The organism is Streptomyces boetiae, from assembly GCF_031845405.1.
Lineage (GTDB): Bacteria > Actinomycetota > Actinomycetes > Streptomycetales > Streptomycetaceae > Streptomyces > Streptomyces boetiae.
In genome coordinates, this window is the sequence record NZ_JAVREN010000008.1 from 54172 (window position 1) to 168260 (window position 114089).

General features: G+C 74.0%; 110 protein-coding genes, 3 pseudogenes and 1 riboswitch (2 of these 114 only partly in view). Of the genes and pseudogenes, 69 read left to right on the plus strand and 44 right to left on the minus strand.

All coding sequences use genetic code 11. From position 1 onward, the window contains the following. From RM780_RS07785 to RM780_RS07880, 20 genes and pseudogenes are all read left to right on the plus strand, one after another. A protein-coding gene (locus RM780_RS07785; RefSeq protein ID WP_311629802.1) for a phage portal protein crosses the window boundary here: on the plus strand, positions 1–789 show its 3' portion. The gene continues 417 nt to the left of window position 1, outside the view; the window shows 789 of its 1206 coding nt (coding positions 418–1206); its start codon lies off the left edge, out of view; the stop codon is at positions 787–789. Beyond that, on the plus strand, positions 786–1613 hold the full coding sequence (locus tag RM780_RS07790) for an HK97 family phage prohead protease (protein ID WP_311629803.1): 828 nt from the start codon (positions 786–788) through the stop codon (positions 1611–1613). The genes RM780_RS07785 and RM780_RS07790 overlap by 4 nt, the downstream gene beginning before the upstream one ends. Positions 1614–1752: 139 nt before the next feature. Continuing rightward, positions 1753–3171, plus strand: a complete 1419-nt coding sequence (locus RM780_RS07795) for a phage major capsid protein (RefSeq protein ID WP_311629804.1) — start codon at positions 1753–1755, stop codon at positions 3169–3171. A 66-nt stretch (positions 3172–3237) separates the two neighbouring features. Continuing rightward, positions 3238–3591: a hypothetical protein gene (locus RM780_RS07800; RefSeq protein WP_311629805.1), complete on the plus strand. Its 354-nt coding sequence runs from the start codon at positions 3238–3240 to the stop codon at positions 3589–3591. Positions 3592–3601: 10 nt separating this feature from the next. Further along, positions 3602–3931, plus strand: a complete 330-nt coding sequence (locus RM780_RS07805; RefSeq protein WP_311629806.1) for a hypothetical protein — start codon at positions 3602–3604, stop codon at positions 3929–3931. 3 nt (positions 3932–3934) lie between these two features. Next, positions 3935–4537 (plus strand): phage gp6-like head-tail connector protein, encoded by a 603-nt coding sequence (locus RM780_RS07810; protein ID WP_311629807.1) that lies wholly within the window; start codon positions 3935–3937, stop codon positions 4535–4537. 11 nt (positions 4538–4548) lie between these two features. After that, positions 4549–4992 (plus strand): hypothetical protein, encoded by a 444-nt coding sequence (locus RM780_RS07815; protein WP_311629808.1) that lies wholly within the window; start codon positions 4549–4551, stop codon positions 4990–4992. 1 nt (position 4993) lies between these two features. Beyond that, positions 4994–5731 carry a hypothetical protein gene (locus tag RM780_RS07820; protein WP_311629809.1) on the plus strand — a complete coding sequence of 246 codons (738 nt, stop codon included), beginning with the start codon at positions 4994–4996 and terminating at the stop codon, positions 5729–5731. A 68-nt stretch (positions 5732–5799) separates the two neighbouring features. Beyond that, complete coding sequence (locus tag RM780_RS07825) at positions 5800–6210, plus strand: hypothetical protein (RefSeq protein ID WP_311629810.1); 411 nt, start codon at positions 5800–5802, stop codon at positions 6208–6210. Next, positions 6207–6401 (plus strand): hypothetical protein, encoded by a 195-nt coding sequence (locus RM780_RS07830; RefSeq protein WP_311629811.1) that lies wholly within the window; start codon positions 6207–6209, stop codon positions 6399–6401. The genes RM780_RS07825 and RM780_RS07830 overlap by 4 nt, the downstream gene beginning before the upstream one ends. Continuing rightward, entirely contained in the window at positions 6401–6904 is a 504-nt protein-coding gene (locus RM780_RS07835; protein WP_311629812.1) for a hypothetical protein, read from the plus strand. Before RM780_RS07830 ends, RM780_RS07835 begins: the two co-directional genes overlap by 1 nt. An 8-nt stretch (positions 6905–6912) precedes the next feature. After that, entirely contained in the window at positions 6913–7323 is a 411-nt protein-coding gene (locus RM780_RS07840) for a hypothetical protein (protein ID WP_311629814.1), read from the plus strand. Between the two features lie 152 nt (positions 7324–7475). Next, entirely contained in the window at positions 7476–9392 is a 1917-nt protein-coding gene (locus tag RM780_RS07845) for a phage tail tape measure protein (RefSeq protein WP_311629815.1), read from the plus strand. Continuing rightward, positions 9389–12868: a hypothetical protein gene (locus RM780_RS07850; RefSeq protein ID WP_311629816.1), complete on the plus strand. Its 3480-nt coding sequence runs from the start codon at positions 9389–9391 to the stop codon at positions 12866–12868. Before RM780_RS07845 ends, RM780_RS07850 begins: the two co-directional genes overlap by 4 nt. 15 nt (positions 12869–12883) lie before the next feature. After that, positions 12884–13390 carry a hypothetical protein gene (locus RM780_RS07855; RefSeq protein ID WP_311629817.1) on the plus strand — a complete coding sequence of 169 codons (507 nt, stop codon included), beginning with the start codon at positions 12884–12886 and terminating at the stop codon, positions 13388–13390. Between the two features lie 68 nt (positions 13391–13458). Further along, positions 13459–13740, plus strand: coding sequence for a hypothetical protein (locus tag RM780_RS07860; RefSeq protein ID WP_311629818.1), 282 nt, complete (start codon positions 13459–13461; stop codon positions 13738–13740). Then, positions 13740–14378: pseudogene (locus tag RM780_RS07865) on the plus strand (peptidoglycan recognition protein family protein); the annotation flags it as partial. The gene RM780_RS07860 and the pseudogene RM780_RS07865, both read left to right, overlap by 1 nt. 461 nt (positions 14379–14839) lie before the next feature. Then, entirely contained in the window at positions 14840–15208 is a 369-nt protein-coding gene (locus tag RM780_RS07870) for a hypothetical protein (RefSeq protein WP_311629819.1), read from the plus strand. Continuing rightward, positions 15205–15522: a hypothetical protein gene (locus tag RM780_RS07875; RefSeq protein ID WP_311629820.1), complete on the plus strand. Its 318-nt coding sequence runs from the start codon at positions 15205–15207 to the stop codon at positions 15520–15522. Before RM780_RS07870 ends, RM780_RS07875 begins: the two co-directional genes overlap by 4 nt. 204 nt (positions 15523–15726) lie before the next feature. Further along, a complete protein-coding gene (locus tag RM780_RS07880) occupies positions 15727–15906 on the plus strand; it encodes a hypothetical protein (RefSeq protein ID WP_311629822.1) in 180 nt (59 codons plus the stop codon). Between the two features lie 77 nt (positions 15907–15983). Here RM780_RS07880 and RM780_RS07885 read toward each other — a convergent pair whose 3' ends face one another. Then, a complete protein-coding gene (locus RM780_RS07885; protein WP_311629823.1) occupies positions 15984–16472 on the minus strand; it encodes a hypothetical protein in 489 nt (162 codons plus the stop codon). Between the two features lie 28 nt (positions 16473–16500). After that, positions 16501–17934 carry a helix-turn-helix domain-containing protein gene (locus RM780_RS07890; protein ID WP_311629824.1) on the minus strand — a complete coding sequence of 478 codons (1434 nt, stop codon included), beginning with the start codon at positions 17932–17934 and terminating at the stop codon, positions 16501–16503. A 149-nt stretch (positions 17935–18083) separates the two neighbouring features. Between RM780_RS07890 and RM780_RS07895 the strand changes: the two genes are divergently transcribed. The 3 genes from RM780_RS07895 to RM780_RS07905 all read left to right on the plus strand — a co-directional run bounded on the left by RM780_RS07895 (position 18084) and on the right by RM780_RS07905 (position 19287). Beyond that, positions 18084–18491 (plus strand): hypothetical protein, encoded by a 408-nt coding sequence (locus tag RM780_RS07895; protein WP_311629825.1) that lies wholly within the window; start codon positions 18084–18086, stop codon positions 18489–18491. Next, positions 18484–18840, plus strand: coding sequence for a hypothetical protein (locus RM780_RS07900; RefSeq protein ID WP_311629826.1), 357 nt, complete (start codon positions 18484–18486; stop codon positions 18838–18840). Before RM780_RS07895 ends, RM780_RS07900 begins: the two co-directional genes overlap by 8 nt. Before the next feature lie 201 nt (positions 18841–19041). Further along, the gene (locus tag RM780_RS07905; RefSeq protein ID WP_311629827.1) at positions 19042–19287 is read left to right on the plus strand and encodes a hypothetical protein; all 246 of its coding nucleotides are present in this window, start codon (positions 19042–19044) and stop codon (positions 19285–19287) included. A 4-nt stretch (positions 19288–19291) separates the two neighbouring features. Here RM780_RS07905 and RM780_RS07910 read toward each other — a convergent pair whose 3' ends face one another. Both RM780_RS07910 and RM780_RS07915 read right to left on the minus strand, forming a co-directional pair. After that, on the minus strand, positions 19292–19549 hold the full coding sequence (locus RM780_RS07910; RefSeq protein WP_311629828.1) for a helix-turn-helix domain-containing protein: 258 nt from the start codon (positions 19547–19549) through the stop codon (positions 19292–19294). A gap of 366 nt (positions 19550–19915) precedes the next feature. Next, the gene (locus tag RM780_RS07915; RefSeq protein ID WP_311629829.1) at positions 19916–20389 is read right to left on the minus strand and encodes a Dps family protein; all 474 of its coding nucleotides are present in this window, start codon (positions 20387–20389) and stop codon (positions 19916–19918) included. Positions 20390–20496: 107 nt separating this feature from the next. Here RM780_RS07915 and RM780_RS07920 point away from each other — a divergent pair, with 107 nt between their 5' ends. Then, positions 20497–21063, plus strand: coding sequence for a GNAT family N-acetyltransferase (locus RM780_RS07920; RefSeq protein WP_311629830.1), 567 nt, complete (start codon positions 20497–20499; stop codon positions 21061–21063). Here the strand turns inward: RM780_RS07920 and RM780_RS07925 are convergent. Both RM780_RS07925 and RM780_RS07930 read right to left on the minus strand, forming a co-directional pair. Further along, complete coding sequence (locus RM780_RS07925) at positions 21045–21860, minus strand: enhanced serine sensitivity protein SseB C-terminal domain-containing protein (RefSeq protein WP_311629832.1); 816 nt, start codon at positions 21858–21860, stop codon at positions 21045–21047. The genes RM780_RS07920 and RM780_RS07925 overlap by 19 nt on opposite strands. 950 nt (positions 21861–22810) lie before the next feature. Beyond that, complete coding sequence (locus tag RM780_RS07930; protein WP_311629833.1) at positions 22811–23584, minus strand: enhanced serine sensitivity protein SseB; 774 nt, start codon at positions 23582–23584, stop codon at positions 22811–22813. 215 nt (positions 23585–23799) lie between these two features. Then, positions 23800–23892, plus strand: a riboswitch (glycine riboswitch). A 147-nt stretch (positions 23893–24039) separates the two neighbouring features. On the opposite strand from RM780_RS07930, the gene gcvT reads away from it, so the two are divergent. The 5 genes from gcvT to RM780_RS07955 all read left to right on the plus strand — a co-directional run bounded on the left by gcvT (position 24040) and on the right by RM780_RS07955 (position 29563). Next, a complete protein-coding gene (gene gcvT, locus RM780_RS07935; protein WP_311629834.1) occupies positions 24040–25182 on the plus strand; it encodes a glycine cleavage system aminomethyltransferase GcvT in 1143 nt (380 codons plus the stop codon). A gap of 95 nt (positions 25183–25277) precedes the next feature. Further along, on the plus strand, positions 25278–25679 hold the full coding sequence (gene gcvH / locus RM780_RS07940; protein WP_311629835.1) for a glycine cleavage system protein GcvH: 402 nt from the start codon (positions 25278–25280) through the stop codon (positions 25677–25679). Between the two features lie 7 nt (positions 25680–25686). After that, positions 25687–27057, plus strand: coding sequence for an L-serine ammonia-lyase (locus RM780_RS07945; RefSeq protein ID WP_311629836.1), 1371 nt, complete (start codon positions 25687–25689; stop codon positions 27055–27057). Positions 27058–27191: 134 nt separating this feature from the next. Then, entirely contained in the window at positions 27192–28412 is a 1221-nt protein-coding gene (locus RM780_RS07950; RefSeq protein WP_311629837.1) for a PucR family transcriptional regulator, read from the plus strand. 221 nt (positions 28413–28633) lie between these two features. Further along, entirely contained in the window at positions 28634–29563 is a 930-nt protein-coding gene (locus RM780_RS07955; protein WP_311629838.1) for an alpha/beta hydrolase family protein, read from the plus strand. A gap of 60 nt (positions 29564–29623) precedes the next feature. On the opposite strand, the gene RM780_RS07960 is transcribed toward RM780_RS07955, so the two are convergent. The 5 genes from RM780_RS07960 to RM780_RS07980 form a co-directional block, all read right to left on the minus strand. Further along, positions 29624–30526 carry an SDR family oxidoreductase gene (locus RM780_RS07960; RefSeq protein WP_311629839.1) on the minus strand — a complete coding sequence of 301 codons (903 nt, stop codon included), beginning with the start codon at positions 30524–30526 and terminating at the stop codon, positions 29624–29626. A 457-nt stretch (positions 30527–30983) separates the two neighbouring features. Further along, positions 30984–31997 carry a methylmalonyl Co-A mutase-associated GTPase MeaB gene (gene meaB, locus RM780_RS07965; RefSeq protein WP_311629840.1) on the minus strand — a complete coding sequence of 338 codons (1014 nt, stop codon included), beginning with the start codon at positions 31995–31997 and terminating at the stop codon, positions 30984–30986. Between the two features lie 4 nt (positions 31998–32001). Continuing rightward, positions 32002–34275 (minus strand): methylmalonyl-CoA mutase, encoded by a 2274-nt coding sequence (gene scpA / locus RM780_RS07970; protein ID WP_311629841.1) that lies wholly within the window; start codon positions 34273–34275, stop codon positions 32002–32004. Continuing rightward, the gene (gene mutA / locus RM780_RS07975) at positions 34275–36149 is read right to left on the minus strand and encodes a methylmalonyl-CoA mutase small subunit (RefSeq protein ID WP_311629842.1); all 1875 of its coding nucleotides are present in this window, start codon (positions 36147–36149) and stop codon (positions 34275–34277) included. Before mutA ends, scpA begins: the two co-directional genes overlap by 1 nt. Before the next feature lie 646 nt (positions 36150–36795). Then, positions 36796–38043 carry a PP2C family protein-serine/threonine phosphatase gene (locus RM780_RS07980; RefSeq protein ID WP_311629843.1) on the minus strand — a complete coding sequence of 416 codons (1248 nt, stop codon included), beginning with the start codon at positions 38041–38043 and terminating at the stop codon, positions 36796–36798. Between the two features lie 183 nt (positions 38044–38226). Here RM780_RS07980 and RM780_RS07985 point away from each other — a divergent pair, with 183 nt between their 5' ends. Next, positions 38227–39465, plus strand: a complete 1239-nt coding sequence (locus RM780_RS07985; RefSeq protein ID WP_311629844.1) for a helix-turn-helix domain-containing protein — start codon at positions 38227–38229, stop codon at positions 39463–39465. A gap of 85 nt (positions 39466–39550) precedes the next feature. Continuing rightward, positions 39551–40969 carry an aldehyde dehydrogenase family protein gene (locus RM780_RS07990; protein WP_311629845.1) on the plus strand — a complete coding sequence of 473 codons (1419 nt, stop codon included), beginning with the start codon at positions 39551–39553 and terminating at the stop codon, positions 40967–40969. A 79-nt stretch (positions 40970–41048) separates the two neighbouring features. On the opposite strand, the gene RM780_RS07995 is transcribed toward RM780_RS07990, so the two are convergent. From RM780_RS07995 to RM780_RS08020, 6 genes are all read right to left on the minus strand, one after another. Continuing rightward, positions 41049–41546 carry a transmembrane transport protein gene (locus RM780_RS07995; RefSeq protein WP_311629846.1) on the minus strand — a complete coding sequence of 166 codons (498 nt, stop codon included), beginning with the start codon at positions 41544–41546 and terminating at the stop codon, positions 41049–41051. Next, on the minus strand, positions 41543–42121 hold the full coding sequence (locus RM780_RS08000; protein ID WP_311629847.1) for an RNA polymerase sigma factor: 579 nt from the start codon (positions 42119–42121) through the stop codon (positions 41543–41545). Before RM780_RS08000 ends, RM780_RS07995 begins: the two co-directional genes overlap by 4 nt. A gap of 69 nt (positions 42122–42190) precedes the next feature. Continuing rightward, positions 42191–42550, minus strand: coding sequence for a DUF6204 family protein (locus RM780_RS08005; RefSeq protein WP_311629848.1), 360 nt, complete (start codon positions 42548–42550; stop codon positions 42191–42193). Positions 42551–42665: 115 nt separating this feature from the next. After that, positions 42666–42878 (minus strand): DUF397 domain-containing protein, encoded by a 213-nt coding sequence (locus tag RM780_RS08010; RefSeq protein WP_311629849.1) that lies wholly within the window; start codon positions 42876–42878, stop codon positions 42666–42668. Continuing rightward, complete coding sequence (locus RM780_RS08015) at positions 42875–43114, minus strand: DUF397 domain-containing protein (protein ID WP_311629850.1); 240 nt, start codon at positions 43112–43114, stop codon at positions 42875–42877. Before RM780_RS08015 ends, RM780_RS08010 begins: the two co-directional genes overlap by 4 nt. Positions 43115–43116: 2 nt before the next feature. Then, on the minus strand, positions 43117–43977 hold the full coding sequence (locus tag RM780_RS08020) for a helix-turn-helix domain-containing protein (protein WP_311629851.1): 861 nt from the start codon (positions 43975–43977) through the stop codon (positions 43117–43119). Between the two features lie 226 nt (positions 43978–44203). Between RM780_RS08020 and RM780_RS08025 the strand changes: the two genes are divergently transcribed. Together RM780_RS08025 and RM780_RS08030 are read left to right on the plus strand one after the other, a co-directional pair. Then, entirely contained in the window at positions 44204–44605 is a 402-nt protein-coding gene (locus tag RM780_RS08025) for an ATP-binding protein (RefSeq protein ID WP_311629852.1), read from the plus strand. A gap of 55 nt (positions 44606–44660) precedes the next feature. Beyond that, positions 44661–44948, plus strand: coding sequence for a hypothetical protein (locus tag RM780_RS08030; protein ID WP_311629853.1), 288 nt, complete (start codon positions 44661–44663; stop codon positions 44946–44948). A gap of 21 nt (positions 44949–44969) precedes the next feature. Here the strand turns inward: RM780_RS08030 and RM780_RS08035 are convergent, their stop codons facing one another. Together RM780_RS08035 and RM780_RS08040 are read right to left on the minus strand one after the other, a co-directional pair. Beyond that, a complete protein-coding gene (locus RM780_RS08035; protein ID WP_311629854.1) occupies positions 44970–45950 on the minus strand; it encodes a hypothetical protein in 981 nt (326 codons plus the stop codon). Next, positions 45950–46141, minus strand: a complete 192-nt coding sequence (locus RM780_RS08040; RefSeq protein ID WP_311629855.1) for a hypothetical protein — start codon at positions 46139–46141, stop codon at positions 45950–45952. Before RM780_RS08040 ends, RM780_RS08035 begins: the two co-directional genes overlap by 1 nt. A gap of 169 nt (positions 46142–46310) precedes the next feature. On the opposite strand from RM780_RS08040, the gene RM780_RS08045 reads away from it, so the two are divergent. Next, complete coding sequence (locus tag RM780_RS08045) at positions 46311–47393, plus strand: Zn-dependent alcohol dehydrogenase (RefSeq protein ID WP_311629856.1); 1083 nt, start codon at positions 46311–46313, stop codon at positions 47391–47393. 44 nt (positions 47394–47437) lie between these two features. Here the strand turns inward: RM780_RS08045 and glgX are convergent, their stop codons facing one another. Beyond that, a complete protein-coding gene (gene glgX / locus RM780_RS08050) occupies positions 47438–49777 on the minus strand; it encodes a glycogen debranching protein GlgX (protein WP_394812915.1) in 2340 nt (779 codons plus the stop codon). Between the two features lie 323 nt (positions 49778–50100). On the opposite strand from glgX, the gene RM780_RS08055 reads away from it, so the two are divergent. The 4 genes from RM780_RS08055 to RM780_RS08070 all read left to right on the plus strand — a co-directional run bounded on the left by RM780_RS08055 (position 50101) and on the right by RM780_RS08070 (position 53751). Beyond that, positions 50101–51252 carry a L,D-transpeptidase gene (locus RM780_RS08055; protein ID WP_311629930.1) on the plus strand — a complete coding sequence of 384 codons (1152 nt, stop codon included), beginning with the start codon at positions 50101–50103 and terminating at the stop codon, positions 51250–51252. Positions 51253–51339: 87 nt separating this feature from the next. Next, the gene (locus RM780_RS08060; protein ID WP_311629858.1) at positions 51340–52119 is read left to right on the plus strand and encodes an enoyl-CoA hydratase/isomerase family protein; all 780 of its coding nucleotides are present in this window, start codon (positions 51340–51342) and stop codon (positions 52117–52119) included. Positions 52120–52218: 99 nt separating this feature from the next. Continuing rightward, positions 52219–52725: an ATP-binding protein gene (locus RM780_RS08065; RefSeq protein WP_311629859.1), complete on the plus strand. Its 507-nt coding sequence runs from the start codon at positions 52219–52221 to the stop codon at positions 52723–52725. Between the two features lie 111 nt (positions 52726–52836). Next, positions 52837–53751 (plus strand): FG-GAP and VCBS repeat-containing protein, encoded by a 915-nt coding sequence (locus RM780_RS08070; protein WP_311629860.1) that lies wholly within the window; start codon positions 52837–52839, stop codon positions 53749–53751. On the opposite strand, the gene RM780_RS08075 is transcribed toward RM780_RS08070, so the two are convergent. Continuing rightward, positions 53714–54061 (minus strand): hypothetical protein, encoded by a 348-nt coding sequence (locus tag RM780_RS08075; protein WP_311629861.1) that lies wholly within the window; start codon positions 54059–54061, stop codon positions 53714–53716. The genes RM780_RS08070 and RM780_RS08075 overlap by 38 nt on opposite strands. Before the next feature lie 297 nt (positions 54062–54358). On the opposite strand from RM780_RS08075, the gene RM780_RS08080 reads away from it, so the two are divergent. From RM780_RS08080 to RM780_RS08090, 3 genes are all read left to right on the plus strand, one after another. After that, positions 54359–54859 (plus strand): hypothetical protein, encoded by a 501-nt coding sequence (locus RM780_RS08080; protein ID WP_311629862.1) that lies wholly within the window; start codon positions 54359–54361, stop codon positions 54857–54859. Between the two features lie 216 nt (positions 54860–55075). Beyond that, complete coding sequence (locus tag RM780_RS08085) at positions 55076–56836, plus strand: ABC transporter ATP-binding protein (RefSeq protein WP_311629931.1); 1761 nt, start codon at positions 55076–55078, stop codon at positions 56834–56836. After that, a complete protein-coding gene (locus RM780_RS08090; protein WP_311629863.1) occupies positions 56833–58659 on the plus strand; it encodes an ABC transporter ATP-binding protein in 1827 nt (608 codons plus the stop codon). The genes RM780_RS08085 and RM780_RS08090 overlap by 4 nt, the downstream gene beginning before the upstream one ends. A 126-nt stretch (positions 58660–58785) precedes the next feature. Here the strand turns inward: RM780_RS08090 and glgP are convergent, their stop codons facing one another. The 6 genes and pseudogenes from glgP to RM780_RS08120 all read right to left on the minus strand — a co-directional run bounded on the left by glgP (position 58786) and on the right by RM780_RS08120 (position 67751). Next, positions 58786–61359 (minus strand): alpha-glucan family phosphorylase, encoded by a 2574-nt coding sequence (glgP, locus tag RM780_RS08095; RefSeq protein WP_311629864.1) that lies wholly within the window; start codon positions 61357–61359, stop codon positions 58786–58788. A gap of 122 nt (positions 61360–61481) precedes the next feature. Then, entirely contained in the window at positions 61482–62558 is a 1077-nt protein-coding gene (locus tag RM780_RS08100; protein WP_311629865.1) for an ABC transporter ATP-binding protein, read from the minus strand. Between the two features lie 272 nt (positions 62559–62830). Beyond that, a pseudogene (locus RM780_RS08105) lies at positions 62831–63835 on the minus strand (ABC transporter ATP-binding protein); the annotation flags it as partial. A 172-nt stretch (positions 63836–64007) separates the two neighbouring features. Beyond that, positions 64008–64979, minus strand: coding sequence for an ABC transporter permease (locus tag RM780_RS08110; RefSeq protein ID WP_394812917.1), 972 nt, complete (start codon positions 64977–64979; stop codon positions 64008–64010). Further along, on the minus strand, positions 64979–65983 hold the full coding sequence (locus RM780_RS08115; protein WP_311629866.1) for an ABC transporter permease: 1005 nt from the start codon (positions 65981–65983) through the stop codon (positions 64979–64981). Before RM780_RS08115 ends, RM780_RS08110 begins: the two co-directional genes overlap by 1 nt. Positions 65984–66089: 106 nt before the next feature. After that, positions 66090–67751, minus strand: a complete 1662-nt coding sequence (locus RM780_RS08120; protein WP_311629867.1) for an ABC transporter substrate-binding protein — start codon at positions 67749–67751, stop codon at positions 66090–66092. Between the two features lie 407 nt (positions 67752–68158). Between RM780_RS08120 and RM780_RS08125 the strand changes: the two are divergent. The 6 genes and pseudogenes from RM780_RS08125 (at position 68159) to RM780_RS08150 (ending at position 81460) form a co-directional block, all read left to right on the plus strand. After that, a pseudogene (locus RM780_RS08125) lies at positions 68159–70203 on the plus strand (alpha-1,4-glucan--maltose-1-phosphate maltosyltransferase). Beyond that, complete coding sequence (treS, locus tag RM780_RS08130) at positions 70190–71896, plus strand: maltose alpha-D-glucosyltransferase (protein ID WP_311629869.1); 1707 nt, start codon at positions 70190–70192, stop codon at positions 71894–71896. Before RM780_RS08125 ends, treS begins: the two are co-directional and overlap by 14 nt. A gap of 313 nt (positions 71897–72209) precedes the next feature. Continuing rightward, positions 72210–73712: a maltokinase N-terminal cap-like domain-containing protein gene (locus RM780_RS08135; RefSeq protein WP_311629870.1), complete on the plus strand. Its 1503-nt coding sequence runs from the start codon at positions 72210–72212 to the stop codon at positions 73710–73712. Further along, positions 73709–75994 carry a 1,4-alpha-glucan branching enzyme gene (gene glgB, locus RM780_RS08140; RefSeq protein ID WP_311629871.1) on the plus strand — a complete coding sequence of 762 codons (2286 nt, stop codon included), beginning with the start codon at positions 73709–73711 and terminating at the stop codon, positions 75992–75994. The genes RM780_RS08135 and glgB overlap by 4 nt, the downstream gene beginning before the upstream one ends. A gap of 31 nt (positions 75995–76025) precedes the next feature. Then, on the plus strand, positions 76026–78050 hold the full coding sequence (locus tag RM780_RS08145; protein ID WP_311629872.1) for a sialidase family protein: 2025 nt from the start codon (positions 76026–76028) through the stop codon (positions 78048–78050). Between the two features lie 41 nt (positions 78051–78091). After that, the gene (locus RM780_RS08150; protein WP_311629873.1) at positions 78092–81460 is read left to right on the plus strand and encodes a BTAD domain-containing putative transcriptional regulator; all 3369 of its coding nucleotides are present in this window, start codon (positions 78092–78094) and stop codon (positions 81458–81460) included. On the opposite strand, the gene RM780_RS08155 is transcribed toward RM780_RS08150, so the two are convergent. Together RM780_RS08155 and RM780_RS08160 are read right to left on the minus strand one after the other, a co-directional pair. After that, positions 81442–82281 (minus strand): ABC transporter permease, encoded by an 840-nt coding sequence (locus tag RM780_RS08155; RefSeq protein WP_311629874.1) that lies wholly within the window; start codon positions 82279–82281, stop codon positions 81442–81444. The genes RM780_RS08150 and RM780_RS08155 overlap by 19 nt on opposite strands. Next, positions 82278–83333 carry an ATP-binding cassette domain-containing protein gene (locus RM780_RS08160; protein WP_311629875.1) on the minus strand — a complete coding sequence of 352 codons (1056 nt, stop codon included), beginning with the start codon at positions 83331–83333 and terminating at the stop codon, positions 82278–82280. The genes RM780_RS08155 and RM780_RS08160 overlap by 4 nt, the downstream gene beginning before the upstream one ends. A 229-nt stretch (positions 83334–83562) precedes the next feature. Here RM780_RS08160 and RM780_RS08165 point away from each other — a divergent pair, with 229 nt between their 5' ends. Next, complete coding sequence (locus RM780_RS08165) at positions 83563–83952, plus strand: DoxX family protein (RefSeq protein ID WP_311629876.1); 390 nt, start codon at positions 83563–83565, stop codon at positions 83950–83952. 30 nt (positions 83953–83982) lie between these two features. Here the strand turns inward: RM780_RS08165 and RM780_RS08170 are convergent, their stop codons facing one another. Genes RM780_RS08170 through RM780_RS08180 form a run of 3 tightly spaced genes read right to left on the minus strand, consistent with a single transcriptional unit; the run spans position 83983 to position 85641 of the window. Next, positions 83983–84396 carry a VOC family protein gene (locus RM780_RS08170; RefSeq protein WP_311629877.1) on the minus strand — a complete coding sequence of 138 codons (414 nt, stop codon included), beginning with the start codon at positions 84394–84396 and terminating at the stop codon, positions 83983–83985. Between the two features lie 10 nt (positions 84397–84406). After that, the gene (locus tag RM780_RS08175) at positions 84407–84868 is read right to left on the minus strand and encodes a helix-turn-helix transcriptional regulator (RefSeq protein ID WP_311629878.1); all 462 of its coding nucleotides are present in this window, start codon (positions 84866–84868) and stop codon (positions 84407–84409) included. A 32-nt stretch (positions 84869–84900) separates the two neighbouring features. Then, positions 84901–85641: a Clp protease N-terminal domain-containing protein gene (locus tag RM780_RS08180; RefSeq protein WP_311629879.1), complete on the minus strand. Its 741-nt coding sequence runs from the start codon at positions 85639–85641 to the stop codon at positions 84901–84903. A gap of 185 nt (positions 85642–85826) precedes the next feature. On the opposite strand from RM780_RS08180, the gene RM780_RS08185 reads away from it, so the two are divergent. The 7 genes from RM780_RS08185 (at position 85827) to RM780_RS27815 (ending at position 89109) form a co-directional block, all read left to right on the plus strand. Then, complete coding sequence (locus tag RM780_RS08185) at positions 85827–86036, plus strand: hypothetical protein (RefSeq protein ID WP_311629880.1); 210 nt, start codon at positions 85827–85829, stop codon at positions 86034–86036. Further along, entirely contained in the window at positions 86023–86529 is a 507-nt protein-coding gene (locus RM780_RS08190) for a DUF6879 family protein (RefSeq protein WP_311629881.1), read from the plus strand. Before RM780_RS08185 ends, RM780_RS08190 begins: the two co-directional genes overlap by 14 nt. Beyond that, on the plus strand, positions 86526–87368 hold the full coding sequence (locus tag RM780_RS08195) for a helix-turn-helix domain-containing protein (RefSeq protein WP_311629882.1): 843 nt from the start codon (positions 86526–86528) through the stop codon (positions 87366–87368). Before RM780_RS08190 ends, RM780_RS08195 begins: the two co-directional genes overlap by 4 nt. A gap of 87 nt (positions 87369–87455) precedes the next feature. Then, a complete protein-coding gene (locus RM780_RS08200; RefSeq protein ID WP_311629883.1) occupies positions 87456–87890 on the plus strand; it encodes a glycine-rich domain-containing protein in 435 nt (144 codons plus the stop codon). 82 nt (positions 87891–87972) lie between these two features. Continuing rightward, entirely contained in the window at positions 87973–88533 is a 561-nt protein-coding gene (locus RM780_RS08205) for a class I SAM-dependent methyltransferase (protein ID WP_311629884.1), read from the plus strand. Positions 88534–88561: 28 nt separating this feature from the next. Further along, a complete protein-coding gene (locus tag RM780_RS08210) occupies positions 88562–88996 on the plus strand; it encodes a DUF6879 family protein (RefSeq protein ID WP_311629885.1) in 435 nt (144 codons plus the stop codon). Then, a complete protein-coding gene (locus tag RM780_RS27815) occupies positions 88942–89109 on the plus strand; it encodes a DUF6879 family protein (protein ID WP_394812918.1) in 168 nt (55 codons plus the stop codon). The genes RM780_RS08210 and RM780_RS27815 overlap by 55 nt, the downstream gene beginning before the upstream one ends. Here the strand turns inward: RM780_RS27815 and RM780_RS08215 are convergent. Continuing rightward, complete coding sequence (locus RM780_RS08215; protein WP_311629886.1) at positions 89081–89299, minus strand: DUF397 domain-containing protein; 219 nt, start codon at positions 89297–89299, stop codon at positions 89081–89083. The two genes, RM780_RS27815 and RM780_RS08215, sit on opposite strands and share 29 nt — an antisense overlap. Then, entirely contained in the window at positions 89283–90119 is an 837-nt protein-coding gene (locus tag RM780_RS08220) for a helix-turn-helix domain-containing protein (RefSeq protein WP_311629887.1), read from the minus strand. Before RM780_RS08220 ends, RM780_RS08215 begins: the two co-directional genes overlap by 17 nt. Positions 90120–90333: 214 nt before the next feature. Here RM780_RS08220 and RM780_RS08225 point away from each other — a divergent pair, with 214 nt between their 5' ends. The 9 genes from RM780_RS08225 (at position 90334) to vanX (ending at position 97525) form a co-directional block, all read left to right on the plus strand. Further along, positions 90334–90690 carry a DUF7848 domain-containing protein gene (locus tag RM780_RS08225; RefSeq protein WP_311629888.1) on the plus strand — a complete coding sequence of 119 codons (357 nt, stop codon included), beginning with the start codon at positions 90334–90336 and terminating at the stop codon, positions 90688–90690. Further along, entirely contained in the window at positions 90687–90914 is a 228-nt protein-coding gene (locus RM780_RS08230) for a hypothetical protein (protein WP_311629889.1), read from the plus strand. Before RM780_RS08225 ends, RM780_RS08230 begins: the two co-directional genes overlap by 4 nt. Before the next feature lie 48 nt (positions 90915–90962). After that, positions 90963–91508 carry a hypothetical protein gene (locus RM780_RS08235; protein WP_311629890.1) on the plus strand — a complete coding sequence of 182 codons (546 nt, stop codon included), beginning with the start codon at positions 90963–90965 and terminating at the stop codon, positions 91506–91508. A 95-nt stretch (positions 91509–91603) separates the two neighbouring features. Next, entirely contained in the window at positions 91604–92725 is a 1122-nt protein-coding gene (locus RM780_RS08240; RefSeq protein ID WP_394812920.1) for a lipid II:glycine glycyltransferase FemX, read from the plus strand. Beyond that, a complete protein-coding gene (locus RM780_RS08245; RefSeq protein WP_311629892.1) occupies positions 92722–93396 on the plus strand; it encodes a VanZ family protein in 675 nt (224 codons plus the stop codon). Before RM780_RS08240 ends, RM780_RS08245 begins: the two co-directional genes overlap by 4 nt. Then, entirely contained in the window at positions 93393–94754 is a 1362-nt protein-coding gene (locus RM780_RS08250) for a UDP-N-acetylmuramoyl-tripeptide--D-alanyl-D-alanine ligase (RefSeq protein ID WP_311629893.1), read from the plus strand. Before RM780_RS08245 ends, RM780_RS08250 begins: the two co-directional genes overlap by 4 nt. A 164-nt stretch (positions 94755–94918) precedes the next feature. After that, positions 94919–95887, plus strand: coding sequence for a D-isomer specific 2-hydroxyacid dehydrogenase family protein (locus RM780_RS08255; RefSeq protein ID WP_311629894.1), 969 nt, complete (start codon positions 94919–94921; stop codon positions 95885–95887). Then, a complete protein-coding gene (vanA, locus tag RM780_RS08260; RefSeq protein WP_311629895.1) occupies positions 95880–96920 on the plus strand; it encodes a D-alanine--(R)-lactate ligase in 1041 nt (346 codons plus the stop codon). Before RM780_RS08255 ends, vanA begins: the two co-directional genes overlap by 8 nt. After that, positions 96917–97525, plus strand: a complete 609-nt coding sequence (vanX, locus tag RM780_RS08265; protein ID WP_311629896.1) for a D-Ala-D-Ala dipeptidase VanX — start codon at positions 96917–96919, stop codon at positions 97523–97525. The genes vanA and vanX overlap by 4 nt, the downstream gene beginning before the upstream one ends. 80 nt (positions 97526–97605) lie before the next feature. On the opposite strand, the gene RM780_RS08270 is transcribed toward vanX, so the two are convergent. Together RM780_RS08270 and RM780_RS08275 are read right to left on the minus strand one after the other, a co-directional pair. Then, positions 97606–98715: a sensor histidine kinase gene (locus RM780_RS08270; RefSeq protein ID WP_311629897.1), complete on the minus strand. Its 1110-nt coding sequence runs from the start codon at positions 98713–98715 to the stop codon at positions 97606–97608. After that, positions 98708–99424 (minus strand): response regulator transcription factor, encoded by a 717-nt coding sequence (locus RM780_RS08275; RefSeq protein WP_311629898.1) that lies wholly within the window; start codon positions 99422–99424, stop codon positions 98708–98710. The genes RM780_RS08270 and RM780_RS08275 overlap by 8 nt, the downstream gene beginning before the upstream one ends. A 124-nt stretch (positions 99425–99548) precedes the next feature. Between RM780_RS08275 and RM780_RS08280 the strand changes: the two genes are divergently transcribed. Together RM780_RS08280 and RM780_RS08285 are read left to right on the plus strand one after the other, a co-directional pair. Continuing rightward, the gene (locus tag RM780_RS08280) at positions 99549–100196 is read left to right on the plus strand and encodes a M15 family metallopeptidase (protein WP_311629899.1); all 648 of its coding nucleotides are present in this window, start codon (positions 99549–99551) and stop codon (positions 100194–100196) included. Positions 100197–100347: 151 nt separating this feature from the next. After that, complete coding sequence (locus RM780_RS08285; protein WP_311629900.1) at positions 100348–101127, plus strand: alpha/beta fold hydrolase; 780 nt, start codon at positions 100348–100350, stop codon at positions 101125–101127. Between the two features lie 41 nt (positions 101128–101168). On the opposite strand, the gene RM780_RS08290 is transcribed toward RM780_RS08285, so the two are convergent. Further along, positions 101169–102194 (minus strand): ATP-dependent 6-phosphofructokinase, encoded by a 1026-nt coding sequence (locus tag RM780_RS08290; RefSeq protein ID WP_311629901.1) that lies wholly within the window; start codon positions 102192–102194, stop codon positions 101169–101171. Between the two features lie 234 nt (positions 102195–102428). Here RM780_RS08290 and pta point away from each other — a divergent pair, with 234 nt between their 5' ends. The 3 genes from pta to pyk all read left to right on the plus strand — a co-directional run bounded on the left by pta (position 102429) and on the right by pyk (position 107270). Then, positions 102429–104543 carry a phosphate acetyltransferase gene (gene pta / locus RM780_RS08295; protein WP_311629902.1) on the plus strand — a complete coding sequence of 705 codons (2115 nt, stop codon included), beginning with the start codon at positions 102429–102431 and terminating at the stop codon, positions 104541–104543. Beyond that, the gene (locus RM780_RS08300) at positions 104540–105757 is read left to right on the plus strand and encodes an acetate kinase (RefSeq protein ID WP_311629903.1); all 1218 of its coding nucleotides are present in this window, start codon (positions 104540–104542) and stop codon (positions 105755–105757) included. The genes pta and RM780_RS08300 overlap by 4 nt, the downstream gene beginning before the upstream one ends. Before the next feature lie 82 nt (positions 105758–105839). Next, positions 105840–107270, plus strand: a complete 1431-nt coding sequence (pyk, locus tag RM780_RS08305; protein ID WP_311629904.1) for a pyruvate kinase — start codon at positions 105840–105842, stop codon at positions 107268–107270. A gap of 73 nt (positions 107271–107343) precedes the next feature. On the opposite strand, the gene RM780_RS08310 is transcribed toward pyk, so the two are convergent. The 7 genes from RM780_RS08310 to RM780_RS08340 form a co-directional block, all read right to left on the minus strand. Beyond that, positions 107344–108981, minus strand: coding sequence for a hypothetical protein (locus RM780_RS08310; protein WP_311629905.1), 1638 nt, complete (start codon positions 108979–108981; stop codon positions 107344–107346). Further along, positions 108971–109555, minus strand: coding sequence for a DUF6114 domain-containing protein (locus RM780_RS08315; protein WP_311629906.1), 585 nt, complete (start codon positions 109553–109555; stop codon positions 108971–108973). Before RM780_RS08315 ends, RM780_RS08310 begins: the two co-directional genes overlap by 11 nt. Before the next feature lie 141 nt (positions 109556–109696). Then, positions 109697–110320, minus strand: a complete 624-nt coding sequence (locus tag RM780_RS08320; protein WP_311629907.1) for a DUF6230 family protein — start codon at positions 110318–110320, stop codon at positions 109697–109699. Positions 110321–110783: 463 nt separating this feature from the next. Next, the gene (locus tag RM780_RS08325; protein ID WP_311629908.1) at positions 110784–111773 is read right to left on the minus strand and encodes a tetratricopeptide repeat protein; all 990 of its coding nucleotides are present in this window, start codon (positions 111771–111773) and stop codon (positions 110784–110786) included. A 95-nt stretch (positions 111774–111868) separates the two neighbouring features. Further along, positions 111869–113569 (minus strand): acyl-CoA mutase large subunit family protein, encoded by a 1701-nt coding sequence (locus RM780_RS08330; RefSeq protein ID WP_311629909.1) that lies wholly within the window; start codon positions 113567–113569, stop codon positions 111869–111871. A gap of 74 nt (positions 113570–113643) precedes the next feature. Then, complete coding sequence (locus RM780_RS08335) at positions 113644–113985, minus strand: DUF3817 domain-containing protein (protein ID WP_311629910.1); 342 nt, start codon at positions 113983–113985, stop codon at positions 113644–113646. Positions 113986–114004: 19 nt separating this feature from the next. Continuing rightward, positions 114005–114089, minus strand: the end of a protein-coding gene (locus RM780_RS08340; RefSeq protein ID WP_311629911.1) for a MarR family winged helix-turn-helix transcriptional regulator. 446 nt of this gene lie beyond the right edge of the window; the window shows 85 of its 531 coding nt (coding positions 447–531); the start codon falls outside the window, past its right edge — the gene reads right to left on this strand; it ends in the stop codon at positions 114005–114007.

Here is a 114089-nt window from a genome sequence, read left to right on the forward strand (position 1 = left end):
CTGAAGTACCAGGTCGGCGGCGAGACGTTCGAGCCCGAGAACGTGTGGCACGAAAAGCAGTACACGTTGTCCGGGCTGCACGTGGGGCTGTCCCCGGTGGCCTACGCCGCATGGTCCATCGGCGAGTACCTGACCATTCAGGACTTCGCCAGGGACTGGTTCGGCAACGGCGCCATCCCCAGCGCGCACCTGAAGAACACGGCCAAGACCATCGAGCCCAAGCAGGCCGCGGAGACGAAGCAGCGGTTCAAGGCGGCGGTCGCCAACCGGGACCTGTTCGTCACGGGGGCGGACTGGGAGTACAAGATGATCGCCGCCGAGAACAGCGGAACCGAGTGGATCGAGGCCAAACGGTTCAGCATCGGCGACATCGCCAGGTTCTTCGACTGCCCCGGCGACCTCATCGACGCGGCGGTGGCCGGCTCCTCCGTCACCTACGCCAGCATCACGCAGCGCAACTTGCAGTTCCTGATCATGCACCTGGGGCCCGCGGTGATCCGCCGCGAGGACGCGCTGTCGTCTCTCACGTCCAGGCCGCGGTTCGTGAAGCTCAACTCGGATGCACTGCTGCGGATGGACCCGGCCGCCCGCGCGGCGACGATCGCGACGCAGATCAACTCCCGCGTGCTGGCGCCCTCCGAGGCCCGCGCGCTGGAGGACCGGCCGCCGTTCACCGAATCCCAGATGGCGGAGTTCGACCGCCTCTTCGGGCAGCGCAACCCGACCACCCCGACTCCCGCACCGGCCGGCGCCGGCGGGGGCACGGCACCGACAGGAGCAAGCACATGAGCGACATGGCCACCCTGCGGGCGCAGGCCGCCGCGGCGCGGCAGGCCGCGGCCGGCTCCACCCCCATGGCCCTTCCCCGGGACCGGCCCGAGTCCCCCGAGCTGCGGTTCGGCTCGCAGCTGCGCGCGAAGAAGACCGTGCGCGAGGACGGGATGGAGTGGTACCAGGTCGAGGGCTACGCCTCGGCGTTCGAGCGCGGGTACGAGATGTGGGACTGGTACGGCCCCTACACCGAGATCGTCTCGGCGGGCGCGGCGGATGAGACGCTGGCCGCCGACCCCGAGGTCGTCTTCCGCTTCAACCACGCGGGGACGCCGATGGCGTCCACTCGGAACGGCAGGCTGGAGCTGTGGGCGGACGCTGCGGGCCTGGGCCAGCGCGCCTGGCTCAACCCCAAGCGCTCGGACGTTCAGCTGCTGGTCCAGGCGATCGAGGACTCGGACGTGCGCGAGCAGTCGTTCATGTTCCGGATCACCGAGGGGCAGTGGTCCCCGGACTACACCGAGTACCGCATCAACGGCTTCGACCTGGACCGCGGGGACGTCGGCCCGGTCACCTACGGCGCCAACCCCCACACCTCCGTCTCGGCGCGGTCCGGGGAGCTGCTTCAGCTGATCCCGGCGCTGCCGACGCTGGCCGCCCGCGAGGCGTACCAGCTCCTCGCCCGGCGGGCGGACATCGCCCCGGGCCCGGCCCCGGCCGCGCCCGCGCTGCGTACCCCGCCGGCCGCGCCCGCGACGGCGCCCGCCCCGGCGGCCCCGGCCCGGCAGGGCCGTTCCATCGCGCTCCTGCGGACCAAGCTCCTCATCGACACCGAGGACTGAGCGCACCACCACCCCTGACCATCAGCACGCCGTCCGGCAGATCGCCCGGAGGCGGGACCCGCACGCGCCCGGCAGATGCCCCGGGCTGCGGCCGGTCGCGCTGACACCTGACCCTGATCTACCGGAAGGACACACGGGCATGCCCGGAATTGACGAGCTGATCGCCAGCATCGAGGTCGAGCTGGAGGCGGCGCAGAAGCGGCGGACGAAGGCCGCCAAGGAAGTCGAGCTGATCCTGGCCAAGGCGCAGCAGGACGGCCGCTCCAACCTCTCCGTGGAGGAGGACGAGCGGGTCGCCGAGCTGTTCTCGCAGCGGGACCAGTCCAAGGCCGACATCGAGGGCATCCAGCGAAAGCTGGAGAACGCCCAGCGGATCAAGGCCGAGGAGATGGAGCGCGCCGAGGCCGCGAAGAAGACCGAGCCGACCGGCGTGCGGCGCCCGTCCTACGACCAGGTCGCCCGAGTCGGAACCGAGGAGCGCACCTACCGGCAGGACACCGACCGGTTCGGCAAGCAGTTCCTGATGGACGTGAGCCGCCAGTTCCTCTTCCAGGACGTCGAGGCGGCCCACCGCCTGGCGCGGCACATGCACGAGGAGCAGGTGGAGCGGGCCCAGACCCTCCAGCGGGCCGTGGGCACCGGCAACTTCTCCGGCCTGACGGTGCCGCAGTACCTCACCGACATGTACGCCCCGGCGACCGCCGCGCTGCGGCCCTTCGCGGACGTGTGCAACTCGCACCCGCTGCCGGAGTCCGGGATGTCGATCGAGATCTCGCGGATTACCACCTCCTCCAGCGCGGGAATCCAGGCGTCGCAGAACTCGGCGGTGTCCGAGCAGAACATGGACGACACCCCGCTGTCGGTCCCGGTGAAGACCGCGGCCGGGCAGCAGACCGTGAGCCGGCAGGCGATCGACCGCGGCAATGGCATCGAGGACGTCACGATGCAGGACCTTTTCAACCGGGTCGCCACCACGCTGGATGCCACCCTGCTGACCGAGGCGTCCACCGGCATGACGAACGTGGCGCAGGCGGTGACCTACACCGACGCCGACCCCACCGGCGCCGAGATGTACCCGAAGATCCTCGGGGCGGCGGCCGGGGTGGAGGCGAACCTCCTGGCGATGGGCGCGCCGACGCACGCCATCATGCACTCCCGCCGCTGGTACTGGCTCTCCAGCCAGATGTCCTCCACCTGGCCGCTGGTCAACTGGACGAACCTCCCTGTGCAGGCCGGCGCGGTCGCCGACCCGAACAGTTCCTACGCCTCCGGCCCGCGCGGTGTGCTGCCGTGCGGCCTGGTCGTCATCGTGGACAACAACATCCCCATCAACCTCGGCGCGGGCACCAACGAGGACGAGCTGTACGTCGTCCCCCGCAACGAGTGCCACCTGTGGGAGGACGACGCCGGCCCGATGTTCATCCGCGCCGAGCAGCCGCAGGCCGGGTCCCTCGGCGTCCAGCTCGTCGCCTACCAGTACTTCGCCTACACCTTCCAGCGCTACGTCAACGGCATGCAGAAGGTCTCCGGCACCGGTCTGGTCTCGCCCGCCTTCTAATCCGGCTGTCCCCGGGGCCCCGCCGGTTGCGGGCGGGGCCACGGGGGCTTACCCCCGACAGGAGTCATGACCATGGGCCTGAAGCCCGTACTGGCCGACACCGCGCTGCCGCCGGCCGCCCGCGGAGCCGGCACCTTCACCTCCGGCCCCGTCGCGGCGGCCGGAACCGCCACGGAGGTGCTGATGGTGGTGCACTGCACCGCCGCCTCCGGCACCTCCCCCACGCTGGACTGCTCGCTGGAGACCAGCGCGGACGGCGAGTCCTGGTCGGCCCTCGGCGGCTCCTCGGCGCCGCAGCTGACGGCCGCGGGGAACGCGGTGGCCGTGGCACGGCCGGCAGCCCCCTACGTCCGCGTCACCTCCACGGTCGCAGGCACGGACCCGTCGGTCACCTACAGCGTCAGTCTGTGGATCCGGTGAGGAGGCGGCAGTGAGCGATGAGCGGATGGTCGCAGCTCTGCTGCGTGAGCGCGCAGGCTACCTCCGGCGCGGCGATGAGGACCGCGTCGCCCAGGTCGACGCCCAGCTGCGGCACTACGGCCACAACCCCGGCCCGGAGCCCGGCCCCGATCCGGACGCCCCGGGTGGTCCGGCGGGGCGGCAGGCGCCGCCGCAGGAAACCACCACCGCCCCGCCGCAGGACACGGTGACCGCCCAGGGCGACGCCCCGGACGGGATCCCCGGCGAGCAGGAGCAGCCCAAGCGCCGCGGCCGGCCGCGCAAGCCGCGCGACGCCGAGGGCAACATCATCCGGGAGTAGGCCGTGGCCAACGAGTACGCCGACCTCGCGGCGCTGAAGGGCACGCTGAACATCGAGACCGCGGACACCACGGCGGACGCCGCGCTGAACCGGGCCCTCACCGCCGCCTCCCGCAGCATCGACCGGACGTGCGGGCGCCGGTTCTGGCTCGACCCCGCCCCCGTGGCGCGCACCTACCGGCTGCGCGGCCGGCTGCTCTGCGAGGACGACGGCGAGCTGCTGCTGACCGACGACATCGGCTCCGCCACGGGGCTGGTGGTCGAGACCGGCTCCGGCTCCACCTGGACGACGGCGGCCGGGTGGGAGACCGCCCCTGAGAACGCCGCGGTCGAGGGGCGGCCAGTCACCGGGCTGCTCCGCACGGGCGGCACCTGGGGCTGGGACCACACCAGCGCCCGCGTGAGGGTGACCGCCCGGTGGGGCTGGCCCCAGGTGCCGGACGAGGTGGTGCAGGCCACCCTCATCCAGGCCGCCCGCCTCTACCGCCGCAAGGACAGCCCGGAGGGTGTGACGGGCTCGGCGGAGTGGGGCGTGGTGCGGCTCTCGCGGCGCGACCCCGACGTGTGGGCCCTGATCGAGGGCCTGATCCTCCACGGCTTCGGATAAGGGGGCACCTCGTGCAGATTTCCGCTGTCCGCGAGGCCATCGCGGACGCCGCCCGCGCAGTCGTCCTCCCGGCTGGCGTCCGCGCCCTGACGTGCACCGGGTTCGTGCCGGACAGCATCACGGAGCCGCACTACTTCGTCGCCGAGTACGACGCGACTTTCGACCGCGCGATGGGCCGGGCGCTGGACGAGCTGGAGTTCACCTCGCGGCTGCTCGTCGGGCGGCAGGACGACCGGGCCGGGCAGCGCCTGCTCGACGCGATGCTCTCCGGCTCCGGCCCCGCGTCGCTGAAGGCGGCGATAGAGGTGGCGCGCGGCGACGCAGGCGAGTACGCCCTGGGCGGCCTGGCGCACGACCTCCACGTCACCCGCATCCAGGGCTACCGCTGGTACGAGCACGCCGGCACCCAGTACGTCGGGGCCGAGATCATCATCCGCGTCATCGGGGAGGGCTGAGATGTCGTTCGTCCTGCTGAACGCGCGCCTGTTCACCGGCGGCGCCGACCTCTCGGGCCGCTCCAACAAGATCGAGTTGTCGGCCGAGGTGGAGGACAAGGAGGTCACGAACTACCGCTCTCCGGACGGCTGGAAGGAAGTCCTCGGCGGCCTCGCCTCGGCGGAAATCACCGGCGAGGGACAGTGGGAGGCCGGCGACCCCGGCATGGTCGATGACGTCTCCTGGGCCGAGCTGGGCGGAGTCGGCGCCTGGACCGTCTGCCCCCGCGACTCCGCGGTCGGCGACCTGGCCTATTTCACCCGCGCCATGCGCGGCAGCTACACCCTGGGCGAGGCCGTGGGCGAGGTCGCCCCGTGGCAGGGCGGCGCCAAGTCGGCGTGGCCGCTGGTGCGCGGAGTGATCGAGCACCCGCCCGGCACCGCGCGCACCGCCGACGGCGCGAGCACCGGCGTCGAGCTGGGCGCCGTCGCCGCGGGGCGGCGGCTGTACGCCTCGCTGCACGTCCTGTCGGTGGCCGGCACCAGCTCGCCCAGCATCACCGTCAGCGTGGAGTCCGACGACAGCAACACCTTCGCCTCGGCCACGACCCGGCTGACGCTGGACGCGGCGACCGCGCCCGGCGGCCAGACGGCCCGGACGGACGGGACCGCGATCACCGACACCTGGTGGCGCCTGGCCTGGACCATCACCGGCACGTCGCCATCGTTCCTGTTCGCCGCCGCGCTCGGCATCGCCTGACTCATACTCAACTCCTCCCGGCCGTGTGCGGACCGGGCAATCACCCATGCCCTGAAGGGGGTTACCCCATGCCGATGATGGTCCTGACCGCGCAGTTCCTCTCCATCAACTCGGTGGACCTGTCCTCCTACACCCGCAAGGCCGAACTCTCGGTAGAGGTCGAGGACAAGGACGTCACGACCTACAGCAGCCTCGGCTGGAAGGTCGTCCTCGGCGGCCTCAAGTCGGGGGAACTGGGCATCGAATTCCTCCAGGACGTCGCCGCCGGCCAGATCGACAGCATCATGTGGCCCCTGCTCGGCACCGTCGTGCCCTTCAGCACGCGGCTGACGCAGGACGCCGTCGGCACCTCCAACCCGGCCTACTCCGGGAACGTGCTGATCAAGAAGTGGTCGCCGATCGAGGGCGGTATCGGCGACGAGGCGTCCGTCGGCGTCAGCTACCCGACGTCCGGCGCTGTGACGAGGGCGACCTCGTGAGCGCCGAACTGCGCGATGTCCGGGTGTCGTTCACGGTCCGGACGTCCGAGCACCTGCCCAGGCGAGACGGCGAGCGGATGTACGCCGACGACGTCGAGGAAGAGGTTCGCGGCGTCGTCGCCTCGGCTCTCCGGTCCTGGTACGACGCCCGCGGCCGGGACCTCCTCGTGTGCGACCCGGGGGTGTCCTGATGGCCGAGGACCCGCCGCTGCTGGACGTCGAGGTCCAGGCCGAGGGCCTGGACGGCCTCGTGCGCCGCCTGCGCGAGGAGGAGGACGGAGCCGCGCTCCGAAAGGAGCTGGCGAAGAACCTCCGGGAGGAGCTGAAGCCCGCGGCGGCCCTCGCCAAGTCGGGAATCATGGCGATGTCCTCGGCCGGGCCGGGCACGTCCCCGGCGCTGCGCTCCAGCATCGCCAAGCGCATCAAGCCCGAGGTGAAGTTGGGCGGGAGGTGGACCGGCGCCCGCGTCAAGTCCCGGAAGATCCCCGGGATCAGGGGCTTCGCCAATGCTCCCAAGCGCACCCAGGCCAAGGGCGGCTGGCGTACCCAGTCCTGGGGCAACGGCACCTGGCGCACCCAGACCGGCCGCGTCGACTGGTTCGACCGGGCGATGGACGGCCGCCTGAACGCCTACCGCAAGGCGTGCCTTAAGGCGATGGAAGCGATGGCCGCGCGAATCGCGGGCCGAGGATAGGAGCACCCGTGTACCTGGTCTACAAGCCCGAAGGGCAGGACGAGCCCACCCGCTGGAAGTACGACTTCCGCCGCTTGAACACCATGGAGCGGGAGGCGATCGAGCGGCGAACCGGGCTCGACTTCGCCGAGTGGACCACCAAGGTGCTGCGCGGCAACAGCACGGCGCGGAGAGCGCTGCTGTTCACGTTCCTGCGCCGCGACCACCCCGGCATCAAGTGGGAAGACGTCCAGTTCGAATGGGACGAGGTGCGCCTGGAGTACTCCCGCTCCGAATGGCTCCTTCAGCGTAAGGACGCCCTGGCGAACCTCAAGGGCGACGAGCTGGCCATCACCCTGGAGCGGATCGACAAGGAGCTGGAGACCGCCTGGGACGACACCGAGGAAACGGGAAAAGCCCAGCGGCCGATCGCCGAGTAAAACACCTGGGCAACGCAGCGCATTTGCTCGGTATCCGTCCCTGGGAATGGGCGCTCCTGACCGTCGAGGAAGCCGACCGGGCCCTGGAATGGCTCGAAGCCTACGACAAGGCCCAGCGTGAGGCCGCGGAAAAACTGAAGAGGGGGTGACCCGTGTCGTCGGACACCTCTCTGATTTTCAATATTGTCGCGAAGGACAAGGCGAGCGCGGCGTTGCAGCGGATCCGGGAGCGGGTGGACGCGGCAGCCCCGGCGATCGGCGCGGGCGTCGCCGCCGGTCTGGCTGCCGGGCTGGTCCAGGAGCTGGACGTCTCCGCGGCGAACGACCGCCTGGCCGCGCAGCTCGCCTTGGGTCCGGCCGAGGCGGCCGAGCTGTCCCGGGTCTCCGCCAGTCTCTACACGCAGGCGTGGGGCGACTCGACCGCCACGGTCAACGAGGCCATCCGCGGGGTGTATCAGTCCATCGGGGAGACCTCCGAGGCCGAGGGCGGCCTGGAGGCCGTCACCCGCCGCGCCCTCGCACTCAGTGAGACGTTCGAGTACGACCTGGCCGAGGCGACCGAAGCCGCCGGGATCCTGATCCGCAACGACCTCGCGGAGACCGGCACCGAGGCGTTCGACCTGATCACCGCGGCGGCGCAGGAGCTGCCGGCGACCCTGGCGTCCGAACTGCCCATGCTCATCACGGAGTACGGGGAATTCTTCTCCCGGCTGGGCGTGACCGGCCCTCAGATGATGGGCCTCTTCGCCGCGAGCGCGGAAAACCCCATTTTCCAGCTCGACAAACTTGGCGACGCGGTCAAGGAATTCACGCTTCGGATCGGTGACACCGACGCGGTGTCCGAACCGCTGGAAGACCTCGGCCTGAACGTGTCGGAGATTCAGGAGATGGTCAACACCGGCCGCGGCACGGCCGCGTTCGATGAGGTCATCGAGGCGCTGTCCGAGGTGGGGAACGAGACGGAGCGGGTCATGCTCCTGGGGGCGCTGATGGGCGGCCCGGGTGAGGACGCGCAGGCCGCGCTGATGGGCCTGGCCGAGGCCGGCGGCCTGACTGCGATGGAACTGGAGGGCGTGGCCGGGGCGACCGACCGGGCGGCGGAGACCCTCGCCGACAACCCCGCCCGCGCGCTGGAGCAGTTCAAGCGCGGCGCGCTGATGCAGCTCGCCCAGATCTCGGGCGGCATCGCCGCCTGGGGCTTGCAGAATCAGGGCGTCATGCGGCCCGTGCTGATCACGCTGGGTGCGCTGGCCGGGGCGATCCTCCTCGTCAAAGCGGGCACGATGGCGTGGACGGCGTACCAGACAGTCGCGAAGGTGGCGACGATGGCCTGGGCGGGCGCGCAGACGCTGCTGAATGCGGCGTTCTGGGCCAACCCGATGACGTGGATCATCGCGGGGATCGTCGCCCTCATCGCGATCATCGTCGTGATCGCCACGAAAACGACGTGGTTCCAGACCGCGTGGGAAGCATCGTGGGGCGCGATCAAGGGCGCGGCCATGGGCGTGTGGCGGTGGATCACCGCCCACTGGCCGCTCCTGCTGTCCATCCTCGGCGGCCCGTTCGGGATCGCGGCCGGTCTGATCATGGACAACTGGGACAGCGTCGTCGGCTTCGTCCGCGGCCTGCCCGGCCGGATCACGTCGGCCGCGAGCGGAATGTGGAACGGCGTCACCAACGGATTCCGCTCGGCCGTGAACGGCATCATCCGCGGCTGGAACAACTTGTCGTTCACGGTCGGCGGCGGGAGCTTCATGGGCGTCGGCATCCCGTCGTTCACGCTCGGGACGCCCAACATCCCGCTTCTCGCGTCGGGCGGCGCAATCACCCGCGGCGGCCTGGCCGTCGTGGGCGAGCGCGGCGCGGAGGTCGTCTCCCTGCCGCGCGGCGCCGCCGTCCACCCCTCGGGCACCGTCCCGGCCGGGGCCGGCGGCGGACCCCCGATCCACATCGCGCTCCACCTCGACGGCAAGACCGTCGCCAAGCTCCTCGTGGACCCGCTGCGGGGGGAGATCCGGCGGATCTCCGGCGGCAACGTCCAGGCAGCACTCGGAAGGGGACGGTCGTGACGACGTGGCCACAGGGCCCGCTCGGGCACCTGTACCAGATCTGGGACGGCACCCAGTGGCTGGACATCACCTCGGACACCCGGGAGACCCAGCAGACCGCCATCAAGCGCGGCCGGCCCGAGGAGGCCACCGAGCCCGACCCCGCGGAAGGCGAGGTGCTGATCGACAACCGCACCGGCCGCTACAGCCCGAGGAATCCGCGCTCGGACCTGCACGGGATCATCGGCAGGAACACCCCGCTGCGCGCCTACGTGCAGGGCCCGTCGCGGTACCTGGAGATGCCGGACGTGCCCGGCGCCCAGCTCGTCTCCCCGTCCTCCACCGCCCTGGACGTCACGGGGGACATCGACATCAGGATCGAGCTGGCCCTGGACCGGATGCCCAGCCAGGCAGACGCGGGCACCGGAGAGGCCGTCGTCGGCGAGCCGGTGGGCACCAATCTTCTGGGCCGCTACGACCGCCCGAACGATCAGCGGGCGTGGCGCCTCGCCCTCGCTGAACTGCCCGCCGGGTTCCCCCTGCTGGGCGTCAGCCCGGACGGCCTGGGGCCCTCGGCGTTCACCTGCATCGCGACGGAGGCCCTGCCCTACCTGCCCGGTCAGCGCTTCGCGCTGCGCGGCACCGTCGACCTGGACGACGGCGCGGGCCACTCGGTGTGTACCTTCTACGTCGCCGACAGCATGGCCGGGCCGTGGCGGCAGCTGGGGGAGCCGGTCACGGCCGCGGTCCAGCCGGGCATCCATGCCCCGACCGGCGTGCCGCTGTCCCTGGGCGCGGCGCAGCCCGAGCTGGCGCGCGCGGCCGGCCGCATCTACCGCGCGGAGGTCCGCAACGGCATCGGCGGCCCCGTGGTCGCGGCGCCGGACCTGACCGCGCAGCCCGTCGGCACGACCGCCTTCACTGACTCCGCGGGCCGGTCCTGGACGGCCGAGGGCGGCGCCGCGGTGACGGACTTCTACCGGCGCGCCCACCTGGAAATCCCCTCCTGGCCCCCGCGGTGGGACGTCTCCGAGACGGACATCGGAACGCCTGTGCAGGGCGCGGGGATCCTGCGCCGTCTCCAGCAGGGCACCAAGCCGTTGCAGTCCACGCTGCGGCGGTACATCTCGGCGCAGTCCGCGGCGCTGGCGTACTGGCCGATGGAGGACGGCGCGGACGCCACGACCGCGGCCTCCGGGCTGCCCGACGGCCCGGCCGCGCAGATCTCCGGCCTGGACATGGCGGCGGAGTCCAGCCTGCCCTCCAGCGCGCCCATGCCCCGGCTCGGCCAGGGCACCAGCCTCATCCGCGCCCCGCTGCCCGCGCTCCCTGACCCGTCCCTGGGCTGGCGCATCGAGATGCTGTACTTCCTCGACGCCATGCCCGCCACCTCCCTGGGGTGGATCAGGGTCGCCACCACGGGCGGCGGCTACGGCACGATCACCGGCTACATCGGCGGCGGCGAGGCCCGTATCCGGATCCGGGACGCCTCGGACACCACCGTGGCCGAGGGCTTCTGGACGGATGCGTCCGCGATGGCCGCCGCCGTCTCCGGCTGGTGCCGGGTACGGCTGATGGCCGTCCCGGTCACCGGCGGCTGGGAGTACCGCCTGGGCTGGTCCAGCCTCGCGCTGGACGAGTTCTGGTACACCAGCACCTCCCCGCTGGGGCCGCTGCCCTTCACCCGGCCCACCCGTTTCGACAGCGTGTGGTCCTCCGCCAGTGCTGGGATGCCGGTGGGGCACATCGGCTACACCAACGACCCCAACATCGTCCTGCACGGCTTCGGCGTCGGCACGACCGGCCCGGACACCGCGTACACCGGGGAGCGGGCCCTGACGCGGATGCGGCGCCTCGCGCGGGAGGAACGCCTGCCGCTCGGCGTCGCCGGGGACGCCGCCCTGTCCCCGGCGATGGGGCCGCAGCGGATCGCGACGCTGCTGGACCTGGTCGCCGAGTGCGCCTCGGCGGACGGCGGTTCCCTCACCGAGCTGCGGGACGCCCCCGCGCTGCACTACCAGGCGCGGCACCTGCGGTACAACCAGCCCGTCGCGCTCGCGCTCGACTACGCCGCCGGGCACATCGCGCCGCCGCTGGCCCCCACGGACGACGACCTGGACGTCGTGAACGACGTCGAGGTGCGGCGCACCGGCGGTTCCACCGCGCGGGCGGTGCTGGAAGAGGGCCGGCTGTCCGTGCAGGCCCCGCCGGACGGGATCGGCACCTACGACACCAGCGTGGAGCTGAACCTCGCGGACGACACCGGCCTGGAGAGCCAGGCGTGGTGGCGGCTGCACCTCGGCACCGTGGACGAGATGCGGTACCCCAGGGTCACCCTCAACCTCCGCAACCCGGCCTCGCAGGCGTGGCTCCAGGACTACCTGGACCGCGTCGTCATCGGCGCCCGGATCACCATCGCCAACCCGCCCGAATGGCTGCCGCCGGACCGGATCGACCTCGTCGTCCAGGCCGTCGAGGAGGTCGTCACCGACTGGGAGTGGACGGCGACGCTGACCTGCGCGCCCGCGTCCCCCTGGACCGTGGGCGAGGTGGGGCAGGCCGACCCCGGTCAGGACCGGGCGCCCGTGCGGGTCGACACCGCCGGCACGCGGCTGTCCGCGGACATCACCGCCGGCGCGACGCAGATCCTCATGCAGCCCACCGCCGGGCAGCCCTGGACGACGTCGGCCGCTCCCCGGCCGACGGACACCGGAGACGACCTCCCTCTCGACATCCGCATCGGAGGCGAGGTCATCACCCTCAGCGGCATCGAGCCCCACAGCTGGGACGCCTTCGACCGGCTGGTCAGCAACGGGTGGGGGAGCACACCCAGCAGCACCACGCCGACCCCGGCCTGGAACATCAGCGGCGGCACCGCGGCCGAGCGGTCCGTGGCGGGCGGGCAGGGCATCGTCAGCGTCGGCTCGACCGGGACGCCGCGGTTCCAATTTTTGCCGCAGTGGTCGTTGGTCGACTCGGAGGTGCTGGTGGCGATCTCCCCCCAGGCCGTCGCCACCGGAGCGTCGCTGTGGGCCGGGATCACGCTGCGGATCACCGGCAGCAGCTACTACCTGCTGCGCGGGGTCTGGCAGACCTCCGGCGCCGTAGGGCTGGAGGCGGTGCACACCACCAGCACGCTGACCGGGGTGGTGGCCACCGGCATGACCTACACCGCCGCCAGCCGCTGGTGGCTGCGGGCCCGCCTGGAGGGCCAGCGCCTGCGCGGCCGGATCTGGCCGGACGGCCGCACCGAGCCGTCGCGTTGGCAGATCGATCACGAGGTCGTCTCCAGCCTGCTGACCAGCGGCGTGGTCGGCCTCCTCGCCGAGCGGGCCGCGGGCAACACGAACTCGCCCGCGATCTTCACGTTCGACGCCTGGGAGACGGTGTGGCCGCAGACGGCCCTCGTGGCCGCCCGGTCCGTCAACGGCGTCGCCAAGGCACACGCCGTCCCGGCCGCGGTCGAGCTGGCCGACCCGATGATCGTCGCCCTGTAGCAGAAAGGAGGGGCCATGGCCCCGTTCCCGTGGAGACCCGGGATGCGCGTGGACGATGTGCGGCTCAACGAGCACTTGCCCGTGACCGCCACGAAGAGCGCGACGGAGACCCGCACGTCGACCACGGTCACGGCCGACCCCGAGCTGGTCGTGGCCCTCGACGAGGGCACGTGGGACGTGCGGATGCGCGTCAGCTTCGCCGGTACCGCCACCGTGAACAGCGGGGTCGTCGTCCAGTGGCTGCTGTCCACGGGTGTGGCGCTGGTGGGTTTCCGCCTGGTGCAGGGCCCCGCCCCGGGCTCCTCGGGCCCGTCGTCCGTGTCGATGCGCGCCTCCGTCAACTCGGCCACGACCAGCGTTGAGTACGGCGCCAGCGCCAGCTTCGCGACGATCGAGGAGGCGTGCCAGGTCGCGGTACCCAGCGGCGGCGGCACCGTCACCTTCGGCTGGGGCAAGGCGGCGGCCGGCGCTCAGGCGCAGATCGGCGGCGGCTCCTGGATCAACGCCCACCGCGTCGCCTGACCCTGCCCCCTACGCCCCGGCGCCGAGCCCGGCCCGGGGCTTTCTTCTGCCCTGATGAGGAGGGCCCCATGGAGACGTCCACCCCGCGGCCGACGCCCGGCCTGATCGTGCTGTACAAGCTGAGTGCCGACGACGTCGCGCAGATCACCCAGCGCATCAAGGACGCCGAGCCGCGTCCGTTCGTGAACCCGCTGGAGGCGGGCGCCATCGTCCCGGCCGTCGTGGTCCGGGTCTGGCCGGTCGGCAGCGCCAATCTCCACGTCCTGCTCGACGGCGAGATCACGTTGTGGGCGACCTCGCGCAGCGAGGGCACGGAGCCCGGCACCTGGGCGCGGCCGGAGCGCGGCTGATGGCGACGCCCCTAACGGCTGACGAGCTGGTGCGCGCCCTGGAGGCCGAGGGCGTACGGGTGGTCGAGCACCCGGGCTGGCGGACGAACAACCGTAACCATGTGGGCTCCTGGGGCCCGGTGCACGGGGTGATGATCCACCACACCGTCACCAGCGGCACGGCCGGCACCGTAGCCCTGTGCTACCGCGGCCGGTCGGACCTCCCCGGCCCGCTGTGCCACGGCGTCATCGCGAAGGACGGGACGGTCCACCTGGTCGGCAACGGCCGCGCCAACCACGCCGGTTCGGGCGACGGCGACGTCCTGGCCGCCGTCATCGAGGAGGACGACCTCCCGGCGGACAACGAGACCGACGCGGACGGCAACACCCACTTCTACGGCTTCGAGGCCGTCAACCGCGGCGACGGCAGGGACCCCTGGCCGCCCGAGCAGGTCGAGGCGATCGTCCGGGCCTCGGCCGCGCTGTGCCGCGCGCACGGCTGGCATGGAGGCTCGGTGATCGGCCACCTGGAGTGGCAGCCCGGGAAGGTGGACCCGCGCCCGGCGCCCGGCGGCGGGGACGTGCGGATGCCCTCCATCCGGGGCGCCGTCGCGGCCCGCCTCGACACGACCACGCCCGGCCGGGACCCCGGGCCCAAGGAGGAGAGCCTGATGCACCAGTACTTCGAGCGGCGCTCGGGCGTCACCCTCACGCCGGGCGAGTGGCACACGATCACCTGGGACCGGGTGTGGCAGCCCGGCCAGGGCTGGTCCGACCGGCCACTCGCCCAGACCCTCCTGCGCGGCGAGCACTACTTCTCCCTCGACTTCGCCCTGCGCGCCGAGGACTTGCAGCGCGGCCAGGAAATCCAGATGCGCGTCGCGCGCAACCACCGCAAGCCCGGCGCCGAGTGGGCCCGCGCCAAGAGCTGGCCGATCAGCTCGCCGGTGCACGACGGGGGCCGGCTGCACGCCACGCACCACTGGCAGGGGCACCTGCCGGGCACCGACGACAACCGGTTGGTGGCCGAGGTTCTGGTCCCGGGCGACCGGTCCGTCTACCTGAGCGAGCTGACCGCGTCACTGCTGGCCTGGCCAGCCTGAACAGAACGGGAATGATCATGCGCACCATCCTCGGGCGGGAGCCCGCCCTCGTCCTCGGGACGCTGTCCGCCCTGCTGTCCCTGGCCGTCACCCTCGGCCTGGACATCACGACCGAGCAGGCCGGCGCCATCGTCGCCGCCACCAGCGCGGCGTTCGCGACCGCCACCGCGCTGATGACCCGCCCCGTCGCGCCCTCGGCCGGGGCCGGGCTGGTCACCGCCGGGGCAGCGCTGCTCGGCGCCTACGGCCTGGACGTCGCTCCGGAAACGGTCGGCGCAGTCAACGCGGCCCTCGTCTCCGTCCTGGCGCTCGTCACCCGCGCGCAGGTGTCCCCGGCGCGCACCGCGGACGATCCGCTGGCCTCGTACCGGGGCAGAGACCGGTGACGGCCGAGGGAATCGCGGTCCTGGCCGGCGCGGCGGCGGCCGGCGCCGCCGTGCTGGCCGCCGCCTGGCGCGGCGTGCGCGCGGTCGCCCGGGTCGTCGGACGCGTGGACGAGGTCGTGGACGACTGGCAGGGCACTCCTTCCCGGCCCGGCGTGGAGGCGCGGCCGGGTGTGCTGGAGCGGCTGGCCGGGATCGAGGCCCGGGTGACGCGGATCGAGCACGAGATGAAGCCCAACGGCGGGGCGTCGCTGCGGGACGCGGTGAACCGGGTGGATCGCAGAACGGCCCGCATCGCGCCGGATCCGGAGGAGTAGCCTGCCGCCCATGGGCCTGGACCGGGAGACCGGACCCTCCCGCCACCACGGCGGGCAGCGGCCCACACGAACGCCCCCGCCCGCGCCCCCTTCACGGGGCACGGGCGGGGGCGTTTCGTCGTGCAGGAAGAGAGGAGTGGAACGACTGTTCGATTCATCGTAGGGTGGCGCCACAAGTCCCCATTCCCTACCGAAAGGGACATCATGACCGCTCTTCACCTCCTCAAAGCCTGGATGGCCGCCGACGCGGCGCTCACCACCTACACGGCCGGCCTCGCCGTGATCGAGGACGGCGGCCCCGACCACCGCACGTTCCTCCGACTCCACCGGGCGGAACGCAACGCCCAGGCGGCCTACTACAACGCCACCCGCGCCCAGCGATAACGTTCCGCCGCGCCCCCGTTGCCTGCCATCAGGCAGGCAACGGGGGCCCTTCGTCGTGCTTAGAGTCAGCCGAACAGTCAGCTTGCCGAGCGGCGCGCAGCGCCTGCGGGCCAGATCACGTCCACAGGTAGCTGGGCGGCGCGCGCCGCCTCGACGGTGTGCGCGGTGCCGCCTTGCCCGCCCGGCCGCCCGTCCCAGACGGCCACCAGCCGGTCCGCGCGCTGAAGCAGCTCCTTGCCCGCGGCCTCGTATGCCTCCCGGCCAGCCCGGTCCACCGGCATAGTGACCACTTCGTGGGCGGCCTCGACCAGTCCATCGAACGTGGCGGCGAATTCGGGGCTGACCTTCCGCGCCCGGTAGTCCCGTGAGGGGATCACCAGTACCAGCCGGCCGCCGACGGCCAGCACCGCCTGGGCGAAAAGGGCGTCGGCCCCTTCCGCGATGCAGGACACGCCGACCAGGTCGTCCGGGGCGTAGGCGGACAGCAACTCGCGCAGGGCATCGGCCACCAGGGGCACGGTGTCGTCGGTCAGGTCCATGTGCCCGGTGACGGCAAAGGTCGTCATGCGTGCGTCTTCCTTCTCGGCGGGTGCTTCAGGTGGACAGTAGCTCTCGAATCCGGTGCCGCGCTTCACGCACCTGCCCCGAGGAGAGCGCCACCGTGTAGGGGTACAACCGGCTGATCTTGGTGCGCACCTGGGTGGACTGCGTCAGCCCGGCCGCGTCGATCGCCTGGTGCGTCTGCTCCAGGGCGGACCTGGTGTCCCCCAGCAGCCACGAGCACTCCGCCAGGCCGCCCCAGTCCAGCGCGTGGCTCCGCGCGGCTTTCGGGCCCCGGGCCTCGACGGCCGTCCTGATCTTCTCCGCGGCGGCCTCGGCGTAGCGGCCGGCGTCACCGGCGCGCGCCATGTCCAGCAGCCGCGCGCCGGTGACGCCGGCCAGCTCCGCAGCGCCGAAGTAGTCGATCCAGTACGGCTCTTCGCCGTCCCGCGCGTCGGCCAGGGCCTCGGCCGCCTCGTCCGTGGCACGGCGGAAAGCGCCATACCGACCGCAGGAGGCGTAGGCCCACGCCTCGCGCGTGAGCAGCATCGCGCGCACCCGCGGCCCGGCAACGCCACGCGATCCCGTCTGCGCGAGCCTCACCAGCTCCAGCGCGTCCTGCGGCCGGTCCTGGTCCCGGTAGAGCATCTGCCGCGCCATCGCCGCCAGGATGTTCGCGCCGAATGCGCGGTCCTCGCCGGCGTGCGCGGCGCGGAGCGCGAGACGGTAGTAGTCCTGCGCCGTCCGGTGCATGCCCGAGTCCCAGGCCATCCCGGCCGCTGTGCCGGCGAGGTCCGCCATCACGCAGTAGAGCCGGCGCTCGATGTCCTCGGCCTGGTGCTCGCGCAGGGCATCGGCCACCTCAGCGAGCTGCCCCACGACCGCCCGGCGGCGGAGGCCGCCGCCGTGCTGGCGGTCCCACTGCCGCATCAGGCGCGCGATCTCCTCCAGTTGCTCGACCTCGCGATTCCCGAGACGCCCGACCCGCCGGCGCTCGCCCGCGACGGGGGGCTGGAGCCACCCCTCGACGCCATCGAGCAGGGCGGCGCCTACGGTGATGGTGGCGATCGAGCGCGAGGCAGTGCGGCGGTCCATCACAAGATCCGTCCTCGTCATACGGGCCGCGAGCTGCACAGCGGCGGCCGGTGTCCACGGCGCCGCGGTCCCGTCCACAGGCCCAGTCGGTTTCGGCTCTTCGGTCTCGTCCGCGGTTTCCCAGGGCCGAGCGGCGAGCCCGAGCATGTGCCCGGGAATGCGCAGGCCGTCCGCGATGCGCGCGATGACGCCGTATGCGGTGACCTGGTGTTTCCCGCTGATGATCAGGGACACCTTGCCGGGGCTGAGCTGGCAGGCAGAGCCGATCTTGTTTTGGCTGAGGCCAGCCCACTTCTTCAGCAACGCGAAAGCCGAGGCGAAGTCATGCTCGGCGAGGGCATGTCGTAAATCCTCCCGCTTCAACACCTCGGGCTTGACGGGACCTTGCTGCATGCAGCCACCTCCTCGGCAGCGACGACCATCATCGCCGTCTCCGCGCGGGAGACTATTACCGACTAGGTAACCCTCGCCGGGTATCCCTGAACTTTCACCCCCACGGGAGTCTGTGACTGTCAGCGCACGACACGTCACAGGAGCTGATCATGGGTACGGACACGGCGCCGGAGTGGCTGCCGACCACGGAGCAGGGGGTGCAACTGCTGCCGTGCCATCGCTGGTGGGACGCCGTACGCCTGCCCGGCTTCGCAGGGCAGCGCGTCGTCGCCGCCCTACGGCGGGAGCACGGCCCGGTGCCGGTCATCGAGGACCAGCTGGCGGACACGCACACCTGGCTGGTGCCCATCGGCGCGGCGGACGGCTGGGACGCGATCGGCGCGCACGTCCTCAACTACGGCGTCATCCCGGTACCCCCCGCGCAGTTCAGCACCGGGGCCTGGACGGCGGGCGCGGCCATCCGCTGGCTCGTGTCGCCCGGCGGCCCGAGGCTGGCCGACCCGCAGGCGCTGCGGGACGCAATCGTCGTGGCTTACCGGGAGGTCGGCCGTGCCTGACCACCACGTCACCGCCGCCCCGGCCGCGCCCACGAGGAGACCCGGGCCGCTGCCCGCCGCGGCGCCCCGGACCGCCGGCCCCGCGCCCGCGGCGTCCAGCGGGCTGGACTTCGGCCGGCTGACCCCCGACCAGATCACGGCACGGGCGTGCGCGTGGTGCGGCGCGCGGATACCGCCCCGGCACGCCTCGGCGCGCGGGGCCGGCACCGTCACGCACCCGCGGTGGGGCTACCGGTATGCCCTCGTCGCGTGCGCGCCGGAATGCCGCCCGGCCACGCCGCCAGCGGGGCAGCGGCCGGGGCCCGGCCCCTACCCGGCGGGCGCGGCGGCGGGGCCGCTGGCGGCGTAGAGGCTCCCTGCCGGCCGGAGCGGTGGCACCCCTGGACACGGTGCCGCGGCCACCGGGCCCCCGGCGGCAGGGCCGGCGCCCGGGCGCGCGCGAGGAGGTCACCGGGAACGCGCGCCTGGGCGCCACTTCCCCGGCCCTGCCCGTGGTCCGGGCGGGGCCGGGACGGACCACCACCAGGAGCAGGACGGAGAGGAGGCGCGCGTGGACGGCGCCGGGATCATGGAGCAGGTGATGGTGGACGCCTCCAGCGTCCGCCGCGGCGACGAGATCCTGATAGGCGGCCAGGCGTACGCGGTGGTGGACATGGCGGCGCTGCCCCGGGGCGGCCGGCGCCTGGAGTTCGCCTCGGGCGAGTCGTTCACGATGCGCGCTTCCACGGTCATGTGGGCGACCCGGCGGCGGGTGCCCGCCCGCGCGGGGACGCCCAGGCGGGCCAGGCCGCGATGAGCGGCTACTCGGGCGGAGGCGGCCCGCCGGGCACCAGCGAGGCGACCGGTACGCCCAGCGCGTCGGCGATCTCGAACAGTCGGTCTAGGCGTGGAGAGACGGCGCCGGTCTCAATCCTGCTGATCGTCTTGAAGTCGCAGCCGACCAGCTCCGCGAGTCCCGGCTGGCTCAACCGAGCCCGCTTGCGCGCGGCCTTGATCCTGCGGCCGACCTCCACGCGCCGAGCGAAGAGGTGGGCGGGTACGGGGGCGGCGGCGGGCACCCTGCCACGTCAGCTCACCATGATCACTAAGGCCATACCACGTGGTGGTAAGGTTCCGGGCCCTTGATTCATGCGTCACACAACCAGATAATCAGGTGGTCACCCCTTCGGAACAGTCCGTAGGCATATGCCACCTCCCCAGGCGGGCCGTCGGCGCTGGCCCGACACCGCGCCGGCGGCCCTTCCGCCAGAAGGCCCCGACCCCGCTTCGCAGCGGCGGCCGGGGCCTTCTCGCGTTCCGGAATCCTTCCGGTCGGGCCCGGGATTCCGGCGAAATTCCGTACGATCACGGAACGCCTTGTCATGCACCGAGATGTTTCGTGAAGGTTACGTCAGCAGGTCAGAGCCCCTGTCAAGGCTCTGACCTCAACTCCCGTTCTCCGCCTGGAACATCCAGTGGTGCTTCTCCAGGTCCTTCAGCAGGTCGATGAAGATGTCCTCCGTCACCGAGTCCACCTCGCCGACCTCGTTCATCCGCTCCCGCATCCGCGCGATGACCGTCCCGAGGGCGTCCACCATCGTGCGGATCGCCTGGGAGTCCTGCTGCCAGCCCTCGGGGGCCTTCTCGATGCCGGTGCCGGAGGCCACCGTGGCGGAGCGCCCGTCCGGCGAGAGGCCCAGCGCGGAGGCCCGCTCGGCCACCGTGTCGGAGTGGCCGCGGGCGGTCTCCACGACCTCGTCGAGCTGGAGGTGCACGGAGCGGAAGCGGGCGCCCACGACGTTCCAGTGCGTCTGCTTGGCGACCAGCGAGAGGTCGATGAGGTCGACCAGCGCGCCCTGCAACGCCTCCCCGACGATCTTCAGCGTGGTGTCCGGCAGGGTGCTCTTGATGGCGTACATGCGGCCGTCCCCTTTCAGCGGTCTTCAGCGTCTGTCGGCGTCTCCGCGCCGCCGCGCTCCCGGGCCCGGTGAGGCCGGCGCGCCGGAGGGGCGGGACGATGGGGGGCATGGTTACGCCCGACCCCACCGTCCGGCTCGCGCGGGCCGGCGACATGCCGGCCGTCTGCGAGCTGGTCAACCACTACATCGCGACCAGCGCGGTCAACTTCAACACCGAGCCGCGGACCGCCGAGCAGTGGCTCGGTCAGTGGCGGCAGCACGGTGGCGAGTACCCCTGGTACGTGGCCGAAACCCCCGGGTGCGAGGTGGCGGGCCTGGCCTACGCCGGCCCGTGGAGCCCGCGCGGGGCATACGCGTGGACCGTGGAGACCACCGTCTACGTCGATCACCGCCACCGCGGCCTGCGCCTGGGCACCGCGCTCTACCGCCGCCTGCTCGACACGCTGCGCGAGCAGGGCTTCCGCACGGCGCTCGCCGGGGTCGTCCTCCCCAACCCCGGCAGCGAGGCCCTGCACCGCGCGCTCGGCTTCGCCCCGGTCGGGGTGCTGGCGCAGGCCGGGTACAAGCAGGGCACGTGGTGGGACCTGAGCTACTGGCAGCTACGCTTCCGCACGGACGGGGCCGCGCCCGCCCCGGTCGTTGCTCCCGGGGAGACTCAGAGCGGGCGCGGGTAGCCGTAGCCGTGGCGGCGCAGGGCCTCGGAACCCTCGCCGGGGAGGGCCGGGAGGCCGGGGGCGGGGGAAGGCGCTCCGGCGGGCGCGTCGCGGTCGTAGAACGGCCGGGCGTTCGCGCGCAGCCACATCGCGACGGGATCGTAGGCGTCCGCCATGGCGACCGTGCCGACCGCGAGGCCGTCGGGAACGGCCGTGATCGCCTGGCGCATCACGTCCCGCACGGCCGCCGCGGTCCGCTCGCCCGGGTCGTCCACGTCCAGGCCGATCACCAGGTACGCCGTGCCGAGGGCGGGACGAACCCAGGCCCGGCGCAGGGTGCGCAGCACGGGCGTGCCGCGGGCCAGGGTGACGAGGCGCGCGTAGAACGCGTCGGCGCGGACGCTGGGTTCGCTGATCCGCAGGGGTCCCGCGGGCAGGCGGTCCAGGCCGCCGGCGATGCGGCGCAGGTCGAGCCAGGGGATGCCGAGGCCGCCGCCGGGGGCGTGCGGGTTGAGCCACAGGCCCCAGTGCTCGGGGTAGAGGGCGGCGGCGATGTCCCGGCCGGGGACCACCTCGTGCGCGCGGGTCCAGCCGCTGGCGGCCAGCTCCTCGGCGGAGGTGACGCCGGGGGCGTAGCCGTGGCCGGCCACCTCCACGCTGCCGTACTGGGCGTCGGGGTCGCCGGGGCGCCCGTGCCACAGCAGCATCCAGACCCGCTCGCGGGACAGGGCGGCCAGCAGTTCCTCGTAGGTGTCCAGCCGGTCGCGAGTGACTCGGGGCAGCAGCTCCCCGACGCTTCGACGTCGTCCCGGACTCACCAGGGCCGGTCCTCCTCCCACTCGGACGCGCCCGCTCCGACCGCGCGCGCTGCTCACCGCCATATCTCAACGCCCAACGCGGCCCGGACGTTGCCGGGCACGACCGCGCCACCGCGCTCCGCGCCTTTCGCCCTCGGTGCCGCGCGCGGGCCCGCGCTGCCGGGCCCGGCGCGACCGCGCTCCGCGCGGGGCGCCGCGATGTCCGCGGCCTCGCGCTCGGTGCTGCACACCGCTGCCGCGACGCGCCGGGCGCCGCGGGCGCCACCGCCCGCGCCCGGTGCGTTGCGCCGCCGCCGCGCTTTGCGCCCATGCGCCGCGGTGCGCACGCCTCGCGCCCGGATCCGCGCGCGACTGCCGCGCTCCGCGCCGGACCGCCGCGTGCGCTGCACCGCCGCCGTGCTTCGCGCCTGTCCGTCAGGGGGTGCCAGGTCCCCGCCCTCGGCATGCTTTCCCGCACGGGGCGCTTCCCGCCCGGCCGGGCCGGGCTCGCCGTGCGCCCGCGCCCTCGCCACCGCCTCGCACGCATGGGCTGCCGCCGAAGCGGCCCGGGGCCGGTCACGGCGCTCGGCGCCGCCGTGCTCCCCGACATACCGTCGCGCTCCCCTCACCTCGGTCCGTGCCGCGCACCGCCGCCGTGCTTCGCGCCTGTCCGTCAGGGTGGGCCTGTCCCGGCCGTCACCGCGTCCGCGGGCGGGCACCGAACCCGGGCCGCCGTGGTCCGGGGGCGGCCCCCCGCGACTCGCGCCAGTCGCCGTCTCCGCTCCCGCCTGCCGTCGCCGTCCTCACCTCCGCCGTCCCGCTCGCGGGCCCCGGGCCCGCGGGCCCTGGGTCGCGGGCACCCGCGCAAGCGCCCGGGGTGCGCGCCCCGGGCGGACCGCTCCTGGGGCCCCGGCAGCCCGGGGCCCCAGGCTGGCATTCCCCGCAAGGCGGCGTGAAAAGCCTGGGGGGGCTCAGACGGCGCGGGTGTAGAACGGGCGAACGCACTCGCGCAGCCAGTCCACCACAGGATCGTCCGCCGCATCCAGCAGCACCAACTGCACCGGCCAGACCACGGACTGCACTGCCAGCGCCCGGCCGAGCGCCTCGCTCGCGCGGGCGCGCGCCTCGTCGTCCACGTGGTCCAGCTCCACGCCCACGAACAGCGAGGGCGCCCCGCCCTCCGCGCTGGCCAGGCCCCGGCGCGCGGTGCGGACGTACCACAGCTGGGACAGCTCGGCCGCCGCGGCGTTGAGGAAGTCGACCGGTTCGTCCTGCCAGTCCGGCTGGAAGAGACGCATCCGTGCTCCGGACGGCCCGCCCGGCGCACGCTGGCCCGGGGTCGCGCGGCACAGCTCCGCCACCGCCGAGGGCGGCACGGGGATGCCCACGGTGCCGCCCGGGTTGACGGCGATGCCGACCTGCGGGGGCAGCCCGCGCGCGAACTGCCAGGCCGGGGCGACGCTGAACGGCAGGTGCGAGGCGCCGCCCAGGTGCAGTTGCTCGGCGGAGGAGAAGACCGGGACGTACGGGCCGCCGTTCAGCTCTATCGTGGGCAGGTCCAGCGTCCGGCTCTCCGGGCCGCCGCCCTCGGGCAGCGGGATCCACAGGGCGCTGCGGGCCAGCGTGGTCAGCAGCCGCGGCCCCGCGTCCGCCACGCCCAGCGCGCCGGCCAGCGCCTCCTCCAGCTCGTTGCTCGGCCAGCCGCCGCCGTACCCCGGGCCGTGTCCCGGAACGCCCGTCCCCATGCCGTCTCCCCACCTCTCGCTCGTCGGCGTCACCGTCGCGCCCGCGCCCTCGCCCTGCGCCGGTCATGTACGCCGTCCTCCGCCCTGGCACCTTAGTGGCCCGGGGGCCCGCGGGCCGCGCCGGCGGGGGCGTTCGTGCGATGATGTGGTGGCGGCGCCCGGCGCCGCGCCCCGTACGTCCACGGCGTGCGGACGCCAACTGCATACCGGCCGTTCGACCATGCGCGGGAGAGTCCCCGGTCCGCCCGGGGCGCCGAAGGAGCAAGTCCTCCCTTGAATCTCTCAGGCCCCGATACCGCGCGTCGGGAGGCGAATCTGAAAAGCGGACCGCGCCGTCGCGGTCCCACCCACGGTGCAAGCCGCTCGCGGCGAACCTCTCAGGTGCCGATGACAGATGGGGAGGCCCCGGACGCGCGCGCCCGGCCCGCCCCCGACCTGCCCATCTGGAGCCAGCCATGACGGACACCCTTCGCACGACGGCCCTCGACGGCGTGCACCGCGCGCTCGGCGCCATTCTCACCGGCTTCGCCGGCTGGTCCATGCCGCTGCGCTACGGCAGTGAGCGCGCCGAGCACCAGGCCGTGCGCACGGCCGCCGGCCTCTTCGACCTCTCGCACATGGGCGAGATCACCGTGAGCGGGCCCGAGGCGGGGGCGTTCCTCGACTACGCGCTGGTCGGCCGGCTCTCCGCGGTCCCGGTGGGGCGCGCCCGTTACACCATGATCTGCGCGGAGGACGGCGGCATCCTGGACGACCTGATCGTCTACCGCCTCGGGCCCGAGACCTACCTGGTCGTCGCCAACGCGTCCAACGCCGCGGCCGTGCTGGGGGCCCTGAACGACCGCCTGGCCGGGCCCGCGGAAGCCGCTTCGCGAGGGTTCGACGCCGAGGTCCGCGACGACCGGGACGCCTACGCCCTCCTCGCCGTCCAGGGACCGGCCGCCGCCCGCGTTCTCGGCGGCCTGACCGACGCGGACCTGCCGGGGCTGAAGTACTACGCCGCGCTGCCCGCCACCGTGGCCGGCCGCGCCGCCCTCCTCGCCCGCACGGGCTACACCGGCGAGGACGGCTTCGAGCTGTTCTGCGTGCCCGACGACGCGGAGGCGCTGTGGGGGGCGCTCACGGAGGCCGGCGCGCCCCATGGCCTCACCCCCTGCGGCCTGGCCTGCCGGGACACGCTGCGCCTGGAGGCCGGCATGCCGCTGTACGGGCACGAACTCACCGCCGCCACCACCCCGTTCGACGCCGGTCTGGGCCGGGTGGTGAAGTTCGACAAGCCCGGGGCGTTCGTGGGGCGCGCGGCGCTGACCGCCGCCGCCGAACGCGCTGCCACCGCGCCCCCGCGCACGCTGGTCGGCCTCGTGTCGCGCGGGCGCCGGGTGCCGCGCGCCGGTTACGCCGTGGTGGACGCCTCCGGCGCGGTCGTCGGCGAGGTGACCTCGGGCGCGCCCTCGCCCACGCTGGAGCGGCCCATCGCGATGGCGTACGTGGACGCCGCGCACGCGTCGCCCGGCACCGAGGGCGTTGCCGTGGACATCCGCGGCAGCCACGAGCCGCACGAGGTCGTCGCCCTGCCGTTCTACCGCCGCCCGTCCTGACCCCCGTGCGCGGGGCGTGCGCCCCACGCGATCCCTTCGAGCCCCCGAGTCCCCATCCGCCCCGCCCTTCCCGAGTAACGAGGAGAAACCCGCCCATGAGCGACGCCAACCCCCCGCAGCTCCGCTACAGCAAGGAGCACGAGTGGCTCGCCCCCGCCGTCGCCGGCGGCGCCGCCACGGTCGGCATCACCGCCTTCGCCGCCAACGCCCTGGGCGACGTGGTCTTCGTCGACCTGCCGCAGCCCGGGACCGAGGTGACCGCGGGGCAGCCCTGCGGCGAGCTGGAGTCGACCAAGTCGGTCAGCGACCTCTACTCCCCCGTCACCGGAACGGTCACCGAGGTGAACCAGGACGTCATCGACGATCCCTCCCTGGTCAACTCCGCGCCCTTCGAGGCGGGCTGGCTGTTCAAGGTGCGGCCCGGGGCGGACGCCGCGGAGCCCGAGGGCCTGCTCTCGGCCGAGGAGTACGCCGAGTTCACCGAGCAGGCGGGCTGAGCCGGCCGTGGCGCTGTCCGCCTTCGACCTGTTCTCCATCGGCATCGGGCCCTCCAGCTCGCACACGGTCGGCCCGATGCGCGCCGCCCTGCGCTTCGCGCGGCTGCTGAAGGAGGACGGGCTGCTGGCGGACACCGCCGCGGTCCGCGCCGAACTGTTCGGCTCGCTCGGCGCCACCGGCCACGGCCACGGAACGCCCCGGGCCGTCGTCCTCGGCCTGCTCGGCCACGCCCCGGACACGGTGGACGTCGCCTCGGCCGCCGCGGAGGAGGAGGCGGTGCGCGCCGCCCGCAGCCTGCCGCTGCTGGGCGTTCACCCCGTGCCCTTCGACCCGGGCGCCGACCTCGTCCTGCACCGCCGGCGTTCCCTGCCCGGACACCCCAACGGCCTGCGCCTGCACGCCGCGGACGCCACAGGCCGGGCGCTGGCCACCCGCACCTACTACTCCGTGGGCGGCGGCTTCGTCGTCGACGAGGACGCCACGGGCCCCGACCGGGTCGCCGCCGACGCCACGCCCCTGCCCCACCCCTTCACCACCGCGGCCGGGCTGCTGGCCGCCGCCCGCGCCTCCGGGCTGTCCGTCTCGGGGCTGATGCTGGCCAACGAGCGTGCCTGGCGCCCGGAGCCGGAGATCCGCGCGGGCCTGCTGCGGATCTGGGAGACCATGGACGCCTGCGTCCGCCGGGGCCTGGCCACCGAGGGCATCCTGCCCGGGGGCCTGAAGGTCCCCCGCCGCGCCGCCGCCCTGGCCCGCCGCCTGCGCGCGGAGGGCGAGGGCCGCCCGGACGCCGCCCTGGAGTGGGTCACCCTGCACGCCATGGCCGTCAACGAGGAGAACGCCGCGGGTGGCCGCGTCGTGACCGCCCCCACCAACGGCGCGGCCGGCATCATCCCCGCCGTCCTGCGCCACTACCTCGACCACGTGCCGGGCGCCGGCGAGGACGGCGTGGTCCGCTTCCTCCTCACGGCCGCCGCCATCGGCATCCTCTTCAAGGAGAACGCCTCCATCTCCGGCGCCGAGGTCGGCTGCCAGGGCGAGGTCGGCTCCGCCTGCTCCATGGCCGCCGGCGCCCTGGCCGAGGTCCTGGGCGGCACCCCCGAACAGGTGGAGAACGCCGCCGAGATCGGCATCGAGCACAACCTCGGCCTCACCTGCGACCCCGTCGGCGGCCTGGTCCAGATCCCCTGCATCGAACGCAACGGCATGGCCGCCGTCAAGGCCATCACCGCCGCCCGCCTCGCCCTCCGCGGCGACGGCCGCCACCAGGTCTCCCTCGACCGCGCCATCCGCACCATGAAGGCCACCGGCGCCGACATGTCGATCAAATACAAGGAGACCGCCCGGGGCGGCCTGGCGGTGAACATCGTGGAGTGCTGACCCCGGCCCGCGCCCCGCACCTCGCTCGGGCCCCGTGAGCGGTGAACGATGGGTGGCGAGGAGGGGGCGGGGGTTATGCGGGGTGGGGGGTGGGTGGTTTGCTGGGGGTGCGTGTGTATGAGGAGGTGACCGTCGTGGCGCAGGCGGAAGCCGGATTCGTCCCCAATCCGTGGCGGGAGCTGCCGCCCCAGCTCGCGGGGCTGCTGCGGCCCCGGCTGGACTCGATCGAGGCGGAGCTGGTCGACGAGGTGCGGCGGGCGGTGGCGGTGTACCGGCAGCCGCCGGACTCGCCGGTCGGGCGGGACGTGGTGTCCACGACCCGGCGGGCCCTGGCGCAGTTCGTGGAGCTCATCGAGAACCCGGACCGGCCGCAGGCGGAGCACGCCGCGTTCTTCCGCCGGCTGGGGCGCCTCGAGTACGAGAACGGCCGCGGCACCGACCTGATCCAGGCCGCGTACCGGACCGGCGCGCGGGTCGCCTCCCGCGGCTACGCCACGGCGGCGCGCGCGGGCGCGATGCCCGGGGACGTGGCGTTCTCGATCAACGACGCCGTGCTGGCGCACATCAGCGTGCTCTCCGACGAGGCCGTGCGCGGCTACACCGAGGCGATGGACGAGAGCGACGGGGACGTCGCGCTGGCCCGCCGCTCCCTGGCCAGGCGGCTGCTGGAGCCCGCGCCGGGCGTGGCCGAGGAGACGCTGGAGCTGCTGGCGGCCCGCGCGCGGTGGGAGTGGCCGCGGACCGTGGCCTGCGTGCTGCTGCCCGGCGCGCCCGAGGTGCCCAGCGGCGCCGTGACCGGCGGGGACGCCGGGATCCTGGTCGCCCGGCGCGGCACGGCGCTGTGCCTGATCGTTCCCGACCCCGAGCGCACCGACCGCGCGCAGGCCCTGCGGCAGCGGCTGCGCGGGCGCACCGGCGTGCTCGGTCCGGCCGTTCCCCCGGAGGACGCGCGGATCTCGCTCCAGTGCGCGCGGCTCGCGCTGCGGCTGGTGGCCGCCTCGCCGCGCGGCGGGCCGCTGGGCCTGGTGGACGCGGCCGAGCGGCTGGCCGACGTGCACCTGCTGGGCGCGGCACCGATCGGGGAGCTGCTGGCCGACCGCGCGCTGCGCCCGCTGCGCGGGCTGACGCCGGGCAAGGCGGCCCGGCTGGCGGAGACGCTGGAGGCGCTGCTCAGCTCCTGGCGGCGCACGGCGCCCGAGGTGGCCGAGGCCCTGGGCATCCACCCGCACACGGCGCGGTACCGCATCCGGCAGCTTGAGGAGCTGTTCGGGGAACGGATGTCCGATCCCGGCTTCCGCTTCGAGGCGATGCTGGCGCTGCGCACCCGCGCGCTGGGCGCCCAGCCCCCGGGCTGAGCCGGGCGAAGGGCGGGGTCCCGGAAACCCCCTCCGCTCCGGAGGTTGACACGCCCCCGGGGCTTGTCACGCCCCTCAGAAGATCCCTACCCGGCGGCGGCGGGATTTGGCGGTCGCGGCAGAAGTTCCCGGCCACGCCTTCCCGTCCGCCCGGCGACCGCCGCAGACTGCGAGCCGCACCAGGGGAAACGTCCCCCCCACCCTCATCAGGAGTCAGCCGCATGCCCAAGCCCACGAAGACGTGGCGCGGAAAGCTCGCCCTTTCCGCCCTCGCCATCTCCCTGGCCGGCGGCACCCTGCTCGGCATCGCCGCGGCCCCCGGCAGCGCCGGTGAGACCACGTCCCGGCAATCGGCCGGGACAACGGCGAACACTCTCGTCGACGAGCAGGAATACCGCCGTGGCCCCGCTCCCACCGCCCAGAGCGTGATCGCCGACAGGGGTCCGTTCGCCTTCCGCCAGGAGTCCGTGCCCGCGGGCAGCGGCTTCGCCGGCGGAACGGTCTACTACCCGACCGACACCAGCCAGGGCACGTTCGGCGCCATCGCCTTCAGCCCCGGCTTCCTGGAGAACCAGTCCGCGGTGTCCTGGTACGGGCCGCGGCTGGCGAGCAACGGGTTCGTCGTCGTCACCATCAACACCAACAGCGGCTTCGACGCCCCCGACCAGCGCGCCGACCAGTTGATGGCCGCGCTGGAGTGGCTCACCACCCGCAGCAGCGTCCGGACCCGGGTCGATCCCAACCGCCTGGCCGTGGCCGGCCACTCGATGGGCGGCGGCGGTGCCCTGAGCGCCGTCTCGGAGAACCCCGAGCTGCGCGCCGCGATCTCCCTGACGCCGTGGCACACCGACAACGCCTGGAGCGAGGTCACGGTGCCCACGCTCATCGTGGGCGCGGAGAGGGACTGGATCGCCCCGGTCCGCTCGCACGCCGAGCCGTTCTACCAGAGCCTCACCGGGGCCCGGGAGCGCGCGTACCTGGAGATGAACAACGCGAACCACTTCGTGACCAACAGGTCCAACGAGACCATCGGCCGGACCGTCCTGGCCTGGGCGAAGCGTTACGTCGACAACGACTCGCGCTACGAGCAGTTCCTGTGCCCGGCCCCGCAGGCCGGCGGTCCCATCGAGGAGTACCGCTCCTCCTGCTGAGGCCCCCGCACGCTGCCACGCCTCCCGCACGTCACCGCGGAAGGCGCGGAAGGCCCCCGGCTACGGCCGGGGGCTTTCCGCTGCCCGGCCGCCGTCCCCGGCCAGCCCGCGGGCCCCGCCCGCCGCCAGCCGGGCGCCGAAGCGGCGGATCTGCCGCCGCCCCAGCGGCCCGGCGACCAGGCCGGGCAGGAAGCCGCGCACGGGCACCAGGGCCGGGAGCCACCGCTGCGCGTAGATGTGGCCGGCCCGGCGCTCGATGCCGGAGGCGATCCGCTCCACGGCCGGGCCCAGCGGGTAGGTGCGGTTGGCCGGCCACGGCAGCTTGGCGCGCATCGCCGCGAGCGTGGGGTCCTCGTCGGCGCCGCGCACCATGTCGGTGTCGGTCCAACTGAGGTAGGCGATGCCGACGCGCACGCCCAGGGGGCGCACCTCCGGGCGCAGGCAGTGCGCGAACGCCTCCACGCCGGACTTGGAGGCGCAGTAGGCCGACATCGCGGGGCTGGGCGCCACGGCCGCGAGGGAGGCGATCTGAAGGAAGTAGCCGCGGCTGTCGGCCAGGGAGGGCAGGAAGGTCCGGCAGGTGACGGCCGAGCCGACCAGGTTGACCTCGATGACGCGGCGCCAGATGGCGTCCTCGGACTCGGAGAACAGGCCGCGGGTGGCCACGCCCGCGTTGGCGACGACGACGTCCACCTTGCCGAAGCGGGCGGTGACGCCGGCGGCCACGTCGCGCAGCGCGTCGGCGTCGGTCACGTCGGCGTACCAGTGGGCGGCCTCCCCCGGCACGTCCCGCGTCGCCCGCTTCAGCTCGTCGCGCTCCAGGCCGACCAGGGCGATCCGGGCCCCCCGCCGGGCCAGCGCGGCGGCCAGCGCCGCGCCGATGCCGCGGGCGGCGCCCGTGATCACCACCACCTGTCCTGTCAGGTCCCGGCGGAACGTTCTCCTGCGCGGCGGTACGCTCACTGTGCCTCCTCACTCTCCCCCGGGCTCCTCCCCCAGACTCCGTCTGGGAGGTGCCCCCACGGGGTGCCCCCGCCTCCGCCCACGCGGCGAGGAGCGGCCGTCGTGGCGATCTGCGGCCCGGCAGCCGCGTGTGCGTCGCTCATGGGGCCTCCTTGGGGAAACGGGACAACGGGCGGAGGGGACGCGGCGGAGCCCGCCCGGGTGACGGTGGCGTCGCGCGCGGCGCGTCCCGGTACCGGACGGGGCGGTCGCGGCGGGTCACCGCGCGCGCACCTCGTCGCCGGCTTCCGGAAGGTTCAAGGTGCCGTTCGTTGGCTGGCAGTTGGGAAGCGTATGGTGACGCGCTACCCCTGGGTAGAGGGTGAGTCCGGCCGAGACCGAAATCCGCCGGCCCCCACGCGCGGGGAACGGCGGACGGGGGGCTCTGCGGACGGGGCCCGGCGGGCGGGGCCCGCGTTCAGGCCGGGATGTCCGGCAGGCCCAGGAGGGAGAGGATGCGCTCGGCCGCGAGCGTTGCCGTCAGCGAGCCCTCACGGACGCGACGTTCGAGGTCCGGGAGGGCGTCGCGGACGCCGGGGTCGGCGTGGACGCGGGCCAGGAGCTGGTCGTGGACCATGGCCCAGGTCCAGTCGACCTGCTGGGCGCGGCGCTTGGCCTCAAGACGCCCTGAGGCGTCCAGGCGGGCCCGGTGCTGCCCCACGCGCTCCCAGACGGCGTCCAGGCCCGTTCCCTCGCGCGCGCTGCACGTGAGGACCGGGGGGCGCCAGCCGTCGTCGTTCTCTGAGTTCCCCGGCCCGTGCAACAGCCGCAAGGCGCCCGCCAGTTCGCGCGCGGCGGAGCGGGCCTCCTTCTCGTGGGGCCCGTCGGCCTTGTTGACGGCGATGACGTCGGCCAGCTCAAGAACGCCCTTCTTGATGCCCTGGAGCTGGTCGCCGGTGCGGGCCAGGGTGAGCAGCAGGAAGGTGTCCGTCATGTTGGCGACGGTGGTCTCCGACTGGCCGACGCCGACCGTCTCCACCAGCACCACGTCGAACCCGGCGGCCTCCATCACCACGATGGACTCGCGGGTGGCCTTGGCGACCCCGCCCAGCGTTCCCGCCGAGGGCGAGGGCCGCACGAACGCGGCCGGGTCGGTGGCCAGGCGTTCCATCCGGGTCTTGTCGCCCAGGATGGAGCCGCCGGTGCGCGTGGAGGAGGGGTCCACGGCCAGGACCGCGACCCGGTGCCCCAGGCCCGTCAGGAAGGTGCCCAGCGCGTCGATGAACGTGGACTTGCCCACGCCCGGCACCCCGCTGATGCCCACCCGACGCGCGCCCCCGGCGTGCGGCAGCAGCGCGGTCAGCAGCCGCTGCGCCAGGGCCCGGTGGTCGGCGCGGGTGGACTCCACCAGCGTGATGGCCCGGGCGATGTGCGCGCGGGAGCCGTCGAGAACGCCCTTGGCGTAGGCGTCGACGTCGATGACCTGCGGCATGGGCCTACAGCTCGTGGCCGAGGTCGCCGGCCAGGCTGGTCAGCAGGTCGCCGGCGGCCTCGGGGATGACCGTGCCGGGCGGGAAGACGGCGGCGGCGCCCGCGGCGTGCAGGGCCTCGACGTCCTGCGGCGGGATGACCCCGCCGACCACGATCATGATGTCCTCCCGGCCCTGGGCCGCCAGCTCCTCGCGCAGCGCGGGCACCAGCGTGAGGTGCCCGGCGGCCAGCGAGGAGACGCCGACGATGTGCACGTCGGCCTCCACGGCCTGGCGCGCCACCTCGGCCGGGGTCTGGAAGAGCGGGCCGACGTCCACGTCGAAGCCGAGGTCGGCGAAGGCGGAGGCGATGACCTTCTGGCCGCGGTCGTGCCCGTCCTGGCCCATCTTGGCGACCAGGATGCGCGGGCGGCGGCCCTCGGCCCGCTCGAAGGCGGCGACGCGCTCCCGGGTCCGCTCCACGCCGGGGGCGGCCCCGGCCTCGTCTCGGTACACCCCGGAGATGGTACGGATCTGGCCCGCGTGCCGCCCGTACTCCTTCTCCAGGGCGTCGGAGATCTCGCCCACGGTGGCGCCGGCGCGGGCGGCGCTCACGGCCAGGGCCAGCAGGTTGCCGTCCAGGCCGTCGAGCCCGGAGGCCGATCCGGCCGGGGAGGCGGCGGCGCCGGTCAGGGCGCGCAGCGCGTCCTGGCAGGCCGCCTCGTCGCGCTCGGCGCGCAGCCGCCGCAGCTTCTCGATCTGCTGGGCGCGCACCGAGGAGTTGTCGACCTTCAGCACCTCGATCTGCTCGTCGCTGGCGACCCGGTAGGTGTTGACGCCGATGAGCTGCTGGCGGCCGGAGTCGATGCGGGCCTGGGTGCGGGCGGCGGCCTCCTCGACGCGGAGCTTGGGGATGCCCGCGTCGATGGCCTGGGCCATGCCCCCGGCCGCCTCGACCTCCTCGATGTGCTGCCAGGCGCGCCGGGCCAGGTCGTGCGTGAGGCGCTCGACGTAGGCGCTGCCGCCCCAGGGGTCGATGACGCGGGTGGTGCCGGACTCCTGCTGGAGCAGGATCTGGGTGTTGCGGGCGATGCGCGCGGAGAAGTCGGTGGGCAGGGCCAGGGCCTCGTCCAGCGCGTTGGTGTGCAGCGACTGGGTGTGGCCCTGGGTGGCGGCCATCGCCTCCACGCAGGTGCGGGTGACGTTGTTGAACACGTCCTGGGCGGTCAGCGACCAGCCCGAGGTCTGCGAATGGGTGCGCAGCGACAGGGACTTGGCGTTCTTCGGATCGAAGCCCTTGACCAGCTTCGCCCACAGCAGACGGGCGGCGCGGAGCTTGGCGACCTCCATGAAGAAGTTCATGCCGATCGCCCAGAAGAACGACAGCCGCGGCGCGAACGCGTCCACGTCCAGGCCGGCGTCCAGACCCGCCCGCAGGTACTCCACGCCGTCGGCCAGGGTGTACGCCAGCTCCAGGTCGGCCGTGGCCCCGGCCTCCTGGATGTGGTACCCGGAGATGGAGATGGAGTTGTAGCGCGGCATGCGCTGCGAGGTGTAGGCGAAGATGTCGGAGATGATCCGCATCGACGGCTTGGGCGGGTAGATGTAGGTGTTGCGGACCATGAACTCCTTGAGGATGTCGTTCTGAATGGTCCCGGCCAGCTTCTCGGGGGGAACGCCCTGCTCCTCCGCCGCGACGATGTACAGCGCGAGGACGGGCAGCACCGCGCCGTTCATCGTCATCGACACGGACATCCGGTCCAGCGGGATGCCGTCGAAGAGCTGGCGCATGTCGTGGATGGAGTCGATGGCAACGCCCGCCATGCCCACGTCGCCGGTCACCCGGGGGTGGTCGCTGTCGTAGCCGCGGTGCGTGGGCAGGTCGAAGGCGACCGACAGGCCCTTCTGGCCGGCCGCGAGGTTGCGGCGGTAGAAGGCGTTGGACTCCTCGGCCGTGGAGAAGCCGGCGTACTGCCGGATCGTCCAGGGCTGGTTCACGTACATCGTGGGGTAGGGGCCGCGCAGATACGGGGCGATGCCCGGGTAGGTGCCGAGGAAGTCGACGCCCTCGAGGTCGGCCGCGGTGTACAGCGGCTTGACGCGGATGCCCTCGGGGGTCTCCCAGGCCAGGTCCTCGGCGTCCTTGCCGGTGCGCTCGGCGACGGCGGCGCGCCACTGCTCCTCGCCGGGGGCCTCGCCGGAAGCCTCACCGGCCTGCGCGGGCCCGGCCCCGGGGCCGTCCAGCGGCACCTCGGAGAAGTCGGGGATCAAGGGGGTCTCCAACGGGGTCTGCTCGGGCATCACGCCACCCCCAGGCTGTCGAGGAGGGAGGAGAGGACGGCGACCGCGTCGCCGCCCGCGAAGACGAACTCGTCCACGCCGGCGGACTGAAGCCCGTCGCGGAGCGCGCCGGGGCGCCCGGCCAGCAGCACGCGCCCGGCGCCCGCGGCCTTCAGCGCCCGCGCGAGATCGGAGGCGTGCTCGGCGTAGAGGGCGTCGCTGCCGCAGACGACGGCCACGGGCGTTCCGGCCGCGGCGAGGGCGTTCCCGGCGGAGGCGGCGTCCACGGTCACGGGGTCGTGCACGGGCTCGATGCCGCCGGCGCGCAGCAGGTTGGCGGCGAAGGTGGCGCGGGCGGAGTGCGCGGCGGGGCGGCCCAGCGCGGCGAGGAACGCCCGGGGCCGGGCGCCGGTGGCGGCCAGGTGCGCGTCCGAGCGGGCGCGCAGGGCCTCGAACGCCTGGTCGCGGCGGACCCGGGGCAGCCCGCCGCCGGGGCGGGCCGGGGCGGGCTCGCGCACCAGCTCGCGCTCGCCGGCGTCGGGGAACTCGCTGACGCCGGTGATGGGTTCGCGCCGGTGCGCCAGGTCCTCGGCGCGGCGCTCCCAGGTGGCGGCGATCCGCTCCCCGATCAGGCCGGAGTCCAGCGCGGCGGCCTGGCCCCCGGCGCGCTCGATCTCCTGGAACCAGGCCCAGGCGGCGCGGGCCAGGTCCTCGGTCAGCCGCTCGACGTACCAGGAGCCGCCTGCCGGGTCCACGACCCGGCCGAGGTGGGCCTCGGCGAGCAGCACGGAGGAGGTGTTGCGGGCGATCCTGCGGGCGAAGGGGTCGGGCAGGCCGAGCGCGTCGTCGAAGGGCAGGACCGTGACCGCGTCGGCGCCGCCGACGCCCGCGCCGAGGGTGGCCACGGTGGTGCGCAGCATGTTCACCCAGGGGTCGCGGCGGGTCATCATCACCGGGGAGGTGACGGCGTGCTGGCGCTGGGCCGCGGCGGCGGCGGGCGCCCCGGCGGCCTCCGCGACCCGGGCCCACAGGCGGCGGGCGGCGCGGAGGGTGGCGATGGTGAGGAACTGGTCGGCCCCGGCGGCGTAGCGGAACTCGAGCTGCGCGAAGGCGTCCCGCAGCGGCAGCCCGGCCTCGCTGAGGGCGCGCAGGTAGGCAACGCCCGTGGCGAGCGCGCAGCCCAGCTCCTGGGCCGGGGAGGCTCCGGCCTCGTGGTAGGGCAGGCCGTCGGCGACCAGGGCGCGCAGCCCGGGGCGTTCGCGCAGGCAGCGGGCGGCGAGGGCGGCTGCCTCGGCCGCGGTGAAGGGCTCCTCGCCGGTGCGGGCCAGCTCGCCGAGGGGGTCGGCGCCCAGCGTGCCGCGGGCCTCGTCGCGGCCGGTCTCCTTCGCGTCCAGCAGGGCGAACAGCGCCTCGGCGGCGGGCAGGGCCTCGGCCCCGGGGTCCAGGGCGACGGCCGCCAGGTCGAGGTAGACGCCCTCCAGCGCGGCGGGCAGCGCGTCCACGGGGATTCCGGCGGGGCCCACGGCGAGCCACAGCGAGGTGACGCCGTTCTCCAGGTCGGCCAGGATCGCCTCGTTGGCCCGCTTGGGGCTCGGGTCGGCGTGCCGCTGGCGGATGTCCCAGCCCTGGACGGCGTTGCCCTCGGGGCGGGCGCCGCGCAGGTAGGGCGGGAAGCCGGGGAGCCCGGGGTCGGGGGCGCCGTCCTCGGCGGTGTAGAGCGGACGGGTGGCGATGCCGTCCTGGAGCCGTGTGGCGAGCGCCGCTTCCGCCTCCTCACCGGAGACGTCGGCGCCGGCCTTGCGCAGCACGCCTTCCACGAGGCGCTGCCACTGCTCGCGGGTCGCGCCGGGGAACTCGGCGGCGAGGGTGAACCCTTCGTCGGGCAGGACCGTCATGCAGGCAGGCTAGGCCAGGACAGCCCGTTCCCAGCAGGCCACCAGGCTGTGACATTTGCCTCGCCGGCGCACTCCGACGCGCTTGCGCGGCGGCTCGCGCCGCGGGCCGGGGCGGGCCAACCGCCGTGCGGCAACGTCGCCTTGGAGCCCGCTGCCCGGCGTCCGCGCACTCCGCCGACTGTGCCGGTCACTGCCGTTGCACGAGCCCGGCACGGCGCGCGGGCCGCACGGCGACGCCGGTCCGACTGGGCGCGCCTGCGCCGACCGGCGTGGCGCGCCCGGCCCGCGAGCGGCAAGGAGCCCCACGCGTGGAGCGTGTGCCCGGCGACCGACGCCAGGCCGATCGGGCGGGCCGCACCGGCCGCGCGGGCCGCGCAGGGCCTGAAGACCCCGCCAGGGCCCACGGTCCCGCCGCGAAGCCGGACCGGACCGCAACGGCCGCGGGGCCGCGCCCGCGGCGGGCGTTGAACGGCCCCGCGCCCGTACGAACGGTCACGCGGACGGCTCCGGGCCGGCCGGAGGCGGCCCCGGCGACCGCCATGGGGTCGAACGGGCCCGAGGTCCCGCCGGCGGGGTCCACCGGTCGGGGCGACCGTGCGCGGTCGTGCCGGGCGGGCAGCCGGGTCCCGGCCAAGCCGACGGCCAGTCACAAGCGGATGACGACCAACGCCACGTCGTCCGTCGTGCCCTCGCCCACGCCCAGGCGGGTGAGGACCGTGTCGGCCAGGACGTCGGGCGCCATCGGGCCGCAGTCCGTGAGGGCGTGGGCGAGGCGGTCGAGGCCGGTGTCGATGCTCTCGCCGCGGCGCTCGACGAGGCCGTCCGTATAGAGGATGAGCGTGTCGCCCGGCTGATACGGCTGCACGGCCTCCGCGCGCGGCCCGCCCTCGATGCGGGCGGCCAGCGGCGGGTCCGTGGCCCCCTCCAGCAGGTGCGTGCGCCCGTCCGGGCGCAGCAGCACCGGCGGCAGGTGCCCGGCGCTGCTGTAGGCGATGCGGCGCGCGCCGGGGTCGATGAGGACCTTCACGGCCGTGGCCGCCAGCGCCCCCTCGACCGACTCGGCGTACAGGCCGAGGATGCCCAGGGCCTGGCCCGGCGCGGCCGTCGCCCGCATGGCCGCGCTCAGCGCGCTGCGCAGCATGCCCATGACGGCGGCGGCCTCCAGTCCGTGCCCGACGACGTCGCCGACGGCCGCCGCGTACCGCCCGGAGTCCAGGTCGGTGACGTCGTACCAGTCGCCGCAGACGTTGAGCGTGCCGGTCGCGGGCCGGTAGCGGACGGCGATGCCCTCGTGGCGGGGCAGGTCGGGCGAGTAGAGCATGGCCCGCTGGAGGGTGACCGCGACCTGCCGCTCGCGGGCGTTGGCCTCGCGCAGCTCGGCGTTGAGGCGTTCGAGGTCCTGGGCCCGCTGGTACAGCTCGGCGGCGGGCCCCTCGGGGGGCTCGGGCGGGCCCTCGCCCGCGCCGTGCGCGCGGGCGAAGCCGGTGAGGTTCTCGGCGCGGTTGAGGATCCAGGCGACCTCGCCCCGCTCGTCGAGGACGGGGACGTTGGCCGGGGACCACCAGCGTTCCACGAACTCGCCGGGCCGCCCGGGCGAGGGCACGTCGTACTTCAGGACGGCCATGGAGTCGGTCCGCCCGGTGGCCAGCACCCGTTCGAGCGAGGCGCGCAGGTGGCTGAGGCCGGTGGCCCCGGGGTCGTTGGGGTTGCCGGGGTAGGCGGCGAAGACGGAGCGGCCGATCAGCTCCTCGCGCGTGCGCGAGGTGGCCTTCTCGTGCGCGCGGTTGACGGCCCGGATCACCAGGTCGCGGTCCAGCACGAGGCACGGCGCGGGCAGGGCGTCGAACAGCCGGGCGTAGTCGATCTCCGGTGCACTCTCGGATCTCGTCGTCACGGACGTCTCAGCCTCCCGCCGGCCCCCCGGGGACGTGCTCACCAATCTACGAGGCGGCGGGGGTCCGCGCAGGGCGGCGGCGTCCGAAGTCTTCCGTGCGGGTGTGACGCAGGTTACGGTGGGAAATTGGCATTGCTAGTTTTCGACCGCGACGGGGCCGCGTCGTTTCGCGAAGGAGCGAGGATGCAACGGACGTCGGACGCCGGGTTCGTACGGGACCCCTGGCACCGGCTCCCGCCCACGCTGGCCGGGCTGCTGCGGCCACGCATGGACGAGATCGCCATGGACATGGTCGAGCTGATCCGGCGCGAGGTGCCCCTTTACCGGCGCCCGCCGGACTCCCCGGCGGGCCGGGACCTGGCCGGGGCGGTGCGGCGGGCGCTGGCGCAGTTCGTGGAGCTGATCGAGCAGCCCGAGAGCCCGCAGGAGCACCACGCCGACTACTTCCGGCGCCTGGGCCGCATCGCGCACGAGAACGGCCACGGCACGGACGGCCTCCAGGCCGCGCTGCGGATCGGGGCGCGCGTGGCCACCCGCCGGTACCTGGAGGTGGCCCGCGCCGCGGCCCTCTCCCCCGAGGCGGCCCTGGCCCTCTCGGACGCGGTGCTCGTGCAGATCGGGGCGCTGGCCGACGCGTCGGTCGGCGGGTTCGCCGCGGCCGGGTCCGTGGGGGCCGACGAGCTGCGCCGGGCGCGGCGGGCCCTGGCGGGGGCGTTGCTCACGCCCGGGTCCGGGCCGCTGGAGGGGCTGGCGGAACGCGCCGAGTGGCCCCTGCCGGAGCGGGTCGCCGTGCTCGTGCTGCGGCGGGGGGCCGGCGGGCCCGCGCTGCCGCCGCCGCCCGCGCCCGAGTCCGGAACGCTGGTGGTGCGCCTGGGCCCGGAGGAACGCTGGATCGTCCCGGCCGGGGGCGGCCGGGAGACGGAGCCGCGCCTGCCCTCGCTGGCGCGCGGCGCCCGGGTGGCCGTCGGGCCGGCCGTCGCCCCGCAGGACGCCTGGCTGTCGCTGCGCTGCGCGCGGATGGCGATGCGGCTGCGCCGCGAGGGCGAGGGGCCGGTCCGGGCCGAGGACCACCTGGCGGAGCTGCACACGATGGCCGGGGCGCGGATCGGGGAGCTGCTGGCCGCGCAGGTGCTGCGCCCGCTGGAGGGCCTGCCGGCGGCGAAGTCCGAGCGCCTGGCCGAGACGCTGGCCGCCCTCCTGGACTCCTGGGGCCGCGGCGCCCCCGAGATCGCCGAGGCCCTCCACATCCACCCCCAGACGGCGCGCTACCGCCTGCGCCAGCTTGAGGAGATCTACGGCACGTCCCTGGCCGACCCCACCTTCCGCCTCGCCGCCACGATCGCCCTGCGCACCCGCGCCCTCCCCTCGGCCCTGACGCCGTCGCCGTCTCCGTCCCCTTCTCCGCCGCCGGGGGCGCCGTGACCCGGATCACGTCCGGCACGCTTGTGCCCTGCCGCACGGCACACGTTAGCTAGCAATGCTCGTTTTCCCGGAGGGAGCCGACAGCATGGAGACCCACGAGGGCCAGTACATCGGCGGGGCCTGGCGGCCCTCCGCCGGGCGGGACGTCATCGAGGACGTCAACCCGGCCACCGAGCAGGTCATCGCCACCGTCCCCGCCGGCACCGCCGAGGACGTGGACGCGGCCGTCGCCGCCGCCCGCGGGGCCGCCACGACGTGGGGCCGCAGCGACCGCCGGACGCGCCTGGACGCCCTGACCCGCCTCCGGGACGGCCTCGCCGCCCGCCGCGAGGACATCGTCCGCACGGTCGTGGCCGAGCTGGGCACCCCCGTCCGCACCGCCGAGGCCGTGCAGGCCGGGCTGCCGGTGGCCGTCGCCTCCACCTACCTGGAGATCCTCGCGGACTACCCGTTCGAGGAACAGGTCGGGAACTCAAGGGTGTTCGCGGAGCCCGCCGGCGTCGTCGCGGCGCTGACCCCGTGGAACTACCCCCTCCACCAGATCGTCGCCAAGGTCGTCCCCGCGCTGGCCGCCGGCTGCACCGTGGTGCTCAAGCCCGCCGAGGACACCCCCCTCGTGGCCCGCATCTTCGCGGAGGTCGTGGACGCCGCGGGCCTGCCCCCGGGCACGGTCAACGTCATCTCCGGCCGCGGCGCCGAGGCGGGCGCCGCCCTGGCGAGCCACCCGGGCGTGGACCTCGTGTCGTTCACCGGATCGACGGCCGTGGGCCGCCAGGTCGCCGCCGCGGCCGGGTCCAACCTCGCCCGCGTCGCCCTCGAACTGGGCGGCAAGTCCGCCAACGTCATCCTCCCCGGCGCCGACCTGGCCCGCGCCGTGAAGACGGGCGTGAGCAACGCGTTCCTCAACGGCGGCCAGACGTGCAGCGCGTGGACCCGGATGCTGGTCTCCGAGGCCGACCTCGAACAGGCCGTGGACCTGGCGCGCCAGGCGGCCGAACGCTTCACACCCGGCGACCCGGCCGACCCCGCCACCCGGCTCGGCCCGATGGTCAGCGCCCGCCAGCGCGACCGCGTCCGCGGCTGCATCGAGGCGGGCGTCGCGGCGGGCGCGCGCCTGGTGACCGGCGGCCCCGAGGCCCCCGAGAAGCCCGGCACCGGCTTCTACGTGCGGCCCACCGTCTTCGCCGACGCCACCCCGGAGATGTCCATCGCCCGCGAGGAGATCTTCGGCCCCGTCCTGACCCTCCTGAGCTACGCCGACGAGGACGAGGCCCTGGCCCTGGCCAACGCCACCGACTACGGCCTGGCCGGCGGCGTCTGGGCGGCCGACCAGGACCGCGCGGTCGCCTTCGCCCGCCGCATGGCCACCGGCCAGGTCGACATCAACGGCGCCGCCTTCAACCCCCGCGCCCCCTTCGGCGGCTTCAAGAACTCCGGCATCGGCCGCGAACTCGGCCGCCACGGCCTGGAGGAATTCCTCCAGCCCCAGTCCCTCCAGCTCTGACCACACCACGGCCCCGAACCCGGCCTGCAACGACCGGGCTCGCGCCCTCGCGAGGGCGGAGCCGCGCACCGCGCCGGCCCTAGGGCTCCTCCCGCAGGGAGTCGCGCAGCCGCAGCAGCTCGCGGCGGCGGGAGCGCGCCCGCGCGAGGAGCACGCCCGCGGCGGCGACGAGAAGGGCACCGGCCGAGGCCGCCGCCAGGACCCCGGCCGCGCCGGTGCCGCGCACGGCGGCCAGGGCCGTTCCGGCAACGCCGGTCGCCGTGCTCACCACCAACGCGAGCCGGGCGCCCAGCACCCGGTCCCGGGCGAACAGCGGCCTCCGCCGGCTCAGGACCCAGCCGGCGAAGGCCGCCCACGCCAGCCCGACCGCGATCAGCCCGCCGAAGGCAACCCGCGTGCGGAGGGGCAGGGGGCCCGGCTCGGTCGCCCACAGCAGCGCGATCAGCGCCGCTCCGCACCCTCCCGCCAGGCCCACGGCGACGTGCCGCATCCGCGCGCGCAGTGACGCCTCCGCGGCCAGCACGCGCCTGAGTTCCTCGGACGCCTCCCGGCGTGCTCCACGGTCGCGCTCGCTCATGCCTCGTATCCCCTTTCGGCCAGCACGTCCCGCAACAGGCGTCGGGCGCGGTGCAGCCTGCTCTTCACGGTCCCGGGCGGCACTCCGAGGACCTCGGCGACGGCGGCCAACGGCAGGTCTTGCAAGTGGAAGAGGATCAGCACCTCGCGCTCCCGAAGCGGCAGCCCGGACAGGCCGGCTTCGATCTCCATCGCGTTCAGCACGCGCTCGGGTGCGTCCTCGCCCTCGGCGGCACCGGCGTCCTCCGCCGCCGCCGGGATCTCCTCGGCCGCGTACGCCCGCCGCAGGTGATCGGTCACCGCGCGCCGGGCGATGGCGAACAGCCACGCGGCGAACCGCAGCGGCTCCCGCAGGCGCGGCAGCCCCCGCACCACGGCGACCCACACGTCCTGCGCGACATCGTCCGCGACGTGCGCGGAGCCCACCAACCCGCGCACGTACCGCCACAGCGGCGCATGCCAGACGCGCACCAGCTCGCTCAACGCCTCCCGCTCCCCGAGCTGACAGCGCACCACCAGCAGGCCGCTGCGCCTGGCCTCGTCCACCGACACCTCCTGCTCCCCGCCACGCGTCACCAAGACAGTCGGCAGCCGGGCCGAAAAGGTTCACGGGCCCGCTGGACCGGACCCGTGCGGCCGGAGGGGTCAGGGGTTCTTGCGGGCGGCGGCGAGTCGCTGCCGTTTGCCCAGCGGCGCCTGGGAGAGATCCTCGGCCTGCGACCTGAGGTGCTTATGGCCGTAGCCGCGTTCGGCCAGCCACGCCTTCGCCGCCTCTTCGGCGCGCTCGGTCGCCACCAGGATGTCCTCTTCCTCCTCCCCCGAGTCCAGGAAGCGGAAGGTGAACGCGGACCGCGCCGCCAGGTCGTAGCTGAGATGCCCCTCGGGCGTGAAGGCCGCACGCAGAACGTCGTGCTCCGCGGCACGGGCCAGGAGTTCGGCGCGCTGCTCGGCGCTGAGCCCGTCGAAGAAGCCGCGGACGGTGATACGGAAGGTGCGCGTACTCATCCTCCGACCCTAACCACGGGGGCCGCCGGGGCCCCGGGCCCCGGCCAGGGCCGTAGGATCAACGCCCGCCCGCGGCGCCGCCGAAGGGGGCCGGCCGTCGCGGCCGGCCCCGCGTTCACTCGGGGGTCGTGGCCGTCAGGGCGGTCAGGAGCGCCTGCCACCCGCCGGGGGCGAAGGCCAGCACCGGACCGCCCGGCTCCTTCGAGTCACGGACGGCGACGGCGCCGGGGGCGTTGAACGCCACCTCGACGCAATTGCCATTCTGATGGCTGTACGTGCTCCTCTTCCATTGGGCGCGGGACAGGTCGCCCAAGAGACGCGTGGTCATCCCGCCACTCCCTTCGGCCACGAAGCGTCGAGGGCGCCATCGCCTATCGCGCGGGTGAAGGCGTGCCATCCCACCGGGGAAACGGACAGAGCCGAGCCGCCGGGCCGCTTGCTGTCGCGGACGGCGCGCCCCCCGGTGGGCAGGGCGGCGACCTGCACGCAGTCGCCGTTCGTGCCGGAGTACGACGAGGTGATCCACTCCAGGCCGGAGCGGTCGGGCTGAGGCTTCGCTGTCATGGCTACTCCAGTTCCTTGAGGGCCTCGCGGATGAGGGCCCGGGACTTCGTGACGTTGGCGGCTGCCACGTTCAGGCGGCGGAACAGGGTCGCGTACGCATCAACGTCGGCCGCCTCTTCGTAGTAGATGGCGCCGACTGGCGACTCGGCGTAGACGATGTCGGACTCCACCGTGCGCGGGAAGCTCATGATGACGAACGGCCCGTAGAGGCAGGCGCTCATCGGGTCGGTGCGCGGCAGGATCTGGAGATCGACGTTCGGCAGGCGGCTGGTCTCGATCAGGGCCTCCAACTGCCCCTTCATCACAGCCGAGCCGCCCACCCGGTGGTACAGCACGTTCTCGGTGAGGATCACCCACAGGTGCAGAGGGTTCTCCCGGGTGAGCACCTTCCACCGCTCGCGCCGGACCCGGATCTGCGCCTCGACGGCCTCCTCCGGGAAGTCGGGATTCTCCAACCGGATGACCGCCTCGGCGTACTCCGGCGTCTGCAACAGGCCCGGAACCAGGCTCGTCTGGACGTTGTACAGCTCCGACGCGTCCCACTCGGCCGCCACGTAGGCGGTGTACGTCGCGTGCACGGCGTCGGCGTAACGCGTCCACCAACCCTTGCGTTTGGCGGCTCGCGCCAAGTCGGCCAGATCGGCGCGGAGTTCCGCGTCGGTGACGCCGTACGCGTCCAGCAGCGCGTTGAGGTCCGGGACGCGGATGCCGGACTGCGCGTTCTCGATCCGGCCGATCTTGGATTCCGCCGAGCCCAGCGCCTTCGCGGCGTCGGCGTGCGTGAGCCCGGCGGCGCCGCGCAGTTCGCGAAGCTGCCTCGCCAACCAGCGTTGACGGATCGTCGGGTTGTCGTTGATGGGCACGGGCGGCCCTCCCTTTGGCTTCTCGCAGGTCAAGTGTGCATCGGGCGCCGGAGCGGAACCAATATTTGGCCAGTCACCATTTTGAGGACTTGACACTCCCCGATACTCGCAGTGCACAGTATCCACTGTAGGGGCTCGGCAGCGCTCCGTGATCGCGCCGCCGACCCGGTCACTCCGTAGCGCCCGAACCCGAGGGGGCCGTATGGAAGTTCGACACAGTGCACAGGTGCGGTACCGGCGGTACCGCCCGTCGGCCGGAGCCGCGCGCCGCACGGCCCGGGAGCTGGCCCGGCAGTGGGGCGTCGGCTGCCTGGCCGAGGACCTGGCCCTCGTCGTCAGCGAGCTGGTCACCAACGCGATTGTGCACGGCCGGGCCCCCGCCGGGAGCCGGGTCGTCGTGACCTACCGCCTGCGCGACGACGACGTACTGCACGTGGACGTACGCGACTTCGCCACCGGGCTGCCCGCGACCGGGCCGCGCCCGGCCTGCGACGAGGGCGGGCGCGGCCTGCCGATCGTGGACGCGCTGACGGACCGGTGGGGCGTTCTGCCCCACGTCGTCGGCAAGAGCCTCTGGTTCGAGATGTCCGTGCCGCCCGCCGCGCCCGGGGCCGGCCACCCGGGCTGACCCGCCGATCACCCGCGCACGAGCAGCAGAAGCATTCACCGAAACGGAGTACCCCGTGATGTCGACACCCGGAACGCCCCCGCCCCCGCGCCGCACGCCCCCGCCGGTGGCCGTGCCGGTCACCGTGGACCCCGGCACGGTCCGGGTGGGCGACCAACTGCTCATCGCCGGGCAAGCGTTCACCATCCTCGACATGGCGGTCCTGGCCGGCGGCGGACGGCGGCTCGTCTTCCACAGCGGAGAGACCTTCACGATGCGCCCCACCACCGTCCTGTGGGCCACCCGCCTGATCACCCCCCGGACGGCGCGCATCCGCCCCCCGCGCGGCATTGGCCGTCCCTGAGGGCGTGTCAACGAAGCCGCCTCAGCGCCGCTTTCCGCCTCCCTGCTCGATGAGCGCGAAGAGCTGGTCGGGGGCGCTGTGGCCCCTCATCAGGTCGGTGGGCAGGGTGAAGGCCGCGGGGTAACTGCCGCGCCCCGGGGCGGCGTTGTAGGTCGTTCCCCCGATCTCCAGCCCGACGGCCGTGCTCAGGGAGGCCCGGACCGGCCAGGCCGTGACCTCGCTCACCGGCGCGCTCGCGATCACCTGCCGGTCGCTGCCCAGCAACGACAGCACACCTCGGTCGAGGGTGACGAACCCGTGCTGCGCCAGCGGGCGCAGCCCCTTGCCGATCTGCACCTCGTCAAAGATCACCGCACTCCCGGGGGCGTCCAGCACCGGCCGTGGTTCCTCGCCCTCACCACGCCGGACGCACGTCAGCGAGGCCGCCATCCGGTCCACCAGCTTCGCCATTCCTTCGCCCACGGTGCCGCTGACCCATGTGGCCTTGAGCTGTAGGAGTTCCGCCGGATACAGCGGGGAGAGCACCCAGTACTCCAGCCGCTCCATCGCCAACTGCTCCCAGCCGGTGTGACCGAGGTGCACGTCATGGACGCGGCAGGCCGGGCCCACGGGCAGCTCCACCGCCGATACTTCCGGCTCCCCGACACGTGTGAGCGCGGGATTCGTGAGCGGCTGGCTCATGGCCTCCATGAGCGCCTCAAGCGTCCGCTCGCACGGGACTTCACGCCAGAAAGCGGCGACGCTGGTCGGCACCAGCGGTTCCGCGTTGCGCCGGACATGTGGCACATACGCCACCACCGGCTCACCCAGTTCCTCATAGGTGTCCTTCCAGATGTGCCTCAACTCCGAGTACACGGCCTTCGCATACCGCTTGTTCTGCCGTCCGCCTCGGTCTGCGACCTGCTGCGCCGCCCGCTCGGGGCCATCGGGAAGGCGCACATCCACCAGCACCCATTCCTGAGGCGGGTAGTCGAACCTGGGCACCCACTCGATCTCAGTCACTACTCGGCTCCCGTCCATCCCCGCTCCACTCTGAACGAGGCGGCCATCACATCCGCCATTCCCGTCATCCCGGGGCCGATGGCCAGACTCGACCAGGTGACCGAGAGCTTGAACATCACCTCTGGGCACTCGGGCGGCAGGAAGAAGTGATCGAGGCGCTCGATCATGAACCGTCGGCCGTCGTCACCCACCTCTTCCCCGCTCCTCCCCCACGCGTCCCGCCCGTCTTCACCCTCAAGAGCGGCACGGCCGGAGGGAGGGTGGGCTTTCGCCGGGGACAAGGGGGTCGTTAGGGTGGCGGGGCACGCCGAAAATTGGCGGCGCTAGTTTTTTTGAGGGCTTCCGGTGAGGAGAACGCGCATGGTGCAGGCCGCGCTGCTGCCCGCGGTGGGATCGCCGTTGGAGCTGGTGGAGATCGAGCTGGGGGAGCCGGGGCCGGGGGAGGTGCGGGTGCGGCTGGCCGCGGCCGGGGTGTGTCACTCGGATCTGTCCTTCGCCAACGGCGTGCTCCAGGCCGGGGTGGTCCCCGCCGTGCCCGGGCACGAGGGGGCCGGGACCGTGCTCGCGGTCGGGGAGGGGGTCTCCTCGGTGCGGCCCGGCGACAGCGTGCTGCTGAACTGGTCGCCGTCCTGCGGGCGTTGCCACCTGTGCGGGCTGGGCGAGCCCTGGCTGTGCGAGCGGGCGATGGAGGGGACGAAGGCCCAGTACGCGCGGCTGGCGGACGGCACGGCGATTCATCCCGGGTTCGGGACCGCGGCCTTCGCGGAGGAGACGGTGGTCGCGGAGCGGGCCGTGCTGCCGCTGCCCGAGGGGCTGCCGCTGACCAGCGCGGCGCTGCTGAGCTGCGCGGTGCTGACCGGCTACGGCGCGGTGTTCAACGCGGCCCGGGTGCGCGAGGGCGAGTCCGTCGCCGTCTTCGGCCTCGGCGGGGTCGGCCTCTCGGTGCTCCAGGCCGCGCGGATCGCGGGCGCCGCGCCCCTGATCGCGGTGGACGTCTCGCCGGAGAAGGAGGCGCTGGCCCTTCAGCACGGGGCGACGGAGTTCGTCGTCGCGGACGACCGGACCGCCCGCGCGATCCGGGGCCTGACCGGCGGGTACGGCGCGGACCACGCCATCGAGTGCGTGGGCCGGGCGGACGTGATCAAGACGGCCTGGTCCTCGACCCGGCGCGGCGGGCACACCACCGTGGTGGGCGTCGGCTCGAAGGACGACCGGCTGGCGCTCTCCGCGATGGAGATCTTCTACTTCGCCCGCTCGCTGACCGGCTGCTCCTACGGCAACTGCGTCCCGAGCCGGGACGTGCCGCTGCTGGCCGAGCACGTGCGGGCCGGGCGCCTGGACCCCGAGGCGCTGGTGACGGACCGGATCGGTCTGGCGGACATCGGCGAGGCGTTCGAGCGGATGGCGGCGGGCAAGGGCGGGCGTTCGCTGATCGTGTTCTGACCCCGGTCGTGTTCCGAGGGGACGAGAAGACCGGCGGCGGAACGTTACGGCTCCGCCCGGAGCAGCAGGACCGCGCGCGGCGGAACGGCCACCGGCAGGCCCGCCGCGTGGGCCGTACCCGGCGGCTCGGCCTGCTCCTCGCGCGAGGTGTCCACCAGCAGCGTGTACCGCTCCGCCCACGGCGGGCCGGGCAGCGGGAAGTCCAGCGGCCCGGATCCGGCGTGCAGGATCGCCAGGAAGCTGTCGTCGAGGACCGGGCGCCCGCGCGCGTCCCGCTGCGGGATGTCCCGGCCGGAGAGGAACATCCCCAGCGTCGACCCGGGCGCGTGCCAGTCCCGCTCGGTCATCTCGCGCCCGGCGGCCGTGAACCAGCCCAGGTCCCGCATGCCCTCGGGCCCGCGCCGGCGGCCGGAGAAGAAGGCGCGGCGGCGCAGCACCGGATGCTCGCGGCGCATCCGGATCAGGCGGCGGGTCAGCTCCAGCAGCGGGCGCCAGGCCGGGTCCTCGGGCAGGGTCCAGTCGATCCAGGAGAGGTCGTTGTCCTGGCAGTAGGCGTTGTTGTTGCCGCGCTGGGTGCGGCCCATCTCGTCACCGGCCACCAGCATGGGAACGCCCGTGGACAGCAGCAGGGTGGTCAGCAGGTTGCGGAGCTGGCGGCGGCGCAGGGCGGCGATCTGAAGGTCCTGGGTCTCGCCCTCGGCGCCGCAGTTCCAGGAGCGGTTGTCGTCGGTGCCGTCGCGGTTGTCCTCGCCGTTGGCCTCGTTGTGCTTCTGCTCGTAGGAGACCAGGTCGCGCAGCGTGAACCCGTCGTGGGCGGTGATGAAGTTGACCGAGGCGTAGGGGCGGCGCCCGCCCCAGGCGTAGAGGTCGCTGGAGCCCGAGAGCCGGTAGCCGAGGTCCCGCACGTCGGGGAGCGCGTCGCGCCAGTAGTCGCGGACGGTCGCGCGGTAGCGGTCGTTCCACTCGGTCCACAGCGGGGGGAACGCCCCCACCTGGTAGCCGCCGTCCCCGACGTCCCAGGGCTCGGCGATGAGCTTGACGCGGCGCAGCACCGGGTCCTGGGCGATGACGGCGAGGAAGGGGGAGAGCATGTCCACGTCGTGGAAGGAGCGGGCGAGCGCGGCGGCCAGGTCGAAGCGGAAGCCGTCCACGCCCATCTCCTGCACCCAGTAGCGCAGCGAGTCGGTGATCAGGCGCAGGACCTGGGGCTGGACGACGTGCAGGGTGTTGCCGCAGCCGGTGTAGTCGGCGTAGCGGCGGGCGTCCTCGGCCAGCCGGTAGTAGCCGGGGTTGGCGATGCCGCGCAACGAGAGGGTGGGGCCGAACTCGTTGCCCTCGGCGGTGTGGTTGTAGACCACGTCGAGGATGACCTCGATGTCGGCGCGGTGCAGGGCGCGGACCATCTCCTTGAACTCTCCCACCTGCTGGCCGCGTGAGCCGGAGGCGCTGTAGGCGGCGTGGGGGGCGAAGTAGCCGATGGAGTTGTAGCCCCAGTAGTTGCGCAGGCCGCGGCGGAGCAGGTGGTCCTCGTGCGCGAACTGGTGCACGGGCAGCAGCTCGACGGCCGTGACGCCGAGGGAGGTCAGGTGCTCGATGGCCGCCGGGTGGGCCAGGCCGGCGTAGGTGCCGCGCAGCTCGGGTGGGACGCCGGGGTGGCGCATCGTGAAGCCGCGCACGTGCAGCTCGTAGATGACGGAGTCGGCCCAGGGGGTGTCGGGCCGGATGTCGTCGGCCCAGGTCTCGGTGTCGTGCACGACAACGCCCTTGGGAACGGCCGGGGCGGAGTCGCGCTCGTCGCGGACGGTGTCGGCCAGGTCTTGGTCGGGGTGGTCGCGGCGGTGGCCGTAGACCTCGGGGGGCAGGCGGTCGTAGGAGCCGTCCACGGCGCGGGCGTAGGGGTCGAGCAGCAGCTTGGCCGGGTTCCAGCGGGCGCCGGCGGCCGGGTCCCAGCGGCCGTGCACGCGGTAGCCGTAGCGCCGGCCGGGGCGGACGCCGGGGACGAAGCCGTGGAAGATCTCGTGGGTCAGCTCGGGAAGCCAGTGCCGGGTCTCGTGGCCGTCCTCGTCGAAGAGGCACAGCTCGACGGCGTCGGCGCCGCCCGCCCAGAGGGCGAAGTTGGTGCCCTCCGGTCCCTTCGGGCCGGGCAGGAACCGGGCGCCGAGCGGGGCGGGGTGGCCGGGCCAGACGTCGGCGCCGGTGCCGGGGCGGCGCCCGCCGCGGCCGTTCGCCTTGCCTTTGGCGCCGCCGCTGCCGCGGCCGTTCGCCCGGCCGCCCGGTCCGCGGCCTGGGCCGCCGTCCGCGGCGCCGCTCCGCCCGGGGGTGTGGGTCAACGCTCGCCCTCCGTCCGTCTCCGCGCCCTCGGGGCCGCCAGATTTAGTCGGCATTCAACCAGCTATGGGCCGGACATCGCGGTTTGCCCCGTTTGACGGCGCCACGCGCCGCCCGTTCGCGCTCGGCGTGCGCCGGGCGCGGCGGACCGCACCCTTCCGGTCTCCCCCGGCGCCGGACCGCCCCCGAACTGGGACGGAACGGTGACAGAGCACGGCGCCTTTACGCCAACTCATGTGATTACCTGGCCATATAAGGGGTGTTCGGGGACGAGGGGAGAGCGACGAACGTGACGACCGTGGCGAGGCCGCAAAGACGCGGCGGGGCGGCCGGGCGGCGACCGGCCGCCGGGGGGCTGGCGACGCTGGTGGGGCTGCTGATGCTCGTGGTGACCGCGTGCAGCGGCGGCGGGGACGGCGAACAGGGCGGCGGCGAGGGCGCGTCGGGAGGCGGCGGAGGCGCCGCGGCGGTGGAGATAGCCATCCAGCCCGGGGACGGCGCCACGGACGTGGCCACCTCGGGCGCGCTGGGCGTCACCGCCGAGAACGGCGAGCTGACCGAGGTCACCGTCACCGACTCCGAGGGCGGGGAGGTGCCCGGCGAGCTGGCCGAGGACGGCACCGCGTGGGAGCCGTCCGAACACCTGGCCAACGCCACGGAGTACACGGTCACCGCCGCCGGGCGGAACGCGGAGGGCGAGGAGGCCACCAGCAGCGCCGGCTTCACCACCGTGGCGGCGGAGGCGACGTTCACCACGGGCTGGAACCTCTCGGACGGCGACGAGGTCGGCGTGGGCATGATCCTGTCGCTCACCTTCGACACCCCGATCGAGGACACGACGGCGGTCCGCGACGCGGTCGAGGTCACCGCGGACTCGGGGCAGGAGGTGCGCGGGCACTGGTTCGGCAACCAGCGCCTGGACTTCCGGCCCGAGGAGTACTGGGAGGCGGGCACCGAAGTGGACGTCGCCTTCCGGCTGCGCGGGGTGGAGGGCGCCGAGGGCGTCTACGGCACGCTGCGCGAGGACCTGAGCTTCCGCGTCGGGCGCAGCCAGGTCACCACCGTCGACGCGGACACCCTCGAGATGGAGGTCGTGCGCGACGGGGAGGCGATCCGCACCCTGCCGGTGACCACGGGCGCCGCCGCGACCCCGACCTGGAACGGGCGGATGGTCATCACCGAGAAGCTGGTGGAGACCCGCATGGACGGGGCCACGGTCGGCTTCGGCGGCGAGTACGACATCCCGGACGTGCCGCACGCCATGCGGCTGTCCACCTCGGGGACGTTCATCCACGGCAACTACTGGGCGGGGTCGGGAACGTTCGGCAACCAGAACGCCAGCCACGGCTGCGTCGGCCTGCAGGACGTGCGGGGGGCGGGCGACCCGTCCACCCCGGCGGCCTGGTTCTTCGACAACTCGCTGATCGGCGATGTCGTCGAGGTGGTCAACTCCGACGACGACGTGATCGCGCCGGACAACGGCCTCAGCGGCTGGAACCTCTCCTGGGAGGAGTGGGGCGCCGGCCAGTGAGGCCCGCCCCCTGGTCGCGCGGGGCCCCCGCGGACCGGGGCCCCCGCGCCCCGGTCCGCGCCGGAGGCGGTCGTTAGCCTGGCGCCCATGACTGTGCACCTGGAAGTGACCGCCGACGGCGTCGGAACGCTCCGCCTGGACCGGCCGCCGCTGAACGCCCTCGACATCGCCCTTCAGGACCGGCTGCGCGCGCTGGCCGGCGAGATCGCCGGACGGGAGGACGTGCGGGCCGTCGTCCTGTGGGGCGGCGAGAAGGTCTTCGCGGCGGGCGCCGACATCAAGGAGATGCGGGCCATGGACCACGAGGCGATGATCGCCCGTGGCCGCGGCCTGCAGGACGCGTTCACCGCCGTGGCCCGCATCCCGCAGCCCGTGGTGGCCGCCGTCACCGGCTACGCGCTGGGCGGCGGCCTGGAGCTGGCGCTGTGCGCGGACGTGCGCTTCGCCGCGGCGAACGCCAGGCTCGGGCAGCCGGAGATCCTGCTCGGCCTGATCCCCGGCGCGGGCGGCACGCAGCGGCTGCCGCGGCTGGTGGGGCCCTCCCGGGCCAAGGACCTGATCTTCACCGGCCGCCAGGTGACGGCCGAGGAGGCTTTGACCATCGGCCTGGTGGACCGGGTGCTGCCGGCCGAGGAGGTCCACGAGGCGGCGCACGCCTGGGCCGCGCGGCTGGCCGCCGGGCCCGCGATCGCGCTGCGCGCGGCCAAGGAGGCCGTGGACGGCGGCCTCGACGCCGGCATCGACACCGGCCTGGCCATCGAACGCACGTGGTTCGCGGGGCTGTTCGCCACCGCGGACCGGGAGTACGGCATGCGCTCCTTCGTCGAGGACGGCCCCGGCAAGGCGGACTTCCGCACCCGCTCCTAGGTCCACGTCCCCGGTCCCTGCCGCCGGGCCGTGCCCCGGAAGGGGGGCGGTCCGGCGAATGGACCACGCGCGGGGCATATGCACGCCATCATGGGGCGCATGGCTGCAACCGCGGAGAGCCCCGCCGCCGGGGGCACGGAATCCCGCGTTCCGGAGGGACCGGCGGCATGGCCCCTGGGCCCCGAGCCGGTGCTCGACGCGGACCTCCTCGACGATCCGTCACCAGGCGAGATCCGCCTGCCCGCCGTGCCCTCCTCGGCCGCCGTCGCCCGACGGCTGACCCGCCGCCAGCTCCAGCAGCGCTGGCTGCTGCCGCCCGAGCTGGCCGAGGAGGCGGTCCTGCTGGTCTCGGAGCTGGTGGGCAACGCCGTCCAGCACGCCGGCGCCCTCTCCTTCGGCCTGCGCGTCCGCCGCCGCCGCGGCTGGATCCGCTGCGAGGTCTCCGACCCCTCCCGCTCCCTCCCCTGCCGCCTCCCCGTCCGCGAAATGGACGTCCTCACCGGCCGCGGCCTCTTCCTGGTCGACACCCTCGCCGACCGCTGGGGCGTCGACCTCCTCCCCCAGGGCAAAACCACCTGGTTCGAAATGCGCGTCCCCGGCCACTGACGTTCGCCTGCGCACGTCGCCGTCACCTCAAGGGCACGCCTCGCGAACCCGACCGACGGAGTTTCAGCCGGCGTCCTTGACGGCGACGGCGACGGCGATCAGCAGGTCGCCGTGCTGGGGACCCACGCCTTCACGGTGTACGAGGACGGCCTGACGCCCGAGTCCGTCCCCCCTGTCACTGTGACGGAGGTGCGGCTGCCGGAGCCCCACGAAAGAGCAGTGGGGCTGGCCGCAGGGGACCTCGACGGAGACGGCGACGACGACCTCGTGAGCGCCTCCAGCGTCTGGAGCAGCTACGCGATCTACCAACTGCACTACTTCCCGGGTGGGCCCGAGGGCATCGACGGCACTCGGTCGGAGCTGATCTCCGCGTCCACCTCAAGAGGCGCCCTCGCCATCGCCGACTTCGACCGGGACGGCCGGGATGACCTGGTCACGAATGCGCTCTCAGCCGGCGCGGAGGATCCCGGGCCGGACCACATCATCGTCCGCTACGGCGCGCCGGGCGGTCCGGGTGCGGACCGCACGCAGGAGATCGGCCCGGGGAGCCCCGGCGTCCCGGGGGACCCGGACAACAATGAGGGGTCCTTCGGGTCCAGCCTCTCCGCGGGCGACGCCGACGGCGACGGCTACCCCGACCTGGCCGTGGCAGCCGCGGGCCGGGATCTCGGACCCGGGCTTGAGGACGCGGGCCAGGTGACCATTCTGCGCGGCTCGGCCGCCGGGCTGACCGGCGCCGGGGCCCGGTCGCTGTCCCAGGACACCCGCGGGGTGCCGGACACGGCCGAGGATGGCCACCTCTTCGGCTTCGACGTCCGGCTCACCCCGCTCGACGGGGACCGCCGCGCGGACCTGCTGGTCACCGCCGTGGGAGAGACCCTGGACCAGAACCCCCTGGACGACGCGGGAGCGGTCTGGGCGCTGCGCCAGGGACCCCCGCTGGGCCGGGTGCGCTCCGGGACGCTCCTGACCGCCGACGACCTCGGGGTCACCGGCTGGGACCGGTGGGCGTTCCTCCCGGACTGACGCCTGCGAACGGCCGTCGTCCCCGCGATGCGCGGCGGCGGCGGTCGTTGCACAGGAGGCATTTGCCCCAGCCCGGGGGGAGGGGGTCGTCGGGGTCGTTGTGGAGGGGGTCGATGGCGCCGCGGGGGTGTTCGCGGCAGCCGGTGGTGCCGGGGCCGTCGCCCAGGGTCTGGGCGGCGGCCAGGGCGCGGCGCAGGGCGTCGACCAGGACGTCGGCCTGTGCGCCGGCCGGGGGCTCGTGGTCGAAGGCGATGTCCGAGGCGGTGCGCAGGGCCGCCTGGAGGTCGGCGAGGTCGGACTGCTGACTCATGCCGGCCAGGGTAGGCGGCGCCACTGACAGCCAACCCGGGTGGGCGAACGGCCCGTCCCGCCGCGCCGCCGCGGGCCCGTCGCTTCCCTGGGCTGGGACGCCCCGGGGGCGACGGTGCGGAGTTCCGGAGGCAGGCATGGTGCGACCGACCCACGAGGACGGCCCCGCCGCTCGGCGGCGCGGAGCTGTTCGCCGTCTCCCTGCCGGAAGGGCCGGGCGGCGGGCCGCGTGCACCGCGGGCGGCCCCGGCGACGGTACGGCCTGGAGCCGGCCTATCCGCGGGACGGCGGGTCACCGGTGGCCGAGGCGTTCCGCACGGGCCGGGCGAGCTGGCCCGCCGCCGGGGAGGGGGTGGCGCCGGGCGCGCTCCCGCTGCGCGCGGACGGCGTGCCCCTGGGCTGCCCGGCCGTGGCCGGACCCGAGGAGTTCGACGGCGACCGGCGCAGCGTTCCGGAGTTGACCGCGCGGCACGTCGCCGACCTGCTGCGCGCCGGCGGCCCGGAGGCGGTGCGCGAGACGCTGTCGGGCCCCGGGCTCGGGGCGCTCACCCTGTGGCCGCGCGCCGGGCGCGCGGAGGCGGACGAGCGGGCGCTGGAGCTGTTCGGCCTCGCGCCGGGTGCGTCGACGGCGGAACGTGCCCGCCGGCGCCGTGGCGATGGCCGCCGTCACGGCCGGCACCATCGGGGAGACGGTGGTCCGCTGCGGCCGGTACGCGGCGGAGGAGATCTGCGCCCCGGAGTACCGGCGGGCCTGCGAGCGGGCCGGCCTGCTCGGCCGTCCGTATGGCCCGCGATGTGACGAGGTCATGACCTTTCCGGCCCCGGGCACGCGGCCGAAAACCCATGGGCACCGCAACAAAGGGAACGTACGCTCAATCGAGTGTCCGCCTCCGCCGCCTCGGTCCCCCCTGCCCGGAAACCGTCCCCGACCCCCTCCACGTCCCCCGCCCCGACGCAGGACCCGCTCCCCTCCCCCACCTCCCGGCCCCCGGCGAAACGGACCGTCGTCCGCTCCCTGCTGCGTCTGTGGCCCTTCGTCCGGCCCGTCCGGGCCCGCCTGCTCGGCGCCGCCTCCGTCGCGGTCGTCGCCTCCTCGATGGGGCTGGTGATGCCCCTGGTCCTGAAGTGGATCGTGGACGGCCCGGTCGCCGACCGGGACTCCGCCGGCGTCTGGCTCGGCGCCGGGGTGCTGCTGGCCGTGGGAGCCGGTGAGGCGGTGCTGTTCGGGCTGCGGCGCTGGCTGGTCGCCCGGCCGCTGGCCGGCGTGGAGGCCGCGATGCGCTCCGCGCTCTACCGGCACGTCCAGCGGCTGCCCGTCGGCTTCCACGACCGCTGGTCCACCGGCCAGCTCCTTTCGCGCGGCACCGGAGACCTTCAGCTCCTGCGGATGTTCCTGGCCTTCGGCCTCACCTTCCTGGTGGTCAACACCGCCACCATCGCCATCGGCCTGGGCATCCTGCTGACCCAGGACTGGACCCTCGGCCTGATCCTCACCGCGCCCGTGCTTCCGCTGATCTGGCTGTGCGCGGTCTTCGAGGCCCGCTACACCCGGGCCGCCCGCAGCGTGCAGGACCAGACCGGAGACCTGACCACGGTCGTGGAGGAGTCGATCCTGGGCATCCGGGTCATCAAGGGCTTCGGCCGGCACCGCAGCCAGGCCCGCGCCTTCCAGGCCCTCTCCGGCCGGCTGGCGGCGATGGAGATCGAGAAGGCCCGCCTGCTGGCCGGGATCTGGCTGGTGATCCTCGCCCTGCCGGAGCTGTTCCTCGGCGGCGCGCTGATCCTGGGCGTCATCCAGGTCGCGGACGGGGCACTGACCGCCGGGACGCTGGTGGCGTTCATGACCACGGCGATGGCCCTGCGCTGGCCCGTGGAGACCATCGGCTTCCTGCTGGCCCTGTGCAACGAGGCCGCCACCGCCACCGACCGGTTCTTCGAGGTGATGGACACCCCTGCGCCCCCCGAGCTGAACGCCCCCGGCGGCGGCGCGGACGAGGCCGAGGGCGGCGAAGGACTGCGCTTCGAGAACGTCACCTTCCGCTACCCCGACGCGCCCCCCGGCTCCCCGCCCGTGCTCGACGGCCTGGACCTGCACGTCCGCCCCGGCGAGACCCTGGCCCTGGTCGGCGGCACCGGCAGCGGCAAGACCACGCTCCTGTCCCTGGTCCCCCGGCTGTACGAGGTCACGGGCGGCCGGATCACGCTGGACGGCACGGACATCGCCGGCCTCACCCGCGAGGAGGTGCGCCGCCGGGTGGCCGTGGCCTTCGAGGAGCCCACGCTGTTCTCCGCGACCGTGCGGGAGAACGTCCTGATGGGCGCCGACACACCGCCTGACGGCGCAGCGCCCGACGACGAGAGCCTGCGCCGGGCGTTGCGGATCAGCCAGGCCGACGGGTTCGTCGGCGCGCTCCCGCAGGGGGCGCTCACCCAGGTCGGCGAGCAGGGTCTGTCCCTCTCCGGCGGCCAGCGGCAGCGCCTGGCCCTGGCCCGCGCCGTCGTGGGCCGCCCCCGCTTCCTCGTGCTGGACGACCCGCTCTCCGCCCTCGACGTGCACACCGAGGCCCGGGTGGAGGCCGCGCTGCGCGAGGTGCTGGCCGGCACCACCGCGCTGGTCGTCGCCCACCGCCCCTCCACCGTGCAGCTCGCCGACCGGGTGGCCCTGCTCTCCGGCGGGCGCGTCGCCGCCCTGGGCACCCACGCCGAACTCCTGGCCGGCAGCGAGGAGTACCGGTACCTGATGACCGGACGCCGCGAGGGGGTGAGCGCCCGATGACGACCACGGCCCCCGTCACCACCACCGCCGAGGACCCGATCGCCCGCGACGACCTGCCCGCCCCCAAGGACGCCTCCCGCCGCCTCCTCGGCTCGCTGCTGCGCCCCCACCGCGCCCGCGTCGCCCTGGGCGCGGCCCTGCTGCTGAGCCAGCAGGCCGCCGTGCAGGCCGTGCCGCTGCTCGTCGCCTACGCCATCGACCGGGGCGTCCCCGCCCTGCGCGACCGGGACGACACCGGCCCGCTGATCGCCGTCGCGGTGGCGTACCTGGTGTGCGCCCTGGGCGCCGGCGGCTTCCAGTACGTCTTCATCCGCGTCGCCGCCCGGATCAACCAGGGCATCCTGCTGGAGCTGCGCGGCCGGATCTACCGTCACGCCCAGGCGCTCTCCCTCGACTTCCACGACCGGTACACCTCGGGGCGGCTGATCTCCCGGGCCACCAGCGACGTGCAGTCCCTGCGCGAGCTGCTGAACGAGGGCCTGCAGGAGCTGCTGATCGTGCTGGTCTCGGTGGTCTACATCGGCGGCCTGCTCTTCTACCTCGACCCCGGCCTGGGCGGCGCGGCGCTGCTGTCCTTCGTGCCGCTGTGGCTGCTGGTGCGCGGGTACCGGCGGCGCTCGGCCGAGCGTTTCAGCCGCCGCTCCACGGCCATCGCCGCGGTGATCGTGAAGTTCTCCGAGACGCTCAACGGCATCCGGCCGGTGCAGGCGTTCCGCCGCGAGCGGACCAACGACGCGGACTTCGACGCGCTCAACCGCCGCCACGAGCGGATCAACGGCGACACCCTGCTGGAGATGGCCCGGTTCGTGACGCTCTCCCGGCTGGTGGCGAGCGCGGCGACGGCCGGCATCGTGCTGTGGGGCGCGCAGCGGGTGACCTCAGGGGACCTGGAGCTGGGCGCGCTGGCGGCGGGCGCGCTGTACGTGCGGCGGCTGTACGACCCGCTGGACCGCTTCGCGATGATCCTGAACAACTACCAGTCGGCCGTCGCCTCGCTGGAGAAGATCGCCGGCCTGCTGCACCAGCGGCCCGGCATCCCCGAGCCGGAACGCCCGAAGCCGCTGCCGCCGGCCCGGGCAGGCGCGCCGGGCCGCGAGGTGGTCTTCGAGGACGTGCGCTTCGCCTACCGGACGGGCGGCGAGGTGCTGCCGCGCTTCCGGCTGACGCTCCCGGCCGGGGAGGTCACGGCCCTGGTCGGCGCGACGGGCGCGGGCAAGTCCACGCTGGCCAAGCTGCTGGCCCGCTTCTACGACCCGACCGAGGGGCGGGTGCTGCTGGACGGCACGGACCTGCGGGACCTGAGCGCGGCCGAGCTGCGGCGGGCGGTGGTGATGGTCACCCAGGAGGCGTTCCTCTTCTCCGGCACGGTCGCGGAGAACATCGCGCTGGGCCGCCCGGACGCGACCCGCGAGGAGATCGAGGCGGCGGCGAGGGCCATCGGCGCGCACGCCTTCATCGCGGGGCTGCCCGAGGGCTACGACACGGACGTGCGCAAGCGCGGCGGGCGGATCTCGGCGGGACAGCGCCAGCTCGTGGCGTTCGCCCGGGTGCTGCTGGCCGACCCGGCGGTGGCGATCCTGGACGAGGCGACCAGCTCGCTGGACATCCCGGGCGAGCGGGCGGTGCAGGACGCGATGGAGACAGTGCTGCGCGGGCGGACGGCGGTGGTGATCGCGCACCGGCTCTCGACGGTGGAGATCGCCGACCGGGTGCTGGTGATGGAGGCGGGCCGGGTCGTGGAGGACGGGCCGCCGGCCCGGCTGATCGGCGCCCCGGGCCGGTTCGCCACGCTGCACCGCACCTGGCGCGAGTCCCTGGCCTGAACGCGCCGCCGCCCGCCCCCGTGCTCAAGGCGGGGGCGGGCGGTCGCTCAACGTCCCGCGCGAGGCGCGTCGTTCAACGTTCCGGGCGCGGCCGGTCGTCGAACGCCCCGGGCGCGGGGCGGCCCGTCAGTGCGGGTCGGCCGGGGCCGCCGTGTCGGGCGGCAGGGTGTGCAGGGACAGCTCGGCCCGGTGGGTGAGGTGGGGGTGGGTGGGCAGGATGCGCACGGTGTAGCCGCAAGGTCCCGAGCGGTGGAGCGTCAGGTCCCCGACGTAGGTCCACCTGCCGCCCAGGTCGGGGCCGCCCTCCGGCTTCAGCGGGACGCAGGCCGGCTCGGTGAGCGTGTCGTCCCCGTCCACCCGGCCCGTGACGGCCTGCACCTCCACGGCCGAGGGGTCCAGGTCGCCGAGGGTGACCTGCACGCGCAGGGAGAGCGTTCCCCCGAGCGTCGGCTCCTCGGGGCCCGGCTCGATGTGGTCCACGGCAACCCGCGGCCACTCCCGCCGGATGCGGTCGGCGAACTCGGCCAGCTCGGCGGCGGCCTGCGGGGTCATCGCCCGGTGCGCCACCGCCGCGGGCGCGTAGTAGTCGGTGATGTACTCGCGCAGCATCCGGTCGGCCAGCACGCGCGGGGCGAGCCGGTCGAGGGTGGCGCGGACCATCTCCAGCCAGCGCACCGGCAGCCCGGAGCCGGGCCGCAGCACGCCGCGGTCGTAGAAGCAGGGGGTGACCTGCGTCTCCAGCAGCGTGTAGAGGGCGGCGGCCTCGATGGCGTCGCGGCGGTCGGGCTCGGCCGCGGCCAGGCCGTCGGCGGTGGGGATCTCCCAGCCGAAGTCGGCGTCGAACCACTCGTCCCACCAGCCGTCGCGGACCGAGAGGTTGAGGCAGCCGTTGAGGGCGGCCTTCATGCCGGAGGTGCCACAGGCCTCCAGCGGGCGCAGCGGGTTGTTCAGCCACACGTCGCACCCGGCGTACAGGGAGCGGGCCATCCGCATCCCGTAGTCGGGCAGGAAGACGATGCGGTGGCGCACGGCCGGGTCGTCGGCGAAGCGCACCAGCTCCTGGATCAGCCGCTTCCCGCCGTCGTCGGCCGGGTGGGCCTTGCCGGCCACCACGATCTGGATGGGCCGCTCGGGGTGCAGCAGCAGGGAGGCCAGGCGCTCGCGGTCGCGCAGCATCAGCGTCAGCCGCTTGTAGGAGGGGACGCGGCGCGCGAAGCCGATGGTGAGAACGTCCGGGTCGAGTACGTCGTCGATCCAGCCCAGCTCGGCCTGGCCGGCGCCGCGCTGCCGCCAGGAGGCGTGCAGCCTGGCCCGCACCTCCTGCACGAGCTGCTCGCGCAGGGTGCGGCGCAGCTCCCACAGCTCGGCGTCGCTGAGGGTGCGCGAACGCGCCCGCAGCACGGCGTCGGCGGTCCAGGTGGGGGCGTGCACGCCGTTGGTGACGGCCCCGATGGGAGCCTCCTCGGCGTCGAAGCCGGGCCACAGGCCGGCGAACATGCCGCGGCTGACGTTGCCGTGCAGGGCGGAGACGCCGTTGGCGCGCTGCGCGGTGCGCAGGCCGAGGACGGCCATGTTGAACTGCGCGGGCTCGTCCTCCCGGCCCACGGAGCCGGCCGGCTCGCGGCCCAGGGCCAGCAGGGCCTGCGGGTCGAGGGAGGCCAGCTCGCCGCCCTCGCCGAAGTGGCGGGCGACCAGCTCCTCGGAGAAGCGGTCGATCCCGGCAGGGACGGGGGTGTGGGTGGTGAAGACGGTGCCGGAGCGGACGGCGAGGAGGGCGGCGTCGAAGGGGATGCCCTCCTCGCCGAGCTCGCGGATGCGCTCGGGGCCCAGGAACCCGGCGTGGCCCTCGTTCATGTGGAAGACCTCGGGCTGGGCGTGGCCGGTGATCCGGCAGTAGGCCCGCACGGCGCGGACGCCGCCGATGCCCAGCAGCAGCTCCTGGAGCAGCCGGTGCTCGCTGCCGCCGCCGTAGAGGCGGTCGGTGACGTCGCGTTCGGCCGGGTCGTTGCGGGCCACGGCGGAGTCCAGCAGGAGCAGCGGGACGCGGCCGACCTTGACCTCCCAGATCTGGGCGGCCAGGGTGCGCCCGCCGGGCAGGGCGAGGGTGACCAGGGCGCGGCTGCCGTCGGCCTCGGTCAGCGGGGTCATCGGCAGCTCGTGGGGGTCCACGAGCGGGTAGTGCTCCTGCTGCCAGCCGTCCGGGGACAGGCTCTGGCGGAAGTAGCCGTGGCGGTAGAGGAGGCCGACGCCGATCAGCGGGGCGCCCAGGTCGCTGGCGGCCTTGAGGTGGTCCCCGGCCAGCACGCCCAGGCCGCCCGAGTACTGCGGGAGGGCGGCGGTGATGCCGAATTCCGGGGAGAAGTAGGCGATGGCGCGGGGCAGTTCGCCCCCGGCGCGGGAGTCGGCCCGCTGATACCAGCGGGGTTCGGTGAGGTAGTCGCGCAGGTCGCCGATGGCCACGCCGACGCGGCGCAGGAAGCCGCGGTCGGCGGCGAGGGCGGCCAGCCGGTCCGCGGAGGCGGTGCCCAGCAGCCGCACCGGGTCCTCGCGGGCGGCCTGCCAGCCGTCGGGGTCGACGGAGCGCAGCAGCTCGCGGGTCTCGGGGTGCCAGGACCAGCGCAGGTTCAGCGCGAGTTCCTGGAGGGGTCGCAGGGGCTCGGGAAGGACGGGGCGTACGGAGAAGCGACGGATGGCCTTCACGGGGAGGACCGTAGCCGGGGGGCGGTGGCGGTTGGGGTGCGTTGGGGCGGATGGCGGCTAATTCCGCCCGATGCGCGCCGGGAAACCACCCCCGGGGGCGACCCACCCCCGGGGGCGGTGGCCTACCCCGCGGCGCGGGCGGCCTCCTGCCCGGCGGTGGGCGGGCCGAGGAGGTGCGGGGCGAGGTCGGCGGTGGGCCGGATGCTGCCGTCGGCGATCCCGGCGGCGTAGTGGCAGGCCACCCGGTGGCCGTCGGCCAGCTCGGTCAGCTCGGGGCGTTCGGTGGCGCAGCGCTCGGGCTGCCGCCAGGGGCAGCGGGTGTGGAAGCGGCAGCCGGGGGGCGGGGCGGCCGGGGAGGGCAGGTCGCCGCGCAGCAGGATGCGCTCGCGGGTGTCCTCCACGGCCGGGTCGGGCACGGGAACGGCCGACATCAGCGCGCGGGTGTAGGGGTGGCGCGGGGAGGCGTACAGTGCGTCGCTCGGGGCCTCCTCCACCAGCGCGCCCAGGTACATCACGCCGATGACGTCGGAGATGTGGCGGACCACCGCCAGGTCGTGGGCGATGACGAGGTAGGTCAGGCCGAGGGAGTCCTGGAGCTCCTCCAGGAGGTTGAGCACCTGGGCCTGGATGGAGACGTCGAGGGCGGAGACCGGCTCGTCGCAGATGATCAGGTCGGGCTCGACGGCCAGGGCGCGGGCGATGCCGATGCGCTGGCGCTGCCCGCCGGAGAACTCGTGCGGGTAGCGGCCCAGGGCGGAGGCGGGCAGGCCGACGCGCTCCAGGATCTCCGCGACGCGGGCCCCGCGGGCGGCCCGGTCGCCGCCGAGGCCGTGGGCGGCCATGCCCTCGGTGAGGATGGCCTCGATGTTCTGGCGGGGGTTGAGGCTGCCGAGGGGGTCCTGGAAGACCATCTGGAGGCGGCGGCGGGCGCGGCGCATCTCCTCGGCGGGCAGGGCGGCCAGGTCGGTGCCGTCGAAGAGGACCCGGCCCGAGGTGAGGTCCGTCAGCCGCAGCACGGCCCGGCCCAGCGTGGTCTTCCCGCAGCCGGACTCCCCCACCAGCCCGTAGGTGCGTCCGGCGGGAACGCTCAGCGAGACGCCGTCCACGGCGTGCACGTGCCCGACGGTCCGCTCGAAGAGCAGCCCGCGCCGGACCGGGAAGTGCACCTTGACGTCGTCGAGTTCGAGCAGACCGCTCATGCGCGCTTCTCCTCCGTGGGGTCGGTGGCGTCCGTGGGCTGCCCGGCCGGGCCCGGCGCCTCGGCCTCCGCGCCGGCCGGGCGATTGGCCGCGCCGCTCCCGTCGACGGCGGCCGACGGGCCGCCGGAGGCGTGCCCGTCGCTTTCCGCCGGCGCGGCGGGTCCATCGGCCGCGGCCGATGGACCCGGCCCAGGAACCGCACCCTCCGCCGTCGGCGGGCCGCCGGGCCCTGCTTCGGCGCCGTCCCCGGTTCCTTCCGCCGCCGCGGGCGCGGGTGGCACCGGGTGGACGCAGCGCACCCGGTGCGAGGCGTCGCCGGAAGGCGCCTTTGGCCGGGGCGCCAGCGAGGGCGGCCCGTGCAAGCAGGCGTCGGTGACCGCGTCGCAGCGGGGGGCGAAGGCGCAGCCGTCGGGCCAGTTCAGGCGGTCGTTGATGGAGCCGCGGATGGGGGTGAGGCGTTCGCCGCGGGGGGCGTCCAGGCGGGGGATGGAGCCGAGGAGGCCGTGGGCGTAGGGGTGGGCGGGGGCGGCGAACAGCGGGCGGCGGGGCGCGGACTCCACGACCTTGCCCGCGTAGAGGACGTTGACCGTGTCGCACAGCCCCGCGACCACGCCCAGGTCGTGGGTGATCATCAGCAGCGCCGTGCCCTGGTCGGTGACCAGCTCGCGCAGCAGTTCCAGGATCTGCGCCTGGATGGTGACGTCCAGCGCGGTGGTCGGCTCGTCCGCGATCAGCAGGCGCGGGGCGCAGGCCACGGCCATGGCGATCAGCGCGCGCTGCCGCATCCCGCCGGAGATCTGGTGGGGGTACTCGCGCAGGCGGCGGGTGGGGTCGGGGATGCCGACGCGCTCCAGCAGCCGGGCGGCCTCGGCGCGGGCGGCCTTGCCGCGCAGCTTGCGGTGGCGGGCCAGGATCTCGGTGACCTGGACCCCGATGGGCACCACGGGGTTGAGGGAGGAGAGCGGGTCCTGGAAGACCATGGCGAGCTGGGTGCCGCGCAGGTCGCGCAGCGCGGCGGGCGGCAGCCGCAGCAGGTCCGCGGGGGCCGCGGCGCCGGGGACGCGGTAGCGGGCGTGGCCGCCGGTGCGCACGCCGCGCCGGGGCAGCAGGCCCATCAGGGCGAGGGAGGTGACGGACTTGCCGCAGCCGGACTCCCCGACCAGGCCCACGACCTGGCCCTCATCCACGGCGAACGACACCCCGGCCACCGCCTCGGCGTCGCGCCGGCCGCGCGCGGTGAAGGTGACGGACAGGTCCTCGACGGTCAGCAGACTCACTGTGCCTCCTCGTTCTCCCCCAGGCTTCGCCTGGGGGTGCCCCCATCTCCGCACGCGCGGCGCGGTGCGGGCATCGTCACCATCCGCGGCCCGGCAGCCGCGCTGGGGGTACCTCCCGCCCCCAGGCTCCGCCCGGGGGGACCCCCACGCGGGGGAGCGGCGCTCACGGGGGTCAGCTCCGCAGCTTCGGGTCGAGGGCTTCGCGCAGGGCCTCGCCGAGCAGGGTGAAGCCGAGGGCGGTGACGATGATGCCGAGGGCCGGGTAGACGGCCATCATGGGCTCGGCGTCGAAGAAGCGCTGGGCCTGGGCGAGCATCACGCCCCACTCGGGCTGGGAGGCGTCGGGGTTGCCCAGGCCGAGGTAGGACAGGGCGGCGGCCTCGATGATGGCGGTGGCCAGGGCGAGGGTGGTCTGGACGATGGCCGGGCCCAGGGAGTTGGGCAGCACGTGGGCCAGGACGATGCGCCGCCGCCGCACGCCCGTGGCGCGGGCGGCCAGGACGTAGTCGGCCCCGGCCTGGGCGAGCATCGAGCCGCGCAGCAGCCGGGCGAAGACCGGCACCTGGACGACGCCGACCGCGATCATCACGGTGGTCAGGCTCTGGCCGAGGACGGCGGCGACGCTGACCGCGAGCAGCAGCGAGGGCAGCGCCAGGGCCATGTCGGTGAAGCGCATCAGCACGGTGTCCAGGCGGCGCCCGGCCCGCCCGCCGAAGGCGAGGGCCGCTCCGGAGACGCCGCCGATCAGGGCGCCGACGGTGAAGCCGAGGACGGTGGAGACCACGCCGACCATCAGGGTCTGGCGGGCGCCGACCAGCATCCGGGAGAGCTGGTCGCGGCCGAGGTGGTCCAGGCCGAGCCAGTTCTCGCCGCGGGGTCCGACGAACAGCGACTGGTTGACGCGGACCTCGTCGCGCCAGAGCTGGGCGGTGGGGTCGTGGGGCGCGATCCACGGGCCGAGGACGGCCAGCAGCACGAAGACGGCCATCACCGCGCCGCCGACCAGGGCCATCTTGCTGTGCCGCAGGCGGCGCAGGGCCTCGCGCCAGAGGCTGCCGCCGGCGGGGTCCTCGCGGCGCGCGGTCAGCTCGGCGAGCCGGTCGATCCTCTCCTGCTTGGCGAGGGGGGACAGGGGCGCGGCCATCAGTTCACCCGCACTCTCGGGTCGATGAGCCCGTAGGCGAGGTCGACGAGCAGGTTGAGCAGGACGTAGACGACGGCGATGAAGAGGATGAAGCCCATCAGCACCGGGTAGTCGCGCAGCGAGATCGCGTCGCGGATGAACGACCCGATGCCGCCGAACGCGAAGACCGACTCGGTCAGCACGGCCCCCGACAGCAGGCTGCCGGTGAGCAGCCCGACCGTGGTGACGACCGGCAGGAGGGCATTGCGCAGGATGTGCCGGCCGCGGACCACGCGGCGGGTGAGGCCCTTGGACTCGGCGGTGCGGACGTAGTCCTCGGAGACGACCTCCAGCACGCTGGCGCGGGTGATGCGCACGACCACGGCCAGCGGGATGGAGGCCAGCGCGACCCCGGGAAGCACGAGGTGCTGGACGGCGTCCCAGGAGGCGTCGAACTCGCCGGTGAGCAGGCCGTCCAGCACGGTGAAGCCGGTGACCTCGGTGGCGTCGATGCCGGAGGACTGGCGGCCCACGCTGGGCAGCCAGTTGAGGTTCACGGCGAAGAGGGCGCGCAGCAGGAAGGCGAGGAAGAAGACGGGGACGCACACCCCGATCAGGGAGCCGGAGACGGCGAGCACGTCCAGCCAGCTCCCGCGGCGGCGGGCGGCGAAGTAGCCCAGCGGAATGCCGATCACGGTGGCGATGAGCATCGCGGTCAGGCCCAGCTCGACCGTGGCGGGGAAGCGCTGGGTGAACTCCTCCCACACGGGCTGCCCGGTGTGCACGGAGTTGCCGAGGTCCAGCTCGCCCAGGCGCCGCACCCAGCGCACGTACTGGACCCACACCGGCTCGTCCAGGCCCAGGTCGGCCTCGATCTGGCGGCGGGCGGCCTCGGTGGCGCGCTCGCCGAGCAGCGCGGAGGCGGGTCCGCCGGGCAGCCGGTGAATCCACAGGAAGAGGAGCACCGTCAGGCCGAGCAGCGTGGGTATGAGCTGGAGCAGCCTGCGGAGGATGAGTCGGAGCACCGAGGGGGATCGCCTTTCTCTGGTGCGCGGTCGACGTGAGGCGGGGTGCGGGGGCGCGGGCGCCGCCCGCCCCGGCCGGGCGGCCGGGGCGGGCGGCGTGGGGGCGCTACTCGCGGAAGCGGACCTCGGCGAAGTTCTCGTCGGTCAGGGGGGAGACGGTGGGCGGCTCCACGTCCGGGGAGAACGCGATCGAGGGCGGCGAGCTGGAGATCGGGACGCCCGGCAGGTAGTCCATGACCAGCTCGTTGGCCTGCTGGTAGAGGCCGACCCGGGTCGCGGGGTCGGGCTCGGTGCGGGCCTCGGTGAGCAGGCCGAACAGCTCCTCGTTCTCGAAGCCCCACTCCAGGGTCGGCTCGGCGAACCAGGTGCCCAGGAAGTTGTAGCCGTCGTTGAAGTCGCCGGTCCAGCCCAGGAGATAGAGGTCGCAGCCGCCGTTCCTCGTGGTCTCGTGGTAGTCCGGGTTCCACGGCAGGGCGATCGGGCTGACCCGGATGCCCACCTCCTGAAGGTCGGCGCGCAGCAGCTCGTAGATGTCGGCGGGGGCCGGCATGTACGGGCGGGTGACCTCGGTCGGGTAGCAGAAGTCGAACTCCACGCCCGTCCGGTCGGCCTGGGTCAGCAGGTCCCGCGCGCGCCCGGGGTCGTGCTCGTAGAGCGTGACCTCCTCGGAGTACCCGTCGACCGTGTCCGGCATGAACTGGGTGGCGACGACCCCGCCGTCCGGGAGCTGGGAGTTCACGATGTTCTCCCGGTCCAGGGCGTGGGCGATGGCCTGGCGGACCCTCAGGTCGCCCAGGGCCTCGTGGCCGTCCTGGGTGAAGCCGAGGTAGAGGAGGTTGAAGACGTCGCGGACCGGGACCTGGAAGCCGTCGGCCTCCAGGGTGGCCACGTCGGCGGGGGCGACGAGGTCGTAGCCGTGGATGTCGCCGGCCTGGAGGGCCTGGCGGCGGCCGTCCTCCTCCGGGATGGTGCGGAAGACCAGCTCCTCGACGTGGGCGGCCTCGCCCCAGTAGTCGTCGAAGCGGGTGAGGGTCACCTCGCCGCCGGAGTGGTTCCACTCCGTGATCTCGTAGGGGCCCGTGCCCGCGACGGTGCCGGCCTCCTGGCTGTAGCCGGGGAAGGTGATGTTCTCGCCCTCGCCGCCGGCCTCGTCAGAGGCGTACGCCTCCAGGGAGTTGGGCGAGTGGATCGCGAAGGCCTGGAGGGAGAAGCCGCCGGGGTAGTTGGCCGAGGGCTCGGCGACCTCGATGACGGCGGTCAGCGGGTCGGGGGCGGAGCAGCCGGCGTAGTTGGCCTCGGGAACGTCCTCGCTGCCGTTCTCGGCGAAGCCGCCGAAGACGGTCTGCCAGTAGTAGGAGAGCGTGGGGTTCTGGTAGGTGCCCGACCAGTTGTACCAGCGGTCGAAGTTGGCGCAGACGACCTCGCCGGTCAGCTCGGCGCCGTCGTGGAAGGTGACGCCCTCCCTGAGGCGGAAGGTCCATTCGGTGCCCGCGTCGTTGCTCGACCACTCCTCGGCGAGCCCGCCGGTGAGCTGTGTGGTGCCCGGCTCGTGGTCGAGCAGCGTTTCGAACGCCTGCCGGGTGACGCGGAAGGTCTCGCCGTCGCTGGCCAGCGAGGGATCGAGGGACTGGGGATCGCCGGGGGCGCCGAAGACAAAGCTGTCGCCGCCTCCGTCCTCCCCCCGCTCGCTGGCGCAACCGGTCACGGCCAGGCCGATGGCGAGGACGGCCGCAAAGAGCTTCGCGGCCATGGGTCTTGCTATGCGCATCGTCCACCTCAGGCTTGTCGGCGGGGTTGTCGGGGATACGGCGTTTCGGTGGACGGCACATTACTGCCAGGCCGCGGGGCTGGGAAGCGCGCGTAGATACGCGATATCGACCCGAGATCTGCCCCTTAAACGCTGACATCAGCCGTGATTTCGGGCACACTTGAGGATGCGTTGAGGAACGCCCCCGGATCACTCCCGTCCCGGAAATCCCGCCCGCATCATCCGGCAACACGGCCGTGACATATCCCGGCGCCCCCACCCGGGTGAACGCGCGCGAAAGGGGCTTCCCGCCAAACCTGCTTTTCAGGGGCAAAGCATCGTCAAGGCGCTAGAAAGGACGAGTCCCGCGCCGGGCAGGGCCGGGGCGGACAAATGACCTGCATTCCTAGCGCTTCAGGGGATCCCACATGATCGGTCGCATTCCCGTCCTCGACGTCCAGCCGAGCGTTGACTGCGGGCGCCGCCCGGCGAAGGCGGTTCCCGGGGAGACCTTCGAGGTCTCGGCGACGGTCTTCCGGGAGGGCGCCGAGGCCGTGGGCGCCAACGTCGTGCTGCGGGACCCGGACGGCCGGGGCGGGCCGTGGACCCCGATGCGCGAGCTGGCGCCGGGCACGGACCGCTGGGGCGCGGAGGTGACGCCGGACCGCGAGGGGCGCTGGACGTTCGCGGTGGAGGCCTGGGGCGACCCGGTGGCCACCTGGCGGCGGCACGCGCGGATCAAGGTCCCGGCCGGAGTGGACCCCGAACTGACCCTGGCCGAGGGCGCCGCGCTGCTGCGGCAGGCCGCCTCGGGGGTGCCCAAGAGCGAGGGCAAGGGCGCGGTGGCGGCGGCGGCCGAGACGCTGCTGGACGCCTCGCTGCCGCCCGGGGCCCGGCTCGCGGTGGCCCTGGACCCCGAGGTGACGGCCGTTCTCGACCGCTTCCCGCTGCGCGCGCTCCTCACCTGCTCCCGGCCGATGCCGCTGCTGGTGGAGCGGGAGCGGGCGCTGTTCGGCTCCTGGTACGAGATGTTCCCGCGCTCCGAGGGGGCGCTCCTGCGCCCGGGCGCGCCCCCCGTCTCGGGGACGCTGCGCACGGCGGCCAAGCGGCTGCCCGCGCTGGCGCGGATGGGCTTCGACGTGGTCTACCTGCCGCCGGTGCACCCCATCGGCACGGCCTTCCGCAAGGGCGCGGGGGGCGCGCTTCGGGCGCGGCCGGGCGACGTGGGCTCGCCGTGGGCGATCGGCTCGGCCGAGGGCGGGCACGACGCGATCCACCCGGACCTGGGAACGACCGAGGACTTCGCCGCGTTCGTCCAGGCCGCCGCCGCCGAGGGCATGGAGGTGGCGCTGGACTTCGCGCTCCAGTGCAGCCCGGACCACCCGTGGGTGAAGACCCACCCGGAGTGGTTCAGCCGGCGGGCGGACGGCAGCATCGCGTTCGCCGAGAACCCGCCGAAGAAGTACCAGGACATCTACCCCATCTCCTTCGAGCAGGACTTCCGGGGCCTGGTGACGGAAACGCTGCGGCTGCTGCGGTTCTGGATGGGGCACGGGGTGCGGATCTTCCGCGTGGACAACCCGCACACCAAGCCGGTGGTGTTCTGGGAGAAGGTCATCGCGGACATCAACCGCACCGACCCCGACGTGATCTTCCTGGCCGAGGCGTTCACCCGCCCCGCGATGATGCACACGCTGGCGCGGATCGGCTTCCAGCAGTCGTACACCTACTTCACCTGGCGGACCTCCAAGACCGAGCTGACGGAGTACCTGACGGAGCTGTCGGGGGCCGCCGCCGCGTACATGCGGCCCAATTTCTTCGTCAACACGCCGGACATCCTGCACGCCTACCTCCAGCACGGCGGGCGCCCGGCCTTCGAGGTGCGCGCCGTGCTCGCCGCGACCCTCTCTCCCACGTGGGGCGTGTACGCCGGCTACGAGCTGTGCGAGAACGAGCCGGCCGAACAGGGGAGCGAGGAGTACGCGCACTCCGAGAAGTACGAGCTGCGCCCGCGCGACTGGGAGGCGGCCGACGCGGCGGGCCGCTCGATCACCCCGCTGATCACCACCCTGAACGCGCTCCGGCGGCGCCACCCGGCGCTGCGCCGCCTGCGCGATCTGCACTTTCACCGCACGGACAACGAGCACATCCTGGCCTACTCCAAGCGCACGCGGACACCGGAAGCCGACTGCGTTCTGACTGTGGTCAACCTCGATCCCTACCGCACCCACGAGGCAACGGTCTCGTTGGACATGGAGCAACTTAAGGGGATCGGTCTCTCTCCCGGTCAGGAGAGCGGCTCCGAGCCCCTTCCGGTGGTCGACGAGCTCACCGGTGCGACCTACTACTGGGGCAGGGACAACTATGTGCGGCTTGAGCCGGGCCGTGAGGGTGCCCTCGCGTCGTCCGCCCACATTCTGGCCCTGCGACCGTCCTAGAGACCGGAGGGTCACCCAACCATGAGCGTCAATGAGCCGGTCCCCGATACGTTCGAGGACACGCCCGCCCGCGACCGCGACCCCGAGTGGTACAAGCGCGCGGTCTTCTACGAGGTCCTCGTGCGGTCCTTCCAGGACAGCAACGGGGACGGCATCGGGGACCTGAAGGGCCTCACCTCCCGACTGGACTACCTGCAGTGGCTCGGGGTCGACTGCCTGTGGCTGCCGCCGTTCTTCAAGTCACCGCTGCGCGACGGCGGTTACGACGTGGCGGACTACACCGACACCCATCCCCAGATCGGGGACCTGGCGGACTTCGTGGAGTTCGTCGACGCCGCCCACCAGCGCGGGATGCGCGTCATCATCGACTTCGTCATGAACCACACCAGCGACCAGCACCGGTGGTTCCAGGAGTCGCGCCGCGACCCCGACGGCCCCTACGGGGACTACTACATGTGGGCGGACGACGACAAGCAGTACGCGGACGCCCGCATCATCTTCGTCGACACCGAGTCCTCGAACTGGACGTTCGACCCGGTGCGCAAGCAGTACTTCTTCCACCGCTTCTTCTCCCACCAGCCGGACCTCAACTACCGCAGCCCCGCGGTGCAGGAGGAGATCCTCTCCGCCCTGCGGTTCTGGCTGGACCTCGGCATCGACGGCTTCCGGCTGGACGCGGTCCCCTACCTGTACGCCGAGGAGGGCACCAACTGCGAAAACCTTCCTGCGACGCACGCGTTCCTCAAGCGGGTCCGGGCCGAGATCGACGCCCACTACCCCGACACCGTGCTGCTCGCCGAGGCCAACCAGTGGCCCGAGGACGTGGTCGACTACTTCGGGGACTTCGAGGCCGGCGGCGACGAGTGCCACATGGCGTTCCACTTCCCCGTCATGCCGCGGATCTTCATGGCCGTGCGCCGCGAGTCCCGCTACCCCGTCTCCGAGATCCTGGCCAAGACCCCCGAGATCCCCGCCCGCTGCCAGTGGGGGATCTTCCTGCGCAACCACGACGAGCTGACCCTGGAGATGGTCACCGACGAGGAGCGCGACTACATGTACGCGGAGTACGCCAAGGATCCGCGGATGCGCGCGAACATCGGCATCCGCAGAAGGCTGGCGCCGCTGCTGGACAACGACCGCAACCAGATCGAGCTGTTCACCGCGCTGCTGCTGTCGCTGCCCGGCTCCCCGATCCTCTACTACGGGGACGAGATCGGGATGGGCGACAACATCTGGCTCGGGGACCGGGACGCGGTGCGCACGCCCATGCAGTGGACCCCGGACCGCAACGCCGGCTTCTCCTCCTGCGACCCGGGCCGGCTGTTCCTGCCGACCATCATGGACCCGGTCCACGGGTACCAGGTCACCAACGTCGAGGCCGCCATGTCCTCGCCGTCCTCGCTGCTGCACTGGACGCGGCGGATGGTGGAGATCCGCAAGCAGAACCCCGCCTTCGGGCCCGGCTGCTACGCGGAGCTGCCCTCCTCCAACCCGGCCGTGCTGGCGTTCCTGCGCGAGTACGAGGGCGACCTGGTGATGTGCGTCAACAACTTCTCCCGCTTCTCCCAGCCCACGGAGCTGGACCTGCGTCCCTGGGCCGGGCGCGTTCCCGTGGAGCTGATCGGCGGCGTCCGCTTCCCGCCCATCGGGGAGCTGCCCTACCTGCTGACGCTGGCCGGGCACGGCTTCTACTGGTTCCGGCTGGGCGAGGCTCCCCGGGCCTCCTGAGCCCCCCACCGGGCCGCACCCCGGCCCGGCTCCGCCACCGCGCGGCCCGCCCGGCCGCGTCACCCGGCGCCCCCGGGCGCCCCCGGGCGCAGCGGCAAGGACCCGCGCTGCGCCCGACCCCCTGCCCCGACCCTCCCTGCCCCGGCTTCGCGTCCCGGCCTCACGCCCCGGCCCACGCCCGGTGCCGCCGCCATCCGCGTTACGCGCCTGACCCGCTCGGTCGTTTTCGCCCGACACGTCCCCCGCCACCGGCCCAACCCGCGGCACGATCCGCAACACTCCGTCAGGAATTCGTGCCCGGGGAAAGGACGCCATGTCGGACGCCATGTCGGATGGGCTGCCGGAGGGCGCCTCGCCCGCCTCCCCGCACCGGACGGCCCCCGCCCGGCCCGCGCTCGCCTCCGCCCCGCACGGCAGCCCGCTGCTGCGCTCGCTCACCGGCCCCCTGGCGCGCTGGCTCCCCCGGCAGCGCTGGTTCGCCGGGAAGGGACGCCCGCTGACCGGCCTGACCCTCATCTCCGCCACCGAGTTGCTGCCCCGCTCCGAGGACGGCAGCGCCCCCGGGCTGCTGCACCTGCTGGTGCGCACCCGGCAGAGCAGCTCCCAGCCCGGCGCCCCGCCGCGCGACCCGTCCGGCGGCGACTGCTACCAGCTACTGCTGGGCGTGCGCGCCGGCCTCCCGCCCGCCCTCGCCCCCGCCCTGGTCGGCCGCCCCACCGAGGGCCCGCTGCGGGGCCTGGCCGTCTACGAGGCGCTGCACGACGCGCGCCTGGCCGCCGTGCTGGTGGAACGCCTGCGCACCCCCGGCCGCCTGGGCACGCTGACCTTCGGCCGCGCCGGGGGCGCCGAGATCCCCGGCGGCCTCCCGGCCAGGCTGCTGACCAACGAGCAGAGCAACTCCTCGGTGGTGTACGGGGATTCCTTCATCCTCAAGCTGTTCCGCCGGGTCAGCCCCGGCGTCAACCCCGACCTGGAGCTGCCGCTGGCACTGGCCGAGGCCGGCTGCCCCCGGGTCCCGGCGCCCGCCGCCTGGTTCGAGGCCGCCTGGCCCGGCACCGGCACCGAGCCGCTGACCCTGGGCGTTCTCCAGCCCTTCCTGGCCGGCTCGGCCGACGGCTGGCAGCTCGCCCTGCGCTCCCTGACCCGCCGCGCCGACTTCACCGCCGCCGCCCACGCCCTGGGCCGCGCCACCGCCGAGGTGCACACCGCGCTGGCCGCGGCCCTGCCCACCGGGGTCCTGGCCGGGGCGGGCCTGGAGGAGGTCGCGGCCGGGATGAACGACCGGCTGGCCGAGGCCGCCTCCGCCGTCCCCGCGCTGCGCCCCTACCGGGCGGGCCTGGGGCGGGCGTACGAGGAGGTGGCGGCGTTCGCGCGGAACGGCGGGAGCTGCGCGGTGCAGCGGCTGCACGGCGACCTGCACCTGGGGCAGGTGCTGTGCGCCCCGGACCGGGCCGGGCGCGGCAGCCTGTGGTGGGTCATCGACTTCGAGGGCGAGCCGGCCCGGCCGCTGGAGGACCGGCGCGGCCTGGGGCCGCCGGTGCGGGACGTCGCCGGAATGCTGCGCTCCTTCGACTACGCCGCGGCCCAGCACCGGGAGAGCCTCGGCTCCTTCGCGGAGGCGTGGTCGCGCGCCAACCGCACGGCCTTCCGCCGCGGCTACGCCGAGGCCGCGGGCGGGGACCCCGCCGGGACGGCGGCGCTGCTGCGGGCGTACGAGACGGACAAGGCGGTCTACGAGGTGCTGTACGAGGCCCGGCACCGCCCGGGGTGGCTGGAGGTCCCGATGACCGCGATCCGCAGGCTGGCCGCCGCATGAGCCGCCGGGCCGGACGCCGCGCCGGACGGCGGCTGCGGCACCGCCTGGCGCGGGTGACCGCGCGCACGCCCGTCCACGCCCACGCGGGAAGCCCGGCGCTGCCCGCGGCCCTGCGCGCCCCTGAGCTGGAGCCCGGGGACCGCGCGCGGCTGCTTCAGGGGGCGCACCACGACCCGCACGCCCTGCTGGGCGCGCACCCGGTGGCCGGGGGCACGCTGATCCGGGTCCTGCGCCCGCTCGCGCGCCGGGTCGCGGTCCGCGGCCGGGCGCTGGCGGACGAGGGGGACGGGCTGTTCGCCGCCGTGCTGCCGGGGCCGCTGCCCGAGCCCTACCGGCTGTCGGTCACCTACGCGGACGGAACGCACCTGGTGACCGACGACCCCTACCGCTTCCTGCCCTCGCTGGGCGAGCTGGACCTGCACCTGATCGCGCAGGGGCGGCACGAGCGGCTGTGGGAGGCGCTGGGGGCGCGGCCGATGTCCCACCAGGGCGTGCGCGGCACGCGGTTCTCCGTCTGGGCGCCGAGCGCGCGCGGGGTGCGGGTGGCCGGGGACTTCAACCACTGGGACCCCACGGGCTTCCCGATGCGCTCGCTGGGCGCCTCGGGGGTGTGGGAGCTGTTCGTGCCGGGCGTGGGCCCCGGCACCCGCTACAAGTACGAGGTGCTGGGCGCCGACGGCGTGCGCACCCTGCGGGCCGACCCGCTCGCCCGCCGCACCGAACTCCCGCCCGCCACCGCCTCGGTGGTGCACGCCGGGCGTTACACCTGGGGCGACGCCGCCTGGCTGGCCCGCCGCGCCGAGACGCCCCCGCACGCCGCGCCGATGTCCGTCTACGAGGTGCACCTGCCCTCCTGGCGGCCGGGCCTGTCGTACCGGGAGCTGGCGAAGGAGCTGCCGGCCTACGTCAGCCGCCTCGGCTTCACCCACGTCGAGCTGATGCCCCCGGCCGAGCACCCCTACGGCGGGTCCTGGGGGTACCAGGTCACCGGCTTCTACGCGCCCACCGCCCGCCTGGGCACCCCGGACGACTTCAAGTACCTGGTGGACGCGCTGCACCGGGCCGGGATCGGCGTGCTGATGGACTGGGTGCCGGCGCACTTCCCCAAGGACGAGTGGGCCCTGGCCCGCTTCGACGGGACGCCCTGCTACGAGCCCGCCGACCCGCTGCGGGCGGAGCACCCGGACTGGGGGACGCTCGAGTTCGACTACGGCCGCCCCGAGGTGCGCAACTTCCTTGTCGCCAACGCCCTGTACTGGTGCGAGGAGTACCACCTGGACGGCATCCGGGTGGACGCGGTGGCCTCGATGCTCTACCTCGACTACTCGCGCCCCGAAGGGCAGTGGACGCCCAACGCGGACGGCGGGCGCGAGAACTGGGACGCGGTGGCGTTCCTCCAGGAGATGAACGCCACGCTCTACCGCCACTGCCCCGGCGTGGTGACCATGGCCGAGGAGTCCACCGCCTGGGACGGGGTGACCCGCTCCACCGACCGCGGGGGCCTGGGCTTCGGCTTCAAGTGGAACATGGGCTGGATGCACGACACGCTGGGCTACCTGGCCCGCGACCCCGTGCACCGCTCCTGGCACCACCGGGAGATGACGTTCTCCCTGGTCTACGCCTACTCGGAGAACTACGTCCTGCCCATCTCGCACGACGAGGTGGTGCACGGCAAGGGCGCGCTGGTGGAGAAGATGCCCGGCGACTGGTGGCGCCGGCGGGCCACCCACCGCGCCTACCTGGGCTTCATGTGGGCCCACCCGGGCAAGCAACTCCTCTTCATGGGACAGGAGTTCGCCCAGGGCGCCGAGTGGTCGGAGGAGACCGGGCCTCAGTGGTGGGTCCTGGACCCGGCCTACGTGGCGGCCGGCGACCACCAGGGCGTCGCGGACCTGGTGCGCGACCTCAACGCCCGCTACCGCGAGACGCCCGCGCTGTGGCGACTGGACAGCGACCCCGCCGGCTTCGCCTGGGTCGACGCCGAGGCCGCGGCCGACAACGTCTTCGCCTTCCTGCGGATGGCCGGGGACGGAACGCCCCCGCTGCTGGCCGTCTGCAACTTCTCCCCCGTCGTGCGCCCGGCCTACCGCCTGGGCGTCCCCGGGCCGCCCGGCGCGGCCTGGCACGAGGTCCTCAACACCGACGACCGGGCCTACGGCGGCAGCGGCGTGACGCAGCCCGCGCCGCTGCGGGCCGAGCCCGTCCCCAGCCACGGCCGTCCCGAGAGCGTCGCGCCCACGCTGCCGCCGCTGGCGACCGTCTGGCTGCGGCCCGCGCCCTGACCCGCCCCTTCCGTCCCCCTCGGGAGCCGTCTTGCCGCACGCCCCCGCGCTGTTCGCCGCCCTGGCCGCCGCCGCGCTGTGGACCCTGGCCACCGCGCCGCCGGCCGCCCCGACCCCGCCGAGCCCGACGCCGTCCTCGGCCGTTTCCCCGTCCCCGGCCGTGCCCTCGGCCGCGACTTCACCCGCGACCCCGGCGCCCGAGCCGACCGAGCCGGGCGAACCGCCCGCGTCGGGCGGGCCCTCCTCCCGCGCCGAGGCCCCCCGGCGCGCCTCGGCCGGCGGGCCCGCGCCGGAGCTGAGCGCGCCGTTCGTCCACCACACCGAGGGCTACGCCTGCTTCCGCATCCCCGCGCTGGTCGCCACCCCCGGCGGGACGCTGCTGGCGTTCGCCGAGGGCCGCGTCGTGGACTGCGACGACGTCGGCGACATCGACCTGCTGCTGAAGCGCTCCACCGACGGCGGCCGGACCTGGGGCCCGCTGACCGTGCTGCGCGGCGACGGGGACGAGGACGGCTTCGGCAACCCCACGCCCGTGGTGGACGAGGAGACCGGCCGCGTCTCGGTGCTCCACGCCCACAACGCCTGGACGCTGGAGGGCGAGGACCGGGTGCGCGGGCCGCGATCGCTGCACGTGCTGCACAGCGCCGACGAGGGCGTCACCTGGGAGCGGGGCGCCGACCTGTCGGCGCTGAAGGGCGAGGACTGGACCTGGGTCTCGGTCGGCCCCGGGCACGGCCTCCAGCTCCGCAACGGCCCGCACGCCGGCCGCCTGATCGTTCCCGGCGACCACGACGCGGCCTCCGGCCGCTCCGGCGCGCAGCTCTACTACAGCGACGACGGCGGCCTGACCTGGCACACCGGCGCGCTCTACGAGACGGCGAGCGAGGACGCGCACCCCGGCGAACTCACCGTCGCCGAGCGGGCGGACGGCACCCTCTACGTCAACGCCCGCTCCTCGGCCACCTGCGGAACGCAGCACCACCGCCTCGCCGCCACCAGCGAGGACGGCGGCGCGAGCTTCGCCGGGGAGGGCTTCGCGCCGGTGACGGACGTGCAGGCCCCGCCCGTCTCCGGCTCGGTGCTCGTGCCCCGCGAGGGCCGGATGCTGCTGTCGGCCCCGGCCAGGCCGGGCGCCGAGGCCATCCCCGACCGCTGGATGATGGCGGTGCGCACCTCGGAGGACGAGGGCGCCACCTGGAGCACCACGGGCACCGTCATCACGCCCGACCGCTCCGGGTACTCCGACCTGGCGCTGCTGCCGGACGGGGAGATCGGGCTGCTGTACGAGACGGACTCCTTCAGCCCGCACGGCACCCTGACGTTCACCGCCTTCACCGAGGAGACGCTGGACGCGGGCGCCGGGGACGTGATCCTGCCGCGCGCCCCGGACGCCTCGGGCCAGGAGAACCACGCCGTGGTGCACGGCGGCGCGCAGCCCTCGGCCTCGGGCCGCTGGGGCGGCGCGATGACCCTGGACGGGACGGACGACTACCTGCGGCTGATCAACTGCCCGCCCTCGCTGCGCCTGGACGGCGAGGAGTTCGCGGTCTCGGCCTGGTTCCGCTACGAGGCCGGCGACGGGGGGCATCCGCTGCTGTGGGGCTACGGGCACGCGCCGGGGCGGCGGCAGTTCTGGCTGCGCGCCGAGCCGGCCGAGGGGCGGCTGCGGGGGGCGCTGGACGTCGGGGACGCGGAGACGGCCGTCACCGTGGACACGGGCGCGGCCTTCAACGACGGGACCTGGCACCACGTGCTCCTCGAACGGGAGGGCGGGCAGCTCCGGCTCTCGGTGGACGGGGCGACGCCCGCGGTGACGGCGGCGCCCCCGGGGCCGGTGACGCCGGACGACCCGTTCTCGCTGCACCTGGGCGCGCGGCCGGACTACGCCGAGCACTTCGCGGGCGCGCTGGACGACGTGCGGATCTACGGCCGCGCGCTGAGCGACGCGGAGGCCGCCGAGGTGCGGGCCGGCGCGGACGGACCGGCGAAGGAGGAGCTGCGGGTCAGGCTGGCGTTCGACGAGGAGCTGCTGCGGGGGCTTCCCTCCTCCTGGTGAGGCGTGCCCGGGGGCCCCGCGCCGGTGAGAGACTGGCCCTCGTGCAGGGGAGTGCGGGGTCCGGCGTGCGGGTCGGCGTTCTCGGGCCGCTCCAGGTCATCGCGCCCGGCGGGCGGCCCGTCGCCGTGGGCGGGGCCAGGCTGCGCGCGCTGCTGATCCGCCTGGCGCTGGACGCGGGCGCCCTGGTGCCCGCCGAGGTGCTGGTGGACGCCCTGTGGCCCGGCGCGGAGGCCCCGGGCGACCAGGCGAACGCCCTGCACTCCCTCGTCTCGCGGCTGCGGCGGGCGCTGCCGGGCGGCGCGGAGCTGCTGCGTTCCCAGGCCGGCGGGTACCGGCTGGAGCTGCCGCCGGGGGCCGTGGACGCCCTGCGTTTCGAGGAGCTGGCCCGCGCGGGGCGGCGCGCGCTGAGCGACGGGGACCTCGCCGCCGCGGCCGGTCCGCTGCGCGAGGCGCTGGCCCTGTGGCGCGGGCCCGCCCTGGCCGACGCGGGCGAGGCCCCGTACGCGCTGGCGGTGGCAGCCCGCCTGGAGGAGCTGCGGCTGACGGCCGTGGAGGACCTGGCCGAGGCCGAGCTGAACGCCGGGCGGCACGCGGCCGTTCTGGCGGAGCTGGAGGGCCTGGTCGCGCAACACCCGCTGCGGGAGCGGGCGTTGGGCCTGCTGATGCGGGCCAGGTACGCCGCGGGGCGGCAGGCCGAGGCGCTGGCCGCCTACGAGGCGCACCGCGCCCGGCTGGCCGAGGAGCTGGGCGTGGACCCCTCCCCCGAGCTGCGCGCCGTCCACCTCGCGGTGCTGCGGGCCGAGGCCCCGGAGACCGACCGGGCGGCCGGGAACCTGCCCGCGCCGCTGACCAGCTTCGTGGGCCGGGAGGAGGAGCTGGGCCTGATCCGCAAGCAGCTTGCCGAGTCCCGGCTGGTGACCCTGGTCGGGCCGGGCGGCGCGGGGAAGACCCGGCTGGCGACCACGGCCGCCGCCCGCCTCGCGGAGGGCTACCCGGGCGGGGCCTGGCTGGTGGAGCTGGCCTCGGTCACCGACCCGCACGACGTGCCGCAGGCGGTGCTCGCGGCGCTGGGCCGCCGGGTCACCGCCGTCCAGGAGCACCGCCCGCCGGGCACTCCGGGCCCGTCCTCGCCGCACGAGGCCACCGACCTGCTGGCCGAGGCGCTGGGCCCCGGCGCGCCGACCCTGCTGCTGCTGGACAACTGCGAGCACCTGATCGGGGCCGCCGCCCGGCTGGCCGACGGGCTGCTGACCCGCTGCCCGCGCCTGCGGGTGCTGGCCACCAGCCGCGAGCCGCTGGCCCTCGTCGGGGAGGCGCTGTGCCCGGTCCCGCCGCTGGCCACCCCGCCGGACGGCGCGGGCGCGGACGAGGCGGCGGGGCACGCGGCCGTGCGGCTGTTCGTGGACCGGGCCGCCGCGGTGCGGCCGGGCTTCGCGCTGAACCGGGAGAACGCCGCGCCCGTCGCGGAGATCTGCCGCCGCCTGGACGGGCTGCCGCTGGCCATCGAGCTGGCCGCGGCCCGGCTGCGGACGCTGGACCCGGCGCACCTGGCGGCCCGCCTGGACGACCGGTTCCGGCTGCTGACCGGCGGCAGCCGCACCGCGCTGCCCCGGCACCAGACGCTGCGGGCCGTGGTCGCCTGGAGCTGGGAGCTGCTGACGGAGGCCGAACGCGCCCTGGCCGAGCGCCTGTCGGTGTTCGCGGGCGGCGCCACCCCGGAGAGCGTCGAGGGCGCCTGCGGGGTTCCGGCCGAGGAGGCCCTGGACCTGCTGGCCTCGCTGGCCGACAAGTCGCTGCTCCAGCGGGCCGAGGCCGGGGAGGGGCCGGGGCCGAGGTTCCGGATGCTGGAGACGCTGCGCGAGTACGGCATGGAGCGGCTGGCCGAGGCGGGCTCGGCCGGGGCCGCCCGGGACGCGCACGCCGCCCACTTCCTGCGGCTGGCCGAGCGCGCCGAGCCGCGCCTGCGCGGCCCGGCGCAGCTTCGCTGGATCGACGTGCTGATCGCGGAGCGGGACAACCTGCTGGCCGCCCTCCACCACGCCGTGGGCAGCGCGGACGCGGCCACGGCCGTCCGGCTCGCCGCCGCGCTGGGCCAGTTCTGGACGATGCAGGGCAACCACGCGGAGGCGGCGAGCCGGCTGCGCTCCGCCCTGGCGGTGCCCGGGGAGGCGCCCGCGGAGGCGCGGGCGGTGGCGATGACGTTCGCCGTGCTCAACGGGGCGGCCGGGGGCAGCGCGGACAGCGTGGCGCCCCTGGTGGAGGAGTTGCGGGGGCGGCTGAGGGCCATCGACCCGCTGACCGGGCACCCCGTGCTGGCCACGCTTGAGCCGGGCCTGGCGATGTACGCCGAACGGGCCGTGCACGGCATGGAGGCCACCGCGCGGGCCCTGCGCCACACCGACCCGTGGGCGCGGGCCATGCTGCGGCTGATGCGCGCGGCGATCCGCGAGAACGAGGGCGACCCGCACGGCGAGCACGAGGAACTGGCCCTGGCCGCCGAGGGGTTCCGCGCCACCGGGGACCGCTGGGGGCTGGCGCTGACCCTCGCCTCCCAGGGCCTGCTGTCCCGTCAGCTCGGGGACCTCGACGGCGCGGTGGCCGCGCTGCGGGAGGCGATCCGGCTGCTGCGCGAGCTGCGGGCCGAGTCGGACGCGGAGCAGATGCGGGTCCGGCTGGCCGCGGTGCGCGGCCACCGCGGGGAGCGCGCCGAGGCGCGGGCCGAGCTGGAGGAGCTGGCGGGGGCGGCGGAGCGCCGCGGCTCGGCCTTCCTCGCCGCCAGCGCCCGGCTGGCGCTGGGCGACCTGCTGCGCCAGTCCGGGGACGGGCCCGGCGCGGCCCGGCAGTACGCCGAGGCCGTGGCGCACGCCGACAGCCGGGTGTTCGTCCAGCCGCAGCTCAACGCCCTCATCCGCGCCGGTGCCGCGCTGACCGGCCCGGCGGAGGAGGCGGTGGGACTGCTGTCCGAAGCGTGGGAAGGAGCCGTGGAGGTGCGGGACATGCCGGTGGCCGCCTCGGTGGCGGTGCGGGTCGCGGAGCTGGTGCTGAGCCGGGGCCAGGACCCCGGACCCGGCCGACCCCGACGTGGCCTCGCTGACCGAGCGGCTGACCCGGGCGCTCGGGGACGAGGCGTTCGCCGAACGGTACGGCTGGGGCCGGGAGCTGAACCGGGCGGCGGCCCTGGCGCTGCTGCGCGAGACCCTGGCCTCTCCGGTGCCGGACGCCGGGCCCGTCCCGGGCGCGAGGCCGGGAACGGGCGGGCGCTTCGGGGCGGGGGCGACGCCCCGCACGGACGCGGCCCCCGGCGCCGAGGGGACGCCCGGCGCGGAATAGGGCCTTCGCCGTGGCCGGGGGCAGGGCCGGGCGAGGGCGCGGGGCACGCGTTCGGGCCCGGCTACGACTTGCGGCGGTAGGCGCGGACCGCGAGGGGGAAGAAGACCGCGAACAGCGCCACCGACCAGGCCAGGGTCTGGGCCACGGGCGCGGCCACCGGCCCGCCGTTGAGCAGGCCGCGCGCCGCCTCCATCACGTCCGTGACGGGGTTGACGCCCACCCACCACTGGAGCCAGCCGGGCAGGGTGTCGGTCGGCGCGATCATGTTGGTGCCGAAGGTGAGCGGGAAGAGCGCGAGGAAGCTGATGCCCTGCACGCTCCCCGGCTCGCGCGCCACGACGCCCAGCAGCACCGAGGCCCAGCTCAGCGCGAAGGCGAAGAGCATCACCAGCAGGCAGGCGGCCACCGCGGAGAGCGGGCCGGTGCCGATCCGGTAGCCGAGCGCCGCGCCGAAGCCCAGCAGCACGAGGATGCAGACCACGAAGCGGACCATGTCCCCCAGCACCGAGCCCAGCAGCGGCGCGGAGCGGCCGATGGGCAGGCTGCGGAAGCGGTCGAAGACGCCCTTCTTGATGTCGGTGTTGAGGTTGATGCCGGTGGCGACCGAGGCGAATATCACCGTCTGGACCATGATCGCGGGCAGCAGGAACGTCAGGTACTCCTCGGTGGAGCCGGAGACGGCGCCGCCGAGGAGGTAGACGAAGAGCACGACGAAGATCACCGGCTGGAGGGTGACGTCGATCAGCTGCTCGGGGGTGCGGGCGGTCTTCAGCAGGCTCCGCCCGGCCAGCGCGAGGCTGTGCCGCAGCAGGCGGAACGGCGCCCGCGGCGGCCGTTGGCCCGTTTCCTTGCGCGGGCCCTCGGGGGCCACGGCGGTCTCCGGGGCCGTCGCGAGGCTCATGCCACCGTCTCCTTCGTCTCGCGTGCGGTGGCGGCCGGGGCACCGTCCGCGCGTCCGCCGCCGTGTCCGGTGCTGTCGTCTGCGGTGCCGTCGTCTCCGGCCTCCGCCGGTCCCGCCCCGGCCGGGCCCTCGCCGGTCAGGGCGTAGAACACCTCGTCCAGGCCGGGGAGTCTGAGCGACAGCTCGGTCACCGCGATGTCCTCCGCGGCCAGCCGGCCGACCACCGGCGCGAGGGCCGCGTCCCCGGCCACCGGCACGCTCAGCAGTCCGCGCGCGGGCGAGGCCGGGCGTTGGCCCGTGACCCGCTCCAGCACGGCCGCGGCGTCCGGCAGGCGGTCCTGGTCCCGCGGGCGCACCTGGAGGGACTGCCCGCCGACGACGGCCTTGAGCTGGTGCGGGGTGCCGTGGGCGATGACCGTGCCGCGGTTCATCACCGCGATTTCGTCGGCCAGCGCGTCCGCCTCCTCCAGATACTGGGTGGTCAGCAGGACCGTGACGCCCTCGGCCGCCTGCCGCCGCACCAGCGCCCACACGTCGTCGCGCTTGGCCGGGTCGAGGCCGGTGGTGGGCTCGTCGAGATAGACCACCTCGGGGCGGGCGACCAGGCTCGCGGCCAGGTCCAGGCGGCGGCGCATCCCGCCGGAGTAGGTCTTGGCCCGCCGCCCGGCCGCCTCGGTCAGCCCGAACTGCGCCAGCAGCTCCGCCGCCCTGGCCTGGGCCGCGCGGCGGGGCAGGTCGAGCAGGCGGCCGATGAGGACCAGGTTCTCCGCGCCGGTCAGGTCCTCGTCCACGGAGGCGTACTGCCCGGTCAGCCCGATCCGGCGGCGCACCTCCTCGGCGTGCCGGACCACGTCCCAGCCGGCGACCGTGGCCCGCCCGGCGTCCGGCCGCAGCAGCGTGGCCAGGATCCGGACGGCGGTGGTCTTGCCGGCGCCGTTCGGGCCGAGCACCCCGAGCACCGTGCCGGGCCGCGCCGCCAGGTCCACCCCCGCCAGCGCCGTCGTTCCGCCGAAGCGCTTGACCAGCCCCTCGGCGCGGAACGCGTAGGTCACGGCGTTCTCCTTCCCTCGTGTCGTTCCGGCCCGGGGTCCCTCTGCGGGACCTGCCGGGAACGTCCAGGGCTGGAGCATGCGGGAGGGGCCTGTCATCCGGCGCACAGCGGCCTGTCAGGGGCCGTGCGGGGGCCGGGCGGCCGTTCACTACTCGTCGGTAAGATGCGGCGGGCAGGGGCCTGACGCCCCGCCCCTGCCCGCCCCTCCCCGCCACCGGACGGAGAACCCGATGCCGAGACTGCCCCGCATCCGCTCCCGCCACCTGACCCCGCTGGCCCTGGCCGGCCTGCTCGGCGCGGCGGGAACGCTGCACTTCAGGGCCCCGAAGTACTACGACGCGCTGATCCCCGAGGCGCTGCCGTTCGGCCCCCGCCCGTGGACCTACCTCAGCGGGGCCGCCGAGCTGGCCTGCGCGGCGGCCGTCGCCGTCCCGGCCACCCGGCGGGCGGGGGGTCTGGCCGCCGCCGGGCTGTTCGCGGCCGTCTTCCCGGGCAACCTGAAGATGGCCCGGGACTGGCGGGGGCGCGGCGTGGTGGCGCGGGGCGTCGCCTACGGACGGCTGCCGTTGCAGGCCCCGCTGATCGCCTGGGCGCTGAAGGTCAGCCGCGACGCCCGCTGACCGCCGCGCCCGCCTCCCCGCTACCTCCGGCTACTTCCGGGGCTGGTTGAAGCGGAGCATGTTGCCGGCCGGGTCGCGGAAGGCGCAGTCGCGGACGCCGTAGGGCTGGTCGATCGGCTCCTGGAGGACCTCGCCCCCGGCGGCCCGCACGCGTTCGAAGGTGGCGTCCACGTCGTCGGTGGAGAAGATCACGCCGCGCAGCATGCCCTTGGCCAGCAGCTCGGCCATGGCCTGCCTGTCGTCGGGCGAGGCGTTGGGGTCGGCGGCCGGGGGTTCGAGGACGATCTCGACGTCCGGCTGGGCGGGCGAGGCGACGGTGACCCAGCGCAGCCCCTCGAAGGCGACGTCGTTGCGCACCTCCATGCCCAGAACGTCGCGGTAGAAGGCGAGGGCCTTGTCGTGGTCGTCGACGGCGATGAAGCACTGAGAGAGCTTGATGTTCATGCCCTCGAAGCTATGAGACGGAGGGCGATTCCGCTTCTCCGATCCTGACCGGTTCGCCGCCGGGCGGGGGCGGGGGCTGCGCGTTTCTGACCGGCCGGGTGAGGATCTTGGCCACGCACGGGGGGATGGCGGCGCCCGCCTCGTGGGGGCGGGCGCGGTAGGCGCTCGGGGTCTCGCCGACCAGCTCGGTGAAGCGGGAGCTGAACGACCCGAGCGAGGTGCAGCCCACGGCGAAGCAGACCTCGGTGACGCTCAGGTCGCCGCGCCGCAGCAGCGCCTTGGCGCGCTCGATGCGGCGGGTCATCAGGTAGCTGTAGGGGGTCTCGCCGTAGGCGGCGCGGAAGCTGCGCGCGAAGTGCCCCGGCGACATGAGGGCGACGGCGGCCAGCGCGGGCACGTCCAGGGGCTGCGCGTAGTCGCGGTCCATGGTGTCCCGCGCGCGGCGCAGCCTCACGAGGTCGTCCAGTCTCACGTTGCCCAGCATGGCACGCACGCCCGGCCGTTTCACTGCGCGGGGCCGGCGCCCGTTCCGGACAGGCGGGCCAGCTCCCGGGCGACGTACTCCTCCATGGCGTCCTTGCGCACGCCGAGGCCGGAGAGCACGCCCGTGCCGCCCTCGGCCTCCAGCAGCGCCAGGGCCAGGTGCTCGGTGCCGACGTAGTTGTGGCCCAGGCGCAGGGCCTCGCGGAACGTCAGCTCCAGCGCCTTCTTGGCGGCGGCGTTGTACGGGATGAGCGCGGGCGGCTCCTCCTCCGGCGCGGGCGGCAGCGCGGCGGCCACGGCGGCGCGCACCTCCTCCGGCCCCGCGCCCTGCTCGGCGAGGGCGACGGCCCCGATGCCCTGCGGCTCGGACAGCAGCCCCAGCACCAGGTGCTCGGGCCGGATCTCCCCGTCCCGCCGCGCGCGGGCCTCCTCCTGCGCCGTCACGACGACGTTCCTCGCCCTCGGGGTGAACCGCTTGAACCCCTCGGAGAAGTCGATCTCGCCCCCCTCCTTGGTCACGAACCGCTTCTGCGCGGCCTGCCTGCTCACCCCCATGCTCCGCCCGATCTCCGCCCACGAAGCCCCCGAGCGCCGCGCCTGATCCACGAAGTGCCCGATGAGATGATCCGCCACCTCCCCCAGATGATCGGCCGCCACCACGGCATCGGCGAGCTGGTCGAGCACATCGCTGTGCACCTTCTTGATCGCATGAATCAGGTCATCCAGCCGGACCTGACCCGTCACACTCACGGGATTCACCATGCCGTCAACCCTAGGTTGACACCCGCCGAGGTGTCAACCTGACATTGACAGCCCGTCGCGCCGCGACTTCCGGCTCGCCCGACCGATGAATGCACCACACCTTTCCCGTTCCGGAAACACGAGGCCCTTGACCTGCCATGCCCCCTCCGACAGCCTCGGAGTAACGGCCGATCGGAAGGATCAGCATGCTGCGGAAACTCTCAGGCGGGGACGACGACTGCCGGGAGGGAACGTGCCCCACCCTCTGGGGCACCGAGGACGCCGCCCATTACCTCGTCCAGGGCTACGTCGTCACTGACCCGGAGCACTTGAGGCAGATCAGCGCACCGGAAGGCGAAGCCGTCGTGAGAGTTCCGGCCGACGTTCTGGAGAGGTACTTCCGTGCTAACCGGTGAAGAATTCGGCAGGCTCTTCGAGACCTTCGGAACGTCCGCCTTCCGGCTCGAAACTCTCGCCGCCTACGACGTCGAGGCAGAACGCAAGGAATTCGAGGGCTTCCTGAGAGGAGAGCCCATCCCCCGGGACTGGGCCGAGGACAACCCCTGGGTCCGCTCGATGACCCGTCAGGGCAAGTCCGTCGCCCGGGTCCACGTCGTCCGCTCCCCGCTCTCCGCCTATCTGCGCTTCGAATTCGCCGCCTACCCGGGCAACATCGCGGCCGGCGAGAGCATCGGGATCATCGACCTCGCGCGCGGGGAAGTCCCCGGCCTCCCCGACCACGACTTCTGGCTCTTCGACGACGCCCGGGTCCTCCGCATGCACTACACGGACTCGGGCGCCTTCCTCGGCGCCGAACCCCTGCCGGACAACAGGCTGGCCGAGTACCGGCGTTACCGCGACATCGCCCTCGCGCACGCTGTCTCTTTCGCGGAGTACCAGCACGATTGAGCCAGGCACCACAGCAAGACCTTGGACGAGCCCTGCGGGCACTGCGCCAAGCCTCCGGACATACCGGCGCTGCCGTTGCCCGCAGGGCCTCCATGTCCGCCGCCAAGCTCTCCAAGATCGAGAACGGTCGGGTCCTGCCCTCGGTGGCGGACGTTGAGTTCATCCTCACCGCGCTGGAGGTGGGGGAGGCGGCGAAAGCGGACTTCCTCACCCTGGCCCGCGCCGCCGCTGTTGAGGCCACCGCCTGGCGGGAGCTCCGCCGCACGGGCCACTGGAAACACCAGGAGGCCATCCGGGCCATCGAGAAGGGGACGACCGTCCTGCGACTCTTCCAGGGGCAGTTGATCCCCGGCCTGCTCCAGACTCCCGACTACATGTCGGCCGTCTTCTCGCTTCCACCCGGCCTCACGGAGGCCGGCATGGCGAGGAGTGTCGCCACACGACTTACACGCCAGGCGGTACTGCATGAGAAGGGACGCACCTTCCACTTCCTCATCTGCGAACACGTCCTGCGGTGGCGGGTGTGCGGGCCCGCGGTCATGGCAGCGCAACTGGACCGGCTCATCTCCCTGTCCCACTTGCCCAACGTGACGATCGGCATCCTTCCTCTGAGCCGTCCGATGCCCGACTTCCCCATGAACTGCTTCAGCGCTCACGACGACAGACTCGTGATCGTTGAGACCTTCCACGCAGAGATCACCACACGGAACCCACGCGACGTCGCCCTGTACCTCGCCACTTTCGCATCGTTCGACTCCGTCGCCCTCCACGGGAACGACATGCGGCGCCTGCTTACCGATATCCGCGAAGAATTCTTTCGACAACAGGAAAGCGACTAGAGAGGACTGGGGACACGACGCGAGACTCGATGCAGGACGCAATACTGCGGTTCCTCGCCAGAGAAGGGACGAAAGATGGAAACAGCCGTGCGAAGCCGCGACCCGCGCACGTGCGTCACCCCGCAGGTCTGGGAACGACAGGTGCGGCTCATCATGCGCGACCACGCCCTGGAGAGGGCGACAGCGGAACGCACCTTCGCCCAGACCGTGGCCTATCTCGTCACCTCGGCCGAGCGGCCCGACGTGGAGATGGGGCCAGCTCGCCTGGTGGACCTGGGCGTGCACACCTTCGTCCTCGACACGGTCAACTACACCGAATTCTGCCTGGCGCACGCGGGACGCTACATCCACCACGTTCCGCACCTGCCCGAAGAGAAGCCGGGTCAGCCGTACGTCCTGAGGGGCACCATCCAGGCGATCCGCGAGGCGGGGTTCGCGATCGACCGTGAGTTGTGGAACGCCAAAGAGGTGGACTGCCACCAGTGCCACGCCTGTTGCAGCAACAGCCCCAGCAACCCCTGAGCGAACGGCTGCCGTGGAAGCAAGAGACGCGTGGGAGCGCTACGCCAGAAGTCCCCGTGCGCCACGCCGTGAGGTCAACGCCGTGGGAGCCCGGACCTGGCTGAACTGGACACAGTATCCGGACCACGGCCCCGACGAGTCACTGCTCGGGGAGGTGGCCGGACGCACCGTCGTGGAACTGGGGTCGGGCAGCGGCTGCAACCTGGCCCACCTCGCGACGGTCGGCGCCCAGTGCATCGGCGTGGACATCGCCCCGAGCCAGCGGGAGAAGGCCGTGGCGCGGTGGGGACGGCTGCCGGGCCTCAGCTTCCACACGGCGGACGCGGCCGAGTTCCTGGCGGAGCGGACCACGCAAGTCGACATCGTCCTGTCGATCTTCGGCGCCGTCTGGTTCACCGACCCCGCGCGCCTGCTCCCCCTGATTCGCGAACGCCTCGCCCCCGGCGGGGCGTTCGTCTTCTCCCAACGGCCACCGGACGAGGATCGCCCCTGCGGTACACGAGCCGTCCGCCGCTGGGACCTGAGCCCCGACGAATGGACCCGCCGCCTCTTCTCGGCCGGCTTCACCCGGACCGAGGCCGGCATCCTCCCGCCCCCTGCGGGCGAGCGCGTGGGAACGCTCCTCGTGCGAGCCCGTGCGTGACCGTCCGCTCTGGGGAAGGACTTCGGGCATGCGCTTGGCCACGGCCGCAGGACGCGACGCTCTCTTCACGACCTTCAGGAAGGACGCCTTCCACCTGGAACTCAAGGACGAGTACCGCGTCTCCATCGAGGACGGCCCCTACGCGACGTGGCGGAACGGCCAGCCCGACGACTACGCGTGGTTCCGGCCCTGGCTGGAACAGACGCACGCGCTCACCGCGTCGGGCAAGACCGTCCGCCGGGTGCGCGTCGTCACCGAGCCCGTCACGGAGTACATCCGGTGGGAACTGGAGCTGACGCCGATGAACCACGCGGCGGGCGAGGAGATCCGCTGGCTGCCGCGCCACCGGCTCCCGGCCGGGCTCGAATTCCGGCGGGAGGGCGGGACTGGTGGCTCTTCGACGGCGAGATGCTGGCCGTTACCCACTTCCGCCCCGACGGCAAATTCGAGGGCGCGGAGCTGACTGACGACCCGGCGGTCGTTGCCTCGTCCGTGCGGGCGCGTGATCGGCTGTGGGCACTGGCCGATTCCTATGAAGACTTCTGGCTCAACCGCGAGGCAAATCGGCCCGCTTGACGGCGGTGACGAATGACGACCAGCTGCCTATCGGGAAGAGAACGGCCGGGCCGTGGGGTGCTTTGCTGTCGCGGACGGGGACGGCGGAGGGGTAGCCGTCGGAGACTTCGATGCATCCGCCGTGCGGATTATCGCTGTAAGTTGACTTGCGCCAATTACTCAATGCGGAGGCGTCAGGAATCCTGCTCATCTTCGTACTCTCTCAGGTAGCTGCGAATGATTTCGCGAGACTGCTGAACCGGCAGCGCCTTGTCGCACGCCACTTGGAAGAGCTGAGCCAACTCGGCGACTCTTCTGGGCGATTCTACTACCTCTCCTGTGCGGAAGCTCTCGACAAGACCCACCGTCCCGCCCTCGCGCGGCGAGAGGAGCGTGAGCCCGCCGCCGAGCATCGCGTGGGCGCCCTGGCCGAAGGGGAGGATCTGGAGGGTGATGTACGGGTTCTCGACCGCCTCAAGCACCGCGCGGAGCTGCTCAGACATGCACGTCGGGCCTCCAACGGCCCTCCGAAGCGCCGCCTCGTCCACGATGGCCCAGAAGTAGGGGGGCTCATCTCCTTCGAAGATCGATTTGCGCTTCATCCGCGCATCGACGCGCGTCTTGAGCTGGTCCTCGTTCTCAGTGGGTACCCCTGCCTGGAACAGTTCGAGGGCGTAAGCGGGCGTCTGGAGCAGCCCCGGGATCACACTGCTGGTGAAGACCTGGATGCGCACCGCATTCCGCTCCTTGCCGATCACAGCCCGACTGTAATCCCGGATCACGCTCTCCCGCGCCACATCCAGAAGTTCCGCGAAGAGACCGTCCGCGTCGAACCGCTTGTCGAGCGCCGCAGCCAGGTCTTCGGACGGTAGTTGTTTGCCGCTCTCGACGCGGTGGATGTAGGGATGGGGAAATCGGATCTCCGCCGCGAGGTCGCGCAGCGACAGATTCTCCCTCTTGCGCAGTCTTTCGAGGCGCCGCGCCAGCATCGCATGCGGCGCACTCCGGCCGTCCTGAGGAGTCAACTCCATGCCTTCGAACCTCCGTGCGCCTATGGGCTGTTCACCGCGAGACTTTGGGAACGGCCGGACCATGTACCGCGCCTGACCGCTAGGCAATAGTTGATAGCCACAAGGCCCGTTCCGGGTCAATACCGCGCTCCGCGGGGCGCGAGGAAAACGAGGCCCCGGCGACGGCTGTCACCGTCCCGGGGGTGGCCACCAACGAACCCAGAAAGTTGACGACATGACGCAGGCTAAGGCGCCCGGACCGGGGCCGGAAGGACCGCTCGGGGAGTTGGAGGGGCTGGTGCGGCAACTGGCCGCCCTGCGGGGGCGGTTCGATGCGCACATGGGGCGGGAGCCGGAGGTCGTGCTGCGGGGCGCGCAGTGGGCCGTTGCCGCCGAGCGGCAGGAGAACGTTCGCACCGTGCGGTGCCTGGGGTGCACCGCCGAGGCCGGGGACAGCGTGACGCTGCCGGGCGGGGTGTGGGCGATCGAGCACGCGCGGCGGAACGGTGAGGCGCACCGGGACTTCCTGGTGACCTCGTTGCGCGGCTGGCGCGTGGTTCCGGCCGGTCCGGCGATGGCGGGGCGGCCGTGACGGGCGATGGCGGGCTCGTACCGGTGACGCTCGTCGTGGACGCGGGCACCGTGCGGCGGGGCGACGAGATCCTGATGGGCGGGCAGGTGCTGACCGTCCGGGATCTGCGGGCCGTGGGCCGGGGCGGCAGGTTTCTGGAGTTCGCGAGTGGCGAGACGTTCACGATGCGGCCCTCGACCGTGCTGTGGGCCACCCGGCGGGTGAGTCCGCGGGTGAGGGCCTGAGTACCTGTACTCAGGCGCGGCGGGCGGGCGTTCGCTCGAATAAGGGGCATGACAACGCCGCCGCAGGATGAGACGCCCGACATCGCCGGACGGATTGCCGCCGCCGTGGTGGGGATCGCCGTGCTGCTCTTCCTCCTCGGCCGGGGCTGCACCGCCCTGGCCCGGGAGTTGGAGGAGTCGATGGATCCCTACGCCGACGTGGAGGAGGTCACCGGCGCGGGCAGCAGCGCGTTCGACCCGGCCCAGGCGGGAGAGACGGTGCGGTGGGAGGACGGTCTGGAGGTGACGGTGGACCGGCTGCGGCGGGTGCCCGCCGCCGGGGCGTGCTTCGCCTGGACCGTGACGCTGGACAACGGGAGCGACGAGGCCGTGGACATCGCGGCGGGCTACTCCCTCGCCGAGGAGCTGACCGTTCCGCCGGGTGAGGAGGAGTGGGACGTCGACGGCGCCGCCTTCCCCGGCCGGCTTGCCCCCGGGGAGCGGGCCCGGTTGTCCAGGGAGGGGTGCGTGCCGGCGGGCAGCGCGGTGATCGGGTACCGGATCAGCACGGCGGACATTCGCGACGACGCGCACTGGGCGCTGCCCCTCGGGTGAGGAGTCCCGGCCGGGGCGGGAGCACATATCGTCCGTGTATCGGAAAGCGCATACGTGGGGGCAACACCGGTCCGGGTTCAGTAGGCCGTGTGCATGTGAGTGTGGAGCCGATCAGTGTCGCCGAGCATCTGGCGTTCGTGCGGAAGCAGCGGGCGGTCAGCTTTTTGCAGACTCCGGGGTGGGGGCGGGTCAAGACCGAGTGGCGGAGTGAGTCGCTGGGGTGGTACGCCGGGCGGAAGCTGGTGGGGGCGGGGCTCGTGCTGCATCGGCCGGTGCCTCGGTTGCGGCGGTACACGCTGGCCTATCTGCCGCAGGGGCCGGCCATCGACTGGGGCGGCGAGCTGGGCGACTGGCTCGATCCGCTCGCGGCGTACCTGAAGGCCAACGGCGCCTTCGCGATCCGGCTGGGCCCGCCCGTGCGCACGCACGCCTGGAGCGCCGAGCGCGTCAAGGAGGGCCTGGCGGACCCCGGCGTCACGCGGCTGACCGAGCTGCCCGGCCCACAGGCCGACCCGGTCGGGGCCCTCGTCGCGGGGCGGCTGCGGGAGGGCGGCTGGCTGCCGCAGAGCCCCGAGGACGGATTCGGCGTCGGGCAGCCGCAGTTCACCTACGAGGTGCCGCTGGCCGGGCGGTCCGAGGAGGACGTGCTGCGGGGGATGAACCAGCTCTGGCGCCGGAACATCAAGCGGGCGGCCAGGGAGGGCGTCGAGGTCACGGTCGGGGACGACCTGAGAGCGTTTCACGAGCTGTATGTCCATACGGCTGAGAGGGACAACTTCACGCCCCGCCCGCTGCGTTACTTCGAGACCATGTTCGCGGCGATGAGCGCCGAGGCCCCCGAGCGGATCCGGCTCTACCTCGCCCGCCACCAGGGCGATCCGGTCGCCGCCGCCATCCTGGTGCGCGTCGGCGCCCGGGCCTGGTACACCTACGGCGCCTCCTCCACCGCGAAGCGGGAGGTGCGCGGCTCCAACGCCTGCCAGTGGGCGATGATCCGCGATGCGCTGCGCGAGGGCTGCGAGGTGTACGACCTGCGCGGGATCACCCCGACCCTGGACGCCGGTGACCCGCAGGTCGGGCTGGTGCAGTTCAAGGCCGGCACCGGCGGCGAGGCCGTCCGGAACGTCGGGGAGTGGGACCTGCCGCTGCGGCCGATCGCCTACCGGGCGTTCGACCTCTACATGCGGCGGCGCGAGCAGGCGAGGCGGCGCCGGTGAGGACGACGACCGGGGGGCCGGCGATCGGAGGGCAGACGGCCCTCGCGGAGCCCGGCCCGCGCCCGCCGCAGCCGAAGGAGAGCCCGCAGTGGGAGGACCGGCGCGGAACGCTGGTCGCGCTGTTCGCGCTCTACCTCGCCCTGCTGATCTGGGCCGTGCTGTGGAAGCTCGGAGTCCCCGGCGCCGACACGGGGGGTTGGCGCCGGGTGAAGCTGACCCCGTTCGTGTCCAGCGACGGGGACGGGGCCAGCGAGCCCTCCGAGGTCGTGGCGAACCTGCTGCTCTTCGTGCCCCTCGGGGTCTACCTCGGGCTGCTCGCGCCGCGGTGCCGGTGGTGGAACGCCCTGGGCGCGGGCGCCGCGGTGAGCCTCGCGCTGGAGACGGTTCAGTACGTCCTGGCCCTCGGCGGCTCGGACTCCACCGACGTGCTGGTCAACGCCGCCGGGACGCTGGCCGGGTTCGGCCTGCTCGGCCTGACGCGCGTCGGGCTCAGGGCGCGGACGGCGGCGGTGGCGACGCGGGTCTGCCTGCTGGGGAGCGTGCTGGCCGTGCTCGCGTGCGGGGCCTTCTTCGCCTCGCCCGTGCGGTACGCGGAGCGGGACGTGCAGCGCGACGTGCCGCCCGCCCCCGCGCACGCGACGCCGCCGCACCGGGGAGCCGGTGCGCCGTGATCCCGCTCAGCCTCGGGGAGATCGCGGCGGTGGTCGGCGGGAGCGTCGCGGGCGACCGCACGGTGAGGGTGACCGCGCCCGCCGTGCTGGACGGCCGGCAGGCCGAGCCGGGCGGCCTCTTCGTCGCCTTCGCCGGCGAGCGCGTGGACGGCCACGACTACGCCGCCCAGGCCGCCCGGGCCGGAGCGGTGGCCGTGCTCGGCTCCCGGCCCACGCCCCTGCCCACCGTCCTCGTCGGGAACGTCCGGGCCGCGCTCCAGGCCCTCGCCGCCCACGTCGTGGCCCGGCTGCGCGAGGGTCTGACCGTCCTCGCGGTGACCGGGTCCCAGGGCAAGACCGGCACCAAGGACCTGCTGGGCGCCGTGATGGCCCAGGCCGCGCCGACGGTCGCCACCCTCGGCAACCTCAACAACCAGCTCGGCGTGCCCCTCACCATGCTGCGCGCCGACGCGAGCACCCGCTTCCTCGTGCTGGAGATGGGCGCCCGCGGCGTCGGGGACATCGCGGAGCTGACCGGCCTGGTCGCGCCCGACGTCGCCGTCGTCCTCAACGTCGGCCAGGCCCACCTCGGCCCGTTCGGCTCCCGCGCGGCCATCGCGGAGGGCAAGAGCGAGCTGGTGCGGGGGCTCGCGCCCGGTGGCACCGCCGTCCTGAACGCCGACGACCCCCGGGTGGTCGCGATGCGCGCCCTGGCGGACGGCCCGGTGCTGACGTTCGGCCACACCCGGCACGCCGACGTGCGGGTGCGCGGCCTGGAGCTGGACCGGCTCGGCCGCCCGTCGTTCACCCTGCGGACCGCCGGCGCCTCGGCCCCGGTCGCGCTGCCGCTGGTGGGCGCACACCAGGCGCTCAACGCCTCGGCCGCCGCCGCGGCAGGGCTGGCGGCCGGCGTCCCCCTCGGCGCGACGGCGGCGGCGCTGCCCACCGCCCCGCTGACGCGGTGGCGCCTGGAGCCGCGCGAACTGGCGGGCGGCGCGCGGCTGTTGAACGACTCCTACAATGCCAACCCCGACTCCACCCGCGCCGCCCTGGACGCGCTGGCGGCCGTCGAGGGCCGCCGCCGCATCGCCGTCCTGGGCGAGATGCTCGAACTCGGGGACGCCGCCGAGGCGGAGCACCGCGCCATCGGGGAGTACGCCGCCTCCCGGGCCGACGTGGTCCTGGCGGTCGGGAAGGGCGCCCGCCCGATCGCCCTCGGCGCGGGAACGGCCGCGGCAGAGGCCGCAGACAACGAGGCGGCCGTCGCCTGGCTGCGGCGGCACCTCGCCGCCGGCGACCTCGTCCTCGTCAAGGCCTCCCGGGGGGCGCGCCTCGACGAGGTCGCCGCCGCGCTCGCGCGCTGCGAAAGCGACGCGTGAGCGGAAAAGGCAGGCCCGGAACATATCGCCGGCATATCGAAAAGCGGATACGCGACGGCAACGCGCCCCTCTCTTGAATAGGGGACATGAGCCCGAGAGAAACAGCGCGAGCGGCGGTCCGCCCCACCGGGCCACCCGCATTTCCCGACCCCCCTGCCACCCCGGTGACGGGAATCACCGTGTACGGATGCGGGGAGGACGAGGCCCTTCTTTTCCGGAAGCTGGCGCCCCGCTTCGGGGTGCTTCCCACACTCACCGAGGCGGCCGTTTCCGAGGAGAACGCGAGCCTGGCCCTCGGGAATCGCTGCGTCAGCGTCGGCCACAAGACCCGGGTCACCGGCGCCACCCTCGACGCCCTGGCCCGCGCCGGGGTCGAGTACGTCTCCACCCGGAGCATCGGCCGAAACCACATCGACCTGGCCCACGCGGAGCGCGTCGGCATCACCGTCGGCAATGTCAGCTACTCCCCCGACAGCGTGGCCGACTTCACGCTGATGCTGATGCTGATGGCCGTGCGGCAGGCGAAGTCCCTCGTCCTGCGCGCCGACACCCACGACTACCGGCTGGGCGAGGCCCGCGGCCGGGAGTTGCGGGACCTGACCGTCGGGGTGGTCGGGACGGGCCGCATCGGCGCGGCCGTCATCGACCGGCTGCGCGGCTTCGGCTGCCGGGTGCTGGCCCACGACAGCCGCCCGGGGGCCGCCGCCGACTACGTCCCGCTCGACGAACTGCTGCGGCGCAGCGACCTCGTCACGCTCCACACCCCGCTCACCCCGGAGACCCACCACCTCCTGGACCGCGAGCGGATCGCCCGGATGAAGCGCGGGGCGTTCGTCATCAACACCGGACGCGGCCCGCTGCTCGACACCGAGGCCCTGCTCGCCGCGCTGGAGAGCGGCGCCCTGGGCGGGGCCGCGCTGGACGTGGTGGAGGGCGAGGAGGGCGTCTTCTACGCCGACCGCCGCGACAGGCCCCTCGGGAGCGGGCCGCTGCCCCGGCTGCAGAGCCTGCCGAACGTGCTGATCAGCCCGCACACCGCGTACTACACGGACCACGCCCTGCGCGACACGGTCGAGAACAGCCTCCTCAACTGCCGGAACTTCGAAAGCGAAAGCGGGATACGCCATGGATAGGCTCAGGGTCGGCATCCTCTTCGGGGGCACCACCGAGGAGCACCCCGTCTCCGTCAAGTCCGCCCGCGAGGTCGCCAGGCACCTCGACACCGAGCGGTATCAGCCGTACTGGATCGGCATCACCAGGGGCGGCGCCTGGCGGCTGTGCGACGGCCCCGACGTGGGCTGGGAGACCGGCAACGCCCGCCCGGCCGTTCTCGCGCCGGACCGGGACGTCCACGGGCTGCTCGTCCTGGACGGCGGGCGGTACGAGGCGGTCCGCCTGGACGTCGTGCTGCCGGTCCTGCACGGCAGGCTCGGCGAGGACGGAGCGGCCCAGGGCCTGCTGGAGCTCTCCGGCGTCCCCTACGCCGGCTGCGACGTCCAGAGCTCCGCGCTGTGCATGGACAAGTCCCTCACCTACCTCGTCGCCCGCGGCGCGGGCATCGTGACGCCGGACTTCCGGATCCTCGCGCCGGGCGAGGACGCCGACCCCGGCCGGTTCACGAACCCCGTCTTCGTGAAGCCGGCCCGCTCCGGGTCCTCCTTCGGCGTCACCAAGGTGACGCGCGCCGAGGAGCTGGCGGGCGCGGTGGAGACGGCGCGGCGGTACGACGCGAAAGTGCTGATCGAGGAGGCCGTCTCCGGCAGCGAGGTCGGCTGCGCGGTGCTGGGCAACGACCCGGACCTGGTCACGGGCGAGGTGGACCGCGTCGCCCTCTCCCACGGCTTCTTCCGCATCCACCAGGAGAGCGAGCCCGAGAGCGGCTCAGAGAACGCGACGTTCCTCGTCCCCGCCGACATCCCGGAGGAGTCGCGCGCGCTCGTGCAGGAGACGGCCAAGGCGGTTTACCGGGCCCTGGGCTGCGCGGGCCTGGCGCGCGTGGACCTGTTCCTGAGGGCGGACGGAACGGTGGTGCTCAACGAGGTCAACACGCTGCCCGGCCTGACCTCCTACAGCCGCTACCCGCGGATGATGGCCGCCTCGGGACTGCCGCTCGCCGAGGTCCTCGACCGGCTGGTGTCGTTGGCGCGGACGGGGAAGCAGCGATGAGGGAGGACTTCGCCTTCGTGGACGAGCTGGTCCCCGGCATACGCTGGGACGCCAAGTACGCCACCTGGGACAACTTCACCGGCAGGCCCGTGGACGGCTACGCGGCCAACCGCATCCTCGGCACCAGGGCGCTGTGCGCGGCCCTGGGCAAGGCGCGGGAGCGGGCCGCGGCCCTGGGCTTCGGCCTGCTCCTGTGGGACGGGTACCGGCCCCAGCGGGCGGTGGACTGCTTCGTGCGCTGGTCGGAGCTGCCGGAGGACGGCCGCACCAAGCCGCGGCACTATCCGAACATCGAGCGGCCCGAGATGTTCGAGCGGGGGTACGTGGCGACCAGGTCCGGCCACAGCCGCGGCAGCACCGTCGACCTGACGCTCTACCACCTGGGCAGCGGCGAACTGGCGGCCATGGGCGGCGGCCACGACCTGATGGACCCGGTCTCCCACCACGGGGCGCAGGGCATCACCGCGGCCGAGGAGCGGAACCGCCACTACCTGTGCTCGATCATGGAGGACTGCGGATTCGACCGGTACGACTGCGAGTGGTGGCACTACACGCTGCGGGACGAGCCGTACCCGGACACGTACTTCGACTTCCCCGTGAGGTGACGCGCCTCCCCCGTGAGGTGAACGCCCGCCCGCGGCCCGGCGGGCGGGCGCGGCGGTTGGGGGGCGCGCGCTCGGGGCGTTCAGGGCGCGCGCCGGGCGGCGGGCAGGCGGACCGTGACGCGGAGCCCGCCGCCGGGACGGGGGTTCAGGGAGAGCGTTCCGTCGTGGGCCCGGACGATGCTCTTGGCGATGGCCAGGCCGAGGCCGACGCCCGCCTGGTCGCCGCGGATGCGCTCGGTGCCGCGCTGGAAGGGCTCGGTGAGGGTCGAGACCAGGCGCGGGCTGAGCTGCTCGCCGGTGTTCTCGACCGCGAGGGTGACGGATTCGGGGGCGGCGGCGGTGGTGACGTGCACGGTGCCGCCCGCAGGGAGGTTGTGGACGACGGCGTTGTGCAGGAGGTTCGTCGTCAGCTGGAGCAGCAGGGCGTGCGAGCCGAGGGTGGGGGCGATCTCCCCGGAGGTCTCGATCGCGACGCCGTGCTTCTCCGCGAGGGGCAGCAGCGTCTCGGTGGCCTCCTCCGCGAGGAGGGAGAGGTCGACGTGCTCGGGGGTGAACGACCGCCGGTCGGCGCGGCTGAGCAGCAGCAGGGCCTCGGTCAGCTCGATCGCGCGGGCGTTGACGGCGCGCAGGCGCTCGTCCAGCTCGCCGCCCTGGCGGTCCGGGTCCTTGCGGGCGACATCCAGCAGCGTCTGGGTGATGGCCAGGGGGGTGCGCAGTTCGTGGGAGGCGTTGGCCGCGAATCTCCGCTGCTCGGCGACGTGCGTCTCCAGTCGTTCGAGCATGGCGTCGAAGGCGTCGGCCAGCTCGCGGAACTCGTCCTTGGGGCCTTCGAGTTCGATCCGGTGGGCCAGCGAGCCCCCGGCGGCCTGGCGGGTGGCCTCCGTGATGCGCGTCAGCGGGGCGAGCATGCGGCCGGCGAGGATCCACCCGCCCACGAGGCCGAACACCAGCAGGAACGCCAGCACCGCCGCCGCCCTCGGCGCGAAGGTGCGCAGGAGATGGGACCGGATCGGGAAGATGCCGCCGTTGAGCGTGGACGGGTCCTGGCTGATCAGCGACGCGCGGTCGGGGACGTAGCGCAGGAGGAAGACCCACACGGCGGCGAGCAGCAGGCCGCTGGCCAGCATGAGGAAGCCGGCGTAGCTGAGGGTGAGTTTGAGGCGGACGCTCAGCCCCGGCGTCCTAGGCACGCTCGTCCCCCGCCACCGCGTCCGGCCCGGGACCCGCGCCCGTGCCCGCGCCCGTGTCGATGCGGTACCCCACGCCGGGGACCGTGGCGATCAGGCCCGGCTCCCCGAGCCGCTTGCGCAGGGCCGAGACGGTGATGCGCACGGCGTTGGTGAAGGGGTCGGCGTTCTTGTCCCAGGCGCGCTCCAGCAGCTCCTCGGCGCTGATGACGCCTCCCTCGGCGCCGACGAGGACTTCGAGGACCGCGAACTGCTTGCGCGTCAGCGGGATGTACCGGCCGTCGCGGTAGACCTCGCGGCGGAACGGGTCAAGGCGCAGCCCGGCCAGCTCCCGCACGGGCGGCCTGCTGTGGGCGCGCCTGCGGTCCAGGGCCCGGAGCCGGAGAACGAGCTCCTGGAGCTCGAAGGGCTTGGTGAGGTAGTCGTCGGCGCCCAGCTCGAACCCGGAGACCTTGTCGTCGAGCCGGTCGGCGGCGGTGAGCATCAGGATCGGCATGCCGCTGCCGGAGGCGACGATGCTCTGGGCGATCGCGTCCCCCGAGGGCCCGGGAATGTCGCGGTCGAGGACGGCGATGTCGTAGGCGTTGACGCTCAGCAGCTCCAGAGCGGTGTCCCCGTCCCCGGCGATGTCGGCCGCGATGGCCTCCAATCGCAGTCCGTCGCGGATGGCCTCCGCCATGTAGGGCTCGTCCTCGACGACCAATACGCGCATGCTTCCCATGGTAATGCGGCGGCCGGAAAAGGCCCGTGGCGTTTCCGCGAAAATCCGGCGCATATCGTCGGCCTATCGAAAAGCGCATACGGGCCGGCAACATCGCCCCGCCTTGACTGGCGGCATGAGTCTTTCCGCAGCACGACCGAAGAGCCGCAGGAATGCCGGGTTCATCGCCGGCGGCCTGGCCGCCGCGATCCTCGGAATCCTCGTCCAGCAGTCGGCCTCCTCCCCGGCGCCCTCGTCCGGGGACCTCGCCCGCGGCGGCCCGGAATCCGCGGCTCCCGGAACGGGCGAGCCCATCGCCGCCCCTCCCGCCCTCGGGGAGGACGGCTCGCTGCCCGAGGGGGTCACGCCGTTCGAGGACCGGTACCCGGGCGTGGCCCGGCTCGACCCGGAGCTGCTGCGGGCCCTGCGCGCGGCGGCGGCGGACGCCGCCGCCGAGGGCGTCCGGCTCCAGGTCAACAGCGGGTGGCGCTCCCCCGCGTACCAGGACCGGCTGCTGCGCGAGGCGGTCGCCGAGTACGGCTCGCAGGAGGAGGCCGCCCGGTGGGTCGCCACCGCCGACACCTCGCCGCACGTCTCCGGGGACGCGGTGGACATCGGGCCCTCGGGCTCCGCGCAGTGGCTGGCCGGCCACGGCGCCGCGTACGGGCTGTGCCTCGTCTACCGCAACGAGCCCTGGCACTTCGAGCTGCGCCCGGAGGCGAGCGGCGGGGAGTGCCCGCGGTTGTACGCCGACCCCACCGAGGACCCGCGGATGCGGCGGTGACGGCCGTGGCCGGGCGGGTCGGGCCGGCGTGGGGGCCGCGTTGACTCGCGTGCGTGGATCGAGCCCTTCACCGATGAGTTCCAGGACTCCGGGTGGTCTGCACGGGGGCGGGGGCGTCGGGCCCCGCGCCGGAGCAGATGGAGGAGGAACGGTGGAGAAGACGGTTTCCAAGGACGGTACCGGCATTGCCTACCGGCAGGTGGGGGACGGGGTGCCGGTGGTGCTGGTCAGCCCGGCCACCTGTACGCACGAGGCGGACCTGCCGCTCGCGGGGGAACTGGCGGCGGGCGGGTGCGCGGCGTACGTGTACGACCGGCGCGGGCGCGGGGAGAGCGGGGACACCGCGCCGTACGCGGTGGCGCGCGAAGTGGAGGATCTGGCGGCCGTGATCGAGGCGGCGGGAGGCGCGGCCGGGGTCTACGGGATCTCCTCGGGCGGGGCGCTGGCGCTGGAGGCCGCCGCGAGCGGGCTGCCGATCGTCCGCGTCGCGGTGTACGAGGTGCCGTGGGCGCGGGATCCCACGGTGCTGGCCGGAGCCTCCGCGTACACCGTCGAGTTGGGCGAGCGGCTGGCCGCCGGCGACCGGGGCGGGGCCGTGGAGCTCTTCCTGCGGCGGGTCGGGCTGCCGACCGAGGCGATCGCGGGGATGCGGCAGGCGCCTTTCTGGGCGGGCCTGGTGGCGCTCGCCCCGACGCTGGCCCACGACGACGCGGTGATGGGCGGCGGCGAGGTGCCGGCCGGGCGGCTGGCGCGGATCGCGCAGCCGCTGTGGGCGGGCTGCGGCGGCGCGAGCGCCGAGTGGTTCCGCGACACGGGGCGCGCCATCGCGGCGGCGGCCCAGCGGGGCCGTTACGAAACGCTGGAGGGCCAGGACCACCGGGTGGACACGGCGGTCCTGGCTCCCGTGCTCGCGCGCTTCTTCACGGGCTGAGCCTGGCTGCCGGGCCCCGCGGAGCCGGCGTCACCCGGGGGCTAGAAGACCGCCTCCGTCTCGTCCATTCGGTTCTGCGGGACGCGCTTGAGCTCCATCGTCGCCTGGGCCAGCGGGGTCATCACGATCTCCGTGCCGCGCAGGGCCGTCATCATGCCGAACTCGCCGCGGTGCGCGGCCTCGACGGCGTGCCAGCCGAAGCGGGTGGCCAGAACGCGGTCGTAGGCGGTGGGCGTTCCGCCGCGCTGGATGTGGCCCAGGATCATCGCGCGGGCCTCGGTGCCCAGGCGCTTCTCCAGCTCGCTGGCCATCCGCTGCCCGATGCCGGTGAACCGCTCGTGCCCGTAGGCGTCGATCGCGCCGCGCTCGTAGGGCATCGTGCCCTCGGCCGGGCGGGCGCCCTCGGCGACGCAGATGACGGCGAACTTCTTCCCCCGGGCGAAGCGGTCCTCGATCATCTTGCACAGGTCGTCGAGCTGGAACGGCCGCTCCGGCACGCAGATGCCGTGCGCGCCGCCCGCCATGCCCGCCTCCAGGGCGATCCAGCCGGCGTGCCGCCCCATCACCTCCACGACCATGACCCGCTGGTGCGACTCGGCCGTCGTCTTGAGGCGGTCGATGGCCTCGGTGGCCACACCCACGGCCGTGTCGAAGCCGAAGGTGCGGTCGGTGGCGGAGATGTCGTTGTCGATGGTCTTGGGCACGCCCACCACCGGGATGCCCGCGTCCGACAGCATGCGGGCGGCCGTCAGGGTGCCCTCGCCGCCGATCGGGATCAGCGCGTCCAGGCTCAGCTCCTGCCGGAACGCCTCGGCGTTGTCGCACGCCTCGCGCAGCCGGTTCCGCTCCAGGCGGCTGGACCCGAGGATGGTGCCGCCGCGGGCCAGGATGCCGCTGACCGAGTCGATGTCCAGCTCCCGGTAGCGGCCCTCCAGCAGGCCGCGGAAGCCGTCCTCGAACCCGATCACCTGATCGCCGCGGTCCACCACGGCGCGGTGCACGACCGACCGGATCACGGCGTTGAGGCCGGGGCAGTCGCCGCCCGCGGTCAGAACTCCGATGCGCATGGCTCGCTCTCCTGCTCGCTTGCTCGCTTGTGCTCTGGCTGGGAGGGAGGGGTGGGGGTGGAACGGTTGTGAGCGAGGCCGCACCCTCGCGCGATAGCCGGTGCGTTCCGGATTCTTTCACGACGGCGGGCGCGGATCGAACGGCCTCGGCCCGCCGGGACGCGCGCGGCCGGCGCGCGCGGGAGCCCGCCGCCCGCCGGGGCGGCGCGCCGGAGCCGCCGGTACCGTCGTGGAATGACGCGGAGCGTGTACGTCGCCGGGATCGGGCGGGGAGACGGCCGGCAGGCTGTCGAGCTGGGGATGATGGAGCTGCTGTCCCGCCAGGTGGGGCGGGTGGGCGTGTTCAGGCCGCTGGTGCACCCGGGGCCCGACCCGGTCGGGGAGCTGCTGCGGGCGCGGTACCGGCTGGAGCGGGCGGCGGCGCGCGGGATGACATATCAGGAGGCCGCGGCCCTCCAGGCGGAGCGCGGCCTGAACGAGCTGGTGACGGCCCTGGTGGAGCGTTACCACGCGGCGGCCGGCGGCTACGAGGCGATGCTGGTGCTGGGCACGGACTACGCCGACACGCAACTCCCGGCGGAGCTGACGCTGAACGCCCGGCTGGCGAACGAGTTCGGCGCGGCCGTGCTGCCGGTGGTCTCCGGCCTGGGCCAGGACGCCGCCGCGCTGCTGGCGGAGGTGCGCAACGCCCACCACGCCTTCGCCTCGCTGGGCTGCCAGGTGGTGGCGATGCTCGCCAACCGGGTGCCCGCGGAGGCGGCCGGGGCGGCGCGCGGGGCGCCGGACCTGCCGGTGCCGCTGTACGTGCTGCCGGAGGACCCGGCGCTGGCCGCCCCGACGGTGGCGCAGGCGGCCGAGGCGGTGGGCGCGAAGGTGCTCCAGGGGGACGCGGCCGGGCTGGGCCGGGACGTGCGCGGCTACGTCTTCGGCGGCGCGATGCTGCCCTCGTTCCTGCCGGCGCTGACCGAGGGCTGCCTGGTGATCACGCCCGGGGACCGGGCGGATCTGGTGGTGGGGGCGCTGGCCGCGCACGCCGCGGGCGCCCCGCCGGTGGCCGGGCTGCTGCTGACGCTGGGCGAGCACCCGGGCGAGGAGACGATGGCCCTGGCGGCGCGGCTGGCCCCGGGCACGCCGGTGCTCTCGGTGCCGGGCGGGTCGTTCGCCACGGCCACCGAGCTGTCGGGCCTGGAGGGCCGGCTGACGGCGGAGACGCCGCGGAAGGCGGAGCTGGTGCTGGGCCTGTTCGACACGCACGTGGACGCGGAGGCGCTGACCCGGCGGATCGCGCTGGCGCCCGGGGACCGGGTGACGCCGATGATGTTCGAGCACCGGCTGATCGAGCGTTCCCGGGCGGAGCGGCGGCACGTGGTGCTCCCCGAGGGCACGGAGGACCGGGTGCTGCGGGCGGCGGAGGTGCTGGCGCGGCGGCAGGTGTGCGACCTGACGCTGCTGGGCGAGGAGACGGCCGTCCGCAAGCGGGCCGCGGACCTGGGCATCGACCTGGGCACGGGCGAGGGGATCGCGATCGTGGACCCGGCGTCCTCGCCGCTGCGGGAACGCTTCGCCGAGGTGTACGCGCGGCTTCGGGCGCACCGGGGCGTGACGTTCGAGCTGGCCCACGACGTGGTCGCGGACGTCTCGTACTTCGGGACGCTGATGGTGCGCGAGGGCCTGGCGGACGGGATGGTCTCGGGGGCGGCGCACTCGACGGCGGCGACGATACGCCCGGCCTTCGAGGTGATCCGGACCAAGCCGGGGGTCTCGATCGTCTCCTCGGTCTTCTTCATGTGCCTGGCGGACCGGGTGCTGGTCTACGGCGACTGCGCGGTGAACCCCGACCCGGACGCCACTCAACTGGCGGACATCGCGATCCAGTCGGCGGCGACGGCGGCGGAGTTCGGCGTGGAGCCGCGGATCGCGATGCTGTCGTACTCCACGGGTGAGTCGGGGGCGGGCGCGGACGTGGAGAAGGTGCGGGAGGCGACCGGGCTGGTGCGGCGGCTGAGACCGGATCTGCTGGTGGAGGGGCCGATCCAGTACGACGCGGCCGTGGAGCCCTCGGTGGCGGCGGCGAAGCTGCCGCACTCGCGGGTCGCCGGGCGGGCGACCGTCCTGATCTTCCCCGACCTGAACACCGGCAACAACACGTACAAGGCCGTGCAGCGCTCGGCGGGCGCGGTGGCGGTGGGCCCGGTGCTCCAGGGGCTGCGCAAGCCGGTGAACGACCTGTCGCGCGGCGCGCTGGTGCAGGACATCGTGAATACGGTGGCGATCACCGCCGTCCAGGCCCAGCGGGCCGGGCGCGAGGACCGCGAGCAGGAGCACGGCGAGCAGGAGGCAGGGACATGACGCGCGCGAACCGGGTGCTGGTGCTCAACTCCGGCTCCTCGTCGGTGAAGTACCAGCTACTGGAGATGGAGGGCACCGAGGACGGCGCCCCGGCCCGGCTGGCCGCCGGCCTGGTGGAGCGGATCGGCGAGGGCGGCGGCCGGGTGGCCCACACCCCGCGCGGCGGGAAGCGGCGCGAGCGCGAGCTCGAGGTGCCCGACCACGCCGCCGCGCTGAGGGCCGCCGCCGAGGAGCTGGCCGCCGACGGGCTGCCGCCGGACGCGCCGGACCTGGCGGCGGTGGGGCACCGGGTGGTCCACGGCGGGCAGCGGTTCACCGAGCCGGTGGTCGTGGACGAGGAGGTGCTGGAGGAGATCGAACGCCTGGTCCCGCTGGCCCCGCTGCACAACCCGGCCAACCTCGCGGGCATCCGCACCGCCCGCGCGCTGAACCCGGGCGTTCCCCAGGTGGCGGTCTTCGACACGGCCTTCCACACCACGATCCCCGAGCCCGCCGCCCGCTACGCCCTCGACGCCCGCGTCGCCGAGGAGCACCGCATCCGCCGCTACGGCTTCCACGGCACCTCGCACGCCTACGTCTCCCGGCGCACGGCCGCGCTGCTGGGCCGCGAGCCCGCCGAGGTCAACGTCATCGTGCTGCACCTGGGCAACGGCGCCTCCGCCTCGGCGGTGGCGGGAGGCCGGTGTGTGGAGACCTCGATGGGACTGACTCCGCTTGAGGGGCTGGTGATGGGTACCCGGTCCGGCGACATCGACCCGGCCGTGGTCTTCCTGCTGGCGCGGGTGGCCGGGATGAAGCCCGAGGAGGTGGACGCGCTGCTGAACGAACGCTCGGGGCTGGCCGGGCTGTGCGGGGACAACGACATGCGCGAGGTGCTGCGCCGGGTGGACGAGGGCGATCAACGCGCGCGGCTGGCGTTCGACGTGTACATCCACCGGCTGCGGAAGTACCTCGGCGCGTACACGGCCGTGCTGGGCCGGGTGGACGCGGTGGCGTTCACGGCGGGCGTCGGGGAGAACGCGGCGCGGGTGCGGGCGGCGGCCGTCGAGGGGCTCGACGTGCTGGGTCTGGCCGTTGACGAACGGCTGAACAACGCCCCCGGCCGGGAGCCCCGGATCATCTCTCCCGAGTACGCTCGGACCGCGGTCGCCGTGGTGCCCACGGACGAGGAACTGGAGATCGCCACCCAGGCTTTCGCCCTGGTCACCACCTGAGTTCCGCCCGTGCGCCGAAGAGTGTTCGGATAACCTGACTTTTGATAATTCCCAGACGGAACAAAACGAGAGAGAGCGCCTCATGCGCCGTTCCAAGATCGTCTGCACGCTGGGCCCTGCGGTCGACTCCTTCGAGCAGCTCAAGGCCCTGATCGACGCCGGGATGAACGTGGCCCGGTTCAACTTCAGCCACGGCTCGCACGCGGAGCACGAGGAGCGTTACCACCGGCTCCGCAAGGCGAGCGAGGAGACGGGGCGGCCGATCGGGGTGCTGGCCGACCTCCAGGGGCCGAAGATCCGCCTGGAGACCTTCGCCGACGGGCCCGTGGAGCTGCGGCGGGGCGACGAGTTCACCATCACCACCGAGGACGTGCCCGGGGACCGCACGATCTGCGGCACCACCTACAAGGGCCTGCCCGGGGACGTGGCCAAGGGCGAGACGGTCCTGATCAACGACGGCAACGTCTCCCTCCAGGTGACCGAGGTGGACGGGCCCCGGGTGCGCACCATCGTCATCGAGGGCGGCGTCATCTCCGACCACAAGGGCATCAACCTTCCCGGCGTGGCCGTCAACGTCCCGGCTCTGTCCGAAAAGGACGTGGAGGACCTGGAGTTCGCGCTGCGCCTGGGCGCGGACATGGTCGCACTCTCCTTCGTGCGCAACGCCGCCGACATCCGCGACGTGCACGCCGTGATGGACCGGGTCGGGCACCGGGTGCCGGTGATCGCCAAGGTCGAGAAGCCGCAGGCCGTGGACAACATGGAGGAGGTCGTCCTGGCCTTCGACGGCGTGATGGTGGCGCGCGGCGACCTCGCTGTGGAGTACCCGCTGGAGCGGGTGCCGATGGTGCAGAAGAAGCTGATCGACCTGTGCCGGCGCAACGCCAAGCCGGTGATCGTGGCCACCCAGATGATGGAGTCCATGATCAACAGCTCGCGCCCCACCCGCGCGGAGGCCTCCGACGTGGCCAACGCCATCCTGGACGGCGCGGACGCGGTGATGCTCTCGGCGGAGTCCTCGGTGGGGCGGTACCCGATCGAGACCGTCAAGACCATGTCGCGGATCGTGGTGGCCGCCGAGAAGGACCTCCTCTCGCGCGGGCTCCAGCCGCTGGTGCCGGGCAAGAAGCCGCGCACGCAGGGCGGTTCGGTGGCGCGGGCCGCCTGCGAGATGGCGGACTTCCTCGACGGCAAGGCCCTGGTGGCGTTCACCAAGTCGGGCGACACCGCCCGGCGCCTGTCGCGGTACCGGGCGGTGCAGCCGATCCTGGCCTTCACCTCCGAGCCGGCGACGCGCAATCAGCTCACGCTGAGCTGGGGGGTGGAGACCTTCGTGGTGCCGCACGTGGACCACACCGACGAGATGGTGGAGCTGTGCGACGCGGAGCTGTCGCGGCTCAACCGATTCGCCGTCGGGGACACCATGATCATCACGGCCGGGTCGCCCCCCGGCGTCCCGGGCACGACGAACATGGTGCGGGTGCACCACCTCGGGGGTCACCAGGGGGTCTGACGGCGGCCTTTGACGGCTTCCGACGGCTTCCGACAGCTTCTCTCAGCGGCGGTTCCGGGCCACTCTGCGCGCGTCACTCCGGGCGCGGAGTCGGCCCGTCCTGCGTGATGTAGACCTGCATGCCCGGAATCGTCAGGGTCCCGCCGAACTGGCCCGCCTGGGTGACGGACACATCCGTGAAGTGGGCCAGCGGGATGTCCAGCGGCGGCTCGTGCTCGGGGTCGAAGACGATCGGGATGACGCCGAAGAGGTTGCCCGCCAGGCGCTCGGTGTACATCGTGACCGGCCCGTCCCGGAAGGTGGAGTTGGAGCCGGGGGCCGCCTCCACGTGGTTGCGCAGGCCGCCGGGCGCGTCCACGGTCTGGTGCAGGTCGCCGATGTCGACCATCTCGGCGGTGAACTTCAGCACCTGCTTGACCGTGCCGTCCGCGGTGGTGACGTTGACGACGCCGTGGTAGTCGAGGCCGCGCAGGGTGAGGTAGCTGGCCTCCAGGTACCAGGGCTGGTTCGGGAGAACGACCGGGGTCTGTTCGTCCGTTCCGGCGACCCGGCGCTCCTCCGGGCAGGGGAACGGCTCGCGCCCCTCCGCGTCGGGAGCGAGCGGGTCCGCCTCGCCGGGGGCGTTGTCCGCCGCCTCGCCGGTCTCGTCGGTCGTCTCCTCGCCGGCGGCCTCCCCGGGGGCGCCGTCCGCGGCCCGGCCCTCCTCCTGCTCCTCGGCGGGCTCGTCGGCCGGGTGCTCCTCGCGGGCGGCCTCCGCGCCGCCGGCGGGGGCCGGGTCCTCGTTCTCGTCCTCGGGGGCGGGGGGCGGCTGCTCGCCGCTCGCGCCGTCGTCCCCCGACCCGGCGCCCTCTCCCTCTTCCCCGCCGTCCCCGCCGTCCCCGCCGTCCCCGCCGTCCGTGCCGTCCGACCCGTCGGTGCCCTCGGGGTCCTCCGCGCCCCCGTCGGCCTCCTCCGGGTCCTCCGTGCGGTCACCGGGGGTGATGAGGTCGATCAGGCCGCCGACCAGGTCGGCCAGGCCCTGGCCTATGCCCAGCGGGTCCAGCGGGTTGCGCGGCTCCTCGGCCGCGTCCTCGCCGGTCTCCTCCTCGCCGGTGCCCTCGGCCTCATCCTCGGCGGGAGTCTCCTGCCCGGGCTGCTCCCCGGCCGTCTCCTCCGCGGTCCTCCCGGCGGTCTCCCCGGCCGTTTCCCCGGAGGCGCGGCGTTCGTCCTCGTCCGCGCCGTCCCCGGCCGTGTCCTCCCCGGTGCCGGCGGAGGCGTCGCCCTCCTGGGCCCTGTCCTGCTGCGCGGCGGTGTCCCCGCCCGTCTCCCCCGCCCCCTCCGGCGCGTCCGCCCCGTCCGTCGGCTCCGCCTCGCCCGGCTCCCCCGCCTCGTCCGTGGCGGACTCTCCGGGAGCCTCCTGCGGCGTCCCCTCCTCGCCGGCGGCGGTGTCGCCCGTGGCCGCGTCCTCGGTGATCTCGATGCAGGGGCCGTCCTGGAAGGGGTTCTCCGGCGCCGGGTCGGCCTTGGCCAGCGGGGAGGTGAAGCCCACCCCCAGCAGCGCGGCCGAGGGCATCGCCGCCAGGGCGATGGCCTTGCCCACCGGCATGTGCAGCCGGCGCAGCAGCGACCTGCGGGGCGCGGAGTGGCGCGCGCCGCCGTTCTCGCGGCCGTGCCCCTCCTCCTCGGGCCACTCCTCCTCGGCGGCCGGGGTCGCTATGTCGTCACTGGGCACGATGCTTTCCCTTCCCCGGATCGCCGGCCGGCTCCGGCGCCTCGGCGTCCGCGGCTGCCGCGAGCGGCGCCGTGGTCTCCGGGCCGTGCGCCGGCCCTTCCCCGCCCTGGGCGGTGCCCGCGGCCGTCGTGCCGTACGTGCCCGCGGCGCCCGCCCCGGCGGACCCTCCGTCGCCGGGTGCCCAGGCGACGCTCATGGCGCCGCCGATGAGGGCGAGGAAGAAGCCCATGAGAAAGCCCCCGAAGTTGGAGACGATCAGGGAGACCAGGGCCAGGAGGATCGCCGCGACGCCCGCGAATATCCGGACCTGGGGCTGGAACCATATGGTCAGCCCGAGGACCGCGAGCAGGCCGGCGATGACGAGGGACCCCGCCCCGGCCGTGGTGGCCATCCGGATGGTGAGGTCGCCGAAGTTGACCCCCCGGTACGGGAACCACGCGATGGGCGCGGAGGCGATCATGGTGAAGAGGCCGGCCCAGAACGGCCGCCGCCACCGGAAGTTGCGGAACGCGATGCGTCCGCGGGTGAACGGCGAGGCGGTCGTCCTGACGGAACCCTCGATGTTGGTGCTCACAGCACGTACTCCCCTGGTGGCGCGTTCGTTGGCGGGATGCACGATACGGCGGCGACGCCGCGAGGCGGCATGTCGGCCGGTGTCCCGGGACGGCGGGGTCTGCCAGCCCTTTCGTCCCGGGCTTCCGGCGGCTTCACTCGGTCAGAAGCACTCGGCGTCGTCACCTCGGGACAGGCGCAGGCTGAGGTCGGTCAGCCGGAACGTGCCCGCGGACGTGGCCCACGCGGTCTGCTCGACGTCGGACAGGTAGGCGTGTTCGGCCTGCTGCGCGAAGGAGCCGGGCACGGTGCTGTTCTCCGGCAGGTCCATGCCCTCGGTCGCCTCGTCCACGCTGACGCCGATGTCGATGTTGGAGAACACGGCGTCGGCGTCGAGCTGCGCGATGTCGATGAAGAGGTTCTCGGCGTGCACCGGGTTGTCCGGGTCGCTGCCCGCGTTGATGCGCATGGTGACCTCTCCCAGGAACGGGACGCCCGGGATGACCACGGACTGGCAGAGGTTGACGATGTCGGCGCTGTCGAAGGCCGAGACGACGACCGGCTGCGGGCCCTGGCCGGAGGGGCGGACGAGCGAGCCGTACTGGACGAGGCCGTGGCCGTCCAGGCTGTCCGCCGACACCTTGAATTCCTGCCCGGAAACCGCGAACGACGCGGCGAGCGCTCCCTGGGCCAGGGCAATGCCTATGGCGGCGGTGGCGGCCACACTGGGCACCATCACCAGCCCGAACCGGCGCCATCTGGTGCCGCCGCGAGCCTGTGACTCCATTGACTTTCCTCCTTCTCGGACGAACATCTCCCTGCGCCTCGCCCGACGGTCAGCGAGCGTCCGGCGCCCGGGGAGGAGAAGCGCGTGCCCCCGGGCTGCTACCCCGGGAACAGCCACCGGCCGCAGCCGCGGCCGTTTGCATCGGAAACAGGCCCCGCGTTACCGGCGGGTACCCCCCTGCTCCGAAGGCCGATGCGTGGCGTCATCGGCTGCGCCGATCGTGGTGCATCTCACCGCGCGACACAAGAGGTTCGTTACTTGCGGGTAATGAGAATGAAGCGGAGGACGGGTAGAGATCACTGGAATCACACGCTCCGTCCACCGTTTCACGGGGGTCACAAGGTCACCAATCGGGCGTAATGCACCGAAACTCTCGGGCCTCGTGACCCCAGGTAACGGCGACCCCGTTTACCAAGATTTGGCAAAGCGGGGTCGCCCTGAGTGCGCGGATTTATCAGCCGGGTCAGAAGAGCACCCTGGCCAGGGCCGTGCGCGCCGCGGAGACCCGGGGGTCGTCCGGGCCCACGACCTCGAACAACTCCAGCAGGCGCAGGCGCGCGCTGTCCCTCTCCTCCCCCGCCGTGCGCTGCACAGTCGCAACGAGTCGCCCGAAGGCGTCCTCGACGTGCCCGCCGACCAGGTCCAGGTCCGCCACGGCGAGCTGCGCGGCCACGTCGGCCGGGCGGTCGGCCGCGTCCTTGCGGACCCGCTCGGCGTCCATCGCCTGCACCCGCTCCAGGAGCTGCGCCTGGGCCAGCCCGAGCTTGGCCTCCTCGTTGGCCGGCTCGTCGGCCAGGACGTTCCGGTACGCCTGAACGGCCCCGCCGAGGTCGCCGGCGTCCAGCGCGGCGTGCGCGGCGGCCAGGGTGGGGTTCTCCGGCGGGGCCGGGGGGCCCGGCTGCCCGGCCGCCGCCGCGGCGGCCTGGTCCGGGTCGACCTGGAGGCCGGTGATGCCGAAGCGCTGCTCGGCCGCCGCGATGAGCTGGTCGAGCACCTGCCGCACCTGCGGCTCGGGCGCCGCGCCCTGGAACAGCGGCAGGGCCTGCCCGGCGATCACCGCGAAGACCGCGGGGATGCCCTGCACGCCGAACTGCTGCGGGAGCACGGGGTTGGCGTCGATGTCGATCTTGGCGAGCACGATCCGCCCGGCGTACTCCTGGGCCAGCCGCTCCAGGATGGGGCTGAGCTGCTTGCACGGCTGGCACCACTCGGCCCAGAAGTCGACGACGACGGGCACCTCGGCGCTGCGCTGGAGCACCTCCTGCTCGAATCCCGCCTCGTCGACGTCGATGACGAGCTGGACGGCCGGGGCGCCGCCCGCCGGCTGCTGCCCGCCCGTCGCCTGCGCGGCCCGCTGGGCGCGGGCCTGCTCGGCCTTCTGCTTGGCCTCGGCGGCCGCCTTCACCGCGGAGAGGTCGACGGCTCCGCTCATGGACATGTTGCGTGGCTGCATGGGACCAGTCTCCCCCTTCCGGCCCGGCTTCCGGAACGCGCCCGGCCTCCGGGCCGGCGAGGGTGAGGGCCGGCCGCGGCCCGCGCGCGGGGGCCTCAGAAGCCGGGGGGCTCGGTGTAGGTGCCCCACTCCTCGCGCAGGAGGCCGCAGATCTCGCCGAGGGTGGCCTCGGCGCGGGCGGCCTCCAGCATCGGGGGGACCGTGTTCGCGCCTGAGCGGGCCGCGGCCAGAAGCGCGTCGAGGGCGGCGCGCACCCGCCCCTCGTCGCGGGCGGCGCGGCGTTCGGCCAGGACCCGGCGCTGCTCGCGCTCCACCTCGTGGCTGACCCGCAGGATCTCCAGGTCCCCGGTGACGGAGCCGCGGTGGACGTTGACCCCGACGACCCGCTTCTCCCCCTTCTCCAGCGCCTGCTGGTAGCGGAAGGCGGACTCGGCGATCTCGCCGGTGAACCAGCCGTCCTCGATGCCGCTCAGCAGCCCCGAGGTCATGGGCCCGATGGGGTGCTCCCCCGTCGGCACCGCCCGGCGCCCTCGCTCCAGGATCCGCGCGAAGGTCTTCTCGGCCTCGGCCTCGATCCGGTCGGTGAGCTGCTCGACGTACCAGGAGCCGCCCAGCGGGTCGGCCACGTTGGCGACGCCGGTCTCCTCCATCAGCACCTGCTGGGTGCGCAGCGCGATCTCGGCGGCGCGCTCGCTGGGCAGGGCCAGGGTCTCGTCCAGGGCGTTGGTGTGCAGGGAGTTGGTGCCGCCCAGGACCGCGGCCAGCGCCTCGACGGCCGTGCGGACGACGTTGTTGTACGGCTGCTGCGCGGTGAGGGAGACGCCGGCGGTCTGGGTGTGGAAGCGCAGCCACTGGGCGCGTTCCGAGGTCGCCCCGTAGACGTCGCGCATCCAGCGGGCCCAGATGCGGCGCGCGGCGCGGAACTTGGCGATCTCCTCGAAGAAGTCGAGGTGCGCGTCGAAGAAGAACGACAGGCCGGGCGCGAAGACGTCGACGTCCAGGCCGCGGGAGAGGCCCAGCTCGACGTACCCGAAGCCGTCGGCCAGCGTGTACGCCAGCTCCTGCGCGGCCGTGGCCCCGGCCTCGCGGATGTGGTACCCGGAGACGGACAGGGGCTTGTAGGCCGGGACGTGCTCCGCGCAGTACTCCATCAGGTCGCCGATGAGGCGCAGGTGGGGCCCGGGGGCGAAGAGCCACTCCTTCTGCGCGATGTACTCCTTGAAGATGTCGGTCTGGAGCGTGCCGTCGAGCGCGGCGAGGTCCGCGCCCTGCCGCTCGGCGGCGACCAGGTACATGCAGAAGACGGGGACGGCCGGGCCGCTGATGGTCATCGAGGTGGTGACCTCGTGCAGCGGGATGCCGCGGAAGAGGACCTCCATGTCGGCGGCGGAGTCCACGGCCACGCCGCAGTGGCCGACCTCGCCCAGGGCGTGGGGGTCGTCGGAGTCGCGGCCCATCAGGGTCGGCATGTCGAAGGCGACGGACAGGCCGCCGCCGCCCGCGTCGAGGATCATGCGGTAGCGCTCGTTGGTCTGCTCGGCGTTCCCGAAGCCGGCGAACTGCCGGATCGTCCAGGTCCGGCCGCGGTAGCCCGTGGCGTGCAGGCCGCGGGTGAAGGGGAACTCCCCGGGCCAGCCGATGCGCTCGAAGCCCTCGTACCGGTCGCCGGAGCGGGGTCCGTAGACGGGCTCCACGGGGTCGCCGGAGAGCGTGGTGAAGTCGGCGTCCCGGGTGCGGGCCGCGTCGAAGCGGGCCTGCCAGCGGCGGCGGCCCGCGGTGATGGCGTGTGCGTCCATGCCCCCAATTTACTTGGACGTCCAAGTAAATGTCGAGCGAGGACCCCGCCCGCGCGAGGCGGACGGGGCGAGGGCTACGCCTTGACGGGCTCGGCCTCCTGGCCGGGGGCGGCCTCGACCAGCGGCAGCGTCTCGGCGGTGACCCGCCGCTCGACCCAGAAGGCCAGGAAGGGAACGGTGCCCGAGACGAGCACGCCCAGCAGCTTGCCGAACGGCCAGCGCGCCTTCTGCCCCAGGTCGAAGGCGAGCACCAGGTAGACGATGTACAGCAGGCCGTGGACCTGGGACACCGCCAGAGTGACGTCCTCGCCCATGTCGAAGCCGTACTTGAAGACCATGCAGGTACACAGGACCAGCAGCATCACCGCGGTGACGTAGGCCATGACGCGATACCGCGTGAGCACACTCCGCTTCATGCCGCCCGAGCCTATCCGGTCATTCGGGGCGATCTTCCCCGGGCCCCGGCTCGAAGTCCCGGGCGGCCACCCGCAGCGGGCGCAGCAGCGCGAAGATCTCGCGG

Coding starts and splice junctions, on each gene's coding strand:
- RM780_RS07790 (WP_311629803.1), top strand. CDS start 786: ATGAGCGACATGGCCACCCTGCGGGCGCAGGCCGCCGCGGCGCGGCAG.
- RM780_RS07795 (WP_311629804.1), top strand. CDS start 1,753: ATGCCCGGAATTGACGAGCTGATCGCCAGCATCGAGGTCGAGCTGGAG.
- RM780_RS07800 (WP_311629805.1), top strand. CDS start 3,238: ATGACCATGGGCCTGAAGCCCGTACTGGCCGACACCGCGCTGCCGCCG.
- RM780_RS07820 (WP_311629809.1), top strand. CDS start 4,994: ATGTCGTTCGTCCTGCTGAACGCGCGCCTGTTCACCGGCGGCGCCGAC.
- RM780_RS07825 (WP_311629810.1), top strand. CDS start 5,800: ATGCCGATGATGGTCCTGACCGCGCAGTTCCTCTCCATCAACTCGGTG.
- RM780_RS07835 (WP_311629812.1), top strand. CDS start 6,401: ATGGCCGAGGACCCGCCGCTGCTGGACGTCGAGGTCCAGGCCGAGGGC.
- RM780_RS07855 (WP_311629817.1), top strand. CDS start 12,884: ATGGCCCCGTTCCCGTGGAGACCCGGGATGCGCGTGGACGATGTGCGG.
- RM780_RS07860 (WP_311629818.1), top strand. CDS start 13,459: ATGGAGACGTCCACCCCGCGGCCGACGCCCGGCCTGATCGTGCTGTAC.
- RM780_RS07870 (WP_311629819.1), top strand. CDS start 14,840: ATGCGCACCATCCTCGGGCGGGAGCCCGCCCTCGTCCTCGGGACGCTG.
- RM780_RS07880 (WP_311629822.1), top strand. CDS start 15,727: ATGACCGCTCTTCACCTCCTCAAAGCCTGGATGGCCGCCGACGCGGCG.
- RM780_RS07885 (WP_311629823.1), bottom strand. CDS start 16,472: ATGACGACCTTTGCCGTCACCGGGCACATGGACCTGACCGACGACACC.
- RM780_RS07890 (WP_311629824.1), bottom strand. CDS start 17,934: ATGCAGCAAGGTCCCGTCAAGCCCGAGGTGTTGAAGCGGGAGGATTTA.
- RM780_RS07895 (WP_311629825.1), top strand. CDS start 18,084: ATGGGTACGGACACGGCGCCGGAGTGGCTGCCGACCACGGAGCAGGGG.
- RM780_RS07915 (WP_311629829.1), bottom strand. CDS start 20,389: ATGTACGCCATCAAGAGCACCCTGCCGGACACCACGCTGAAGATCGTC.
- RM780_RS07920 (WP_311629830.1), top strand. CDS start 20,497: ATGGTTACGCCCGACCCCACCGTCCGGCTCGCGCGGGCCGGCGACATG.
- RM780_RS07930 (WP_311629833.1), bottom strand. CDS start 23,584: ATGGGGACGGGCGTTCCGGGACACGGCCCGGGGTACGGCGGCGGCTGG.
- gcvT (WP_311629834.1), top strand. CDS start 24,040: ATGACGGACACCCTTCGCACGACGGCCCTCGACGGCGTGCACCGCGCG.
- gcvH (WP_311629835.1), top strand. CDS start 25,278: ATGAGCGACGCCAACCCCCCGCAGCTCCGCTACAGCAAGGAGCACGAG.
- RM780_RS07955 (WP_311629838.1), top strand. CDS start 28,634: ATGCCCAAGCCCACGAAGACGTGGCGCGGAAAGCTCGCCCTTTCCGCC.
- meaB (WP_311629840.1), bottom strand. CDS start 31,997: ATGCCGCAGGTCATCGACGTCGACGCCTACGCCAAGGGCGTTCTCGAC.
- scpA (WP_311629841.1), bottom strand. CDS start 34,275: ATGCCCGAGCAGACCCCGTTGGAGACCCCCTTGATCCCCGACTTCTCC.
- mutA (WP_311629842.1), bottom strand. CDS start 36,149: ATGACGGTCCTGCCCGACGAAGGGTTCACCCTCGCCGCCGAGTTCCCC.
- RM780_RS07985 (WP_311629844.1), top strand. CDS start 38,227: ATGCAACGGACGTCGGACGCCGGGTTCGTACGGGACCCCTGGCACCGG.
- RM780_RS07990 (WP_311629845.1), top strand. CDS start 39,551: ATGGAGACCCACGAGGGCCAGTACATCGGCGGGGCCTGGCGGCCCTCC.
- RM780_RS07995 (WP_311629846.1), bottom strand. CDS start 41,546: ATGAGCGAGCGCGACCGTGGAGCACGCCGGGAGGCGTCCGAGGAACTC.
- RM780_RS08005 (WP_311629848.1), bottom strand. CDS start 42,550: ATGAGTACGCGCACCTTCCGTATCACCGTCCGCGGCTTCTTCGACGGG.
- RM780_RS08010 (WP_311629849.1), bottom strand. CDS start 42,878: ATGACCACGCGTCTCTTGGGCGACCTGTCCCGCGCCCAATGGAAGAGG.
- RM780_RS08015 (WP_311629850.1), bottom strand. CDS start 43,114: ATGACAGCGAAGCCTCAGCCCGACCGCTCCGGCCTGGAGTGGATCACC.
- RM780_RS08045 (WP_311629856.1), top strand. CDS start 46,311: ATGGTGCAGGCCGCGCTGCTGCCCGCGGTGGGATCGCCGTTGGAGCTG.
- glgX (WP_394812915.1), bottom strand. CDS start 49,777: ATGCCGACTAAATCTGGCGGCCCCGAGGGCGCGGAGACGGACGGAGGG.
- RM780_RS08055 (WP_311629930.1), top strand. CDS start 50,101: ATGCTCGTGGTGACCGCGTGCAGCGGCGGCGGGGACGGCGAACAGGGC.
- RM780_RS08060 (WP_311629858.1), top strand. CDS start 51,340: ATGACTGTGCACCTGGAAGTGACCGCCGACGGCGTCGGAACGCTCCGC.
- RM780_RS08065 (WP_311629859.1), top strand. CDS start 52,219: ATGGCTGCAACCGCGGAGAGCCCCGCCGCCGGGGGCACGGAATCCCGC.
- RM780_RS08075 (WP_311629861.1), bottom strand. CDS start 54,061: ATGAGTCAGCAGTCCGACCTCGCCGACCTCCAGGCGGCCCTGCGCACC.
- RM780_RS08090 (WP_311629863.1), top strand. CDS start 56,833: ATGACGACCACGGCCCCCGTCACCACCACCGCCGAGGACCCGATCGCC.
- RM780_RS08100 (WP_311629865.1), bottom strand. CDS start 62,558: ATGAGCGGTCTGCTCGAACTCGACGACGTCAAGGTGCACTTCCCGGTC.
- RM780_RS08110 (WP_394812917.1), bottom strand. CDS start 64,979: ATGGCCGCGCCCCTGTCCCCCCTCGCCAAGCAGGAGAGGATCGACCGG.
- RM780_RS08120 (WP_311629867.1), bottom strand. CDS start 67,751: ATGCGCATAGCAAGACCCATGGCCGCGAAGCTCTTTGCGGCCGTCCTC.
- treS (WP_311629869.1), top strand. CDS start 70,190: ATGAGCGTCAATGAGCCGGTCCCCGATACGTTCGAGGACACGCCCGCC.
- RM780_RS08135 (WP_311629870.1), top strand. CDS start 72,210: ATGTCGGACGCCATGTCGGATGGGCTGCCGGAGGGCGCCTCGCCCGCC.
- glgB (WP_311629871.1), top strand. CDS start 73,709: ATGAGCCGCCGGGCCGGACGCCGCGCCGGACGGCGGCTGCGGCACCGC.
- RM780_RS08155 (WP_311629874.1), bottom strand. CDS start 82,281: ATGAGCCTCGCGACGGCCCCGGAGACCGCCGTGGCCCCCGAGGGCCCG.
- RM780_RS08165 (WP_311629876.1), top strand. CDS start 83,563: ATGCCGAGACTGCCCCGCATCCGCTCCCGCCACCTGACCCCGCTGGCC.
- RM780_RS08170 (WP_311629877.1), bottom strand. CDS start 84,396: ATGAACATCAAGCTCTCTCAGTGCTTCATCGCCGTCGACGACCACGAC.
- RM780_RS08180 (WP_311629879.1), bottom strand. CDS start 85,641: ATGGTGAATCCCGTGAGTGTGACGGGTCAGGTCCGGCTGGATGACCTG.
- RM780_RS08185 (WP_311629880.1), top strand. CDS start 85,827: ATGCTGCGGAAACTCTCAGGCGGGGACGACGACTGCCGGGAGGGAACG.
- RM780_RS08210 (WP_311629885.1), top strand. CDS start 88,562: ATGCGCTTGGCCACGGCCGCAGGACGCGACGCTCTCTTCACGACCTTC.
- RM780_RS27815 (WP_394812918.1), top strand. CDS start 88,942: ATGCTGGCCGTTACCCACTTCCGCCCCGACGGCAAATTCGAGGGCGCG.
- RM780_RS08215 (WP_311629886.1), bottom strand. CDS start 89,299: ATGAGCAGGATTCCTGACGCCTCCGCATTGAGTAATTGGCGCAAGTCA.
- RM780_RS08220 (WP_311629887.1), bottom strand. CDS start 90,119: ATGGAGTTGACTCCTCAGGACGGCCGGAGTGCGCCGCATGCGATGCTG.
- RM780_RS08225 (WP_311629888.1), top strand. CDS start 90,334: ATGACGCAGGCTAAGGCGCCCGGACCGGGGCCGGAAGGACCGCTCGGG.
- RM780_RS08235 (WP_311629890.1), top strand. CDS start 90,963: ATGACAACGCCGCCGCAGGATGAGACGCCCGACATCGCCGGACGGATT.
- vanA (WP_311629895.1), top strand. CDS start 95,880: ATGGATAGGCTCAGGGTCGGCATCCTCTTCGGGGGCACCACCGAGGAG.
- vanX (WP_311629896.1), top strand. CDS start 96,917: ATGAGGGAGGACTTCGCCTTCGTGGACGAGCTGGTCCCCGGCATACGC.
- RM780_RS08275 (WP_311629898.1), bottom strand. CDS start 99,424: ATGCGCGTATTGGTCGTCGAGGACGAGCCCTACATGGCGGAGGCCATC.
- RM780_RS08280 (WP_311629899.1), top strand. CDS start 99,549: ATGAGTCTTTCCGCAGCACGACCGAAGAGCCGCAGGAATGCCGGGTTC.
- RM780_RS08290 (WP_311629901.1), bottom strand. CDS start 102,194: ATGCGCATCGGAGTTCTGACCGCGGGCGGCGACTGCCCCGGCCTCAAC.
- pta (WP_311629902.1), top strand. CDS start 102,429: ATGACGCGGAGCGTGTACGTCGCCGGGATCGGGCGGGGAGACGGCCGG.
- RM780_RS08300 (WP_311629903.1), top strand. CDS start 104,540: ATGACGCGCGCGAACCGGGTGCTGGTGCTCAACTCCGGCTCCTCGTCG.
- pyk (WP_311629904.1), top strand. CDS start 105,840: ATGCGCCGTTCCAAGATCGTCTGCACGCTGGGCCCTGCGGTCGACTCC.
- RM780_RS08320 (WP_311629907.1), bottom strand. CDS start 110,320: ATGGAGTCACAGGCTCGCGGCGGCACCAGATGGCGCCGGTTCGGGCTG.
- RM780_RS08325 (WP_311629908.1), bottom strand. CDS start 111,773: ATGCAGCCACGCAACATGTCCATGAGCGGAGCCGTCGACCTCTCCGCG.
- RM780_RS08330 (WP_311629909.1), bottom strand. CDS start 113,569: ATGGACGCACACGCCATCACCGCGGGCCGCCGCCGCTGGCAGGCCCGC.
- RM780_RS08335 (WP_311629910.1), bottom strand. CDS start 113,985: ATGAAGCGGAGTGTGCTCACGCGGTATCGCGTCATGGCCTACGTCACC.